The organism is Xanthomonas translucens pv. cerealis, from assembly GCF_006838285.1.
Lineage (GTDB): Bacteria > Pseudomonadota > Gammaproteobacteria > Xanthomonadales > Xanthomonadaceae > Xanthomonas_A > Xanthomonas_A cerealis.
Genome location: NZ_CP038228.1, coordinates 1,483,773 through 1,595,438, shown reverse-complemented (window position 1 = coordinate 1,595,438; position 111,666 = coordinate 1,483,773). Strand labels below are relative to the sequence as shown.

Sequence of the window (111,666 nt, the reverse complement as noted above, 5' to 3'; positions counted from 1 at the left end):
TCTGCAGCCGCCGCTTCTGCCGCTGGCAACGCTCGCCGTGACCACGTTGCAGGGCCTGCATGCGTTCGTGCTGCAGCAGCCGGTTGCGCATGGTTTGCGTCTGCGTGTCTGCTGGGCCGCAAGCAGCGGATGCCGGTGCGCAGGTGCTTGCAGCGCCCGGCGCGCCTTGCGCGCATCGTTGCAGCGACTGCACATGTGCCTGTGCCCGCGCATGCGCGCTTTGCAGCGTTTCCAGCTCGGCATTGGCCTGCGTGAGCTGTTGCGCCAGCGCCTCGGCTTGCGCGCCGCCGCGGCCGAAGAAGACTGCCTTGGCAAGCGCATTGCCATTGCTGCGCGCGCGGCCAAGTTCGCATTCTAGCCGGGCGAGCGCCGCACGTGCCTGAACCATGGCGGCATCCCCATCCACCGCGGCCGACGACGATCCGGCCGGCGCCGCGGATTGCGGCGGCTGGCCGCGACTGTTCGCGGCGGCCAGTGCGTCGCGCGTGGCCGCGACCTTCGGCTCCAGCTCCCGCAGCGCGGCAGACACCGCGTCCGCTTGCGCATCGCATTGCTGCATCTGCCGCACCAATTCGCCACGTTGCTGTCTGAGCCGGGCGATGCGGTCGCCCAGGTTGCCGGCGCGGCGCGCCAGCAACGCCAACCGCTCGCGCGCCGACTGCAATGTCTGGGTATGCGCGTACTTCAGTTCGTCTGCATGGCGCCGGGCAATACCGATGGCGAGGCGGCCATTGGTGTGCTCGAGGCGCGCCAGCAACGCGTCATTCAGATCCGGTGCGGCATCGGGCCGTTGCGCGGCCGTCCCGGGCTGGCGCGCGGCGGCGCTGTCCGCGTCGCCGGCAGGGCGAGCGGAGGAGGACGCATGGCGGAGCAGGTCGCGATGCGGCAGCGGCGTTCCGCTGTCCAGTCCCAGGATCGCGCCTGCCTTGCGCCAGGGCAGGGTCCACGAGCGCTGCTTGTTCGCGCTCAGCGGGGTGAAGGGAACCGCCTTGTTCTGCTCGGCCTTTTGCAACAGTGCGGCCGACCAGGTCAGGGGCGCGTCTTGCGCTGCGATCAGCTCGGCTTCGAACGCGCTTGGCTCGGGAGTCGCCAGCTTGTTGTGCGTCTGCCGCTTTGCCGAGGGCGCAGATGGATGCGAGACGGTTTCGGCCATGCCCGGCAGACAGGCGGAAACCCCATAGGGCCGTAGCGGAAACTTAGGCATAGAAATAATTCGCGCAATGGAATTTTCACGTTCGCGATGCCCTCTATGGTTTCGCTTTGGCGTGCAATATGGCGAGCCGTGGCCTCCGGGCTTGCGCCAGCGTGGTGCAAAAGGTCCCATGGTGCGGTCGATCGCGAATACCGGTCGGCGAAGTGGCGTGTTGAAAACGGAAGGTTCGCCGGCATTGCGGCAGCTGATGTGCGCCAGCGGCTGACCGCTGCGCTAACGCTCGCCGGCGTCGGCGCGGGTTGCAGCGGCGCACGTCGCACGCAGACGGGCGATAGAATGGGCGGGTGGCCAAGCGCAGACTCCTCGCCGATACCCCCGACCTGCTGAGCGTCGATCGCGATGCGATGCGCCCGCTGGCCGAGCGCATGCGCCCGCGTACGCTCGACGAGATGGTCGGACAGAAACGCCTGCTGGCCCCGGCCAGCGCGCTGCGCCGCGCGGTCGAATCCGGGCGCGTGCATTCGATGATCCTGTGGGGGCCGCCGGGCTGCGGCAAGACCACCCTGGCGCTGCTGCTGGCGCAGTACGCCGAGGCCGAATTCAAGGCGATCTCGGCGGTGCTGTCCGGCCTGCCGGAGGTGCGGCTGGTGCTGGCCGAGGCCGCGCAGCGCTTCGCCGACGGGCGCCGCACGGTGCTGTTCGTGGACGAGGTGCACCGCTTCAACAAGGCACAGCAGGACGCGTTCCTGCCGCATATCGAGCGCGGCACCATCCTGTTCGTCGGCGCCACCACCGAGAACCCGTCGTTCGAACTGAACTCGGCGCTGCTGTCGCGCTGCCGTGTGCACGTGCTGGAATCGGTGTCGCCGCAGGACATCGTCGAGGCGCTGCAGCGTGCGCTGCACGACAGCGAGCGCGGCCTGGGCAGCGAGGCGATCCGGGTGTCGAACACAGCGCTGCTGGAGATCGCCAGCGCCGCCGACGGCGACGTGCGGCGCGCGCTGACCCTGCTGGAGATCGCCGCCGAGCTGGCCCAGGGCGAGGACGGCGAGATCACCCCGCAGACCCTGCTGCAGGTGCTGGCCGACCGCACCCGCCGTTTCGACAAGGGCGGCGAGCAGTTCTACGACCAGATTTCGGCGCTGCACAAGTCGGTGCGCAGTTCCAATCCGGATGCGGCGCTGTACTGGCTCACGCGCATGCTCGACGGCGGCTGCGACCCATCCTACCTGGCGCGGCGCCTGACCCGCATGGCGATCGAGGACATCGGCCTGGCCGATCCGCGCGCGCAGCAGATGGCGCTGGAAGCCTGGGACATCTACGAGCGGCTGGGCAGCCCGGAAGGCGAGCTGGCCTTCGCGCAGTTGGTGCTGTACCTGGCCAGCACCGCCAAGTCCAACGCCGGCTACGCCGCGTTCAACCAGGCCAAGGCCGAAGTGCGCGAGAGCGGCACCCAGGAAGTGCCGCTGCATCTGCGCAACGCGCCAACCAAACTGATGAAGAACCTTGGTTACGGCGAGCATTACCAGTACGACCACGATGCCGAGGGCGGCATCGCCCTGGATCAGACCGGGTTTCCGGATGCGATGGGCGAGCGCGTGTACTACCGGCCGGTGGAGCGCGGCCTGGAGATCAAGCTCAAGGACAAGCTCGACCGGTTGCGCGCCGCACGCGAGCAGGCACGCGCTGACAAGGGCAAGCCGCAGCGGTGATCGGCGCCGCGGCAGGCGACATGCCTGCGCGCCGTGTTCCCGCAGAGACTAATGTCGACCATGCGCCTGGACCGCCTGTCGAAATTGAAGGGCAGGGCACATCCGGGCGCGGCTGGACACGCTTCTGGCCGCGTTCCATAATGCGCCCACAGGAGATGGCGTTCCTCCTTCAACCACTGTGCCGACGGCGCAGTTGATGACGCCTACAGACACCTGACCGCGGTCGGGGCTGTAGGCGCATGCGTCCGCTTCCCTTGCTCTCGGTCAGCCCGATCCCTTCGAGCAGACAAGACCGATGCGCCTATTCCGCCGACCCGAACAACTCGAACTGCTGCCTTATCTGGGCAAGTGGCTGCTGATCGCCAGCGTCGCTGGCTTGCTCGCAGGCAGCGCCTCCGCATTCTTCCTGTTTTCCCTGGATCGCGCCACGGCCTGGCGCGAAGCCCACCAATGGATCGTCTGGCTACTGCCCGCGGCCGGATTCGGCGTGGGCCTGGTCTATCACCTGTTGGGCAAGAGCGTCGATGGCGGCAACAACCTGATCATCGACGAGATCCACGACCCCAGGAAGGTCGTGCCCTTGCGCCTGGTGCCGCTGGTGCTGGGCGCAACGGTGGTCTCGCACCTGTTCGGCGCATCGGTCGGTCGCGAGGGAACCGCCGTGCAGATGGGCGCGGCGCTGGCCGACCAGCTCACCCATGTGCTGCGCATCCAGCGTCAGGACCGGCGCGTCCTGTTGATGGCCGGCATCAGCGCCGGATTCGCCTCGGTGTTCGGAACGCCGTTGGCGGGCGCGGTGTTCGGCCTGGAATTGCTCGCGATCGGTCGCATGCGCTACGATGCACTGTTCCCGTGCATCGTCGCCGCGATCGTCGCCGACCAGGCGTGCCTGGCGTGGGGCGTGCATCACACGCACTATGCGATGGCTCAGGTCGTGCCGGTCGGCGTATCGAGCGTGCTGGCCGTGGTCGCCGCGGGCGGCGTGTTCGGCCTGGTCGGCATGCTGTTCGCTACCGCCACGCACCGGCTCGGCGCGCTGGTCAAACGTTGCATCCGTTATGCGCCGCTGCGGCCGGCCGTTGGCGGCAGCGTGGTTGCCACTGCGGTGTGGGCGCTCGATGGCTACCGCTACATCGGTCTGGGCATCCCCGACATCGTGCGTTCCTTCCAGCAGCCGATGGCGCCATGGGATTTCTTCGGCAAGCTTGCGTTTACCGTGGCCTCGCTGGGGACCGGTTTCAAGGGCGGGGAAGTCACGCCGCTGTTCTACATCGGCGCGACCCTCGGCAACGCGCTGGCGCCGCTGCTGCACCTGCCGTTCCCGCTGCTGGCCGGGATCGGCTTCGTCGCCGTTTTCTCCGGCGCCGCCAATACGCCGATCGCCACCACGCTGATGGCCATGGAGTTGTTCGGCGCCGACATCGGCCCGCTGGCAGCGATCGGTTGCGTCACCGCGTATCTGTTCTCGGGCCATACCGGCATCTACCACGCCCAGCGCGTGGGAAATGGCAAGCACCGCGGCCATCGGCAGGCCATTCCGGATGCCTTGCGTCTGGCCGAACTGGGGCAGTTTCACGCGCAACAACGACGGCAGGCTGGAGAACGGCCGCCAACGCCGCCGGGCGATACCGCGTCCGCAAGCGCGAGCGAGGAGGGCATCCAGTGAGCGCGGGTAGCCAGCAGCCTATTGCCGCGCTGCGGCTCTATTTCCCGATCTCCAGCAAAGCCGGGGCCACGCGATTGTGGCATCGCCTGGCGGCGCCGGCGCTCGCCGGCCATCTGTTGGGGGTCGCCAGGCAGGCACGCATCGTGCAAGCCGTGTTGCACCAGGTCAGCCACGGCTACCTGCCCTGACAACGGCTGTCGCATCACCACCCCGGACAGCAGCGCAGCGACCAGGCCCAGCGATGCTGCGGCAAGCGCCAGCGGCACGAACGTGGCATGAAATGGAATCAAGCGCGGCTGCTTACTTGGCAACACAGCGTGACGGGCCGATCCATACCCGGCGTGCACTGTAATCGCAGGATGGCCTTGTTCTCGCCTCCGATCCTGGCGGCGGCCGCAAGGATCGGACACGCAGCCTACCCGAGATTGGTCGGGAAGCGTCGAACGCGTGCACATGCGATCCGCTGGCGTGCAGCAGCGTCGGGGTGGATAGCTTTCGCCTCAGGGCAAGAATCCGGTTGCTCCCCAGCGCAGGCAGAGACGATGACCCGAGTCGCCGAGTTGGATGCCGAGATCGTTCGATAGCTCGCGCAAGCAGTGGCGCTTCAGCGTGTCGCGGCGGGCACAGGTGGGGGCGCCGCGGCCATCGCTTCGGCAGCGGCGATTTTCTGCGCCACTGCTTCGCGCAGCGGGGAAGTTTCGGGCAGCAGGCTGCGCAGATGCCGCCAGTGCGCCGCGGCGTCTGCGTAATGCTGCCGCTGGAATTCGCCGATGCCGAGCATCCACAGGCCGCGCTGGTTGTCCGCTTGCTGCGCGAGCACGCGCTCGAGCATGCCGTGTGCGGTCGCGCCGACGGCGAAGTCGGGTTGCTGCGCCATGTCCGCCTCGACCCAGCCGAGCAGCGCGTCGCGGTTGTCCGGGTCGATTCGTAGCGCCTGCGCGTAGGCGTCGCGCGCCTCGGCGGGACGTTGCGCTTGCGTGGCGGACAGCGCCTTGTCCATCCATTGCTGCAGTGCCGGTGGCGTCGGGTCTGGCGCGGGTGCCGGCACCGGCGTGGCCTGCCCGGGGACGCCGGCGAGCGCGGCCGGGTCGCCGACCAGCAGATACAGGCCGGCACTGGCCAGCGGCAGCGTCGCCGCCAGCAGCGCCGCGGCGGTCAGCCGCCACCTGCGTGCGCCCGGATGCCGGCGCAGCAGCGGCCACAGCAAGGCGCTCAATGCGACGGCCACCATCAGCGTGGCGGTAATGCAGAAACCGACGCTCACCATTGTTCTTCCGTCTCCTGTTGCGCAGGGACTTGCGCCGCTGCGGCCCGGCGCCGCAGCGTGGCCACGACCAGGGTTGCGCCACCGAGCAGGAACAGCAACGGGCCGAACCACAGCAGCCAGGTGCTGGGCGCCAGCGGCGGATCGTAGAGCACGAACTGCGAATAGCGATCGACCATGTACTGCTTGATCTGCGCGTCGCTGCGGCCGGCCTGCAACTGCGCGAACACCTGGTGGCGCAGGTCGCGCGCCAGGGTGGCGTTGGAGTCGGCCAGGTTCTCGTTCTGGCAGACCAGGCAGCGCAATTGCGCGGTCAGGCGCTGGAAGCGCAGTTCCTGCTGCCGATCCTGGAACGGCAGCGGATCTACAGCCTGTGCCGCTGCCGGCAACGCGTGGGCGAGCAGCAGCAAGGCCAGCAACGGCAGCCACGGTCTGCTCCATGGCCGCCCGCGCCGCGTTCGCGCAGAAGTCCCGCTCATCGCCGCGCTCCGCCAAGCGCGGCGATCGCCGGGCGCAATTCGGTGGCGATCACCGTGGGGGTCAGCACGCCGATGTGCTTGTAGCGGATCACGCCCTGGGCATCGATCAGGAAGGTTTCCGGGGCGCCGTAGACGCCGAAGTCGAGCGCGCGCTGTCCGTCCAGATCGACCACGACCAGCGTGTACGGATTGCCGCGCTGTGCGAGCCAGTCGCGTGCGTCGCGCGGGTCGTCCTTGTAGGCGTAGCCGATCAGCGCGACACCGAGGTCGTTGGCGTGCGCCATCAGCACCGGGTGTTCTTCGCCGCAGGCCAGGCACCAGCTGCCGAACACGTTCAGCAGGTAGGGGCGGCCGCGCAATTCGGCGCTGCCAGCGCGCTGCGCGGGGTTATCTAGGCGCGGCAGCGAGAACACCGGCGCCGGCTTGCCGATCAGCGGCGAGGGCACCTCGCGCGGATCGTGCACGCGGCTCCAGTAGATGCCGAAGCCGAACAGCGCGGCCAGCAGCAGGAAACCGAGCAGCGGCAGCAGCCGGCTCATGGCGATGCCGCCGCTGCGCGCGTGGCGACGGCTGCGCCAGGTTCGGCGCCGTGCTCGCCCGTGTGCGGCGCACGCAAGCGCCGCGCACAGGCGCTGACGAAGCCGCCGAGCATCATCAGCAGGCCGCCCAGCCAGATCCAGCGGATGAAGGGTTTGTAGTACAGGCGCAGGGTCCAGGCGTTCTCGATGTGCTGGTCGTCCATCGGCTCGCCCAGCGCGACGTACAGATCGCGGGTGACGCCGGCATCGATCGCCGCCTCGGTCTGGATCCGCTCGCTGGAATACAGGCGCTTCTGCGGATGCAGCAGCGCCACCGCCGCACCGTCGCGGCTCACCGTCAGCGTGCCTTGTTCGGCCTTCCAGTTGGGGCCGTCGATCATGCGCACGCCGTCGAAGCGGAACGCGTAGCCGCCGATCTGTTCGCTTTGCCCCGGCGCCAGGCGCACGTCGCGCTCGATCGACAGGCTGTCCGACAGCAGCACGCCAGCCACGAAGACCGCCACCCCGGCATGCGCCAGCAGCATGCCGGCCAGCTCCGCGGGGAAGCGGCGCCCGCGCGGCGCTTCGCGCAGGCGTTTGTACGCGTACAAGGCGGTGCCGACACCGATCCAGGTGGCGGCGGCGACGCCGGCCACCGCGCGTGCCGAGCCGTCGCTCAGCACGAAGGCGACCAGCGCGCAGGCCAGTGCGGCCAGCACGGCGCGTACCGCCACCGCCTGCAGCGCGCCCGCTTCGGTCCGGCCCCAGCGCAGGTGGGGACCGAACGGCAGCAGCAGCACCACCGGCAGCATCAGTAGCGGGAACAGCAGGCCGAAGTAGGGCGGGCCGACCGAGACCTTGCCCAGCTTCAGCGCATCGCCGAGCAACGGGAACAGCGTGCCCAGCAGCACCATCGCCGCGGCCACGGTCAGCATCAGATTACCGACCAGGATCGCGGTTTCCCGCGACAAGGCGCTGAACGGCTTGCCGGCGGCCAGCCGCGGCGCGCGCAGCGCGTACAGCAGCAGCGCGCCGCCGACCGCCACGATCAGGAAGCCAAGGATGTACAGGCCGCGACGCGGGTCGGCGGCAAAGGCGTGCACCGAGGTCAGCACGCCCGAGCGCACCAGGAAGGTGCCAAGCAACGACAGCGAGAAGGCGAGGATCGACAGCAGCAGGGTCCAGGCGCCCAGCGCGCCGCGTTTCTCGGTGACCGCCTGGGTGTGGATCAGCGCCGCGCCGACCAGCCACGGCATGAAGCTGGCGTTCTCCACCGGATCCCAGAACCACCAGCCGCCCCAGCCCAGTTCGGCATAGGCCCACCAGCTGCCGGCGACGATGCCGGCGGTGAGGAAGCCCCAGGCGACGTTTGTCCACGGCCGCGCCCAGCGCACCCAGGCCTGCTGCTGTTCGCCGCCGAGCAAGGCGGCGATGGCGAAGGCGAAGGCGACCGAGAAGCCGACGTAGCCGGTGTAGAGCACCGGCGGATGGAACACCATGCCCGGATCCTGCAGCACCGGGTTGAGTTCGCTGCCGTCCAGCGGCATCGGCGACAGCCGCGCGAACGGGTTGGAGGTGAACAGCACGAACGCCAGGAAGCCGGCGGCGATCAGGCCGAGCACGCCGAGCACGCGCGCGGCGAACGCCTGCGGCAGGTGCCGGCTGCTGCGCGCCAGCAGCACCGTCCATAGATTGAGAATGGCGATCCACAGCAGCAGCGAGCCTTCGTGCGCGCCCCACACCGCGGCCAGCCGGTAGTACCAGGGTTGCGCCAGGTTGGCGTTGGCGGCCACGTAGCGCACCGAAAAATCCAGGCGCAGCAGCGCATAGGCGAGCAGGGCGAAGGCCAGCCAGGCGAACAGCGCCTGCGCCCAGGCGGCCGGCCGCGCCACCGCCATCAGCGCGCGATCGCCGCGCCAGGCGCCGAGCAGCGGCAGCACGCCCTGCGCCAGCGCCAGCAGCAAGGCCAGGATCAGCGCGAGTTGGGCCAGTTCGGCGGTCATCGCGGCAGGGTGGCCGAGTGCGGCCAGCACAGCGCGGCACGGCAGGGCGGTATCGGCTTCATGGCGTTGCGGACCGCGCGGCCGGCGCAGCAACCGCTGCCGCAGTGCGACCCGCATGGGCCTGCGCCATCGCGTCCTTCAGTTCCTGCGGCATATAGGTCTCGTCGTGCTTGGCCAGCACCTCGGTGGCGACGAAACCGGCGCCATGCAGCGAACCGGTGGCGATCACCGCCTGGTTGTCTCGGAACAGGTCCGGCAGGATCCCGGTGTAGGCGACCGCGGTGGCGCCGGAGGTATCGATCACGGTGAAGTTCACCCGCAGCGAATCGGCGCTGCGCCGGATCGAGCCGGCCTTGACCATGCCGCCGAGCCGGAATACGCGGTAGCCGTCCGCCTGGCCGGCCTGCACCTGGCTCGGCGTGAACAGGTAGCTGATGTTGTGCTGCAGGGCCAGCACGAACAGGCCGGTGGCGAGCGCGGCCGCGCCCAGCACCAGCAGCACCAGCAGCAGGCGGCGCTTACGGGTGGGATTCATGGTCGAGACCTGAGGCCAGCGACGCGGCGCCGCGTTGGCGACGCGCCTGTTCGCGCAGCAGCTGCGCGCGCGTTTCGGCGAGCAGGCGCCGCTGCCGCCAGCGCGGCAGCAGCGTGTCCAGCAGCAGCACCAGCAGGAACAGCGCGTAGGCGCTCCACACGTAGCCGGCGTAGCCGCCCATCGCCCAGAACCCGCTCATGCCGCGCGCTCCGCCGGCATGGACGGCGCCGCCGGTGCTGCTGCCGGCGCGGGTGCGGCCAGCGCCAGCGCACGCACCCAGCCCTTGCCGCGCTCCAACGCCAGCAGGTCGGTGCGCATGCGCCCGAGCAGGCTGGCCAGGTAGTAGCACTTGCTCGCCAGCACCGCGGTCAGCAGCGGCCACAGCATCGCCAGCGGCATCTTCGACGGCCCCAGCACGCGCACCGTGGAGCCCTGGTGCAAGGTGTTCCACCAGACCACGGAGAAGTGCACGATCGGCAGGTTGATCAGACCGACCAGCGCCAGCAGTGCGGCGGCACGCGCGCCCTGGCGCGGGTCCTCGATCGCGCGGTACAGGCCGATCACGCCCAGGTACAGGAAAAGCAGCACCAGTTCCGAGGTCAGCCGCGCGTCCCAGGTCCACCAGGTGCCCCACATCGGCTTGCCCCACAGCGAGCCGGTGCACAGGGTGATGAAGGTGAACGCGGCGCCGATCGAGGCGGAGGCCATGCACGCCACTTCCGCCAGTTTCAGCCGCCAGACCAGGGCGACGAAGCCGGCCGCGCCCATCGCGCCGTAGACGAACAGGCTCATCCAGGCGCTGGGCACGTGGATGAAGATGATCCGGTAGGCGTCGTGCTGCTGGTAGTCCGGCGGCGCCAGCACCAGTCCGCCGTAGAACGCGACCGCGCCGAGCAGCAGTGCCGCGCCCAGCGCCCACGGCCGGATCGTGCCGGCGACACGGTAGAAGGTCGGCGGCGAGGACAGCCGATGCAGCCATTGCGGAATCCATTTGCCCATGGCCGCCACGCTCAGCGTGCCGTGGCGGCGGCGCGGGGCAGGGCCTGCACCGCGGCGGCGGCATCGACCTGCAGCAGGCCGTCGCGTTGCCGGCTGGTCCGCTGCAGCAGCGCGTGCACGCTGCGCGCATCCAGCTGCGGCGCCAGCGCCAGCAGCAGCGCGACCACGCCGCTGACGTGCGCGGTGGCCATCGACGAGCCGGACGTGAAGTCGTAGCCGCCGTTGGGCTGGGTGGTCAGGATGTCCTCGCCCGGTGCGCTGAGCACACCCGGCGGCGATGTGCTGGCGCTGCTGCTGCGCACCACGATCACCCCCGGGGTGGCATCGGGAAAGCCGTCCAGGCGGCCGTCCGGCGGCATCGCCGCGACCACGATGCGGCCTTGCCGCAGCAACTGCTCGAGCAGCTTGCGCAGCAGCGGATCGGCCGGGCCGCCCAGGCTCAGGTTGATGATGCGCGTGCGCGTATCGCCGATCGCGACCAGCGCCTTGGCCAGGGTGAAGGAGTTGCAGCCGGCGCCGGCGCCGGCGCGCTGCGGGTACCAGCATGCCTTGTACACGTCGAGCAGGGCCTTGGGCGCCATGCCGACGATGCCCAGATGGTTGTTGCTGGCGGCGGCGATGATCCCGGCCACTTCGGTGCCGTGGTGATCGCGATTGAACGCGGTGGGGTCGGCGCCGACCAGGTCGCGCACCTCGCGCAGCCGGCCCTGCAGGTCCGGGTGGGCGGTGTCCACGCCGGTATCGACGATGGCCACGCTCACGCCCTGGCCCTGGCTCAGCAGTTGCGCGCTGGCGGCGTTGGTCGCGGCGAAGCCGCGTTGCATGTCCACGTAGGGATCGTTGTAGCGCAGCGCTTGCGCGGGCTGGGCCGGTGGCGCGGCGTCGGCGTAGGTGGCGAACTCCTGCAGCGGCTGCGACAGGGTGACGCGTTCGTCCTTGGCCAGTTCGGCGAGCAGCGCGTCGCGCTGCTCGCCCGGCGCCGGCTCCAGCACCACGCAGTACACGCCGAGCGGCTTGATCGGCCAGCCGGTCACCTGGCGCAGGCGGTAGCGCTGGGTCAGCGCGTCCAGCGTTGCCGCTGCCTGGGTGCCGGCGCCGTAATACTTGGAAGAGGCATAGCCGATCAGGTTGGAGCCGGCGTGCCGGCCCGGCGCGGCCATCGGGTTGGCCACCGCGAGCACGATCTGGCGCTGGCTGTCCAAGGCCGGTGAGGCGTCCAGGGCCGGGGTCTTCGCTGGCGCCGCTGCGGCAGCGGCGGGCGCGTCGGTGGCGTTGCGCCCGCCATGGGCGCAGGCGCCGAGCGCCAGACAGGCGACGAACAGGCAGGCGCGACGCAGGTTCATGGTGCGGCAATCGGCTCCGCCAGGCGGATGCCCGGCGTCGCACGCAGCTGTTGCACGCTGCGCTGCGGCTGTGCCGGCGCCCCGGCCTGGACCGGCACCACGGTGTAGGCGCCGGCGCCATTGGGGCCGGCGACCACGCGCAACTTCAGCTTGTATAGCACCGCGTCCCAGTCGCCCAGGGTCATGCGCGTGTCCGGCACCACGCGGATCGCGTCCGCCGCCAGCGGCTGCGCTGTCTCGCTGAGGGTGCGGTAGCTGCTGCCCTGGCCCTGGTCGCTGGCGGACAGCCTGACCCCGAGCACGCCCAGCCCCACCGCCTGCACCAGCGCCGCGGCGACCAGCGCGCGCGTGGTCCAGCTGGCGCGCACGCGCGCCGGCAGGCGCTGCGGCTCGGGCGCGTCGAGGCGGCCGAGCAGGCGCTGCAGCCCGGCCTCGGCATCCACCGGCACGTCGCTGGGCAGCGACATCGCCATGCGCAGCCGGCTCTGCTGCGCGAACTCGGCGCTGCAGGAGGCGCACTTGGCCAGGTGCGCGATCAGCCACTCATGTTCTTCTTCCGTGGCGCTGGCCTGCAGCACCCACGGCATCAGTTCCCAGGCGTGCGAGCATTCGTTGCCCGGTTCGTTGCAGCCTGTCTTCATGACACGCTCTCCGTCAGAGGGGAAGTGCCGCCGGCCAATCCCGGCAGCACGTTGCGCAGCTTGACCCGCGCATGGAACAGCCGCGCCTTGATGGTGCCCACCGGACACTGCATGATCGCCGCGACTTCTTCGAGTTTGTGGCCCAGGCCGTAGACCAGCTCGACCACCATGCGCTGGTCGGCCGACAGCCGCTCCAGGCCCTTGCCCAGCCAGTCGCGCAGCTCGCGGTCCTCGTCCGGGTCGGTCGCGGCGAAGTGGTCTTCGGCGTTCACTCCGTCATCGATCGCATCGTCGCTGTGGTGGCGGATCGCCTTGAGCCCGCAGCGGTAGGCGATGCCCATGATCCAGGTCGAGACCTGCGAGTCGCCGCGGAAATCGCCGGCTTTCTGCCAGGCGATCCAGAAGCAGTCGTTGATCGCCTCCTCGATGATGTCCGGGCGCCGGGTCAGCCGCGACAGGAACCGGCACAGGCGCCCATGGTAGTTGCGGTACAGGGTCGCCAGCGCGTCGCGGTCGGCGCCGGCCATGCGCCGGAGCAGCATGCGGTCGGTGGCATCGCCTAGTGGATCGGTGTCGGTCATGGAGGGCAAGCTTGGCAACGGGCACCGGTATGTGCCGGGTCGGCACGGAAAGGTTGCGTGCGGATCAGAACGCGCGCGACAGCGTCGCCACCCACGGCCAGATGCCGTTGCGGCGCCTGGTGTAGATGCTGTGCGCGTCGCTGAACACGCGGTCGATCTCCACGCTCCAGGCGCCGGCATTCCACATCAGCCCGGCGTGGCCGTAGCTGTAGTGGTTCGCATAATCCAGCCCGTACAGGGCCGCCGGGGCCTGGCTGATGCCGATCCCGGCCGACAGCGACAGCTGCGCCCGCAGTGGCTGGTGGACGGTGAGGTCGGCAGCGCCGTAGTAGCGGCCGGGGTAGCTGTCGGGCAGCGTGAACGCGGCCGCCGAGACGCTGAGCCGGTCGCGGTACGACCAGCCGATGCTGGCCTCGTTGCGGTTCAACGCGCGGTTGATGCGGTTGCCGGGATAGCTGTAGCGCACCAGCCCGACCTGCATCTGCCAGCTGTCGGACAGGGTCCAGCTGCGCGATAGTTCGAGCGTGGTCAGCAGTTGATGGCCGGGCGCGTCCAGCGCCGAACTGGCAGAGGCGCTCAGCGACCAGCCCGGCGCTGGCAGCCAGTAGCCGGCGAGCTGCAGCGACGGGGTATCGGAGGTCACGGCGATGCCGCGATCCACCAATTGCGTACTGATTCCGACCGCGCCGCCGACCTTGGCGGCCAGCGCCGTGCCCGGCAGGCACAGCGCCAGCGCCAGCGCGCCGTGTAGCGCAGACATGCACGCGGGCGGCGGACGCGCTGACAGCGGGTGCGCGGCAGCTGGCACGGGACTAGCCGCGGCCACGCAGATCAGCCGGCGCACCCAGCACGCCGGCGGCCGCCGCGGCCGTGGGCAGCGGGTGCAGGCGGGGCGCACGCAGACAGGGAGCCGGGCGGCGGAATGGCGGTTGTGCACGGTCGCTCGATGGTCGCGGGTCCAATCGCGGGGAACGCTCGGGGCCGGGCGGCGGCAATGCCGGACCGCTCGCCCCCCGGGGCAGGTCGGCATTATCGGCATTGCCGCCCGGCTGCGCCGCGCCGGGCGCCGGCTTGTGGACACCCGGTTCAGTTTCGAAGATGGCGTGATCGGGGGCCGACGTCACTGCCGCGCAGGTCAATGCAGGGAATGCAGATAGGCAATCAGCTCCTCCAGCTGCTTGCTGTCGTCGAGCCCGTCGTATTTCATGTTGGCGCCGGGAATGCCCTTGGACGCCGGCTGCGACAGGTAGCTGCGCAGCTTGTCGTCGCTCCAGGTCCACTGGGTCTTCTTCATCGCGTCCGAGTAGCGGTAGTCCGGCACGCTGCCGGCGCTGCGCCCGACCACGCCGAACAGGGTCGGGCCTTTCTTGTTCTTGCCCGGCGCCGCGCTATGGCATTCGGCGCATTCGCTGGCGAACACGCCGGCGCCAGGCAGGCCGCCGCCGGCATGCGCGGCGGGCGCGAGCGCGACGCCGAGCGGCAGCAGGCTGGCCATCAAGGTGCACCACAGGGGAAATGCGTTGGTTGGTTTCATGACGATCCGTGGGTGGGGGAAAGGTGTACTCAGAAGGCGAGGCTCAGCGCCAGCGAGAACTGGTTCAGGTCGTGCGGGCGGGTCACCGGCAGGGCGCCGAACACGTTGCCGGTGCTGCCGTTGAACTTGCTGAAACGGAACCAGGTGGCGGACAGGCGCAGGTTGGCGATCGAGGTGAAGGAATCGTCCTTGCCGAACGGCGCCCAGGACGCGCTGATCAGGTTGCTGGTGGTGTCCGGCGCGCCGTACGGGCGGTAGCGGAACGCGTCGTCCGAGCCGGTATTGATGAAGTGCGCCAGCAACAGGCTGTAGCTCTGCTTGTAGGTGTAGTTGAGGTTGATCGACTGGTCGCGGATGCTGCCGCGGCGCAGTCCGGCCACGCTCGGATCGGCCGGGTCGATCAGCGCGCTGCCGTAGCGGCGGCGTTCGTAGATGTTGAGATAGCCCAGCTTGAGGATGTGCTCGCGGGTGCCCAGGAACTGGTAGTTCAGGTCGTAGCCCAGGTCGGTGAAGTCGTCGCGCGGGCCGCTGCTGCGCGGCAGCTGGCGCTGGGTGGTCAGGGCGACCACGCCGGCGGAGAAGAACTGCTTCTTCAGGTCCTTCATGTAGCTCAGGCGCAGGTAGCCGGTGTCGCTGAGCTTGCCCGGGTCGCCGCCGACCGCGTAGCCGAGATCGTCCTGGGTGGAGACCGGCAACGCGTTGTAGGTGCCGATCTCGCCGTACCAGTTGCGGTCGTACACGCCATAGACGCTGGTGCCGATCACCCGGTTGGACAGCGAGGACTGGTTGAGCAGGGTGGTGGAGCTGGCGTAGGCCGAGGCCGGACCCAGGCCGGAGGCGTTGGGCAGCATGCCGATCGGATCCTGGCTGCCCGGATTGTTGTTGACGCTGACCCCGAGCAGCGCGTCCTTGCCGCCGAGCTTGAAGGTCTTGGCGACGAAGCGCAGGTCCACGTTGTCCAGCCTGGTGGTGAACTTGTCCTTGCCGTTGTTGCTGCTGGAGACCTTGATGTAGCCGCCGACGTTGTCGCTGACCCGCCCGGCCAGGTACAGGTCGGCCTCGCTGAGCTGGTTGTTGGTCTTGCCGCGCACCGGCACGCTGCGGGTGCCGGTGAGTTGCGCCGATGCCGGGATCTTGGTCCCGTTGCCGTCGCTGTCGGTGTAGCCGTTGAGCTTGAAACGCATGCCGTACGGGGTCAGCGCCGGCCCGTAGGCGCCGATGTGGCAGTCCGCGCAGGAGGAGCCGGTCTGCCGCGCGAACGCCGGCACCGCCGCGGCGCGCGGGCTGACCAGCAGCAACAGCGAGCCCAGCGTGGACCACAGCAGGGCCTGCTCGGCGCCACGCAGCCTGGCGGCGCGGAAGAAGGAAGGAGAAGACGGTGTGGTCTGCATGCGGGTGGTCCTTGAGCGGGTCGGCGCGGCGGCGGACGAGGGAAGGGCGTAAGGCGCGGCTCAGCCGCGGCGGAAGCGCAGCATTCGCCGCAACGTGTCGTCGCGGCGCACGAAGTGGTGCCACAGCGCGGCACCGATATGCAGCAGGATCAGCCCGAGCAGCGCCCAGGCGGCATCCACGTGCCAGGCGCCGAGCGTGTCGGCCAGATCCGGATCGGCGGCGACCAGCTCGGGAAGGGTGATGGCGAACAGATGCACCGGCTTGCCCATGGACTGGCTCAGCGCCCAGCCCAGCACCGGCAGGGTCAGCAGCAGCGCATACATGACCACGTGGGTGAGCCCGGCGAGCGCGCGCAGCAGCGGCGAGGTGGCATCGGCATCGTGGCGTTTGCCCAGGCGCAGGCGCAGCGCCACGCGCAGGAAGAACAGGCCAAGGACGAACAGGCCGAAATGCCGGTGTCCCTCCAGCAACCATTGGCGTACGGCGCGGCCCTCGACCTCTTCGCGCAGCAGGATCAGGCTCGCCGCCAGCACCAGGCACAGCACGGTGAGCCAGTGCAGGACCACCATTGGCCGCGGCAAGCCTGCCGTTGCGGATGGGTGCGGCGACTGCGCTGGCGCTGTGGAGAGCGGGGGGCCGTCGTCGGCCTGCGTGGGTGAAGTCATGGTGGAGTGCCCTGTCCAGGTCGTGTCGATGGAATGCGGGTTGCCGTGCGTGGCGTCGCGCTGCGCCACCCGCGGGCAGCGCAACGGCTGGCGCAGTGGTGGTCGCAGATGGGTGCCGGGCGCGCGGCAAAAGGTTGCGTCGGCGTGGCGGCGGCGTTCGCATCGGTGTTGCATGTGGCATGGCGCAACCTTTGCGCCGGCCGGCGGCACTCAGCCTGGTACCTCCGCGTCGGAGTCCGTGTCGGACACACTCATGGCAATCGAACGAATCCAGTTGCGCACGCACGGCGACGAGCGCGGCCTGCTGGTGGCTCTGGAACAGCAACGCGACGTGCCCTTCGACATCCGCCGCGTGTACTACCTGTTCGCCACCAAGAACGGCGTGCACCGCGGACAGCATGCGCACCGCCATCTCAACCAGTTGGCGGTGGCCCTGCATGGCTCGGTGTCGTTCCTGCTCGACGACGGCAGCGGACCGGTGCAGGTGGTGCTGGACGATCCCTGCCAGGGCCTGCTGCTGGGCAGCATGGTGTGGCGCGACCTGTACGATTTCAGCGGCGACTGCGTGCTGATGGTGCTGGCCGACCAGGCCTACGATCCGACCGACTACATCCTCGACTACGACGAGTTCCTGCGCGAAGCCGCGGGCGAACGCAGGCAGGAGGCGTAGGCGCATGGCACGGCCACTGGTGATCATCGGCGCGGGCGAACTGGCACAGATCGCCTGCGAGTACTTCAGCCACGACAGCGACTACGAGGTCGCGGCCTTCAGCGCCGAGCGCGCCTACATCGCCGCGCCGACGCTGGCCGAGCGGCCGGTGGTGGCGTACGAGGAGTTGGAGCGGCTGTACCCGCCGGCCGAGGTCGAGGCGTTCGTGGCGATTCCGGCCAGCGGCCTCAACCGCCTGCGCACGCGGTTTTTCCTCGACGCCAAGCGCCGCGGCTATCGCCTGGCCAGCTACGTCAGTTCGCGGGCCTTCGTCTGGCGCAATGCGCAGCTGGGCGAGAACTGTTTCGTGTTCGAAGGCAATGTGGTGCAGCCGTTCACCCGCATCGGCGACAACTGCATCCTGTGGAGCGGCAACCACATCGGCCACCGCACGGTGATCCACGACCACGTGTTCGTGGCCTCGCATGCGGTGATTTCCGGCTATTGCGAAATCGGCCAGAGCAGCTTCATCGGGGTCAATGCCACCTTCAGCGACGGGGTTAAGGTCGCCGCGGACAACGTGATCGGCGCCGGTGCGCTGGTCACCCGCGACACCGAGCCGGGCCGGGTCTACGTCGGTTCCCCGGCGCGTGCGGTGGCCGGCAAGTCCAGCTTCGACGTGACGCTCTGACGCCATGTTCGATTGGAGCAAACGCGGCCTGGCGTTCGCCACCGCACGCGACGGGGTCGGCGGCTGGATGCGGCATTCGGCGTTGACGCCGACCCCGCATCGCCTGGATGCCGAACTGATCCGGGTCTACGCCGGCTTCCGCGACGACGCCGGGGTCAGCCGCATTGGTTACGTCGATGTGCGTGGCGACGCTCCGACCCGGGTAGTGCGGGTCAGTGCCGCGCCGGTGCTGGACATCGGACGCGACGGCTGCTTCGACGACAACGGCATGATCCTCGGCGACGTGGTCGCCGCGCCGGATGGGCTGTACATGTTCTATGTCGGCTTCCAGCGCGTGGCCAAGGCCAAGTTCCTGGCCTTCACCGGATTGGCGGTATCCAGCGACGGCGGCGAGACGTTCCAGCGCCGCCAGGACACGCCGCTGCTGGACCGCGCCCCTGGGCGCAGCACCATCGCCGCGGTGCATTCGGCACGCTACGAGGACGGCCGCTGGCGGCTGTGGTACGCCGTGGGCGACGACTGGGAGCACATCGACGGCACGCCGTTCCCGCGCTACCACATCCGCTACGCCGAAACCGACGACCTGCAGTCGATCCCGCGCCAGGACACGCTGTGCCTGCAGCCGCAGGGCAGCGAATACCGGATCGGCCGCCCGCGCGTCTACCGCCACCAGGGCGGCTACCTGATGTACTTCACCCGCGGCAATGTCGGCGGCGCGTATTTCCCCGGCGTGGCGCGCAGCGCCGACGGCCGCCACTGGCAGCGGTGCGACGAGGCCTTCGGCCTGGCGCTTTCGCCCGGCGGCTGGGACGCGCGCACGCTGTGCTATCCGGCGCTGATCCGGCACCGCGACCGCGTGCTGATGTTCTACAACGGCAACGACATGGGCCGCGACGGCTTCGGCGTGGCGGTGGCGCCGCTGCTGCAGGGCGCGGGCGAGGGAAGCGGCGATGTATTCGGTTAGGCCCTATCGCGCCGAGGATGCGCCGGCCTGGGACGCGTTGATCGCCGAATCCCGCAACGGCAACCTGCTGCACCGGCGCGGCTACATGGACTACCACGCCGAGCGCTTCGTCGATGCCTCGCTGCTGGTCGAACGCGGTTGTGCGCTGCTGGCGGTGTTCCCGGCCAACATCGAAGGCACGCGCGTGGTCAGCCATGCCGGGCTGAGCTATGCCGGGCTGCTGTCCGCGCATGGGCTGCGCGCGGCGGCGACGCTGGATGTGTTCGAGCAGATCGCCGCGCATTACCGCGCCGAGGGCGTGCACGAGCTGCTGTACAAGGCGGTGCCGCACCTGTTCCATGCGTCGCCCGCGGACGAGGATCTGTACGTGTTGCACCGGCTCGGCGCGCGCTTGCAGCGCCGCGACCTGTCCTCGGCCATCGCCTTGCGCGAACGGCCGCGCTTCGCCGCCGAACGGCGGCGCTCGATCGGCAAGGCGCGCAAAGCCGGCCTGCGCGTGCAGCGCAGCGACGACCCGGCCCCGTTCCATGCGCTGCTGAGCGAGGTGCTGCAGCGCCATGGCGCCACGCCCACCCACAGCCTGCAGGAACTGCGCCTGTTGTGCGGGCGCTTTCCGGAACAGCTGCTGCTGTACGAAGTGCGCGACGGCGATGCGCTGCTGGCCGGCACGCTGCTGTACGACTTCGGCCGGGTGGTGCACACCCAGTACCTTGCCTGCTCCGAGCAGGGCCGGCGCGTGGATGCGCTGAGCATGCTGCTGGCCGATCTGATCGAAGACCGCTACGCGCAGCGCGCGTATTTCAGCCTCGGCATTTCCACCGAGCAGCAAGGCCAGGTGCTCAACGACGGCCTGGTCACGCAGAAGGAGCGCTTCGGCGCGCGCGGCGTGGTCCACGATTTCTACGCCTGGGATCTGCGATGAGCGTGCCGTTCCTGGACCTGCGCGCGCTCAACGCCCGCTATGCCGACGCACTGAAGGCCGCGGCGGCACGGGTCATCGACTCGGGCTGGTATGTGCTGGGCGAGGAGCTCGACGCGTTCGAGCGCGAGTTCGCCGGCTATTGCGGCACCGAACATGCGATCGGCGTGGGCAACGGCATGGACGCGCTGACCCTGATCCTGCGCGGCTACCGCGAACTGGGCAGGCTGTGCGACGGCGACGAAGTGATCGTGCCGGGCAACACCTTCATCGCCAGCTTCCTGGCGATCAGCGAGAACCGGCTGCTGCCGGTGCCGGTGGAGCCGGACCCGCTCAGCTTCAACCTGGATCCGGCCAGCGTGGAGCGCGCGATCGGCCCGCGCACGCGGGCGATCATGGCGGTGCACTTGTACGGCCAGCTGGCGGACATGGCCGCGCTGCAAACGCTGGCGCGCCAGCACGGTCTGCTGCTGATCGAGGACGCGGCGCAGGCGCACGGCGCGCGCCTGCACGGGCGCCACGCCGGCAGTTTCGGCGACGCCGCCGGTTTCAGTTTCTTCCCCGGCAAGAACCTGGGCGCGCTCGGCGACGGCGGCGCGGTGACCACCGACGATGCCGCGCTGGCCGCGCAGATCCGGATGCTGCGCAACTATGGGTCGGACATTAAGTACCGGCACCTGGTGCAAGGCGTGAACTCGCGCCTGGACGAAATGCAGGCGGCGCTGCTGCGGGTCAAGCTGAACCACCTGGATGCCGACATCGCCCTGCGCCGCGATGTGGCGCGGCGCTACCGCGCCGGCATCGTGCATCCGCAGCTGCAACTGCCGCAGGTGGCCGACGAGGCGGCCCACGCCTGGCATCTGTTCGTGCTGCGCTGCGCCCGGCGCGACGCGCTGCAGCGCCATCTGCAGGCCAGCGACATCCATTGCCTGGTGCACTATCCGGTCGCGCCGCACCGGCAGCCGGCCTATGCCGCACTGAGCGGACGCAGCCTGCCGCTGTGCGAACAACTGCACCGCGAGGTGCTGAGCCTGCCGATCGGGCCGACCCTGGATGCGGCCGCGGTGCAGCGGGTGATCGACGCCTGCCTGGCGTTCGGGGCCACCACGGCATGAACGTGCTGCGCAGCGGCCTGTACAGCGGCGTGGCCACCGCGGCCAAGCTGCTGGCTGCGTTGCTGGTGCTCAAGCTGGTCGCGGTGTATGCCGGGCCGGCCGGCGTGGCCCGGCTCGGCCAGTTCACCAGCCTGATGTCGTTGCTGGCGGTGCTGGCCGGCGGCGGCATCGGCGCGGGCATCGTCAAGTACGTGGCCGAGTACCGCGACGATGCGCAGAAACTGGCGCGACTGCTCGGTGCGGCGCTGGGCTATGCGTGCTGTGCGGCCTGCGTGATGGGCGTTGTCGCGCTGCTGTTCAGCCGCCAGATCGCGCAGCGCCTGCTCGGCGATCCGCACTACCAGAGCCTGATCTGCGTGCTGGCCGTGGCCCAGCTCGGCATCGCCCTGGTCAACTACATCCTGGCGGTGGTCAACGGCTTCATGGACGTACGCCGGCTGGCCTTCATCCAGGTCGCCGGCTCGGTGCTCAGCGTGCTGGTGGTGCTGTGGCTGTCGCGCTGGCTGCAGCTGTACGGCGCGCTGCTGGCGCTGGTCGCCGGGCAGGTGTTGTGGCTGTGCGCCGGCCTGCCGGCGCTGCGGCGCAGCCCGTACTTCCGCCGCGACATGCTGCGCATCCGCTTCGATGCGGAAATGACCCGGCGCCTGGCCGCATTCTCGGTGATGACCCTGACCTCGGCGCTGCTGCCGCTACTGGTCAACATCGGCGTGCGCGACCATCTGGCCGCAACCTTCGGCTGGCAGCAGGTCGGCTACTGGCAGGCGGTGAGCAAGGTGTCCGAAGCCTATCTGCTGTTCTTCACCACCGCGATCAACGTCTACTACCTGCCCAAGCTGGCGGCGCTGCGCGACCGCGCCGGGCTGCTGCTGGAATTGCGCACCGCCTACCGCTACGTGCTGCCGGCGGTGATCGCCTTGGCCGCGGCGATCTATGTGTGCCGCGACTGGATCACGCGCTTGCTGTTCGCCGTCGACTTCGCCGCCGCCGCACCGCTGTACGCGCCGCAGCTGGTCGGCGACGTGATCAAGATCGCCTCGTTCGTCCTTTCGTACCTGATGCTGGCCAAGGCGATGACCCGGCTGTTCGTGGTGTCCGAATGCGTATTCGCCGCCAGCTATCTGGGGCTGGTGTATCTGTTCACCGCGCGCATGGGCCTGATCGGGGCGGCATACGCGTTCGCGGTCAACTACGCGCTGTATCTGGCGTTCAACGTCGTGGTGGTGCGTCGCTACCTGGGAGGACTGCGCTGATGGCCGAACTCGAACCGCGCAGCGATGCGCCGCTGGTGTCGGTGCTGGTGCCGGCATACAACCACGAACGCTTCGTGCAGCGCTGCCTGGACAGCGTGCTGGAAGATCCTTACCCGAACAAGGAACTGGTGATCGTCGACGACGGCTCCAGCGACGCCACCGCCGCGCGCATCGCCGAGTGGATCGCGCGGCACGGGCAGCGCATCCCGGTGCGGTTCTGGACGCGCGAGAATCGCGGCATCGCCGCCACGCTGAACCATCTGGTGGCGATGGCCAGCGGCGAGTTCCTGCGCCTGGGCGCCAGCGACGACTATCTGCTGCCGGGCGGTCTGGCCGCGCAGGTCGCCTATCTGCGCGCATCGCCGGGCAAGACCGCGGTGATCGGCGATGCGGTGGTGGTCGATGCGGACGGTCTCCTGCTGCATCAGAGCAGCATGCGCGACCTGCACGGCGTGGACAAACGCCTGTACCTGAGCGACGCCGGCATCCGCCGCGCGGTGATCCGGCACTGGGCGGTGAGCGGGGCGGTGGCGCTAGTGCGGCGCAGCGCGCTGCAGGCGCGCGTGGCCTGGGACGAAGAACTGCACATCGAGGACTGGGATTTCTTCCTGCGCCTGGTCGCGCGCGACGCGCTGGGCTTCATCGACGTCGGCGTCTGCGCCTACCGGCTGCATGGCGCCAACGCCAGCAGGACCCGGCATCTGCCCAGCCGCCTGGCCAATCTGACCGAGTCGCGGCAGGTGGCGCTGCGCCGCGCCGCGCTGTTCGATGCGCCGTGCCGCACGCTGCTGCATGCGCAGGCGCACTACATCGCGGCCAAGATCGCGTTCCTGCGGCGCCAGCCGGCGGCGCTGGGCGGCCACCTGCTGGCGCATGCCTGGCTGTCGTTGCTGGCACGCCTGCGGCCGGCCGCGGCGGCGCCGCTGGCCGAGCGCGCATGAAACGCCTGTTGCGCCTGCCGTCGAGCTATTTCGGCCTGCCGCTGCTGTTCAGTTGCGCGCTGACCCTGCTCAGCTTCGATCTGCCGCCCGGCTATGCCGCCGGCATCGCCTTGCTGGCCGCCGCGGCCGCAACGACGCTGCTGCTGGATGCGTTGCATGGCATCCGCCTGCCGTCGCTGGCCGCGTTTCGCGCGCGGCGCTATGCCGGCACCCGCGAGGCCTTCGTCGCGCTGTGCCTGGCCGCACTGGTCGGCGTGTTCTGCGTGCTGGACCTGGCGCTGTTCCCGATCCCCCTGTTCACCAATCCTTCCGCGTATGCCGACCTGACGCCGCTGCATGCGCACGTGCGGCACCTGTCCAACATGTGCTGGATCCTGCCGCCGATCGCGCTGTTGTGCGTGCGCGACAAGGCGCTGCGCAACGCGATGATCGTCGCCGGCTTCGTGTTCCCGGTGCTGGTGATCGACCGCAACCGCATCTTCGCCGGGTTGTTCAGCTTCGGCCTGCTCCTGCTGCTGCGGCGCGATCCGGCACGGCCGGTGCCGTGGAAGGCCATCGTGGCGTTGCTGGTCGCCGGCGGCGCGGCGTTCTCGCTGCTGGGCACGCTGCGCTCTGGTTCGCTGGATTCGGTGACGCTGCCGTTCGGCGCGCTGTACCGCGCCGCGCCGCAAGGCATCAAGTGGCTGCTGCTGTACATCGGCGCCGGCCCATACAACTTCGGCGCGATGCTGGCCAAGGACTACGTCAACGCCAGTTTCCTGGTCAACCAGTTGGTGCCGCTGAGCGGCTCGATCGCCACCGCCGGCACCGGCATTCCGCTGGATGCGCCGAACATCAACGTCGGCACCGAATTCTTCCCGTTCCTGCTGGCCGGCGGCGCCGGCGCCGCACTGGCCGCGATGCTGGCGCTATACGCGGCGCTGCTGTGGAGCGTGCGCCTGCTCGGCAGCACGGTGTCGCTGTTCAACCTGCTGGTGTTCCTGCGCATCGCCTACGCCTGCCTGATGTCGCCGTTCGCACCGCAGGCCTTCACCTGGACCAACGCCGGCTTCATCGCGCTGTGCCTGGTCCTGCACGCCTGCAGCGCGCTGTTGCCGAACCGTCGCGCTGCCGCGGCGGCGGGCAGGGCGGGGCAGGCGCTATCGCCACCTTTTTCTCCGAGAAGTGCCTTGCCATGAAAGAAGACGAAATCTACCTGATCGACCTGTGGCAGATCCTGCGCCGCGAGTGGACCTGGTGCGTGCTGCCGCTGCTCGCGGCGCTGGCGCTGGCATTCGCCTTCCTGCATGTCGCCACGCGCCAGTGGCAAGCCACCGCGTGGGTGCAGGTCGGCGAATTCGGCCCGACCCCGGCCGGGCGCGATCCCAAGCTGGAGCCGTTCCAGCGCGTGATTGAGCGGATCAAGACCCGGCTGTTCCAGGACCAGGTGCTGCACAGCCTGGGCCTGCCGTTGGACGGGGGGGAGGCCGCGTTGTACCGCAGCAGCCTGAAACTGGACCCGGATCCCTACGCCAACCTGATCGCGTTGAGCCTGCGTTCCGAGTCGGCGCAGCGGGCGCGCGCCCTGGCCGCGGCGACGACGGCGCAGCTGCAGGCGCTGCATCGGCGCATCCAGGCCGTCCCGATGCAGCAGGCCCGCGAACGCCTGCAGGACATCGGCAGCGAACTCGCCGCGACCCAGGACGAGCGCGCAGTCTTGCTGCAACAGCAGGCCGAGCGCAAGGGCAGCGTCGAGCAGCAATTGCTCGGCAACATGCTGTTGTCGGAAAAGAACGCGACCATCCGCAGCCTGAAGTCCGAGCGCGACGACCTGCTCGCCCGGCTCGGCGCACGCTATACCTACGACACCTCCGCGCCATGGGCGGCGGAGGTGCCCGAACGCCCGGCGTTTCCCAATCCGGTGCTGGTGCTTGCGGTGGCGCTGATGCTGGGCGGCGGTCTGGGCGTATTCGCCGCGATCGCCCGCAACGCGCTGCGGCGCCGGCATGCCGCACCCACGCCACCGCCTGTGCAGGCCGCCAGCGGCGCATAAGCGCGACAACGGACCACAGCGCTCACGCCGATTCAACCAAACCGGCCGCTGCCCGCACTCACGGGCGTACCGTGCGATCCGCGCTTGCGGCCGGCACGGCGGTTCCCGACGATGGCAGGCGAGTGGAGAGTGGATGTGAGTGCGAATGGCAAGCCCGGCGCCGCTGCGCGCGCGGCGACGATCGACCCGGCGCTGCTGCTGGAAACCCAGCGCGCCTTCGATAGCGTCGCCGCCGATTACGACGGCCCGCGCGGCAACAACGAGCTGATCCAGCGCATGCGCACCACACTGTGGGACACGGTGGCCGCGCAGTTGCCGGTCGGCGCGCGGCTGATCGACCTGGGCTGCGGCACCGGCCTGGACGCCCATGAGTTCGCGCAGCGTGGCTACCACGTGCTGGCCACCGACTGGTCGCCGCAGATGGTGGCGCGCACCCGGCAGCGGGCGCAGGACCCGGCGCTGCACGGGCGGCTCAGCGCGGCGCACGTCGGCATCCAGCAACTGGACCGACTCGACGGCGAGTTCGACGGTATGTATTCCAACTTCGGCCCGCTGAACTGCGCACCGGATCTGCCCGCGGTCGCCGCCGAATGCGCGCGCCTGCTGCGCCGCGACGGGCGCCTGGTGTTCTCGGTGATCGGGCGCCTGTGCCCATGGGAAGTGGGCCATTACGCGCTGCGCGGACGCTTCCGCCGCGCCGCGGTGCGTGGTGCGCGCGGGGTCACCGCGGTGGGCATGAACGGGCACACGATCTGGACCTGGTACTACCTGCCGCGCGAGTTCTACCGCGCCTTTTCCGCGCATTTCGCCCTGGAATCCTATCGCGCGCTCAGCCTGTGCCTGCCGCCGCCGTACCTGGTCGAGCATTACCGCCGCCACCCGCGCTGGGGCGAACGCCTGGGCCGGCTGGACGATCGCATCGGCGGCTGGCCGCTGCTGCGCGACATGGGCGATCACTTCCTGATCGTGATGCGCAAGCGCTGACCGATGCGCCCGCCTTCCGCTAGCGCCGAGATCTGCCTGCACGGCGCGCGCCTGGCTACCCCGGCCGGCGCGGTACGCGCGCCATTGGCATTGCGCGGCGCACGCATCGTCGCCGCGCCGGCCACTGCGGCGTACCGGGTCGCGCTGCACGGGCATCTGGTGTTTCCGGGGCTGATCAATGCGCACGAGCACCTGCAGGTCAATGCGGTGCCGCCATTGCCGCAGACCGCGCCGTTCGCCAACAGCTACGCCTGGATCGAGGCGTTCGCCGCGCATTTCCGCGATCCCGCGGTCGCCGCCGCGCTGCAAGTGCCCAAAGCATTGCGCCTGCGCCACGGCGCGCTGAAGAACCTGCTTGCCGGCGTCACCTGCGTCGCCCAGCACGATCCGTGGCATGCCGAACTGGATGCGGCGGACTTCCCGGTGGCGCTGCTGCGCGAGTTCGGCTGGAGCTACGCCTTGCACGGACCCGACTACGGTCCGCCGCTGGCGCAGAGCTTCGCCGCGACCGCCGCCGACCGCCCGTGGATGATCCACCTGGCCGAGGGCACCGATGCGCTCGCCGCCGGCGAACTGGCCGAGCTGGAGCGGCGCGGCTGCCTGGCCGGCAACAGCGTGCTGATCCACGGCGTGGGACTGAGCGCGGCCGATATCGAGCGCGTGCTCGCCTGCGGCGCCGCCGTGGTCTGGTGCCCGTCGAGCAATCTGACGCTGCTGGGACGCACCTTGGACCCGCGCCGGCTGTACGCCGGCGGGCGCCTGGCGTTGGGCAGCGATTCGCGCCTGAGCGGCGCGCGCGACCTGCTCGAGGAACTGCAGGTGGCCGCCGCCAACGGCGTGGATGCCGGGCAGGCGCTGGCACTGGCGACCACCGCCGCGGCACGCATCCTGCGTCTGCCAGAACGCGGCAGTCTCGCGGTCGGCACTGCTGCGGATCTGCTGATCGTCGGCGACCGCGGCGGCGATCCGGCGCATAGTCTGGTCGGGCTGGCGCGCAGCGCACTGCGTGCGGTGGTGCGCGATGGGCGCCCGCGCATCGCCGATCCGGATTTCGCCGACTGGTTCGAGGCCGCTGGCGTCGCTGCAGTACCGGTGACGCTGGACGGCGTACCGAAGCTGCTGGCCGCGGAACTGGCCGACCCAGCGCTGCTCGCGCTCGAACCCGGATTGGAGCTGCAAGCAAACGCGCTTCGCACGACGGAGCCGTCCGTCGCCCTGCAGGTGTGCCGCGCATGAGCGCCGTGCCGATCCTGGACCCGTTCGAGGCCTATGCGCTGTGGGCGGCGAGCTATCCGGCGCATGCGCACAACCCGGTGATGCAGGCCGAGCAGCGCGCCATGCTGGCGCTGTTGCCGCCCGCGCTGCACGGCCAGCGCGTGCTCGATGCCGGCTGTGGCAGCGGGCGTTATCTGTTGCATTCGCTGGAACGCGGCGCCGCGCACGCCACCGGCGTGGACCTGTCGCCGCAGATGCTCAGCCGCGCCGCGCGCGAACTGGAGGCGGCCGGCGCCGGCGATCGCTATACGCTGCGCGAGGGCAGCCTGGACGCGCTGCCTGTGGCCGATGCCGAGGCCGGCCTGAGCATCTGCGCGCTGGCGGTCGGGCATCTGCCGCAGTTGTTGCCGGCGCTGGCCGAACTGCGCCGCGCCACCCGCCCGGGCGGCAGCGTGCTGTGCAGCGACGTGCACCCGATCGGCCACGCGCTGGGCTGGAAGCGCGATTTCAAGGCCGCTGGCCAGCGTTATGCGGTACGCCACAGCCAACACCTCTACAGCCACTGGCATGCGGCCTGCGCCACGCTCGGATTGAGGATCGAGGCGGTGCGCGAACCGATGCTCGACCCTGCCGACATTCCCGCCGGCGCGCACTTCGATCCTGCCGCGCTGCAGATGCCGGTGGCGCTGGTGTTCCTGCTGCGACGCCTGCCATGAGCCTTGCCTTGCGATCTCCTTGCATGCCTTCCACACCTAACACGCTGTTGGTCAATCCGACCATCGCCTCGCGCGGTAATGCGCGCTTCCCGCTGGCGCCGCTGAACCTGGCCAATTGGCTGGTGTGCCTGCGCCTGCCGCAGGTTTCCGGCATCTAGGCATGTCGCCTCCCAGCGCAAACCCCATGCACGTCGCCCAGATCAATTTCGTCCGCACTCCGCCGGGACTTGCGCCGGCGCAGGTGTTCGCGCACTGGCCGTCGCTGGCCGACATCTCCGAAACGGTGGCCAGCGCCGGCACCCGGGTGTCGGTGATCCAGGCCGCGCACAGGTCGGAGCAGTTGCTGCGCAACGGCGTGGAATATCACTTCATCGATCCTGGCGATGCCAGCCGCCGCCGCCGTGCGCGGCGCATCGCCGGCATCGTGCACGCGATCGGCGCCGACGTGGTTCACGTGCACGGCCTGGAGTTCGCGCGCGAGGCCTGCGCCATGGCGCGGCAGCTGCCGCAAGTGCCGATCCTGCTGCAGGACCATGCCAATCGCCCGCCACGCTGGTGGCGCCGCTCGCAGTGGCGGCAGTGGTACGCGGCCGCGGCGGGAATCGCCTTCACCTCGCTCGATCTGGCGCGCGCGTTCGTGCATGCCGGGCTGTTCGCGCCGTCCACCCGCCTGTTCGCGATTCCCGAATCCAGCTGCCGCTTCACCCCCGGCGATCGCGCCCAGGCGCGGCGCGACAGCGGGCTGCATGGCGCGCCCTGCGTGCTGTGGGTCGGTCACCTGAGCGCCGGCAAGGACCCGTTGACCGTGCTCGACGGCGTGGCCCGCGCCGCCGCGCGGTTGCCGGGGTTGCAGTTGTTTTGCGCCTTCGGCAGCGCGCCGTTGCTGGAGGCGGTGCAAGAACGGATACGACGCGATCCGCGCCTGCATGGGCGGGTGCATCTGCTCGGCAAGGTCGACCATGCGCAGGTGCAGACGCTGATGCGTGCGGCGGATCTGTTCGTGTCGGCCAGCCTGGCCGAAAGCTGCGGCTATGCGGCACTGGAAGCCTTCGCCTGCGGCACGCTGCCGGTGCTGACCGACATCCCGTCGTTCCGCGCGCTCACCGATTGCGGTCGCGTCGGCGAACTGTGGCCATGCGGCGATGCCGGGCTGCTCGCCGAGGCGCTGGTGCATGCCGCCGCCGAACCGCCGTCGCCGGCGCAGGTCCGCGCCCATTTCGATGCGCAGCTGTCGTTCGCGGCGGTCGGGCGGCGCTGGTCGCGCGCCTATGCGCAGCTGCTGCAGCAAGCCGCGCGGAGCGACCCATGAGGCTGGCGCTGGTGGTGCCGGGCGGGGTCGATCGCAGCGGCGAGTACCGGGTGATCCCGGTGCTGCTGACCTTGATCGAACGCCTGGCGCGCAGCCACGAGGTGCATGTGTTCGTGCTGCACCAGGAGCCTGCGCCGGCATGCTGGGAGTTGCTCGGCGCGCGCATCCACAACATCGGCGACGGCCGTACCCGCCTGCGCGCGGTCGCCGCGATCCGCGCCGAGCATCGGCAGGCGCCGTTCGACCTGGTGCAATCGATCTTCTCCGGCCATTGCAGCCTGATCGCCGTGGCCGCCGCGCGCCTGCTGCGGCGGCCGAGCCTGGTGCACATCGCCGGCGGCGAACTGGTCGCGCTGCATGCCATCGGCTACGGCGGGCGGCGCAAATGGCAGGGGCGGCTGCGCGAAGCACTTGTGTTGCGGCTGGCCGACGCGGTCACCGCGGCCAGCGCGCCGATCGTCGAGGCGCTGCAGGCGCTGGGCATCGCCGCCGAGCGCGTCCCGTTGGGCGTGGACCTGCGCGCCTGGCCGCCGCGCGCGCCGCGCCGGCGCGATGGCGGCACCGCGCGCTTGCTGCACGTGGCCAGCCTTAACCGGGTCAAGGACCAGCCGACGCTGCTGCGCGCACTGGCGGCGTTGGCGCGCGCCGGCGTCGCGTTCCGGATCGACATCGTCGGCGTGGACACGCTCGACGGCGAGATGCAGCGCCTGGTCGCGCAACTCGGGCTGTCGCAGCAGGTGCGCTTCCTCGGTTTCAAGACCCAGCGCGAACTGCGCCCGCTGGTGGAGGCCGCCGATCTGCTGGTGCTGTCGTCGCTGCACGAAGCCGGGCCGATGGTGCTGCTGGAAGCGGCGGTGGCCGGCGTACCCACCGTCGGCACCGGGGTAGGGCACCTGCTGGAATGGGCGCCATCGGCGGCGCTGGCGGTGCCGACCGGCGATTGGGCTGGCCTGGCCGAAGCCCTGCGCCAGGTCCTGGCCGACGACGAACTACGCCTGCGCCTGGCCTGGTCCGCGCAGTGCCGCGCGGTGCGCGAGGACGCCGAGCACACCGTGCGCAGCTTCAACGCGCTGTACCGGCGGCTGTGTCCGCAGAGCGCGTGAGCACCCGGATCCAATGTAGGGGCTTCAGCCGCGACAGGCATTACCGATAGCGCCTGTCGCGGCTGAAACCGCGCCTGCCTAACCCGCCGCATATCCCTGCAAGGCGCTGCGCACCGCATACAGCGTATCCATACGCGGCACCGGCCGCAGCAGGCGCAGCAGCACGCGCCGCCGCTGCGGCAGCGCGACCCAGGATTGGCCCTGCAGCCACAGCTGGGTACGGATCATGTCGGCGCGCTCCTGCCTGCTCTCCTGCGAGGGCTGCAGCCGCTGCCGCAGATAGCGCAGCACCTCGCCGAGCGAGCGCGCCCATTCGATCCCGGGCAGCGCCGACAGCCACAGCTGCGAGCACGAGGCGTGGGTCAGGTCCAGCCGCCGCGAGACCAGCCGCAGCAGCGGCGGACACTGCGCGCGTAACTGCGCCAACACTGCCTTCGGAATTGCCGTACGGTAGTAGCGCAGCATCAGTTGCAACGGCGGCCACGCCCACCACGGCGCGCCATCGCTGGCGTCGCAAAGCACCCGCCAGTCCTTGCCGCTCATCCGCGTGGCCAGCAGCGCGATGTCGTGCAGATGCATCAAGCGCAGGCTGCGGCCGCAGATGCCGCCGGCTGCATGCAGCAGCAGATGGCTCATCAGTGCGCCGTTGGACGGGTAGGGTTTCAAGCCCGGACGGCTGTCGCGCGGGAATACCCGCTCGCTGATATCGACGGTGGCCAACGGCAGCCGCTCCTGGATGCGCAGGTGCAACTCGATGTTGATCGGCGTGTCGCGATGCTCGCCCAGGCTGGCGACAGGATGCGCCTGCGCCGGGCGGAAGGTCTGGTGCTTCCACTGTGCGAATTCGGCCACGTAGCCGAGCTCGCCCAGCAGCGCGCCCACCTGCGCGGCGTCTTCGGCGCGCACCAGCAGGTCGATGTCGGCCATCGGCCGGTCGCCCGGCAGGTACAGCCCTTGCGCGTGCAAGGCCGCGCCCTTCAGCGGCACGATCGCCACACCGGCGGCCTGCGCCAGCGTATCGATCCGCTGCAGCAGCGCGGCGATGCGCCGGTAGCGATGGGCGACGTGCTCGCGCTGCCCGGCCAGGAACGCGCTCCAGTCGCGATCGGGCCACACCGATCGCCGGCTCAGCAACGGCCCGATGCCGTGCGCGGCGGTCGCTGCCGCGGCCAGCTGCCATTGCAGCCGATTCCACTGCGGCATCGCGTTGCCCGGCCGCGCCAATTCGCGCGCCAGGGTCTCTGTCGCCAGCCGCAGGCCCTTGCCGACATGCTTCAACGCGGGCTGCACTGCGCGGTCGTCAAGGGGGTTGGTGGAGCAGGGCGCTTGCGCGTGCGCTGTCGCGTGCGCGGTCATTGGCGTTGCACCGGCAAGATGTCGCGGTCGCAGGCAGTGACTACCGACGGCATGGCGGCGTCGGTCCGGTGCCGGCCTTCGCTGGCGATCAGCGCCTGCCATTGCGTATCCAATGCCGCCCAGTCCTGCGCATAATCGTGCGGTTGCCGCGTGTCCTGGCTGCACTGCAGATCCACCTGCCGGTGCAGCAGATCGCGCACGCGCCGATAGAACTCCGAGTCGTAGGCGCCATGGAACATCATCGCCAGGTCGTCGCTGTCCTGCCAATGGGTCTTGCGGCCGAGCTGGTTCTTCACCTGCTGGTAGAACGTGGTTCCGGGCAGTGGGTACGACACGCTGACGCCGATATCGTCCGGGCGCGCCTTCGCCACCAGCGCACGGGTGGCGAGGATGTCGTCCAGTTGCTCGTCCAGGTAGCCGAGCTGCAGGAAGAAGCCGACGCGGATGCCTTGCACGCCCAGGCGCTGACGCGCGTCGATCACGTCCTGCACCGCGGTGCCCTTGGTCATCTTGTCGAGGATGCGCTGGCTCCCGCTTTCCGCGCCGATCCACGCTTCCGCGCAACCGGCGCGGGCCAGCGCGGCGGCCATGCGTTCGCTGCCGAGATCGGCGCGGGTCTGGATGGTGAACGGAATCGAGCCATCGGCCGCGGCCAGCACCGCGGCGAATTCTTCCACCCAGTCGATGTGGAAGCCGAAGATGTCGTCGGCCATCCAGATATGGTCGGGGGCGAAGGCGCGCTTGAGGTGGATCATTTCCGCGGCCACTTCCGGCGCGCTACGGCGCTTGTAGTGGTTGCCCCAGATCGGCTTGGCGCACCAGTTGCAGCGGAACGGGCAACCGCGCGAGGCGGCCATGTTCAGGCTGAAATAGCCGTGCCGCTGCAGCCACAGGCGCCGGTAGCGCTCGATATCGACCAGGTCCCAGGCGGCCAGCCCGGACAGGCGCGGGTCCGGCGGCCGCGCACCGATGTGCGCGCGGTTGAGCTGCGGCAGCGCGACGCTGGCGATATCGGCCACGTCCGTCACCCATGCCACGGCATCGATGTCGGGCGTTTGCTGCAGCCGTTCGACCAGTTCCAGCAGCGCAGCGATGCCTTCGCCAATCAGCACCGCATGCGCACCGGCGGCCAGGAACGCTTCGGGATGGTCCGACGCGTCGGAACCGGCCACGATCACCCGGCTGCCGGCGGCGCGCGCCTCGGCGATCATCCGGCAGGCCGCCTCGCGCATCCGGCTCAGGCACATCTTGGTCAGGAAGTTGAAGTTGTCCTCGTAGAACACCACCAGGTCCGGTTGCGCGGCGCGCAGCGAGGCCTGGTAGTCCTCCACGCCGTCGGCCAGCATCGCATCGAACAGCGTCACCGCGTGCCCGTGCCGGCGCAGCAGCGTGGCCACCTGCAGCGTGGCCAGCGGCGGATACGGCTTGCCACGCTCCCATTGCTTGGGATCGTAGCGCAGGAAATAGGAATGGCTGACCTGGATCTTTGGCATCGGCGGAAGGGTCTCGTTCGGCGCCGGCAACCAATGCCGCGGCGCATGCAGCAGTGGCCGCGCATAGGTGGCGGTGCTGTAAGTGCCGCCCGCGCCGTTTTTGGTTGTACGCGCTGCACCGGTGCAGCGGCGTGCGCGGCCAATAGCGCACTGCTGCACCTGCCGCGCAACCTTTGCCGCCGCTGCGCGCACTCACGCGCATCGACTCCCATGGATCCAATCCCGATGCCGCTCTCGACCGTGCGCACGCAACGCTGGGCGCCTATGGCCAGCTCCGACGCAACGTACGCTGGCGTCGCCGCCGATCCGTTCCACGAGCGGCTGCGGCGCGACCATGTCCTCGGCAAGCAGTTGCTGGGCTGCCGCTTCCAGTTCGAAAGCAACAGTGAGGCCTTGCTGCAGCTGGTCGAAGCGGCATTCGGCGGGGTACCGGCGCACCAGTTGCCCGATGCGGCCGAGCTTCGCATCGAACTGAACCTGATCGCGCGCAATGACGCGCCCTATGTCTTGGCGCTGGAACCGCCGCCGGTGCGGACGCATGCGGGTGCAGGCGCGTTGTGCGGCGTCATCGACGCCGACAACTACATGGTACTGACGCCGGAGCAGGGCAGGGCGCTGCTGGTGGTGTCGGAAGACATGCTCGCCCATCCCTATCATGTGCGCTACGAACTGATCGAATTCGCGGTGTTCGTGCTGGCGGCGCGCGCGATGCGCCTGGTGCCGCTGCATGGCGCCTGTGTCGGCGCCGGCGGGCGCGGCGTGCTGTTGCTCGGCGCCAGCGGTTCCGGCAAGTCCACGCTGGCCCTGCACAGCCTGCTGCGCGGCTTGCAGTTCCTCGCCGAGGATGCGTTGTTCGTCGAGCCGCAGCGCATGCTCGCTACCGGTATCGGCAACTTTCTGCACCTGCGGCCGGATCTGCTGCGGCTGGTCGATGCGCCGACGCGCGCCTGGATCGCCGCCGCGCCGACGATCCGGCGCCGCAGCGGCGTGTCCAAGCACGAAGTCGATATCCGCAACGGCCGCGCGTGTCTTGCGCCCGCGCCGTTGCAGCTGGCCGCTGCAGTGTTCGTCTCCGGCACGGCCGCCGCCGATCCGCAGCAGCTGTTGCGGCCCATCGCCGAACACGAGCTGCTCGAGCGCCTGAGCGCCGACCAGCCCTATGCCGCCGCGCAACCGGGATGGTCGCTGTTCGTGCGCCAACTGCAGCGGTTGGGCGTGTACGAACTGCAGCGCGGCGCGTATCCGGATGCCTCGGTCGATGCCCTGTTGCAGTTGCTGCCATGAGCGCGGTGGCGAAGAGCGGATGCGTGCCATGAGCATGGCATCGCGCGCAGGCGAGGGCCGCTGCGGCGGCGTCGCCACACGGCCGCCGCCGCCAGCCGTGGCATCCAGTGGACAGCCGGCATTCCCAGGCTGCCACCGATGACCACGCGCGACACCACCGTGCCCGACCAGGCACAGTCGCTGCTGCACGCGTTCAGCGCCACCCTGGAGCGTGGCGAGCGGATGCGCATCTGTGTGTACGTCGCGCTGTCGTTGCTGTGCGCGCTGGCCGGCGCCGTGGCCACGGTCGCCCTGGTACCGCTGGTGCAACCCGGGCATGCACCGACGCTCGGCGGCCACGCGCTGGCGTTGCCCGACGGCATCCTCGCCCAGGCGGCGATCTTCGTCCTCGCCAGCGCCGGCTTCGCCCTGCTGCGCTGGATGGGCGCGCGGCTGGCCGCTGACCTGGCCAGCGGCCATGCGGTGCGCCTGCGCCGCCAAGTGCACGCGCGCCTGCTCGATGCACCGCTGCCGGCGCTTGCCGACGCCAGTTCGGCGGAAATCGCCAACGTGCTCACCTACAACATCGAGATCATCGTCCAGGGCTTCAGCGCCTTGCTGCAGTTGCTTGTGGCCGCCATCACCGCCGGCGTCAGCCTGGGCATCGCCTTTCTGGTCTCGCCGGCCCTGGTGCTGGCGCTGCCGCCGCTGCTGGGCCTGGCCTTGCTCGCGTTCCGCATCTCCGGCCACGAGCAGGCGCGGGTCAGCCGCCAGTACGTCGCCGACATGACCCGGCTGTTCTGGCTCAGCGAGGATTTCCCGCGGCGCCTGCGCCACGTGCGTTCGTTCGAACGCGAAGACCTGGAGAAAAGCGGCTACGCCGCGATCTCCAGCCGGCTCAGCCATGGCTACTGGCGGCAGCAGGCACTGGTCGCCTCGGGCCGGCTGCTGTTGGAACTCAGTGCGGTCGCCGCCATCGCGGCGATCATGCTGTTGGCCGGCCTGTGGCACGGCATCGACCGCGGCGCGCTGATCACCGTCGGCCTGTTGCTGGGACGGCTGCTGCCGTACCTGGTCTCGACCCGGCAAAGCTTCCAGCAACTGCGTTCGGCTGCACCGGCGCTGGAGCTATGGCAACACTATGTTGGGCTGGGGACGGCGCGGGCGATGCCGACAAGGCCGCCCGCGGCCGCGCCCATGCATGGCCCGCTGCGGATCCACAGCATCGGCCTGGCGCCGCCTCTGGCCGAGGTCGCGATCGGCGAACTGATCCTGGCGCCCGGCAGCATGACCCTGATCTGCGGACACTCCGGTGCCGGCAAGAGCAGCTTGATGGACGTGCTCGCCGGCATGGTCGAACCGCGCGTGTTCGCGGCACAATGCGATGGACAAACGCTGGATTTCGCGGCATACCGCGCCCTGGTCCGGCACGGCGCCTATGTCGGCCAGAGCGTGCGACCGTGGCAGCACACGGTGCGCGACTGCCTGGCCTGGGCCGAGCCGGGCGCTAGCGCAGCGGCGATGTGGCAGGCGCTGCGCGACGTCGGCCTGGCCGCGCGCCTGCACGACGGCGTGCAGGGCCTGGACACACCCCTGAGCGGCGCCGCCACCAAACTCTCCGGCGGCGAACTGCAGCGCCTGCTGCTGGCGCAAGTGATCCTCAGGCAACCGCGGATCGCCCTGTTGGACGAAGCCACCAGCGCGCTCGACGCCGTTTCGGAGAAACAGGTGCTGTCGACGCTGCGCCAGCGCCTGCCGCGCACCGCGCTGGTCGTGGTGTCGCACCGGACCAGCCTGTCCAGCGTGGCCGATCGCTGCCTGCACCTGGCACGCCCGGCATCGGTGCCATTGCCGATGGCGCAGCAACCCCACTGCCAGGCACCGCCTGTGGGCGCGGTCCGCGATGGCTAGTCTGGTTGCGGACGCAAAGGCTCTTCTTGCTGCCTTGCGCGGAACCGTCTAGCGTCCATGGCCTTTGCAGCGATGCGCGCCCGCTGCCCGCCGGACCAGCGCCCTGCGCCCGGCTGCCTGCTTGAGAGGTTGCCGCACTGTTGGGCACTCATACGTTGGGCGGGATAATGTGACGTTATCCCGCTCGAGGCGATTGAGTGGGCGGAGAAATCGCTGCTTTTGCACGAATCCCGGCCGGAGCCTGCGACGATCGGCAGCCCTGACTGGTGCTTGGCATACGCCGCGTCAAGGGCTGGACTCTTCCCAATCCTCGATCTCGTCGCATCCTGGCGGCGACGCTACGCGACTGAAAGCCGCTAGCGCAGGGGCGACCAGTTCGCGCTTCTCCGCCGGTGAGGCGCCGCTGAGCTTCAGCGCAAATGAGCGCTTGTAAAGGTCATGGAATTGCTCCTTGAGTTGGAACGTGTGCGGGGTGTGGAACTGGATTTCCCAGAGCGCGCCTTCCGGGCTTCGCAGGGTGACATTGACCGCCTTGAAGTTCTGCCGGTACGTGTACGTGTTGAAGTGGTTGCTCAGCTTGACCCGTACATGCCCCTGATCGTCCAGTGCGGCCAGCACACCGCGCAGGCCGGCGGTGAAGTCCTGCGGTTCCAGTACCAGGCTGTAGCGCAGCGCGTCGTTCATGCCGGCCACGGCTTCTTCCAGGGTCTGCTTCTTCAACGCCATCTGCCGCTCGAGCTTTGCCAGAAGCGAGCCGTGCGACTTCAGTTGATGCTGTGTTCCCTCCAGTCGCCCACCATGGGGCGCGGCAACGCCGCTCAGCATGTCGGTGACCTTGGGTTCCATTTCGCGAGCTCGGGTCCGCAAGGCCTGCGCCTGCAGCGCAATGTCCTCGCGCCGAACCTCGCGCAAACGCGCTGCCGGCGACGGCGGCGGGGCGATCAGGCCTGCCTGCTGTAGCGCACCAAGCGCGTCTTCCATGACACCGGCGGCCATCGACGGCATGCGCTGCAGCAGTCCCTTGGTCCTTTCGGGATCGAAGCGCCCCTCGTGCATGGCCCGGGCGGTCGCCTTGCCGTACGGCACGATGGACACGCGCTCGGCGAATGCCCGCTCGGATCGTTCGCACGCCTCCACGATCTTGGCGAACAGCGCCGTGCCGGTGTCGGACTTCAGCGCATCGGTGCCGACCTTGATCGCGATGGTGAAAAGGTTGCGCATGCTCAGTTCAGGCTCATTCCGGACCAGCCCCGGTTGCCCGTTCGGGAACTGCGCGTGCGATAACCGGCACACCGGGTAGTTGTCGAGGATGGCGTGGATGCGCGCTTCTACGCCAGGCGCGGCCTCGTAGGCCTGGGCAAGCAGTGGAAACGCCTCAGCCAATGCGTCGGGCAGACGCGGCGCGTCGCTGCTGGCGGCCGAACCCGGCGCAAGTCCAGCCAGCTGCGCGTTCAGCAACTCGGCGGCTTCGCGCGCCTCGGGCATGTGGGCGCGTCCGATCGCTTCCTGCGCCTGGGTGCGTAGTTCTGCCAACATCTGTGGATCGCGGGCGTCGCCTTCGAGCATCTCGCGCAAGCCGTTGCGCAGGTCGCGCTCGATGCCATCGTAGGTGCCGAACATCATGCTGCGCGCCATCGCCTCGCGCAGCTCGTCGGGCTGGGCCATGAAGCGCGACGCCAGGGTGGCGGCCGCGCTTGTGATGTGCTGACCGCGTTTGAAGGAGATGATCTCCGACAGCCGCCCGGCCTGGTAGTGACCACTGACGGGGTCGACGGCCGGCGTGGCCGTCTTCGGTGGCTTGAAGGACTGCTGCCGACCGAGCCTCACCTCGCGCTCGGCCATCACCCGCGAAATCAGCGCGGCCAGCTTGGGGTAGCCTGCGTACACGAAGGCGTCGTCCCCGTCGGTATCCATGTTGCGCTTGCGCAACTCCGCGATCGGCAGTGCGCCCAGACGCCCGGGCTCCACGATGTCCTTGAGCCGCAGGCTGCCGGTGCTGCGCATGTCGCGCGGCAAGGCATCGCGGTCGCGGCCGGTGGTCCAGCTCGACAGCGTCTTGAGATCCTCCTTGGAGCAGACCAGGTCCTTGTTGGCGAAATCGGCCGGCCAGTTCGTCTTCGGCACCACGATGAGCATGCCCTTGCTGTGCAGCATAGGGGGATCGTCGCCCGATCCGTCGTCGAAGCCGGTGTAGCTGTACTGGATGCCGAACGACTGCGAGAGGAACTCGGCGGTGGCGTCGCCCTGCGCCACGGTCGCGACGCGCTCCTCCGGCACCGGCAGCAGGTTCTCCTTGTCGTAGGGCGGCTTGCCGAGCAGCAAGGGACCGCCTGCGCCGTCAAAGGCCTGGCTGCGCTGCCGCGGCAGGTGCACCTTGTCATCGGCGGACGGCACCGCCCTGACTCTCTGGCCCTGGTAGCCGCCGCCGACGGCAAGCCTGTATGTCGAGAGGAGTTCACCCGATCCAGGCGGCAGCGCCTTCAGCCGCTGCTGCATCGCCTCGCGCGCCTCCCGCAATGCCGCCTCGTCGCGCGGAAAGTGCTGCAGCGCCTGCGCTGGCATCATCGAAGGACCCTTGTCCACGGCCAGAAGCTCGCGCTGCTCCTGGCTGGCCTGGCCGGCCTGCGCCGCTTGCCATGCGTCGTAACGCTTGCGGAAGGCAGGGATGCACAAGGCCACCTCCAACTTCAGAAAGCCGCAGCCATCGTTGGGGCATAGCGCCAGCGGGCTCCCATCCGATGCCAACGGCTTGAACGGGTGCGCAGGGCCTTCGACATCATCGAAAAAGCCCAGGCGCAGCGTGCCCTCGACGACATGGTCGCTCGGGACCATCTCCATCAGCGAGCGCTGCATGCGCGACCAGTCCTCACGTTGCGGGGCAAGCTTGGCTGCGAGTTGCATCAGGCTGCTGCCCGGGACGGTGTCGGCATAGCGGAACGCCGGCAACAGCGAGGTCTTTTCAGGTCGGCTTGGCAGCGACAGGCCGTTGCTGGCAGATTTTTTGCCATCGACGCGGCTGCCGCCGAACATGTCGAAGCGCCATGGCTCATCCTGATAGTTGAACGTACGCGCCAGCATGAACGTCGAAATCGCCCCCGGCAGCTGGACTTCTACCAGCGGCAGGCCGGTCAGACGCGCGAACAGCGAGTACGGCTTGTCCGCTTCGGCCAGATTGTTCGAGATTTCCTTGCCCCGCATGTCGACCACGACATGCGTCGTGCTGCCGGTGCCGGTGACGGGGGCGGCAGGCTGGCCCGGAGCTGAGCGCATGCTCAAGCGCCCGCTGTCCAGGTCGAAGCTGCTTGGTGGATGGGCCTGCGCAATCTTCGCCGACTCCTTCGCCATGCGCAGGTCCAGCGTGTCAAACACCTGGTCACCGGCCTCGATCTGCGCGATCAAGTTCCAGCTCATCTCGCCCAGGTCCGCCTCGATGGCCTCGCGGGTCCGCTCCAGCGTCCGCTCTACCCATGTCGTCAATTCCTCGCGGCGCTGCTGCACTTGCTTGCGCGCGCCTTCGACATGGCGCGTCTTCCATTGCCGGGAGACCACCCCATAGGCCTTGAGCATCTGGAAAAAGGACAACGCCGGGCATCGAGTTGCGTGCTGGTCGGTGTCGGCCGAAGCCTGCGCGCCAGCGCCGCCCAGGTACAAGTCGATCTTGCGCTCGGCAATGGGCTGCAACGCGTTGAACAAGCGCAATGCGCGGCTGCGATGGCGAGGGATCAGCTCCGGGTTGCGGATCAATGGCAACAGTCCCATGCACAGGTTGCCGAGACCCTCAAGGTTGGTTTCACGTAATCCGTCGTCCTGCGCGAGCGCCGAAACCCGCTCCAGTGCTGGCCCTGCCAGCGGACGCATCTGGCGATGAAGTTGCGCCGATGCGAGGGCCTTGAAGAGCACCCCGATCTCTCCGGCGGAGGCTGCCTCAAAACGTTCGCGGTGCAGCTCCAGGTACCCGGCCATCGCCCGCAGTTTGGCGCCACCCAGGGTTTGCAACTGTTCATCGTCCAAGTGCCGCAGGCGGGACATCGCGTTGGCCACCATGACCAGCCCACGCATCTCGAACTGCTGCCACGGCACCGCGGCCGAGCCGGCGTATTCGGCGAGCAGCACCGCTGCTGTTTGACACGCCGGCCTTTCGAGGCCTTTGCTCAGCGCATTGAGTGACACTGCCACGTCTAGCGCCTGCATGGCGTGTCGCAGCTCGTGGTCCTCGGTCAGCCTGTCGGCCAGCACGTCGATGGCCTGCTCGCAGTTCGTACGTCCGGGCCATTTGCTCAGCGCGTTGAGTGCTTGGGCCAGTTCAATAGGAAACATGGCGTTGCGCAAAACGCGCTCGTCGGCTAACCGCCAGGCCAAGGCGTCAGTGGCGGCCCCGCTGAATTCCACCTCGGGCCATTTGCTCAAGGCGTTCAGCGCGTTGGCCACGCCTTGCGCGTTGAGGGCGTTGCACAACCCGGGATCGTTGGCCAGTCGAGAGGCCAGTGCATTGCCGGCATCCTGGCAGTTGGGCGTGTCGGGCCATTTACTCAGGGCGTTGAGCACGTTGGCCGCACCTTGCGGGTCGAGGTCGTTGCACAACCCGGTATCGTCGATCAGTCGCGAAGCCAGCGCAGTGGCGGCATTCCTGCAATCAGGCGTGTCGGGCCATTTGCTCAGGGCGTTCAACACGTTGGCCACACCTTGCTGGTCGAGATCGTTGCGCAACGCGGGATCGTCGGCCAGTCGCGAGGCCAGCGCAGTGGCGGCATCCTTGCAGTCAAGCGTGTCGGGCCATTTGCTCAGGGCGTTCAACACGTTGGCCACGCCTTGCGGCGCGAGGCCGCTGCACAGGTCGCGACCATTGGCCAATCGCGAGGCCAGCGCAGTGGCGGCATCCTTGCAGTCGGGCGCGTCGGGCCATTTGCTCAGGGCGTTGAGCACGTTGGCCACACCTTGCGGGTCGAGGTCGTTGCACAACGCGGGATCTTCGGCCAGTCGCGAAGCCAGCGCATTGGCGGCATCCCTGCAGTCAGGCGTGTCGGGCCATTTGCTCAGGGCGTTGAGCACGTTGGCCACACCTTGCGGGTCGAGGTCGTTGCACAGGTCGCGATCATTGGCCAATCGCGAGACCAGCGCAGTGTCGGCATCCTTGCAGTACGGCGCGTCGGGCCATTTACTCAGGGCGTTGAGCACGTTGGCCAGACCTTGCGGGTCGAGGTCGTTGCACAACGCGGGATCGTCGGCCAGTCGCGAGGCCAGCGCAGTGGCGGCATCCTTGCAGTCAGGCGTGTCGGGCCATTTGCTCAAGGCGTTCATTACGTTGGCCATGTGTTGCCCTTCGAGGGCGTTGCACAACCCGGGATCGTTGGCCAGTCGTGAGGCCAGTGCCTTGGCTGCGGCAGCGCAGAGCGCGGTGGCGGGCCATTTGCTCAGGGCGTTGAGCGCATTGGCCACGCCTTGCAGATCCAGCGCGTGACGCAAATCAGGCTCGTTCGCCAACCGCGACGCTACCGCACTGGCGGCGTCCGCACAGACCCGCCTGCCGGGCCATTTGCTCAGCGCATTCAGCGCAATGGCCACTTCTTGCGGTTCCAGCGCATCGCACAACCCGGGTGCGTTGGCCAAGCGTGCGGCCAGTGCCTCTACGGCGACAGTGCAGCGCGATACGTCAGGCCATTTGCTCAGGGCGTTCAGCGCGTTTGCCACGCCTTGCGGCGCGAGGGCGTTGCACAAGCCGGGATCGTCGGCCAGTCGTGAGGCCAGTGCCTTGACCGCGGCAGCGCAGAGCGCGGTAGTGGGCCATTTGCTCAGGGCGTTCAGCGCGTTGGCCACGCCTTGCGGCGCGAGGGCGTTGCACAAGTCGGGATCGTCGGCCAGTCGTGAGGCCAGTGCCTTGGCCGCGGCAGCGCAGAGCGCGGTAGTGGGCCATTTGCTCAGGGCGTTGAGCGTATTGGCCACGCCTTGCGGATCCAGCGCGTGGCGCAAACCAGGCTCGTTCGCCAACCGCGAAGCAACCGCACTTGCGGCGTCCGCACAGACCTGCGTGCCAGGCCATTTGCTCAGGGCATTCAGCGCAATGGCCACTTCTTGCGGTTCCAGCGCATCGCACAACGCGGATGCGTTGGCCAAGCGTGCGGCCAGTGCCTCAACGGCGACAGTGCAGCGCGGTACCGCAGGCCATTTGCTGAAGGCGTTGATTGCGTTGGCCATGTGTTGCCCTTCGAGGGCGTCGCACAACCCGGGATCGTTGGCCAATCGCGAGGCCAGTGTCGCGACCACGGCAACGCAGAGAGAGGTGTCGGGCCATTTGCTCAGAGCGTTCAGCGCGTTGGTCAGGCCTTGCGGGTCGAGGGCGTTGCACAACGTGGGATCCTCGGCCAGTCGTGCCGCCAGCGCCTCCGCGGCGGTGGCGCACACCGGCGTGTCGGGCCATTTGCTCAGGGCGTTCAACACGTGGTCCATGTCCAGTGGGTTGAGGGCATTGCGCAAATCGCGCTCGTTGAGCAGCCGCGCGGCCAATGCGTTGGCGGCATCCTTGCAGTCTTGCCTGTCGGGCCATTTGCTCATGGCGTTGAGCGCCTTGGCCACGCCTTGCGCGTTGAGGTCGCCGCACACCTCGGGCTCGTTCGCCAACCGGGAAGCCACCGTGCTGGCTGCATCGGCAAAGACCGGCATGCTGGGCCATTTGCTCAGGGCATTCAGGACGATGCCCAGTTCCTGCTGCTCGAGGGCGTCGCACAACTTGGGATCGTTGGTCAGTCGCAAGGCCAGTGCGTTGGCGGCATCTTTGCAGTCCGACGTATCTGGCCATTTGCTCAGGGCGTTCAGCGCAACGGCCACACCTTGCGGTTCGAGCTCATCGCACAACACGGGATCGTCGGCCAGGCGTGCGGCCAGTGCCTCGACGGCGGCAGCGCAGAGCAATGTGTCGGGCCATTTGCTCAAGGCGTTGAGCGCGTTGGCCATGTGTTGCTCTTCGAGGGCGTCGCACAACCCGGGATCGTTGGCCAGTCGCGCCGCCAGCGTCTCCGCGGCGGTGGCGCACACCGGCGTGTCGGGCCATTTGCTCAGGGCATTCAACGCGTTGGCGACTTCTTGTGGGTTGAGTGCATCGCACAACCCGGGATTGCCGGCCAGTCGCGCCGCCAGCGCCTCTGCGGCGGTGGCGCACACCGACGTGTCGGGCCATTTGCTCAGGGCATTGAGCGCGTTGGTCATGTGTTGCCGTTCGAGGGCGTCGCACAATCCGGGATCGGCGGCCAGGCGCGCCGCCAGCGCCTTGACCGCGGCAGCGCAGATCGACGTGTCGGGCCATTTGCTCAGGGCATTGAGCGCGTTGGCCATGCCTTGCGGGTCGAGGTCGTCGCGCAACCGTGACTCGCCGGCCAGTCGCCAGGCCAGTGCGTTGGCTGCATCCTGGCAGTCGGGCATGTCGGGCCATTTGCTCAGCGCGTTGAGCACATTGGCCATGTGTTGCCCTTCGAGGGCGTCGCATAACCCGGGATCGTCGGCCAGTCGCGCCGCCAGCGCCTCCGCGGCGGTGGCGCACACCGGCGTGTCGGGCCATTTGCTCAAGGCGTTGAGCACGCTGACCACGCCTTGCGAGTTGAGATCGTTGCACAGGTCGCGATCATGAGCCAATCGCGAGGCCAGCGCGCTTGCGACCACCGCGCAGGCCTCCCTGTCGTGCCATTTGCTCAGGGCGTTCAACACCTGGGCTACGCCTTGCGCCTCGAGGCCGTTGCGTAAAGTGCCATCATTGGCCAATCGCGAGGCCAGCGCGCTGGCGGCATCCTTGCAGTCAGGCGTGTCGTGCCATTTGCTCAGGGCGTTTAACGCGATTCCGACTTCTTGCGGTTTGAAGGCATTGCACAAACCGCGCTCGGTGGCCAGGCGCAAGGCCAACGCGCTGGCGGCGACTTTGCACAGCTCCGCGTCGTGCCATTTGCTCAGGGCGTTGAGCGTGTTTGCAACGCTCTGTGCATCCATCGCGTGACGCAGGTTCCTGTTGCTGGCGAGCAGTTCGGCAAGCGACTGCGCGATGGACTGGCAGTCTGGGTTATCGGACCACTTGCTGAAGGCATTGAGTACCAGGCCGATGCCCTGCGCGTTCATGGACTGCCAGGCCTTGTGCTCACGTAGCAGGTGACGTGCCAGACGCGCCGCCGCGCGTTCGCACCTGGCGCTGTCGGTGTTCTTGGCGAACGCGTTCAGGAGGAGCATTGACGGGGGACCATCCAGCCCCAACGGAGCATCGGCCTGGATCACCTCTCCAGCGATCCACGCGATTGCATACATACACGCCGTTTGGTTTGGGTGCTTGCTCAGCTTGTTGGCCACATGGGCCAGCTGTTTCAGCGATGCACCGTCGAACCAACCGGTCTTGTAGAGATACTGCGCCGCAAGTTCGGTGCAACGATCGAGATCGCGGTGCGTTAGACCCGGGCCTGTGAACCGCCTTGCATTGGCAATCATCTGAAGATATTTGTCCAGCAAATGCGCATTGACTTGCGCGTGGGCGTTCTCATCCAGGAAGGGCAGGGCCAGCTTGCAGTCCATGCGACGCGCCAGCGCATTGTCCTGCGCCATGGAGACGCTCAGGCGAGCGTTGTGGGTCTGCGTCAACCGGCTGGGCGCACTCAACTGCCGCCGATAACGCTCTCGCTCTGCCTGCAGCTGTCTTTTTTCCGCTGAGTCGAGCTGATGTTCGGCCAGCCGAAGATCCGCCGGCGTCAACTCCACGCTATGCAGTGCCCGCTTTGGCTGCCGATACGGCTCTTGCTGCTCCCGCGGTCGCTTTCCAGCCGCCCGGTCTGACGTTTGTTCGGTCAGGCGAAGCTCTGCCGGCGCCTGCGAACCATGCCTTGGTGGTTGTGGCATGCGCTGCGATGACGAGGACGAGGTGCTGGCGTAAGCCGGCATTTTGTCCGGGCGCCGCTCCGCAGCGATACCGCGTCGGTCGCTGGGCTCATCGTGCCTGTGCGAGTGAGTGGCTGGCTCCAGCCGCCGCCGTTTGGCCGGTGGCCGTCCAAGCGGCGGCTGACTGTCGCGGGTGCTGTGTACAGCTTGCTCCCCGGCCGGCGTAGGCTGGTCCTCGCGGGGAAAGACAAGTTCGAGCGCAATGCATTGAGATTGACTTTTGAGGTTTTCATGCCTGTAACTTAGTCAATCTGCCTGCCAACCGTCCTGCTCGCTGCGAAGCTTCCATTCCGTTTGCGATGCTCGCTGCGGGTTGGAGCAGTGCATGCCCCATCCGCGCCTGGATTGACTTTTCTTATTCGCCATCTACCTGCGGCTAACGTAGCTACCCGAGTGTTCGGGCAGCGGCATATTGGTCAGCAAGGCGAGGGCATGCGCGCGCAGCGTAAGGGCATCGGCATCGGACATGACGCAGCACAGCTGGTCCCATAACGGATTGGTGAAGGGCACGCCCAAACTCCAGCGAACCGGCTGCCGACGGCAACTGCGGCGTGCTCGGCGCGAACGCGCAGCTAGCGGATATCGGCGACAGCGCGCCAATGCGCGGCAGAACAGCCCATTGGAGGTTTGCAGAAGAGCGATTTGATCCAGAGGCGCTTGGGTGTCATCGTGTCTGGGCCGGGACTAGCCAGGTAGCGTCTCAGCCTCCTCATGCAGTGTGGCTGCAAGCCGACCGACCAGGTCCTGCAGGGCCTGGTCGGTCGGCGACCTTGGCGCCGAGACCTTGCCCTTCTTCTTACTACAGTTCTTTTAGGTAGCGGTGGATCGTGGTCTTGGAACCGGTATTGCCCAGCGCCACCCGCACCGCGTCCACCGACGGGTGCTTGCCTTGCTGTACACCTCGCCGCGGGCCGTGGCAGCCTACTCGAATTATTTCATAATGCATTGCATACCACGTAATTACATGCTATTCAAGCTACAAGATTGGGCGAATTTCAATGTGGATTCACGCGGGATAATGTAGATTTATCATCTTAAGCATCCGCGGCACCTCCTAACTGGCCGCCAGCTAGTACGAGACCGGTTGAATTGTATGTGATGAACAGATATATTTTGAGAAATTAATCATACTTTCTGCCAAATGCGTTCATTACTTATAACTCAATTAATGGAACACCTTGCGGCCATCGACTCGCCAGAGGAAATTCGCTGGCTGCTTGAACAGCTACTTACTGACCGCGAGCTCCATGACATCGGCGATCGTCTGCACATTTACAGCCTGTTGGTTAGCGGCGAGTACAGCCAGCGCGCTATTGCCCAGTTGGCCAAGGTCAGCATTAGCAAAGTGGAGCGGGGCGCGAGTAACGCCCGCTCGCCCAAGGTGCGTGCCTATTTTCGCAAGCACTTCCCTGCCTGAGCGTTTCTTCGCAGCGCTCAGTATGGTCTAATAGACCGAGCCGATAGGCTCTCGATCAGAGTCGACAAAGCGCTAATCCGAGGCGCGGTCAACATTCATGCGCCCCTCTGACAACATGCGTTAGCCCCCTCCCGCCTGTGGTCCGCACACATCAATAAATGCTGCGATCTCTTTCGCCACCGTATCCGTGCGCTCCAGCATGGGCATATGGCTGCATCGATCCAGAACCACCGACTGCAAACGCGCGCCGAGCCCTGCCTGCAGCGACGCCAGTGCGGAGACATCAATGATTCCGTCCCTCTTGCACCATAGCGCCAATACAGGCAGCTGCAAACTCCCCAGCCGACCTTGTAACGCAATGGGCCCCAGGCTTGCTCAGTGCGTCGAAGGTCTTTCGCACTATGGCCGCATGGCTGATATTGGCTGCTACCAAGGCGCGGCGCACTCGCATCGAAACCGTCTTGGGGGTGGCAAAAGAGTATGCCATCGCGCGGTCAAAGCCAGGAGCATCCGAGTAGAGAAACGGATTGTGGCCGGCACGCATCGCTCTAACAAAGTCGTTTTCCCTCGACGGGAGGCCAAATGTGCTAATCAATACGAGATCACGCACGTGCTGCGGGGCTTCCGCCGCTTGGATGCCGGCGATCGCCCCACCCATCGAGTGGCCTACCAGAGTGAAGTTGAGAATGTGAATGTCGCGAAGAAACGCTTCTAGAGCGTGTTATGAACTTTGAAGGATGGCGGCAGCGTTGCTGAGCATGAGGACCGTGAAGACGACGAAATGCAGGCCAGCCAGGGTTTCCGGCAAGCGCTCGTAGTCGCGTGCAAGCCGACGGAAGCGGTTGACCCAGCCGAAGCTGCGTTCGACGACCCAGCGTCGAGGAAGCAACACGAACCCTTTCTTGGCTTCGGGAAGTTTCACCACGTGCAGATCGATTCCTTCTTCCTGAGCCGCTTGTGCCGGCTCCTGGCCGGTATAGCCTTGATCCACGAATGCCACCGTCACGGTGTCACCGGTGACGTGTTGTACCTCCTGCGCCAGCGAGCGCACGTGAGCACGCTCTTGTTCGTTGGCAGGCGTGACTTGCACTGCAAGCAAATGCCCGAGCGTATCCACTGCCATATGCACCTTGCTGCCTTTCTTCCGCTTATAGCCGTCGTAACCGGCGCGCGGGCCGCTCTCACAGGTGGATTGCAGTGTCCGCCCGTCCAGGATGACGGCGCTGGGTTGGCCTTGCTTCCCCTGGGCGACACGCAGGATGGAACGCAGGTCGCTGACCATGGCTTCAAAGCAGCCCGCCTGCAGCCAGCGCTGCGTCTGCTGGTAAACCGCTTCCCATGGTGGGAAGTCGTTGGGGAGCAGGCGCCACGGCGCTCCAGCACGCGCCATCCAGCGCAGCGCATTGAACATCGCCCGCAATGCGTACTTGCGCTGCGGAGCTTGCTCCGTCATCAGGCTCAGGTAAGGCGCCGCAAACGCCCACTCTTCGTCGGAAATATCGGTCGGATATGGGCGTTTGCTCTGCATCCCACTACGATAGCTGCATCGCCGAAAAGTTCATAACACGCTCTAGTCGCGCGGCTTGGGCTTCCAGCGACATCCAAAGCCGTCGACTGTCCCCAACCAAGTAAGTCTGGGATCACCACCCGGTAGCGACGCGTTAGTTGCGGAGCCACCGACAGCCAAACGGCCTTGGTCGACGCTATACCATGGAGCAGCACCACCGTGTGCCCCTTGCCATCCTCATAGTAACTCCAACGAACAGTCCCAACTTGTCGCGTATGGCTTGAAAGGCCAGCCTGCCAAATTTGATAGTGCAATCGTGCAAAATAAGCAACACGCGGCCACGCGGCATACAACACACATAGCAGTGCAAGCCCCAGCAGGACCACAGCCCTATGACGACGAGGCTTATTCTTCGGAATCATTGCATTCATGCGCCGGCACCGGATGGGAAACACCGCATCCTGCGATAGCGCAATTATCCAACTCCGCGCATTCGTCTTCCCATACAATCTTGCGGTCCCGCGATGCCGCCTGTTGGGCGAGCGGACCATAAACTCGCGCAATCTCACGCCGCCGGATCTTCATGGTGGGCGTCACAAGTCCTTCTGCGGGCATCCATAGAGCCTTGGCGATCAGGATGCGATCAACGCGTGCCGACACTTCGAGCTTAGCATTAGCGTGTGCAATCACGTCGGTGAGGTTCGACTCGACTTCTAGCCTGGACTGAGATTGGGCTTGCGGCTTAAGGGTGATCACCAAGGTCGGCTTCAGTCGCTCGGAACTTAGCAGGCACATCTGTGCGATCATGTGGCTTGTTACGGCGCTTTCCACGTCACCGGGAAATAGCGAGGCCCCATCAGGCGTAATCAGCTTGTCGCCGAGTCGGCCGCGAATCGACAGAAATCCATCGGCATCTAGGATCCCGATATCGCCCGTACGGAAGTAGCCATCCGCGGTGAGCGCTTGCGCAGTGCCATCAGGGTCGCCGAAGTAACCATACATGGTGCCAGAGTGACGACACTGGAGTTCGCCATCAACCGCAATCCGGAGCTCAGCTCCCGGCAGTGCACGCCCCACGGTACCGACGCGTTCAGATCCTGCCAGATTGCACGCCACATAGCCGCAATTCTCGGTGGATCCGTAACCCTGCCGAACACCAACACCGAGCTCGGCGAACCAGTTGATCAGGTCATCTGCCGCCTTAGCGCCGCCCACTACGCACAACGCAGCTCGGTGCAGGCCAAGTCTGCGACGCAACGCGTATGCGACTCCGCGGCCTACCAATGGGACGCGTAGCCATCGCTGCAGGCGGGCGGGCGGCACCCGATCCAGTATGGCACCACGCATGCGTTCATAGACCTGCGGCCCGCCGGTAAAGAACGTCGGCGCTACCTCGACTAGGGTGCGGCTGAGCGACTCCAGCTTTTCCAAGAAGTGAATTTCTGCCCCGACCAACAGACTTAGAGCCTCGCAAGTGAGGCGCTCTTGCGCATGCGCAAGTGGCAGGTACGAAACCAGCCGCTGCTTCCCGTTTGGCTTGAACACGTGTGCGAGTGCCATACGCGCGGTATACGCGATGTTGCCATGCGTTAACATGACTCCTTTCGGTCGCCCGCTTGTACCGGATGTGTACAAGAGCATCGCCACTTCGCCGACCAGCGGCGGCGGCCGATTCTCGATAAGCAAGGGAGAATGCTGCGTGACCAGTTGATCCCATGACTGCTCCATCTGCGGCACAGTTGGATATGGAAGCGAAATCGTATGTATGCTGGAGGGCACGGCTGCCAGAGTGGTAGCTAGGTCCTCTGATGGCCCAATGAAGATGGCAGCGGCATCCGTGTGCGCCAGAATGAACCGCGTGTTGTCCAAAGACTGGCCCGGAAACAGGCCGACTGGCACGTACCCCGCCAGCATGATCGCTATATCTGCCAGGATCCAGTGCGCGGTATTACGTCCGCTAATGCAGATGCGAGATCCGGCGGGAAACGCCATGGCACGGAGCGCAGAAGCGATGCAGCAAACCTCGTGTGCCGCTTCACCCCAACTGATGGTGCGCGTGCGGCCATCGATTGGCTGATGGAGCCAGGGCCGATCCGCAAACTGACGCGCGCGACCAAGAAAGCAGCCGACTACATCGAATGCCGGATCGATTCTAGCGTTGTCGGAACTCTGATCTGCTAACGACATATCACCTCCACAGTGCACTATCCACCTGATTGCGCGCTCGGATTTTCGCTATTCCAAAGACGCCTGCCGACCTCCACCATGCGATCCAGCATTTCACACATTGCCTGGGTCGCCTCCGCATCGCAGGCACCGCCCACGAACGTCGCCGGAAATCCCGCGCCCACCAGAATCATCTTATTGAGCAGGATATTCAGGACGATCTGCGAATAGATGCTGGTATGGGCATAACGCCGTCCCACCACAACGATGCCGGCAAGCTTGTCGCGCAGTGGGCGACCGAGCGGGCGCAAGAAGCCGTAGCCGACACGTTCCAGAAACGCCTGAAAACGGCTGTTCGTGCCGTACGCATGAACCACTGGCACATAGATCACAGCATCGGCGTCCAGCATCCGCTGGGTTAATCCGTGCACCGAGTCGTTCACGGCACACGGCTGTAAATCGCAAGCATTATCCGCATCGCAAAAGTCGATCCGGTATTCGCGAAGGTAGATGAAATCGCAACTCGCCCTTTCATTCAGATACGTCTGAATCAGACGGCAAACTTTTTCGCTCTGACCTTCGCTTCGACTGGATCCGACGATGATACAGAACTTCATTAGTCGGCAGGCGTGCTGGAATTGCAAGTGGCCCCCTTGGCGAATGTCGCAGCAATCAGGCTGCGCTTCTGCTCGTCGTCAGAGATTGGCGGTACTCACGCTCGACCTGCTCGAGTATTTGTCCTGTCAGGTAGAGCGTCGTCGTGGCCACGTCGATTATGTCCTCCTGCTCTGAAAGCGACAGTGCATTTTCTCCAATGGCCTCAATTACCTCCTCGGAATGCTTAGCATCGATGTCGGAGTGAGCGACGAAGAAGCTCATATCCTTTGGAGTAAGGTTCAGATCCTTTGAAATCTTCTTTAGGATCTCGTCAATGTGTCCGTAGCAGCTTTCAGCCCAGTAGCTGTAGCCCAAGCGGGCAATGGCTCCGCGTTCGAGGGCAACTTGGTACAGATAGGCAATGAGCGCCTGCGTTGCCGGAAGTGGCCGCTGCTGCAGCCGTGCAGGATCATGGAGTCCCTTGACGGTCAAATCATGGACGACCATCGCCTCATGCCCGAGCTCCTCAAGTGCATGCTTGTATACGAAGCGAAGCAACTTCCGCTTCTGTGGGTCGGTCTTGTATGCAGCCGTCGCCTGATTGACTGAGTTGTGCCGCGTGTAGTGATAGATCTGCTCCATCAGCAGACGGTAGAGATCGGTGGTGACTGGCTGTGCCAAGACTTGGTCCCAGAAACGACCAGTTCGAATGTAGTCCCACTCCTGCGCTACCGCAGCTTCAAGACGCGCGATGAAATCCGTACTCATGGTTACTCCTCAAAAATCAGGTTGATTAGACTGTATTGCTTGGTCGAAATACCTGGCGCCGGTATGCCTGCTGCGATTACCCGAGCGCCCACGCGTTGATACAGGCGTACAAAATGTGGTTGGCACAGGGCGACCAGTCCGCTATGGATGGTCCACTCGCGAACCCAGCCAAAACATTGCCGTAGCGCGTCCGTTGCCACTGTCGTACCACGCATGTCCTCACGCACCACCAAGCGATTGACTTCCAGCAGGCTCTGCGCGCCGGTCAGTGCGCGCACATCAGCAAGACGTTCGCTCAGGGTCAGCCCGTGGCCCACTGATGTCAGGCGGGCTCCACCCACCAACTCATCGTGCATGTAGAACGCGAATTGGTAGGACGCCTGGTTCCGCATTGCCTCCAGTTCCTGGAACATGATTTCTCTGGCTGGATTGCTTCCGATGTACTGGTCACGCCAGTATTTCAGCTGTTCTAGATCGCTGGAATGAGAGCCGAGCAGCGCGATGGCAAGAGTCATCGCGTGCCGAGTCTCGCCAATAGCGTTTCGGTAGTCAGTTCTGCGGCCTGGTCGTCGGAAGAAATGGCTTCGCGGCCATCAATTAGACGTGCCGACTTCCATTTTATCCATCCCCCCATGTTAACGTGCTCAGAAAGATCGTTTACCATCATCGGCGTGCACTCGCAGGCTAAGCGTTGCTGTACATTATCGCGGATCTTCTGCAACAGAGCCTTGGTGGCGTCTGCCTCCAACCCCGGCACCTCAAGCTTGGCCAGCAGCGTGTCATTCTCTGCCTGCTTCCCAATTAATATCTGATAGCCAACGCAGCCGAGAACATCCTGCATGAGCGCAGACTCGATCTGCGCCGCCGTATAGTTCTTGCCATTAATCTCAACCGCGTCACGAACGCGACCTACGACTTCAATGTCGAAGGCTGCGAACAGGTTTTCACCGCCGTTGTCGGTGAGGGTCACAATGTCCCCGGTGCGGTACCTGATCAACGGCTTTACACCGTCAACCAAGCAGGTCACTACGAGTTCGCCATGCCCGCAAGCACCGAGCCTCTCGCCCGTGGTTGGATTGACGATTTCGAATATGTAGTTAGGCACGTGCGGGCGCAAGCGATTTTCGCGTGTAGCTGAAGCGATTACGAAGGCTTCCTGCGAACCGTACAGGCTGTTGTAAACGCGCGCACCCCATAGGCTCTCGAGATTGGCTGCAAGCTCGGGCGTGCACAACTCTCCACTGAGCATGAATACCTTTACCTTAAAATCTCGCTTTGGATCCAGTCCACGACGCAGTGCTTCTTTCGCCAAGGTCATTACCTGGCCCGGAGCGGTAGCCACGATCTCGACATCAAGCTTGCGCAGCAGGTCCAGACACTTTTCGAAGCCTATGATCGGCGAGCCCGGCCATATCTTGGCTACACACATATCGAGGTCGTAGCCGATGGCTCCAAGCGTGTCTGTGAAGGAATGGGCCTCGGTTGGTCCGAGGACGGCCATCACCGGCCGATGCTGTTCCGGAAAGTTCGCACGGACGATGTCTTCGTAAGCATGTTTGAGTTGCAGATTGCTCGCGTAGCTCTCCTTTTTGTCTCGAGGACACGGTGTCGCGGCACCGGTCGTGCCGGTAGTCTCGTAGTAGTAAATAGCATCATTGATTGTGCCTGACATTATGTCGGCCATCTGCTCCCGCAAGTCGTCCTTAGTAGTGAACGGGATTGCTTCGAGCTGATCGATTGTGATGCTGTCCACGTCAACATTGTCGAGACGAGAGGCATAAAAAACAGAATTATCTTTGGCGTGCTTGAGTACTGTCCGCAATTGCTGCTCCCGCCACGTGGCGAGCACGAATCGACTGATTGTGCCGTTGCGGTAGGCATAATCGATTGGGTTATAGCGCTCTTTGAATGCATCGAGATTTTCGCGAGGCGACATCGGTTACCTACTATCTTTGTGGTAGCTTTTTATGAAGTTTCTGATGATTTCCATTCCGTACTCAGTGCCGATGCTCTCCGGATGGAACTGGACGCCCTCCACTGCGAAGCGGTTGTGTCGCAACCCCATCAAGTAGCCGTCTCCGCTCGCGGTCGCCGTGGCAGTCAGGCAAGGTGGAAGTGACTTGCGATCGACAATGATGGAGTGGTAGCGCATCGCCCGAATGCCTTGTGCGGGCAACCCGGCAAAACAGCCCAGACCATCGTGATGAACAAGGCTGGTCTTGCCGTGGACTAAGTGTTCCGCGTAAGCGAGTTTGGCGCCGTAATATAGGCCGATGGCCTGATGCCCAAGGCAAACGCCAAACACTGGGAGCTGCTTGCGATTGTGTTCCAAAAGTTGCAGGTAACCAGAGTCGCTCGGATGTCCTGGCCCGGGCCCAAGTAGGATCACGTCACAGACTTCCGGGTCTATTGCAGCGAACAGATCTGCCGCATTGCGCCGAACGACGCGCACTTCGCAATCAAGTTGACGGACGTAATCCACCAAGATATGCACGAAACTATCGTAGGCATCGACAATGGTGACGCGCGTGCTCATGCCAACTCCTGGTCGGTTATCGCATTAAATACGGAGCCCAGCTTATGTAGCGTCTCGCGGTATTCGCTTTCTGGAACAGAATCCGCAACGATGCCAGCCGAAGCCCTAAGCGTGTAGACGCCATCATGAAACACCGCACTACGAATGCAGAGTGCGGTGTTGAGATAATTGTTTCCGATTCCGATGAGTCCGACAGCTCCGGCGTACTGCTCACGAGCACTATCCTCGATCGAATCGATGAGCTCTATCGCGCGAATCTTAGGGGTTCCCGTCATGGTCCCTGCTGGGAATGCAAGCATAAACACGTCGTATTTGTCGCGCTCCCTGTCAACTTCGCCGCTTACGTTCGAAACCATGTGATAGACATGGGAGTACTCCTCAATAGCCATCAGTTCGGTCACATTAAGCGAGTGCGGGAGACATGTTCGGCAGATGTCGTTTCGACACAGATCCACCAACATCAGGTGCTCGGCGACTTCCTTTTCCGAACCATGAAGGATGGCTTTGGCTTGTTCGCCAGAAAGGCCGCCAGCCTTTCCGACAGTTCCGGCAATGGGGCGCATTACGATTCTCTGCCCTTCGGTGCGCACAAAAAGCTCTGGACTGGCCCCTACCACTGTCCGGCTACCTGCGGTGAAGAGATACATGTATGGCGATGGATTTCTCTCGCGCAATCGTTTATATAGTTGCAGGGGTGACATCCCCGACTGGATCGTCAGCTTTTGACCGATCTGGATCTGATAAACATCTCCTAAGCCGATGTGTGTCAGTGCTTGACGACACTTCCCTAAATAGGCTTCGCGTGTGGTTTCGTAGTGCAGTTCAAAGGTGGTACAAACCACGTCCTGACGCTCAGGCGGGCAAACCGCAGCCTCCTCGCAAAGCGCAGCAATGCTTGCTGCCGAGACTGCGTCTTCTTCTACCACACCATAGTGGGTTACCGTTGCTACGTCCTCCTGAAGCGAAACCAGGGTTCTGTACAAGCCGAGCGCAATATCGGGGCCGCGCTGAGCATCATCGCTTTGCCCGAGGACCGGCTCGATATAACTGATGGTTTCGTAGCCCCAATAGCCGAACAACGCGAGCGGGACTTCACCCTGTTGTCCAGATACAGAAAATGCTCTTTCGAGCTGTCGCAAAAAATTCCACAGCTCTCGGCGGGACGGCAAGGTGTAGTGCCGCGCTTGATTGGCGTATTCGCATGCAAAGCAATGAAGATGTGGCGCGATGGCTTCAAGCACGACGTCCGTGCCAGTAAGGCGAACGCAAATCCCACGAACCTCGATCGTGAGAAGTGGATCAGCAGCAACTAGCGTAGAACGAGCGTCTGAAGTTCGGCCAAGGGATTCGAGCAGAACCATTTCGCTTCTTGGGAAGCGCTCCGACAAGGCCTCGTAAATAGGCAGGCCAAGTTCTAGAAACGCACGCTTTGGAAGCTGCAACGTAAGTGTAGTGGCGACCAGATCTAGCACGGCCAAGGTTTCCTGTATCTGTGTACCGGTACAAGAGTACATCGGAAGATGTGGCCACTGCAAGTGCCCGCTTGATATGTGCGATTCACTCACGGCCCAGTCGCTTTCCATAGTTGCAGTTGCTTATGACAACAACTGGCATCGAGGATGAGCACAAAGTAAGGTCAAAAATCGCTATAAGCCATTCTAGGAACTGAACCGCCCCGGAATTCCTGGAGGCTCCAACTCTTGAGAAGATGGAGCGATAAGCAAGACGAAGTATTCAGCGGAAGTGCGTGAGCGTGCGGTTCGTCTGGTGGGTGCGGGAGCACCAGGGGGAGTACGGCTCGCAGTGGTCAGCGATCGAGTCCATTGCAGGGAAGATTGGCTGTTCGGCCCAGACGCTGTGAAATTGGGTGCGGCAGGCCGAACGTGATGCCGGCGAGCGTTCGGGTTTGAGCATGGACGAGCGTGCGCAGTTGAAGACACTGCTGCGGGAGAACCGTAAGCTGCGGCAGACCAACGAGATCCTGCGCAAAGCCAGCGGGTATTTTGCCCTGGCGGAACTCGACCGCCGCTTCGAGCCCTGACAGGTTCGTGGGCGAACATCGTGACGTCTACGGGGTCGAGCCGATCTGTAAGGTGCTGCAGGTTGCTCCGTCGACGTAGTACCGCCACGCGGGGCGGCAAGCTGGCGCGGGCCTGCGGCCCAATCGCAGGTGTAGCGATCGGGCGCTGCGCTCGCAGATCCGGCGGTTGTGGGAAGAGAACTGGCAGGTGTACGGCGTGCGCAAGGTCTGGCGGCAACCTGCAATCGAGCCGTCGGTGGGCAGCGTCGGCGACAGTTACAACAACGCGCTAGCTGAGACGATCAACGGGTTGTACAAGGCAGAAGTGATCCATCGGCGCTCAATGGCGCAATTGCCAGGACGTCGAACTGGCCACACTGGATTGGGTGGACTGGTACAACCACAAGCGATCCTTGACCTCGGGGAGGTTCCCTGGTATGCAAGAGCGATTCCAGCAAGAGCCGCAGCAGCCCAGCGTAGTACAGCGCACGGAATTCAACATAATATACATTATGCGAAATACGCACTACGAGCAGCACGAGTGCGAGCGCGCTGGATTTGGATGTGGATCAAGTCTTGCTTGCCCAGGCGTTCCCCTAGCGAAACGGAACTCGCAGCATGAGCGACAGCTACAACATCGACCGGCGGCCACCATGTTGGACTGCCGGCGAACCCTGCCCGAACCAGTGCGCCCAGGCCCACGCGCGGCACATCATCGACAACCACGTGGATCTGCACGGCCCATGGACTGGCTGGCGACTGGCTGGCCGGGATCTGGTCGCACCGTCTGGCGAACGGATCCCCGAACGCCGACTACGCGGCCTGCTATGGCGCGCAGATGCCACAGACTTACGTGACGCAACACGAAATCGGAACCTTGCCAGGAAAGCACGTCAGCAGTCGATGGTGAAGGTTGTTGTCGTTGACCTTGCAAGCTGGCGGGATCGCCACTTCGGATCAATGGCGGGATGAGCGTATACGCAGGGGGCAAGCCCCTGCACCCGATCACTTGCACGCATTGCGAACCTGCTCATCCTGCTGGCTAGAAAGCTGAAATGAACGCTTTAATCCAGCAGCCTCATAAACGACGGCGCGCTGACGCTTGGCAGACTGACAGGCATAGCTAGATTGTTCACTAGGAACACTGGCGCCATATCCGCTACCCGCAGAAAGAGCCGCGCGATCAGCTGCATAACGCCGGTCCAATTGCTGCTGAATCCGGTAAAGCCGCCAGCGCTCAGCATTGGAAGGTTCGGCAACGGGCGTGGCATCCCATGCCTTGGCCGCCTGCCCCGTTGCGCATGGTGCGGACTGATAGGACACCTGCTTTCCGCTGACGCACTTGTAAACCTGCTGCGCATGCGAAGGCGCGATGATGAGCGCCAAAATTACGGCAAATACGCGAACGTCCATGAACTCCCCCTTGTAGCCTGGATCATATCGGACAGCGTCATGCCACGCTTAGACAACTGCGACGCCGGCAGGAGGAAAAGCGGTCATCAGTGGGGAGTGGTCGTGTTGATGCCGGGAGGCACACGGCAGGACGACCAGGGCGTGGGCCGAGGCGTCCACGGCGCGGGTGATGCGTGAAGCGTATCCGTGGGGGCGCTGCCCCCACAATCCAGGCGGTAGCTACTTTCGTGACGCGTTACGCTTTAGATGCCTGCACGCGGACGCGCAAATCAGCCAAGAGCTTGAGCGCATAGTCGGCTTCACCGCGGGCCATCGCATCGCGCAACGCATCGATCATGGCAGCGTCGGAAACCTCTTTGCGGTATGCAGCCTGCGCAGCCATCTTCCGGTTGAAACGATAGTTCGCCGCACGCTGGGCAGGGGTCATGGCCGCATTGCCGACAGGTGGACGGCCACGCCGACGCTTGAGCGGCATTTCCAAGGTGCCAGGGTCTTTTTCGTCACGCATCACGCAATCCCCGCTGTCTGTCGATGGTGATATATTATCGTGACGCGTCACGAATGTCTAATGATCGTTAGTTATAAGTGACGCGTCACGAAATTACATATCCAATGTGGTGGCAGGCGTTACCGAAGTGGTGCTGTAGGGCTTCGACTCCGGAAACGTGCCCAGGGCGCGGGTCTGCTTGGATATGACAGAGCCAGGAACGCCCGCAGAAGCAGGAGAATGGGCGGCACGGTCTCCCCCGCTACCCTGGGCGCTATCCTGGGATGCAATCGCCGTCTGCACATGCTGGGAGGGCGCCTTGAAGGGGTTATAAGGCTCGCCGTTCCTCGCAATCTCCCGACACACGTCATCGCGGACAACGAGCCGGGTATTCTGCTCAGTGACGCACCGGCAACTGTTTACCGTGCTCATGCAATACACGTGAGGATCGGAAACGATGGGCCGGCCCAAGTACGCTGGCGCCGACCACGGCACGTCCTGAACCTGGGGCGTGATCGCGGCAACGTAGTCACTCCCCGTCCGGATCGCCACGCGATCAGGCTGCGACGTACCAGCAGGGACACCACCGCCGCCTCGCTCCGGCGTGGCCGTCGCGGGGGCGGCGGAGGCGCCCTGCTGCTTGGACTTATCAATCTCGCTGTAGGCGGTCCGGAACAGGAAGAACCACGCGCCGCCGAGCAGTAACGCACCCGCTCCACCGATGATGATCGCCTTCTTGACCAGGGCAGGCATGCGGTACTTGATCGTGTGATCGCTATTCGCAGAAACATACAGCTTGCCAGCCGTCTCGATGGGGAAACGGAACGTCTCGGTGTCGGCCTTGGAGCGTCCGCGAGGGCTGCGCGGGTCTTCCATGATTTCGTCGGTGCGGTACAGCTTGGACGACAACTTGCCAGACTCGCGCAGCAAGTGTTCATGACAGCCAACAAGATCCTTGATATGGCTGTCGAGGTACTTGGGGTGCTGGGTCAGCAACACCATGCGCACACCTTCCTCACCGCGCATCGTGTTCATGGCCTTGAGATAGTCAGGCGCATAGCCTGCGCGACGCTCGCCGAACCACTTCTGCGCCTCATCGACAAAGAGGATCGCACCGGGAGGCAACTGCTGCCACTGCCGTGGATCTTCCCAATCGACCACGCCGGAAACGGCCAGACCCTTGAACCCAGACTGATAGACCTTTTCGCCCTCCTTGATAGCGTCGGTCATCAACTGCACAGCGCGCAGGGTTTTGCCGCTGCCAAGAATACCAGTAAGCAGCGACATGGCCGCTGTTTTATATATGCTCATGGCAAATCTCGCTTGCGAAGGAATAGACGCTCAGTACCCTTGAACCCGTAGGCGCTGAGAAGGATTGACACAGCAATGTCGATGCCGAGCGCGTGCAACCAACCGGCAATATTTCCGGGCATGGATTGCCACTTGACCATCGCCCAATCAAGCAGCGGTTGCAAGATAAGCGCATAGCTGCCAAGCCCAATGCCGAGTCCAAAAAAAGTCTTGGTCACCCAACGGGCGGCCTTGGTGATGATGATCTTCGACAGCCAAACACCGAGGCCCTCAGTAAATAGGCTCATCCGTTACCCCTCATGATGCCGATAGCCGCGATCGAAGCGGCGGCGATGATCAACACTCGCAGGATGGAAACGAAGTCAAGCACCTCCTGGGGCATCTTGAACTTCACTCCCTCCACATCGAAGTCATAGCCCAGCGCGCCAGCGCCATAGGTAACCAAACCCTCATTGAGCGATGCACCTGTACCGCCCTCGCCGATCAAGATCGAACCCTGCCCATCGTCGCCGTCGCCCTGCCCCGCTTCGCCTTCCACGCCTTTGCGGATCGCCTCACCGTCGCACCGAGCACGCCATTGCTGCAGCAGCTGGGAATACGCCTCGGCCTTGCAGCTAGAACCAGCACAAACCGGCACATCACCAGAGTCGCAGCTATCACCCTTGCTCACTTCGTTATGCGTGGTGTTACACTGGTTTTTCCAGGTAAATTTCAGGTGAAGACACTTAAGCGTGTCTCCCGTACATGCAGGAGGCGACATACAGTTGCCGCTATCGGACGCGCTATCTCCATCACCATCATCGTCACCGTCCTTGCTGCCTTTACCAGCTGATCCATTGCCGGAAGTATTACCGCTACCCGTGGCGGTATTATCGCCAGTTGAGTTCTTAGAAGTGCCAGAAGGCACACTAGAATAATTGGTAACGTTGTACGTGGTGCAAGTCGTGTTAACGCATGAAGTCTGCTGGTGACCTTCCTTACGCTGCCACTCCTGATCGGAAATAGTAGCAATTGGCGGCGTCACAGGCTCACCCTTTGGGGACTTAACTTGCGCATCTGCACCGTCTGCTTTCTTGCCGGTTTCCTGCGGAGTCCAACAGAACGTTTTACCAGTGGAAGAAGTAGCGCAATAATCACCATTTGTTTTCACGCAAGCCGTCTGGCCGGATTCAAGTGCAGTACACTCAGGCGCTTTAGGCTTATTTGCATCAGCCTTATCAGTCTGAACCTGGGAAATATCATTAACAGGCTTGGCCGAATTACAAGTTTGACCGTTATATGTCCGATCCCTCATTCCATAAATATTAACGCCACCGGTCTGTGTACTAAAAGAAGTGCCCTGCACCTGACAACCAGCGATGCAATTACTAACACCAGAAGAGGAATAAGACTGCGCAGCATCAGCAAGCTTGTTAGTATTTCGCTGTGAACAAGTAGCGCCCGGAACAAAGCCGCGGTACAAGGTCAATGCAGTGCAGGCCCCACCATTAAAAGAGGCTGTAAACTTAAGAGAAAATTTCTGCGATCCAGAATAAGAATAGACAGGCGCACATGCGGCCGTAGAACCTGAAATTGTAGAAGACCACTTCCCATAAGCAGCATAGGCCATTGCGTATGCCTCACCCTCATCAGCACAACCGTTAGACGTTTGCTCGGTGTAGTCTGCAGAACAATTTAGAGATTGCTGCGCGCGAGCAGTTCCAAAACTAAAGTATGAAATAACGATAATAGACAATAAATAAACTATACGACGAACAAGGGTGCGAGCGAAATAGCGAGCAAGCCAGCGCATCACACCCTCGCCGCAACGGAGGTGAGAACGATCCACCACAGCAACATCACCAAACCTTCCATCGCAATTCCCCTAGAAAAAAGGGGCGGTCGCCCGCCCCTGTAAATCATTTCGTGACGGATGACGAAATTAGCCTTTCTTGATGATGCCGGCCGCACGCAGACCCCACACCGCCGCAGCGAAGGCCAGGATGATAATCAGCGCGTAGCCGGCATAAGTGGCGATCTTCGTGGTGATCGTGCTGGGATCGAATGCGGCAGCGTCCTGAGCCATGGCGAAGGCGGGAACCAGACCGAACGCACCGACCATGCCAACAGCACGGTTGCGGAACGAACGGGCCACAGCCTTGGCGCGGATCAACGCGGTTTCACGGGTGTTCTTGTTCATCGGATTTCTCTCTCTTCAGGTGGGAAAAGCAGGCGTTTTGCGACTGCGACGGCCATCACCGAGGTGAAGAACATCGCGCCCACTTCGTTTGCCTGCGCTACGGTGGGCAGCATGTCCACCCAGCTGGATTGATCCAGCCAAGCAGTGGTGGTGCAGGTGCCGTCCTGCGCCGGCACTGGATCAATGCAGGTCAGGACGCGCGCCATGGGTTAAGCCGCCGCGCGTGCGACGTTCTTACCGCGGAGCTTGGTGAACTTATCCAGGCTCAACACGCCCTTGTTGACCTGGCCCATGGATTCCACGTCCAACTCATACTCGCCGGCTGAATAGCCGGCCTGGCCGTCTTCCAGGCGCACATCGAACGGGTACGCGAAGCCGGCCATCTCAATCTTGGCTTTCTGCTTGCGCGTGGTGAACTCGCGTTGCTGACCGCTGTCGTCCTTGAAACTGCCCTTACGCTCGATGACTTCGGCATTCAGTACGGTGACTTTGATTGCGCTCATTGCTCTAACTCCGGTTGATGCCCGCGATTTCGGGCCATAGTTCCGCTGCTTGACCTGTTGCCCACGCCGGCAGCTTGTTCGACGTGCAGGTATGAATCACGGCGTGCAGCGCCTCAGGCGTCTTGCACTGCCGCGCAATGAAATTGAGCGTTGCGCCGTACTGGCGCTTGAGGTGACGACGGGCGCTTTTCCACGTCGCTTCGACTGCCGCTTTCGTGATATCGATCTGCGACGCCACGCAGTGGAGGAACCGCAGCACGGGGTACGCGCCGAGCAGATAGCCCGCAGGATCACGCAGCAGATCGAGCGGCAGTTCCTTGCGGTTGGAGGCCCGGAATTGCGCTTCGTAGCGCACCCACTCGCTGGCGGGATCGCCCTGTTCCCTGCCCTTCTCGTACACCCGTAGCTGCTGCTCCGACTTCTTGCCGCCGACATACAGCGTCTTGCCGTCACCACTGTCGTAGTCGTCCACCAACTGCGCTTTCGGGTGCTGGCCACGACGGTCGAACTCACCATCCGCGTACCACTGTTGAGCGAGCTTGAGCGGGTAGTGGCCGAGCAGATCATCCGCAGCCACGTCCACACGGGTTAGCCGTCCTGCGCAGCTTTCGAGCTTCGCTCGAAGCTCCAGCCACCGCTGCGCATGGCCGCAGCGCGCTGCGCTCAGTGTCTTGCACCCGACACCGGTCAACTCGATGCGAGACGTGTAGGTGCCATCAGAACGCCGGCAGTTTTCGCCGCCAAGCTCGACCAGGCCAACATGCTTGCCATCGGCATCCAGCACACGCACGCGCCAGAGATAGAACTGCCCTGCCCTGGCCTCCTGATCCAGTTCCAGGCCCAGGCCTGCGAAGAACCAGCAGAAGACCTGCAACGCAGCAATGCGGGCATTCTCTGAGCTGGCATCGATCCAGGCGCGGACCTCATCGGCCGCATCGCGCTCCAAGAACCCGATATCGCGGAGGACCGCGAACAGATCCACAGAGGCGGAAAACCAGTCGATGCCGACCGTTAGGGTTCCGTCGGCATTCCTGAATTGACTGACTCCCCTGTTAGACGAGGGGAGTCCTGCCGGCACCGCGGACCCGTCAGCCACGGCGAACGCCCCACTGCACTTCCAGGGCGCACACAGCACGTTCCAATTCGGCGTCGCGGCGCACCTGGCGCTTGGCCTGAGCGATCATGGCGAACGCGCGGTAGTCGGCATCGAGTTGGCCCGTGTTACTGCTCGGGCCAACCGGATGCTCCGGCCGATTGCGCAGCTGCGCCGGTGAAAAGGGTAGGCAAAGGGCGAGAAGCGGGATCACAGATAGGCCTCATCGCCGTAGAACGCGTGCTGATCGCAGGGGGCAAGGGCATCGATATCGAGATAGCCATCAGCGTCGCGGGCATACGCGAACGGGCTGTGGGCGCGAGCAGCGACCTCGCGCTTGGCGTGTTCGACCATGGCGAAAGCGCGGTAGTCGGCATCGAGGCGGCGCAGCTGTTGCGCCGACCTCCATGCGAACAACCGAGCGACGCCGAGAGAAACGACGGCAACCGCGGACGCCAAACAGCACCACATGATTACGTGACTCATCACGAAAAAAAGGGCGCGTTAAGCGCCCTTCCCCTTCGCCGGCTTCGAAGCATCGGCAGCGGGATCGACCGCCACCACCTTGACCGGCTTCAACTTCTGCGCGGCGAAGCATGCCGCCAGGATCAGACGCGAAACCTTCGACTCGCCCAACTCGGCGAACTCCAATGCGGCGCGCTGCAATTCCACGATCCGCGGTTGAATCGCGGCGTGCTGTTCGATGTTCATGACGTAGCCCCTTCCCCTGCTCCCTGAGAACCCGCCGCCGGACAGGGGGACCGGTCGGCGGGCGATGTCAGGAGTGTGCTGACATCTGGGAGGGAATGTATGCTGGGTGCTGACACTGTGTCAACAGGGTGCTTACATGAGCCAGAGCTACGACCTCTTCTGCCGCTGGAAACACGTGAAAAAGATCCAGAGTGACAATGCAGGCGGAATCGCTCTTGGCGTAACCAGGGCGACAATTTCCAGCTGGAAACAAGGGAAAAATGCCGAAATCCAGTACATCGAAAAGATGGCAATGGAAATAGGCGATAGCCCGGAAACGTGGTCGGCATTAGTGATGGCAGAACGCAGCAATTCCGAGGCCGAAAAAGCAGCCTGGAAAAGAATTGCGCAAAAGCTGGCGGCCACAGTGATGGGCCTAATGCTGTTCATCGGGGCGGCCCTGCCGGACAGCGCGAAAGCATCAGCAATTCAAGGGCTTACCGAAACCCATGCTATACATTATGCGAAGTTGGCAATCAGCCTGGCTGTTGTGGCTGGTGCCGTCGCTCTGGCTGTGCATCATGTCTACCGCGGATAATTCCGTCGCACCCAGGTCGATCTAGCTGGTTTGAGCGCGGATAACTCCGTCGCTCAGTGATCGGTAGTAGAAATTTGCGTATGTAGACAGACTAGAGCGTGTTATGAACTTTTCGGGGATGCAGCTATCGTAGATGGATGCAGAGCAAACGCCCATATCCGACCGATATTTCCGACGAAGAGTGGGCGTTCGCGGCGCCTTACCTGAGCCTGATGACAGAGCAAGCTCCGCAGCGCAAGTACGCGTTGCGGGCGATGTTCAATGCGCTGCGTTGGATGGCGCGTGCTGGAGCGCCGTGGCGCCTGCTACCCAACGACTTCCCGCCATGGGAAGCGGTTTACCAGCAGACGCAGCGCTGGCTGCAGGCGGGCTGCTTTGAAGCCATGGTCAGCGATCTGCGTTCCGTCCTACGTGTCGCCCAGGGGAAGCAAGGCCAACCCAGCGCAATCATCCTGGACGGGCGGACACTGCAATCCACCTGTGAGAGCGGCCCGCGCGCCGGTTACGACGGCTATAAGCGGAAGAAAGGCAGCAAGGTGCACATGGCGGTCGACACGCTCGGACATTTGCTTGCAGTGCAAGTCACGCCAGCCAACGAACAAGAGCGCGCTCAAGTGCGCTCACTGGCGCAGGAGGTGCAACACGTCACAGGTGACACCGTAACGGTGGCATTCGTGGATCAAGGCTACACCGGCCAGGAGCCGGCGCAAGCGGCTCAGGAAGAAGGAATCGAATTGCACGTGGTGAAACTTCCCGAAGCCAAGAAAGGGTTCGTGTTGCTTCCTCGGCGCTGGGTCGTCGAACGTAGCTTTGGCTGGTTCAATCGATTCCGTCGGCTTGCACGCGACTACGAGCGCTTGCCGGAAACCCTGGCTGGCCTGCATTTCGTCGTCTTCACGGTCCTCATGCTCAGCAACGCTGCCGCCATCCTCCAAAGTTCATAACACGCTCTAGCTATGTGCATTCGAATCCCGCGATGAAGATGACTTCGGTTGAAGGGAAGATACTAGATCATGGCTAGACGGACGGCAAAAGCCAAGCCACCATTGCGTTGAGCCAGGCCCGATAGTTCCGATCCCAATTTGGCTCCGGCGATGGGATTAGCCCCGGTAGAGCTCGGCGGCCGCGGCCTCCGCTGTGGTGCCATCGTCGGCTGGGCGGTGGGCGGCGCTCTGTAGCTCGACGCGTGTCCGTGAGGCGTGTTCCACTGGGCAACGCACTGAGGTGTAGCACCGCTGGCCATTCGATCGACCTGCGTGCATCTGCGATCCCAGCGGCGACAGATATGGGCATGAGCGGTCATTCGCAATGCCTGAGCTAGACGCGCAGCGAAGCGGCGTTGGCTTCGACGAATTGCTAGACATCATGCCGTGACCTCCACGGCAAACACCTTTGAGTGGCGACGCCGAAGAGTCAGAAGGAGCTAATGGGCGATCTGCCGCATACAAGCCAGTTCCTAACAAGCAGACGAATAACCGGACCGGGCGGCTGAGCCCGCGCTAGATGCGGTCCAGAGGGCGCGTGTATGTCTGCTTTGGGTGGCGGAAGGAGCCCTCTCCTACCCCTGATAACGATCCCTAACCGTGTTCCGCAGCCCAGTATATCTCTACCTCAATCGACATATGATCCTGCGCCTGGCAAGGGACCATGGCGCTCACCTTCAACTCACTGCTTGAATCTAAAAATCTTGCCCGTCATGGCGCGCCTGGCGCGCCATCAATCGAAGCGCAGCCCATTTGGCAAGACTCCTGCAGACTTTGGGCGCAAGGAGACGTCGTGTTCAAAGAAGCGTCAGGACATTCAGGGAAAGCCAGTCTTCAGATGCGATGGCATCGGATAGTGTATCAATGTGAACTTGAATCCAACTGCAGAAATGGCTCCGCCTTAAGAGCACGGGGGATCCCCTTTTTAGCCGTTAGATAACCAAGTGCAATATAGGCAAGCGCTTGATTAACATAAAAGCTCTGGTCAATTGTCGTGGTTCGTGGAAAGGCATGTGTGCTGACGCCGCCAATCAGGGGGTAGTCCTTTCTAATTGCCCTGCTATAAATCGTATTCCCATCCGCCCATTCAATGTACGCACCAAGATTAAATCGCATTAACTGCTCAAAGTAATCTTTGTCATCTACTAAAAATTTGGCGCATTGCCACCTTCCGCCCTTAAAGCTACCGCGAGCCTTATCAAAACGATCAAACGCATCTTTTGCGACTTCTCTTTCCGATTCACTAGCCTTATTGATAAAATCCGTTACTAATGACGGCTTTTCCATCTTAACGTAAGCAATTCGCGTATCCAAGCCTGGGCCACGGGCATAGCCTGGATAGACACCGTACTTCTGGAGCTCTGGATCGCGATCAAGCATCACGCTCACCCCCAGATTTGCCATGCGCCGCTGCAACGTGTAATAGGCGCCGTATGGTTCATGGGGACTATCAAACTGCGCATCGATTATAATAAGCCTCTTAGATCCTCTGAGCAATGCGGAGACAGCGCCAAGATTCTCGGTTTTACCTCCATCCCACAGGTAAACTCCACCGTCTGGCGTATCCGCGTCATTCGGCCTCGGGAACCAGCGTTTAAGGGGGCTAATTGCCGCCCCTGAAGCGAGTGCTCCATAGATGAGCCGGGAATAGAGCTTTTCGCCATCAGACCAAGCGCGCGGCTCATCAATGCTTCCATGATGCAGAGGAGTCATCTCAAAATAGCGGTCCGTCCAAGGAAGATTATTGTAGCGCCGACCGTATATCGTCGAGTTCATAATAAGGTACGGCGCCGCGCCGGAGGCGACTAACGGTCTAAGGTCAGGGAATTTTGCCTGAGGATTGTCTGCCTCTCCAAAAACACCGGCCATTCGACTCTCATACAAGCTTCTACCGGCCATCCCCCGCAAGAGCATACTTTGCCAGGTAACAAAGTTGGCTTTAGCAGAAAATTCGCAAAGACTCTTACCAAAGACGGAGTTGTCGTATATGGAAGAAGCGAACTTACTACTCGGATGTTTTGCCTGCTCAGAATATATCCAGTAACTCAAATAGCTACCGCCGGACACCGAAGAGATTAGATCTGTCTGCTCAAGAATGCCGTCGTCGTAGAGCGCCTTGAGGACACCAAAATTGTAAAGGCTGGAGCGAATCCCACCACCTGACATAACAAGACTAAGTTCAGGACTTCCGCCCTGCATCCATTCTTGCCTCAGGCGTTTCTCCTCTGTTGTAAAGCTGTAGTTGTCACGCCTGTTAGGTGCCGGTGAGATATGCATGCAGCCAGCGACTAACACAGTTGACGTAGCAAGAATAATCGCTTTCCATTTAGTAGCCATAGCAGTCTCCATAAAGGCTAAGCGTTTAAGTGTGGCTACCCGCGACGATGCTATTCGCTCATGATATCGTCATCCCGCTCTTTTGCTGGGCATCCATTCCGCGATCACGTGCTTGCGCAAGTTCTTGTAAACGCGTCTGCTCCTGCATATCCCTAGTTTGACTAGCGGCCAGGTATTGTTGCTCTTGCGACGCGGCTAGCGCCTCACTCGTTAGCATCTGAGCACGATTGGCATAAGGATCAGGCGATGCCCCAGGACCTGAGCGCATGACGAACACGGCCTCGGCCACGGTGAAGAACATGCTGCCGAACTCGACGTGGGCGCTGCCGAGCAACTGCGATTTGAGCTGATAGCACGGCGGCACAACACGGCTTCGCCCCAAGCCCCAGTCCAACCGGGGCTTCCAAGCTGTGGGCTGGAACATAAGGCAGTCACCGATTCAGGAGCGACAAGTCCAAGCGTCTCGGCATTGCTGCTTACCCGGACTGCAAGCTGGCGGTTTCGTCGTTGACCAAGAGCAGTGGTTGCGCCGCGGCCGAGCCGATCGGCAAACGGGATTCGGCGGCGGGAGTCACTCTATCACCGTTATGACCTCGTCCCGCAGAGAACTGATTTGAACAAATTTCAGCCCCGACTTTTCGAAGGTATAGACCTTGAACAGCAAGGACAGGCTGACGTTCCTATTGCCCGGAGGGACGCGCTCTCCCATGCCCTCGATGACATCGCCTGGGTTCATCACCTGGTCCGCCGCCTTGGCGATCGGAGAAAAGCCAGCAACCAGCGCGGCCAATCCGAGCAATGCTCCGGAGAGGGTTTTCATCGTTCGTTCCTTGACGAGAAAGCGTCTCGAAACGCTACTGCTGACCAGATGGGCCTGCAAGCGTCAGACCCTGGGCTACTCAAAACGTCTACGAGGATAGACAGATGCCTTCCGGCCGGCGGCCTTCCCATGCCTGGTCAGGGAGCCCCTGATCGCAAAAAGCAAAGGCCTCGCATGCGAGGCCTTTGGTCGTTGGCGCTTGAGTGGAGGTTCTGGCCCCCGTCCCCCAACCATGGTGGGTGAAGTGGCCTGGACAACAAAGACAGGTTGCCATCGTTGACATGGAAGGTCGATCAGCCAGGCGCCCTTTGCAGTGTCAGAAAACACCGCATCCCAGATCATCAAGAGAACACTGCCTTGGCGCATGGAACTCACGCCAACAGGCGCGAGTATGCGTATCCGTTCGTAGACAAATTTGGGTAAGTGCCGGAATCCGCGCGGCACCTCATTCAACGTCGGCTCCCCAGCGAGCGGCATACGGCGTATTTCGTAGACATTGGACAACCCACAAGAAACCATCGATTTTCTCTTTAGTTTTCAATCCATCCATATGTCAGCGAAATTCGCTAAATACCTAATTTCAGACTGCGCATCACAGGTAAGAAAAAAGACAGCCGCATGTCGCCGCAATATCAACTGCTGGGCGCAACCTCTCTCGGCGCCAGTCAATGGCGCCAGCACGCTATAGGTAAGGAATTCTTCCGGATCCATTCCGTCGTTTTCTCACCAAGGAGAGAGGCAAGTGCTCAACCTTCATATTTCCCGTATCAGCGCGATCGCCATTGCGATTGCGGCCCTATCCAACGGCTCGGCCATGGCGGCCGAGAACCTCTACGGCGGCGGCGCCACCTTCCCGGCGGAACCGTACGTCGGCCACGACTACGCCAGCGTGACTCCGAACGCGCGCCTGTCGACCAATGCCGGCAACACCGCCGGTGCCGGTTACACCACGGCGCCGCTCGGCACCAATCTGATCGGATTCGCCTTCCCGGTCACCGTCAACTCGGTGTTCCTCGCTTATAGCAACGCCAGCACCAACAAGGTCTCGTATTGCCAGACCGGCAGCGCCTTCGGCAAAAACGTCCTGGCCGGCAACCCCGCCGCCAACCAGCCCTGCCGGGACTTCAGTGTCCCGCCGCTGGGCCTCAGCGCCGCAGCTGCCGCCCCAGACTTCATCGCCACCGATGCGCCATACAGCACAGCCGACTATAACGCGTTCCTAAGTGGTGGCAACGCGGCCAGCCGGGTCGGCATCGTCCAGGTCCCGACCCTGGCCGGTGCGATCGCGCTGCCGCATAGCACCCCGACTACCAACTTCAACCTGACCGCCGCCCAGATCTGTCAAATCTATTCCGGCCTGGTCAGCGACTGGGCCAGCGTGTCCGGCAGCGGCACCTTTGGTCCAATCAAAATTGTCTACCGCGCCGACGGCAGCGGCACCACCCTCGCCTTCACCAGCTATCTGGCTCGCACCTGCAACGGCACGCCCAACGTGCCGTCAGGTTTCGTCTTCACCCCGCACCACAGTTTCAACTTGGCGCTGCCGGGCAGCATCAGCAGCGTATACGGCTCTCGCGCGATCGGCGCCAACGGCGACAACGGCCTGGTGACCGCGGTGCGCGTCACCAACGCCAACGCGCTGGGCTACGCCGGCATCGGCGAAGTGCTGCTGCAGGCCGCTAAATATGCAACGGTGGCCAACTTCGATCCGAAGAACTTCGGCAAGGACTCCAGTGGCAATTCGGTCCCGGTGACCCTGACGGCGTCGACCCTGCTGGCCGGTCGCGTGCTCGATGGCGCGACCGTCAACACCGTGCCGGGTAGCGGCACCTCTGCAGTAAAGAGTTGCGTGCGTCTCATGAATCCGGCCGCCCCCATCAGCAACGCCTATCCTATCGCCGCGATCACCTACCTCGCTGGCTTCACAAACGGCAATGGCAGCGCGGCACACATCCAGGCGGTCAAGGACCTGTACAACATCTTCTACAACACCAGCACGCGCCCACTGCTGCCGGACGGCTTCGCCTATCTGGCCGGCATCACCGCCTCGGCGCAGAACGCGGTCAATACCTGCGTGCATTAACAGCAACGCTTCGAGTCAGCAATGTTACCGGTGGGCAACGATGCCCGCCGGTTTCTCCGAATATTCGCGGACGCGCGCCAACGAACTTGGAATGGTGCATCGAGGCTTCCCGAGCCTGCGGTCGGATGACCCGCTTCTGTCGTTGCCATGCCTGCGGACGATTTGAGCTTGGTCACCTGCGGCAAGTGGGCGTCAGCCGGGATACTTCGGGAACTTCTCGTCCGGGTGACTGGCCTTCCACTGCTTGTAGGCAGCGGTGCCCTCCCAAGCCTTGAAAGCCCGCGGGGGACGGCCCCGGCCGCTCCAGGTCTCATGGGTATGGGGCAGCCAATACTTGGGGGCGACTTCCCTTTTGGCCTGTGTCGGAGCAGCCTTGGGACCGCGGCCCGGGCTGCTGACGCCAATGGCCACCGCCAGCTCGGCCTTCTGCTTCGGGGTGAAGTGCTCACTGTATTGGCTCAGCAGGCTCGTGATTTCCGCGACAGCGGCGGCGGCCTGTTCTTGGCGAAGAGCCTGTTCCTGCTCTTCAAGTTTGCGGAGTTCCTCTTGGATCTTGGATTTAGCGCTGGAGATGGTAGCGAGAGATGCTTGAGTCATAGTGAGGCTTACAAAGCTAAATTAGATTCATTAAAGCCTACCCGCCTCACAAGATGACTGCAACGACAATTGAAGAGTTCTGGAATCGCGCCTTCTTGGTGCCTCTAATGCGCCTACATACAATCGGTCAAGCATGGCAACGAGCAACTAGATTTTAGGAAATAAAATGCGACTAGCAGCAGTAGCACTCAGCCCCAAAGCTTGTGTGAGATGCACAAACTCCAAGATATCCAAACGACGCGCTCCGGCCTCAATTGCGGAAAGGCGCTGCTGCGGCCAGCCCAACTGGCGAGCAATGTCACTCTGAGAGACACCCAGCCGTTCACGGCGCGCGCGGAGCTGTTGCACCAGCTCGCGGTACTGCTCGTGATAGATCGTCTTGGCTGCCATGGTCGCCGATGCCGAATGCGACCCGCAATCTATGCGCCACCCACCGATTACATGAAAATCGTGTGGAATGCGGTATGCTCGCTGAGATGCTACCCCTAAGACCACTTCGAGGTGCGTGTGACCAATGTCCGCACCCAACCGACCCTTCCACCTCCTGGTACCGCGCTGCTACACGCTTCTGAGCGTATCGGGCTCATCGGCACCGCGGCGTGGTGTGCGCTGCAGCTGGCGACCCAGCACCCTCACCCAATCACCTCTCGACCGTTCTTGACGGATCAATTGGTTCAGGCCCTGCAAGATGCGGGGGTTTTAACGCGCTGCTTAGCAGCTTCTAGCGGCACGCATAGAGCCATATATGAACCGGTGAGTTGGCGGTACCACGACCTAGGTCTACCAGATGCCTCTATCCAGTCAAGGGTTGAGCAGGCCTTGACTGTACGAATACAGGAGGATGACGGTACCGGCCGCGACGCCTTATGGCGCTTGCTTGCTGACGCGGAAAGTGAGGCCTACCTGATCTATCTCCTTCGGCGCCACCGAATGGAAAGAGGCGACTTGGACCCGCTATTGCGAGCAATTCAAGCAGAATGGGCACCATATTGTCTTGGTCGGCGTAGGTACCTAGCCTGGGCGGGCTTGCGCCACGCCGCGGCTAGCCTGATTAGTCAAGACTATGACATCACCGTGGGTTACGCCTCTTTGGAGACTTATATCCGACGCCGTGGACGATGGCTTGCCGCAAAGCAAGTGGCAGGGGAGATTGCCGAGGATGATTACTGCTTTGTGCCTGATGCCTTATGGCACCGTCCTTTATTGCTTGATGTCTTCCTTATCCGTATTGCCCCAATGGGACGGGAGTTCTGGGCGAAGTCCCCTCCGATCGACCAAACAGCAGCGCCCAATGCAACACCTATCGAAATTCTCAAATCCTGCGCCCGTTTTTGAGGTGAGCTGGGAAGCCCCGCATTCCTTTGCACCTGCTCGCATCTGGGCAACGGCTCCTTGCCGGTCCGCGCGAAGAGCGATCTCGTTATCTTGGACGGATGTTGGCAATATCATTCGTCGCTGAGGTAGTCACCCAAGGCCATCTGCAACTGCATGCTCGCACTCAAGCCATAACCCCCGACCAGATTGGCCTTGCCCGTGGGCACCTGGCCGAAGGCAAGCTTGACCCGATGCTGCTGTGCGCAGCGTCTGCTCGTTCAGCAGGCAGGATCTTGGGAGTAATTGCGTCCAGGTCAGCAGCATCGGCATCGCATAGTAGCTTGCGCAACACGCTGCGCTGCCTACCCAACGAGGTTTATGTGCGTGCCTGCGCAAGCATGCGGCGCCCAACTGCCACGGCGGTGGCCACGTCGATACTCTTGCTGCCCCCTGGCAAGCATGTCGGTAGGTGGGCGCTACCACAGCTCAGCTTTGGCTCGAAGGTATGCTCAGAGTGTGTAACCATCGACTTAAAGTGCAAAATAATGCCCATAAATGGCTAAAAAGACTTTTGTGGGCGCTTTTTCGCTCACAGGAGGATATTCATATAGAGTGTGTATAGTTGCACTCAACGGCCAAAACTCGGCCTTATGGGCGTAATTCCACACTCATGGAGCCAGCCGCTTTCAGAAGTCCAGACGAGATGCTGGCGGACCTCGGCGACCGCCTCAAGCAGCGGCGCCTAGCCGATGGGTTCAAGCAGGTGACGCTAGCCGACAAAGCGGGGGTTTCGCGGCGGGCGATCGTCGACCTGGAGGCAGGGCGAGGTTCGTCGATGGAGACCTTGGTGCGTGTGCTGAAGGCTTTGGGGTTAGAGGAAAACCTCGCCGCCTTGGTGCCGGTGCCCCGCATCAGCCCCATGGCGCTGACGCGTTCAAGCCGCACCCCCAAGCGGGGAGTGCGGTGATGGCGGTCTTCAAGCACGTAGAGTTAATCGAAGTCCTGATCTGGGGCAGCCGTGTCGGCGCTGTCGCAGCAGACCCAGCTTTGGGGGCCTACGTTTTTGAGTACGACCCTAAGTGGCAGACCCGCGAGATCGACCTGGCGCCATTCATGATGCTCGTGAGCAACAGGTCATCGGCGTTCGTGTTTCCCGGGCTGGCCAGGGAGACATACATGGGACTGCCGGGCCTGCTTTCTGATGCCCTACCCGATCGCTTCGGCAACCAGTTGATCGATGCCTGGATGGCCCAGCACGGCTACTCTGTCGACCAGGTGAGCACGCTGGATCGTCTGGCCTACATGAGCAAGCGCAGCATGGGGGCGTTGGAGTTCCGGCCAAGCCGCGGCGGCCAGCGTAAGTCGTTGGCACAGATCGAGATGGGGACGCTTGTGGACGCGGCGCGGCGCGCTGTTCAGGGCACGCTGGCGGACGAAGCCGCCTCCAAGGCGGCGCTGAGCAAGATCATCTCGGTAGGCACCTCCGCCGGTGGCGCACGGGCCAAGGCCGTCCTCGGCTGGAATCCCAGCACCAACGAGCTGGTGTCAGGTCAGTTCGAAATTCCCGACGGCTTCGAGCACTGGTTGCTCAAGTTCGACGGTATGGGCGTGGACCGTGCGCTGGGGCCAAGCCAGCAGTACGGCCGGATCGAGTACGCCTACTCGCTGATGGCCGGCGCCGCCGGCGTCGTCATGAGTCCCTGCCAGCTGCTCGAAGAAAACGGGCGCGCCCACTTCTTCACCAAGCGCTTTGATCGCAACGGCAACGAAAAGGTGCATGTCCAGTCTCTGTGTGCCATGCGGCATCTGGACTTCAACCTGCGTCAGACGCACGCCTACGAGACTCTATTCCTGACTGCAGCACAGCTGCATCTCGGTGATGCTGTCATGACACAACTGTTCCGGCGCATGGCTTTCAACGTGGCGGGCTCCAATCGTGACGACCACACCAAGAACTTCGCGTTCACGTTAGCCGAGGGAGGCCGCTGGGAACTTGCACCTGCCTACGACATCACTTTCGCATTTGATAGCGCCAACATCTGGCTAGCCAACCACCTCATGTCGATCGACGGAAAGTTCGACGCCATTACCCGTAAAGAGCTGATGGCGGTGGCCGCGCGTTTCTCTATTCCAGGTGCCAAAGACGCCATCGAGGATGTGATCGCCGCCGTGGCTTCGTGGCCCGAGTTCGCCAAGACGGCTGGCGTCGGAACGCAGGAGATCAAGCGCATTGACAATCTGCAAGTGCGTTTGTGAACCCATACGCCGATGGCGTTCGTTTTTAGGCCCCTCAGATTGGGAACCGCGCCTCAATCAGCTCTTGCTCGACCGAACCAGGCGTCTTAGCCAGTTCGTCTGCAATCGCGTCCCAGCCTGCCTCCCGACACCATCGCTGCATGGCTGGTATGTTGCGGCTCTCGTCCGTTATTTCGAGCTCGTAACCAAACGCCGCCAACTCGCTAGGATCCATCAACCACGGCCGCAGCTCTCGGCCTGTTGCCCTGATGAACTTGGCGATGTTCGCAGCTATCCGGAAGCCACCCAAATCGATGTCGCCCAGGTGATACACCGGCACTTGGGGATCGACTGCTTCCAATAAGAGTTCCATCACTCGGCGCCAGCTCGGGCTTGGCATTCCCGCGGTGTATACAACGGAACACGGGAGGTGCTCAGCCTTTGCCGCGAACTCGTGGAAACTCTGTTTGTTCTCGATCAACAGCAGTGCCTGAGGTTGCTTGATGAAACGAAAGCCTTTGATATCCCTGGTCGGAAGTCCCACGTATGGAGGCTGCGCGGGAACGGACAGTGATCGCGTCCAGTATTCAACCTCGGCGTGGAGGAAGAACGCTTGCGGCTCGTGATGGAGGCCTAGTGCGCCCCTGATGTCTTCTGGGTGAAGCCCGGACGGCGCGAGATCGCCGGCGTAGGCCAAATCGATCCAGGGCTCTATGCCCTCAATTCGCTTTGAATTCTTGAACATGCTTCTGCTGAAGCGTCGCAGCATCATGTCTTCAGTCGCCTCTCGGCGCGCAAGCACCACTCTGGCTGCATCGACCAAGGCAGACACGACATCCGGCGTAGGGTCACAACCGCGCACCTTCTTTCCGACGGCCCAGGTGGAGAGGACATTTTCAATGATCGGGAGCTGCGCTATGAGAGGAGTCAGTTCGGCTCTGGCATGCTCGAGCCGGTCTGTGCCAAGAGGCTCGCCGAGGTACTCGGCGAGCTTTCGGATGTCCAGCACCTCGATGGCGTGCACGTCCATCGGAGGCGCAGCGCGCAACAAGGGCTTGATCCGGATGGCGCCCTTGTCCGCAGCGACCTGGAGCTCAGCGCGGAACTCGACGGCCTGGGTTCTGTCGCGCATGGCAAAGAGTTCCGGGCACTGGGCTTCATTGAGCAGCAACTTCCCTGGTCGCCTGCCTTGGGTATTTACCTTGTTCGCACGCTTGAAAAGCTTCCTGATGAAGGTGCTGGCGATAGTCATGTCTCATCTCCACGCGCCTCAATGACCCGCCGAGTCTCCGCCTCAAGCAGATGCGGGTACTTCACGAAGTCGTCCGAGCTCAGTAGCTCCACGGCGGCCGGACCAAGGCCTACGTGGTTGACCGAAAGGTATGAGCCGTCGCGGTAGAGTTCCACGTAGCCAATGATGGATTCGTTGATCTTCCCCAGCGCGTCGTCAGGTGCGGCGACGATGGGCTGTAGACCAAGGGAGGACAGGTATTCGAAGACCGCCTTGGTGTTGTTGCCATCGATCTTGTCTCCCAGCTCATCGAACAGGATCAGGGACATGCCGCTGGTATCGCCCTGCAGCTTGCCGTAGGCGGCCGCCAGTGCCGCGCCAGCCACCACGAACAGCGGTGCACGGTGTTCGCCGCCGGATCCCTTTTCCATGCGGGTCTTGAGAGTGGCGATCTCGTTGCCCTGCCCGCCGATCACGACCACGTCGAACCAGAAGAACCGTCGGTAGTCTTCCAACAGTTGCTGATGCGGCCCGTCCACGTCCTCGACCAGGGAACGGAATTCCTCAGGCGTATTCACTGGATCGTTGAAGAGATCATCGTCCCCGCTGCGTTCCGCGACCTTGACGATAAAGTCGTATAGCTGCCGATACTCCGGGGTATGGCCGTATTTGAACTTGTACCGCTCATCGTTGGTGAAAGGAGGCAAGGAAGCCATCAGGCGGTTCAGCTGCCGTAGCTGCTCAAACATGTCATCGAAGCTGCTGCGAAGGCTCGCCGCGATCCGCGAGCGGAAGGTTCTGACCGCGACGCCATACGCTTCCTCGGCCTGCCGCTCGTAGGTCACCAATTCGGACTCCCTGAGGTGATTGATGTAGGCGCGCAAGAAGTTCTGGACATCCTCAGGGTCGGACGGGTTGCAGGTTAGCTCCAAGTTGTACTGGCTCGCGTAGGCCTGTATCTGCGTCCGAACATCGCTTTCCAGCTCGCCGGCCGCCTTGGTATCGCGATCCTTGCCGGACGCACAGGTTTGCAGCATATCGCCGATGCTCTTGCCTTGGTTCTCCCACTTGGATCGCATATCGTCAATCCAGCCGGCATCTACGTAGGGAGCCTGCATGGCAACAGCTGCCTTGCGTGCGCATACGTCTACTTCAGCCGATAGCTCCGTCAGAGCGCTTGTGGCGGTCAAGCTGGCTTGTTCTGCCATACCGCTAGCGTGAAGGGCCTCGTCTCGTGCCTTCTTTGCCGCATTGGCCTGGTCAGAAATCGCCTGCATCTGGGCGTGAAATGCCTGCAGGTCCGGATTATCGTCATTGAGTTCTGCCGCTTCGCGTTCCTCGAATTCCTGTTCCTGCGTCGCGTGTTCCGATAGCCAGCGTTCGACGTTGGCCAGCACATCCTTCAGACTCGCAAGCGGCGCGGTCACCTCCATCAGCTGACTTGTCTTGAGCAGGTCCCGTTCGGCTTCAGTCACCTCCTGGCTGATGCGCATGCGTTCGCGCGTCAGGAAGTCGATCTTGGCGCGCAAGTCCTGCTTGCCGAGCGAAACCTGATCCATGGCCGGCAAGCGCAAACGCTCGATGGTGCCGTTGCTGACCAGGATGCCCTTGCGGGTGAGGCCATCCAGACTGCGGCTGTTGGCTGACTCCAGTTGGAGCAGCCGGCGCAGGCGAGAGCGCAAGAATCCCACAGCCAAGTCGTTCTCACCTACGATCAGACGCGCCAACGCCGTTGCCGGCAATCCTTCGACATCCACAGTGTAGTTCTTGGGCTGGACGATCTTGACGCCGAAGGGATTTGCACTATCCGGGATCGACTCATAGACATGGATCGCTTCATCTTCGCGGCCCTTGTCCACAATCAGCGCATAGGCATTGGTGCGCAGGTAGGCCTCGATCGCAGGCGCCCAACTGGCATCTGTGATCCGGACCAGATCACTTACCGGCGTAGCGATGATGCCGACATCGGCCAGCCGATTCTGGACAATGACGACCGAGTCCGGAATCTGACTCTTTCCTCGTCTGGCGCGCTCCAGTTGAGTTACAGCCGTGGTGAACAGCCGCTTGGCCTCTTCCAGCCGGTTCCGGTCTGCGGATTCGCGCTGCTTCAATTCGGTCAGCATCGGCTGTAGAACGCCAAGCGTGCCGGTGAGTTGCGAGATCTCGTACTGCACGTCGACGCCCAGGGAGGTTGCAGCGCCCGCTCCGGCAATGCGATCCAGGAGCATCTGCCACGGCTTGGCGATCATCGACCATGCGGTGGAACCTGTGTCTCTATCCCTCGCTTGGTGATATGCGTTCACGACTCTGCGCAGGTCGGTGGCAAGGTTTTTCTTCAGCGGCATCAGCGCACGTTCGCGGCCCGCCTGCATATCCCGCCCTTTCAGGGACGGGTCATGTCGCGCTCTCTCTAGCAAGTCGCCAAGCCTCCTATTGGCATCGTTGAAAACCGTCTCCGTGGTTTCCTTCCGCCTCTTAGCCTCTTCGTAGGCGATAGTCGCGGCTACCTGGCGGTCTTGCGCCTCGTCCATCTTCTCGAAGGCAATGTCGCGTTCCAGATCGGCTGAAAGAGCCGCATAGCTCGCTTTACGCATCCGTGCCGCTATGGCCCTCACTGTGGTCGCTTCCACTCCCGTGCCGGCGTCAATGCGTTCCTTAACCTGCCTCACCCGCTCCCTGAGCTCTCTGAAACTTTCCAGCTGGTGTCGGAACTCGGCCACATTGATTGGTCTGGCTTCAATGATTTGCTCGCGTACGAAAGCGCTTGCGTCGTGGACGTCCTTCAGATTCAGCGCGTTCTTCAGTGCCTTTGAGAACGCACCGTGGTCGATACCGCGCGATCGGTCTGGGCGCAGCTGGAACAGCAGGGCCTCTACGAATTCGGATGCCTTGTCGAAGAAGACGGGCTTGTCCTGCCCACTTCCAGCGCGATCGCGGGCTGCTTGCCGGACGATTTCCTTGAAGCGCACCCAGTCGACGGGCAACTGCTCGCCATGTGTGACCTCGACGTGGTGCTCAAGCCGCAGTTCGACGCCTGGAGCGAGGTACATGCCATAGACCCGATGCTTCGGCTCGTCTTTGGCGGCGCCCAGGCTGATCCCCGCCGACACGACGGGATGCTTTCCTGTGCTATCGCGGAAGACGAGCGTTAGGAATGAGGTCGCGTAATCGCGGACGTTCTCCTTCTCCAGGTAGTAGCCCAGCAGGTATTCCCGGATCGACCGGCCGCCCTTCTTGCCACCGGATTGCGCGTTGAGGTCAATGGCATTCTGGTCCCCACCGTGCAGCACGATCTGCAGAGCATCGAGCACCGCCGATTTGCCCGAGCCGTTGGGGGCGACGATGGCCGAACTCTTGCCGAAATATAACGTCTCGGCGGAGAACAGGTAGAACTGGACTAAGTGCAATTTCTCAAGCAGATACATCGTCGGCCTCCCGGTCTTCCGCTTCAATGTCGTCATGCTTGCGCAGCAGATCCAGCTGTCCCAGCCACTCTTCCGTGATGATTTCCGAGATCGCTGGATGGATCATGATCCGAAAGGGCTGGTTGTCACCCCCCGCACTTTCTGTCTGTTTGGCGATGCCCCAACGTTCAAGTTCAACGACCTGAGCACGAAGCTCTGCCGTCTTAGGGAACTCCATCTTGGTCAAGTTCTTGTAGATGTCCTGAAGGTCCGGCAGTTCTATGTACCCTTCGCCGAAGTCGCCTTCCTGGCCGTTCAAACGGATGGTGTGGTAGACGCTGCGCAATACCAGCGCAAGCAACGTCATGGCTTTGGTGGCCTTGGCGTGGTTGAAGACGTGGCGTGGAGTCGCCACGATGTAGCGGAACTGTTGCACATGCTTGATGTTGACGCCTAACAGTGCCATGGCCCCTTCGTATGACGGCAGGTTCTCCGCAACGATGTGGTAGTCCTTGCGTGTAGCCATATCTGATACGGACAACACCTGGGCGGTCACCAGATGGTACGCGGCGCGCTCAAAGTCGTTGGCTTCATAGATCTTGCTCTTCTCCGCCAGGCGGTCCCACATGGTGCTCATCGCTTGCCTACCTTGGTGATATAGAAATCCGGCATGTCCAAGTATCCGTTTCTGAGTTGCTGGTCTTTCCCCGAAGTGCTGAAGGCGTAGTTAGGAAGTTTCCCCAGCACGCCAGTGGCACCGCTTCGGTGCGCCTTGATGGTCAGGGCCGCCTGGGCCATTGATCCCAACGTCTGAACAACGCGGAAGTCCTTGATGGACAAGATCGGGAGTTGAGAAGCGCGCATCTGGATCGCATCGCCCATGACCCGGTGAAGGTAGTGCCGGATGTCGCTTGGCTGCACGCGCCTGGCCTCCTTGGCCAGACGGCTCAGTCGCATGCGCGCCTCCGATTCAGGCGTTTGCTGCCTGCGCGCGTCGCTCGTTCGCGGAATCGGCGGGAGTCTCTTGCGCGGCCTGTAGAGCAGCTCGCCGCTCAACATTTGCCCGGGACCACTGGGGATGGCGATAGTCGGCACCCCTGCATTCTTCACTCCATCGACGGCCCGTTGGAGTCTCTTCTCGAGATGCGAAGGTGACTGCAGACGGTAGTCGATGAGCGCGAGCATCCGTCGGTTCATACGGCGCAGATCGGTTTCCAGCCTATCGATGAAGTCTTGCAAGCGATTGAGGGCCTTGATCTTCCGCAGAGTCCGCTCCAGATGCGCTTCGGCCGCTTCCATGTTTCCGCCCTTGCGGTGGTCGGCATACCAACGAATGAGTCGCTGCCTGTGCTCGGGGATGGATAGCTGATTGGCGATCGCTAGCACGCTCGCTTTGCGTGCTAGTGGATGGTCGCCGCTGGCGAAATCCGAGTAGTCGGACATGTACACCTTGCTTATGTACTCGCCGAAGATCTGCTTGAGCGCGTCGGCAGTGCTGACGTCGGCGTTCAACGATCGCATCACCTCGCGGATGCGCAGCCCCATGGTTCCAAGATTGCTAACCAACGCCTTGGCTTGGTTGGCTGCCTCGTCCAGGTCGTCGCCAGGGTGCGGTGACTCGAAGACGCGCTGTAGGGCGCTTTCGATGGAACGCATCTTGGCGCCTACCGCATTGGGGGTGAAGTCGACGAAGGAATGGAGGGCCTCCATGAACCTGACCACGTCCGTCGGCATGGAGCAGACATTGATACCTCCTGCTTTCTCCTCGAAGATCCACCCCGATGCGATCAGGCGGTTGAGGTAATTCGCAGCCCGGATGTTCGCCGGCGTTGAAATGCTCTCGCCGGCCTCAAACTCCCAGGGGTCTTCGTTGTCCAGCAGAAGCACGATGCTGGCCACCAACTCGCGCCGGTCCCAACCGATGGCCGGTGGCAGGTCAGCGTCTGGGCCGAAGTACCGACCGTAGAGCATGCAGAGAAGCAGCCAGTAGTGCTGCCGGTTCTGGGAGGCCAGAGGGCTAAATAGATCCTTGGGTAGTACATCGAACAGCGACGGGTTGGCTGCGATGGACATAGGAGCGCGGTCCAGAAAGGTCTATCCATAGCATAGCGCCAACGCTACATGTAGCGCCAGCGCTACATTCGTTGTATTGTCTTGTACGGATACTTCGTAATGGCGCCCAACTTCGCATGGCCACTCCCGCTCCAAATCGAACAACCGATGGCCAACGGATCATCGAGGCACTACTGTTGTGGGAGGGCGTGGCGCGAAATGATCGCCTTCGCGACTTGCTTGGCGTGCACTACACCTCTGTCAGTCGGCAATTGGCGCAGTACGCGGGACATCGCCAGACGGGCTTGGCCTATTCCATGGCCCACCGAGCGTGGCTGGCAACGCCCGCATTCGAGCCGAGTAGCCAAGCGCCTTCGCTTGAAGAGTACCTGGCGCTGACCGGAGCGCGTGGCCTGATTTCACCGGCGCTGGTACGGACCCACATCGACTTCGGCAATACTGCTCCAATGATGTTCGCGACGCTTCATCGGGCCTGCAGAGAGGGCCTGGCAGTTTCCGCACTTCATTCCTCGATGCGCCGCCCGGAGCCGACGCACAAAATCTTCTTCCCTCACGCCCTGGTCGAGGCTGGCCGCCGCTGGCATGTGCGGGCCTACATACACGAGACAGGACGGTTCCAGGATCTGGCCCTGACACGACTTGAGGACGTGCAGTTGCATGAGAAGCTGGAGCGACTGCCGGATGCCCAACGTGAACTTGACGACGCCTGGAACACCATCGTTGACCTTCGGCTGATTCCGCATCCGGACCTGACGCCTGCGCAAAAGACGCTGGTGCGCGCTGAGTACTTCCAGCGCACCATGGCGCGCACCGAGCCAGTCCGCGGCGCCCTGCTCCCCTATGTCATCCAGGATCTACACGCGGCCATCGATCCAGATCAGCAGCGTCCGCCCGACTATCAGCTCTGCGTTGATGACAGGGACAGCATCGCAAGATGGCTCATGCCTGAAGCCTCGACGTACGAGGCTGATACATAGACTCGCGTTGTGTTCCTTCCAAGCGAGCGTGAAGTTCGGCCCAGCCCTGTCGCTAGCTGGCACCGGTAGGAGAACCAGCGGACTTTTCGGCCTAGGTCATTGGGGCGGTTGCGCACCTTTGGCGAATGAGCCCGCAGTTGACTCATGTCAATGCAGGGCCTTTGCAGCACGCATAACTTGCCTCATGGATCCTTGAAGCGATACTCTTGGAACTACCGAAGCGCCTTCGCTGCGTCACCCATGGTGCCAATCAGCTGGGCATGTTCACGCCGTTTCAGGCTCTGCCCAGCTAGGCATTAGCACGGCTGTTTGTGGCACACGTCACGCCGATGGCCTGGGCCTACTGGACGGCGGACCGCTCGGTTTCGCAAGGCTAGCAGGGCACAAGGCTAGGCGACTACTTGGCCTCTAACACGGGAATTAGCTCAAATACTTTCTCCAGGCTGAAACCGGTGGACGGAGCTTTCCGGCCTCGGGGACGAGCCCGCTCGGAGAAGAGGTGCGCCGGCATGATCAGCGCCTGGAGTTCCGCCTGCGCCTGCGCTGCATTAGCGTCTACCGACTTTAAGTTGTTCAGCGCCCACATCATCTGTTCTGTGATGCGGTCTCGGTTCGCCGCCAACCAGTAAAGCACTTCCGTCCCTCGCGCATAGTGCGACGGCAATTCTTGCTGCAAAAACATCTTCGCACACGCATGCACGAAGATTTTTCTTCGGTCTCGGCGGGACAATGGCAGTGTGTCAGCGGTGGCGCCTATGTCGTTGCTTTCACGGGCAAGATCTACCCAAACATCACGCCAACGGGCCAGTTGGAGCGCATCAGGTTTAAGGTAAGGGCGCCAGCTCAGCATGCGCGAATGCAAGATCCAGTGCCACGTGTCCTTGATTTCTTCGCGGTCGTTCCAGCATGACCTGACGTAAACGCATACTGCTTCTTCAAGCGCTTCACCAAAGACACCTGCAAACTTTAAAGCGCCTTCGTTGATCGCGCTGCGGTACAACTGCAATAGCATGTGCAGCCCATCAAGCGAGGCAAACTTCTCGGGCTCTAACTGCAGATCCGTCGCGTCCGGCAACTCGGCATTTGGAAACTGGCGGGGCAAGCCAAGCACCATGCCGAAAAAGATCTCCAACAAACTGATTCTCACAATGCCAAAGCTCCGCATCGTCCTCTCGAACTCGGCAGAGGTGAGATGGCTTCGGTGCGCTTGCCTTTCCACTTTCATGCGTGTGAGTGCATCCCACAGATCATGAGTGCAGGCTTGATATGCCCCCTGCCCCTCGGGCAAGCGCGCAACGGCCTTCGCCAGGCAGCTTCCCCCTACCTGCAATCGCTGCGGATCGGCACCGTCTTCTCGCACCTTGTGGAAATGCGATGAGCGGGGGACGTCAAACTTACGAGCCAAGTCTGTAGGGGCTTCAAGCCCCGTATCGGAGCACAGGCGCGATTCCCATGCCCAACTCTTAAGCCGGACAACAGGGTCGCCAAAAGCGTCTTGTGGTCGTCCAAGGCTGGTCATGTTTAATCCTTTTAAGGATGCGCCTGACAAGGCTCATAGTGTGCTCCCATGGCCACGCGCTTCCAACGGACTCCTGCCATGGCCGACCAGATGCCTTCCTCGCCCCCCGTAGCCGCTGAACTCGCGCTCGTGGGGCGCTATGGCGAACTGATGGACAGCGCCGCACTGGTCGAATTCTTCAAGTTCCCCAATGAACGGGCCCTGGGACGAGCCGCCGTCAAGGACGGCTTTCCTGTCCCGGTGTTCCGTTTGGCTCGCCGCAACGGCTGGTTTGCGCGCACGCGCGATGTGGCGGCGTGGCTGATCCAACTCACTCCCCCCTCTCCCTGATCCAGGAGGTATCCCGCCCCTCGCCCGTTTGCCCCCTTTTTCACAACGTCCGGGGCCAAAACAGTAAGCCCCGGCAAGGGTGGGACCTTGTCGGGGCTTGAGTACTGCTAGTACTTCGAACTGCTAGCTGACGGTACTCCTGACTATGGCCGATTGTCTACCCCCGCCCCGATGGGCGGTCGGGTACGGGCGCCTTTGACCTTGGAGAACCGTCAGATGAACGTACCCGCCTCCCGCGTGGCGCCCCCGGCGTCGCCACTTTTCTACCTCTATCCGGCTTCTACTCAAGCCGACGACACCGGCGTGCTTCAGCGAATGGGCATTCGCCGTGTCCGTGTCGTGCCTGACGCTGCGTGCGTAGATCACGTCAGCTGGGACTGGCTGGAGGGTGTGGCGCTGTTTGATGCAAAGCGCACTTTGACGAGACTGTTCGTGCGCGACCCCGAGCTTGATCGCTGGCTGGAATGGCGTTTGCCCGTGCGGGGCAGCGAAGGAGCTAGCTCATGAGCGCCCGGGTCACACAAGACGCCGCTTTCCTTGGGCGTGAGCTGAGCCTGCGCGAACTCAAACGCCAGGACATTTACTTCTATGACTCCCCGAAGCTTGGCCGGCGGATAACCGTGGTGGAGCCCTCCCGGTTGGCGTTGGCGCTGGAACTTGAGTTCGACCCCACCGTTGTGGCGTACGTCCCGCGCCCTCGGATTCTGGATACCCAAGCAGGCGGAATTGAGTTGTGCTTCTGGTCCTGCACCAACGCAGGTTTTGAACAGTTCCACTCCATAACTTTCGGTGCCACTGGCAGTCGCAAGACGGAGCAGCGCAGGGCCGCCCTGCTCTTGGCCGCCGCGACGGCCCAGATCGCGTTGCGTCTGGAACCGCAGGCCCAATACCTGCATCGCGCCACCGCAAATGCCAACCGTCTGCGCCTGCTGCCGTACGTGCAGACCGCCCAGCACCTGGCACAACGAGAAACCGTAAGCGCGCGCATTCTGGATGTCTTCCGGTATCAGCCCCGGCAGTCCTTCCACCAGCTTGAGCTCACGATGGAAGGGTTTGACCCCTGCGATGTTAGGGCCACTGCCTGTGCCTTGGTGCATGCCGGCCATCTCAAGCTGGATTGGAACTCGCGCTTGCAGCGCTATAGCGCCCTGGAACATGGAGAAGGCGCATGAGCGTGAGCCCGCTGACCCTGGAAGAGGTCCAAGCCTGGCCCGAACCGATCGTCACGACCTTGTCCGCGGCTAAGCAAGGCCAATACGGAAAAAGACGTGACGCCCTGCTGGCCATGACCGGCGGCCTCGGTCTGAAGGCGGCTGCAAACAAGCACGGCGTACGCGAGGGAACGCTCAACGACACGCTCGAGAATGCAAGGAAGCTGGCCCCGGACGGGGTGCCCTGGGGGTGGCGCGCCTGCGTTCCGCATCGCGTACGCGGCGAGTCACCGGGTCCGACGCGCTTGCCGGAAAAGGCAGCGCCCAGCGCCTTTAAGCAACTGGTACGTCATGTGGAAGGCCTGCAGGACCTGTTGGATGGGTTCAAGGGGGTCCTGCCAACGCGGGCAAGAGCATCCAGCCAGTTCGATAGGGTCTTCGAGAAGATGCTGGCGCACGTCCGCACGCGCGTAGGCAATGCCGGCTATCCCTTCAATGCGCCGGACAAGGGACGTCGGGCCCTGCTTGAGTACCTGAAACGAGCACGCAAGCGCATTGTAGAGACCGAGCCTGAGGGCGAAGCGAACGAGGCCGCCGAAGCCAAGCAGCTTCAGCAGGTCTTCGAGTTCGATGCGATGGAGCGCTTGGAGTTCGATGCCCACAAGATGGACGCCGACCTCTACATGGAGGTCGAGAGCACCAAGGGCCGCAGCGTCCTGCGCAAGATCCCCTACGCCTGGTTGCTGCTGGTCATCGATTCGGTATCTCGACTGATCCTGCGCTGGTCGTTGGTGCTGGGGCGTGCGTACACCCAGATCGACGTCCTTCACGTGTTCTCAGTGAGCCTGTTGCCGTGGGAACCGCGAGACCTGCTGGTCCCTCAGATGAAGTACGTCGCCGGGTCCGGTGTGGGGACCTCCTGCATTGACGGACGGGTGCTGCGAGGCATCGTGACGGCTGCGGACAATGCCATGGCCCACCATGCCAAGCTGACCACGACCAATCTGTCCCGCTATCAACGCGGCGTCATCCATCTTGGGTGGCCTCGCGTTCCCGAGACCCGTGGAGTATTGGAGGCCATGTTTCGGCAGATAGCAAACGGCGCCATTCGCATGTTGCCGGGGGGTTTGAGCCAGCACGGGACTACGAGACGCCAAAGCACGCCACCACGCCCTACAACCCGAAGGACTACCCGATCAATCTGGAGGCCATACACGACCTGCTGGACGTCATCATCGCGGGCCACAACGCGACCTCGCTGGATAGCCTGCACGATCACTCAGCCTTGGACGTCGTGCGCCGACATGTACAGGCCGGACGGTGGAGTTTCGAGTCTTCTCGCAACGCCGAAGATGCTGAGCGACTAATGTGGGACCTGCAATGGGTCACCATCAAAGGCAATGCCAAAGATGGCAGGCAGCCCTATGTCAATTTCATGCGCGCGCGCTACCGGGGCTTTGGGATGCGCGATCGTTGGGATTTGGTAGGCAAGAAGTATCTCGCGTCCTACAACCTCAATGATCTGCGCTACCTCAATCTGATCGATGAGAATGGGGAACTGTTCGCCAAGCTGACCGCACTGCCCCCTTGGAGCCGGACACGGCATGACTTTGACCTGCGCAAGTTGATCTCTCGCTGGAGCAAGCGCGGATTGTTCTCTATCGCCGGGGTAGACGATGCCGTGGATGCTTATCGGGCTTACGTCAAATCCCATGCCCGCACATCGCCGTTGGCGCCGACCCATATGACGCATCTGCAGCCTCGCTCAGATGTCGCCCAGCCTGCCAGGGATGCCGCAAGCGAGCGCGCCTTCGTGCCGCGTGGCGGTTCAGTCAACTTCGACTACGCAAAGGATCCCACCAAATGAGCGCCCAACCCTATCGCATGCGGTCTTTGGAATCGATTCTCCATGCCTCGCGCCAGCACCCCCCGGAACTGGTGCTCCAAGGACTGGCACGGAGCGGCAAGAGCGGGATCTTTATGACCAATGAAACGGGACATCGGACACCGCAGTTGTTCCACATCGTGTATGCCGGGCCTAGATCTGACGTTGCGTGTAGCGAGGACCCGGACGCCGCCGCGGACCTGGAGAACCTCTCATGAGCACTCACCCGTTGCTCATGCGGCTGCGGCCGCCGTTTGCCACGCGCCCGATCGAGCGCATGACCAACGCCATCCTTAGTGCGATCGACTGCGAATATCGCGGCATTGTCATCCACGGCATGGCGCGCTTCGGAAAATCCTGGGCGGTGAGGTACTTGACCAGTACCAGCAGTTGGCTCCAGGACTCCTTTTATTCGGCGCGAATCAGCGTACCCAAGAGCCACAAGCGCACCGAAGGCGCGTTCTACAGTCTCTGGCTGGATCGCTTCAGCATGGTTCTGCCCGAACGCTGCAGCGCATTGCAGCGGCAAGCCAGGCTGCGCAACTTCCTGATCAGTAAGTGTCAGGAGTACGGCGGGAATCTGATCGTCGTCTTCCTTGACGAAGCGCAGCGCTTATTTCCCGATGACTACGAACACTTGTGCACGCTGGACAATGACCTGACCGACGCAGGATACATGTTGTTTGTCGTGTTGGTGGTCCAGAGCGACTACACCGGCACGGCCATGGAAAAAATCTACGATGGCAACCCGCCACCGCATGTGCGCGGCCGCTACCTGGTCCGCCGGCACGAATTTGGCGGCCTGAACGGCCCGGAGGAGATCGCCCACGCGCTGGGACGCATGGACGACAACAGCGAGTGGCCGGAGGGCTCGGGTTGCAGCTACAGCGCTTACTTCGCCAAGGATGCCTTCAGCAAGGGCTGGCGGCTGCGCTCGCATGCTGAGCAGATCTACCAGTACGCCGCTCGCTTGCGTATCCAGGCGGGGCTGCCGGCTGGGTGGACGTGGCCGATGAAGAGCTTCGAGGTGTGCGTGAACTATCTGCTCACCAACGTCGCGGCCCAGCGCCAGGACTTCACCGGCTTCTCCGATGAGGACGTTTACGACGCATTGCAGGCCGCCGGCTTCATCGAACTGGAGCGCTCGCGCGGCAGCGAGCAGGAAGAGGAATAGTACGATGATCCTTACCCTGCCCTCCTACGCGCATGGCTTGGTCCATGCGCGCCTGGACCGCCAACCTGGAATTTCCGGGTTTGGCACTGTGCTGCATCTAGCCCGTTTGAATCACTTCACCGGCAGGGACTTTGCCACGGCGTTTGGCTTTGGCTTCCAGTACCGCGAGGATCTCTCGCAGGTACTGGCCTTCTCCAAGGCGCGCCAGGTACGCCTGGCGCGCGTGGTGACTGGCGCGGAAGACATCCCCGAGATGTGGCTTGCGCACGCATGGCAACCGTTCGAGGGAAACCTTTGGCAATGGTTGCCGTGGCGTCTGCGCATTTGTCCGTCCTGCACGCGTAGCGGATATCACACCAACCTGTTCCAGATGCCTTGGATCGAACGCTGCCCTTGGCATGATGTGCCTTTGTTGGAGCAATGCCGTCGCTGCGGCACATCATGGGCGGAGGGCTTCAAGCACACCGGAATCTTGCTCCAGTGCCAGTGCGGCTTGGACTACGTCAAGGAAAAGAGTGTGTTGGGCAGCGCGTTGGCGCAGGAAGAGCAGCGCCAAGGAATGGTCGACGCATATCTGGCATGGGCGCAAGCTCAGCGTAGCAAGGCCGCGCTGATCGGACCGGAGGAATCCGATCCCGAGGCCAAGCTGGCCATTGCGGCATTGGTTGCGGCGCCAGCCAGCCTGCGTCCATGGGCATCCATGTGGCATCGCTCTTCGTGCGATATCCACTGCCGCGAGCTGTGGCGCCGGCCAGCCTCACAGCCTCCTGAGCGAACAGTCCGGAAAGACGCCATCCAGTACGCCCAAAGCTTCTGGCCAGGGCTGCCAGGCATGGCGCAGCTTCCACAAACCCTGTGGCCCATCTTGGTGGGCGTGACGCGTGAACTGGCCGCCGGGTTGCCGGACACTGCACTGACGTCTCGCGAGCGGGAAGCGTGGTCGCTTGCGCCGAAAAAGCACGCTGCAGTGAGTAGCTCGCGGATGGAGCTCCTGCTATTGCCGCTGCAGCGGGTTGTCGACGGGTTGTATCTGGACGTCAGAGTGCTACCCAGGTCTGCATATCGGACTCTGAGCCAGCTAGCTCATCGCCTGATCGACAACGATCCGGCGTATGCGCATGGAGCCAGTGGATCACATGCCCTGCTGGCGACAGCCATGAGTAAAGTCTTGGCACCGGCTTACGCGGCTGGATTCACATTGGTGGCAGGTCGTTACCTTCCGGCCCTCTACGACCATCACCGTTTGCGGGCCGGCTATCGGTCGCCATGGCTCTTATTGGATCACGACGTACAAGGGGCTTTGAGCGTGAGAATTGCATGGTCAAAACGTCGTTCGTGGACCAGCATTGAGGTGGCTGATCAGGAGACACCAAAGGTGCGCGCGGCGGCACACCATGCAAAGAAGAGCAGTACGCGTCCCAAGCGCCTGCGTGGTTGATCGTGCTGACTTGGGCAGGTGATCGGTACAAGTAGCGACTTCCTTGATAGGAGGCGTTGCATGTAATCGCGATAGAGTTAAGATCCAACTTGGCCTGCGTCGTCGTCTCGACGCAGGCAGCTTCACTTGGTTACATCCACCAGCGCCCGTTCCTGACGCCCTATCGTCGATGACCTATCACCACGTCCCCGTCTTTGCTTTTTCGATTGACATTGATGCAGTCGTAGAGGACCTCAGAGACCAGGGTTTCGTGGTACTGGTGACAACACGCGTGGATGCAAAGCGCATCGCGGCAGAAGCGACACGCCAGCTAGATATCAGTGCCGATGATGATCGTGAAGATCGCCCCTTCCTTCACCATCTTTCCTTTCGGGGGGATGACGGCGGGTGGGACGATTGCCTGTGGTATACGGCCACTTCGATTTATGTGCTGGACCAGACCGAAGAATTAACAGTCAGGTCCGTTCGAGAGTGGAGCGCTGCCGGGAAGCCGAACTATCACATCGCTCAATGGCGGACGTAGCCGACTGTGAGAGTCGTCGTTTTTGCATAATGGGGCCTGCGAGGCCCTCTAGCAGTCTAGGTCACCGAGGCGCTTAGGCGGGGCGGCAAGTCGTCTCCCCTTGAGCCACCCACGCCATCCCGTCTGGTCTCCCGTCCTAGACCGCATGACACTTGCGCCTCAATCGCGTGGCGAACGCGGGTCCAGGTCCCGTATCTCAGGAAAAGGAGGGAGTTGCGGTGCCTGATCCCTCCGTCGTTGGGTTGGCAGCCCGCTTCACGGCATTTGGCCGGCCGAGTCTGTTGGGCATGCCCTTACTTGATCAGGCCGATACCGGGGCCGGTTATCGAACCTCGCTTTTTTCAGCGTAGTGTTCAACTGAAGCTGAATTTTTCCGCACCATACATCTGGCGACGGAAAAGTCGACGCTTCAGGAGGTAGAAGAGGCAACCTCCGTAATCATAAAATACAATTAATTCAACAACTTATCTCAACACAAGGTTTCCGCGCTATACACCAACGGAGAACCAGGACGCTTGTGATTGTCGCGGAGGAAATGCCCCCGTTCCAGCAGACATACACCCCATTCGCCGCGGAAACTCGCCTCACATTTCGCGGAACCCCGGACAAGTCGCCCCAGCGTTGATGGAACGACGGAAAAACCGCCCCGGAGTTGACCAGCACTCCCAATGCTTTGCCCACGCACTCAATGGTGATCTTCATCAGCGAGCATCTATCGCTTCGCGGCGGCTTCGATCGCAGCGTGTGCGCGCCATCACTTGGTCGTGCGGAATCGTCGGCCGCGTGTCGGCCACGGCGCGCTCGATCTTCGCCCGGAACCACCGGTCGTAGTCCTCGACGGCTTCGGTGGACTCAAATTCGGAAACACGGGGATCGAGCTTGGCCATGCCTACTCCAAGATGGAACGACGGAAAAGCTGCCCCGGATTCGCCAAGATGGCATACCGATGGCGGCGGTTGCGAGTGCAAACCGCTTTCGCAGACCTTGAAGATGTGGCTCGGCGAGGGCGTCCAGATTCACCCTACTGGACAGCAGTCCGTAAAGTAGATTGGGCTGGCTGCTATCGAACAAATTGAGCCCGGTATTGCCGCTCTCATCGACGTAGAAGAACACCTACTTCACTCCCCATGTCTCTTAGATTTGGATCGCATGACCTCGGGGAAAACAGTCAGACGAGCGTCACGGGGCCCGCTGGGGGATAGGGCTCTGCGGGGGGTACCCACAGAGCCTGAGGCTGGCTTTGCAGGCGAGATCGAAAGTATTGAAGACGAACGCTGGCAGTCGCAATGGCTATCTGCCGCAGACTTCGTACGGCTTGGCTCCCTGCCGGACATGACGCCGTTGTCCTTCTGGCGCATCCTGGACGCAAACGAGGCTGTGCACAAGGCCGGGGTGTCCATTCTCAATATCAACGGCGTACTCAACCTGATCGGCTGGGTGCGGTCAAATGATGGTCAACTTGCTCCCCGTCCATCAACGGAGATGTTCTTCGTACTCGGCTAAGGCGCTTGCCAACGCAGTCTCAGATACTCCACTACCTGCTGGGTCTGTGGAGTAGCCAGGAAGCCTTGGCGAAACAACATGCATCCGTGAACTTGCGACAGCGATGCATTCACGTCCAATTGCCTGGCGATCTCCGGCACCCCGCCGTCCACGGTCCAATCCGGCTCCAGCGGATTGGCGATGCCGACCTTGTACAAGGCCATGCCGATGTACAGCTGCACCCGATGGCCGCGCACGGTCTCGGCCCACCAGCGGGCGATCGTGTCGTAGCGCACCGCCGGGCGCGCAAGCGGCCAGTAGATCTGCGGAACGATGTAGTCGACGATCTCTTCGCGGACCCAACGACGTGTATCTGCGTACGCGCTATCGAATGCGGGAGTGCCCGCCTGGGTGTCCGATCCAAGTGGATCGTCCTGATGGTTGCGCCATACGCCGGCCGGGCTGACGCCGAAGGCCACGCCGGGCCTGATCACGCGGATGGTTCTGGCAACATCGCGCATCAATCGATAGGTGTTGTTGCGGCGCCAATCGCCTTTGTCGGCGAATCCCGCTCCATACGTTGCATAGGTCTGTGCGTCGTCGAGTGGCGACTGCAAGGATTCGGTATAAAAGTAGTCATCGAACTGCACGCCGTCCACGCGATAGCAGATCACCAGTTCCGCCACCACCTCGCAGATCCAGCGGCGCACGGCCGGGATTCCTGGATCAAGGGTTAACCGGTTTGCCGCAACGCCCACCCAGTCGGGGTGGTGCACATACACACTCGCAGGCGAATCGGGCGATACGGTAGTGAGCGCGTCCAGCGTGGCCTGATCCAGGCCGGTCGACACCCGGTAGGGATTGAGCCAGGCATGAACCTTCAGGCCGCGCGCGTGCGCGTGCGCAAGCAGAAAGGCCAGCGGGTCGAAGCCGGGGTCTTGTCCGAGCACGCCGGTCAAGACTGACGACCACGGCAGGATGCGCGAGCGATACAGCGCATCGGCACAAGGCTTGACCTGAAAAACCAGGGTGTTCAAATGCAGCGCCGTCGCCTGGTCGACGATGGCCAGCAACTCTTGCTGCTGAACCCGCACGCGTTCGGCACGGTCGGCGATCTGGGTAGACGCCGCGCTGGGCCAGTCGAGATTGAACACGCTGGTGACCCAGGTGGCGCGCATCTCGCCGATCACAGGCGCCGCCGCGTGCGCCGGCAGGCCAGTGATCCCGGCCACCACGGCTGCCGACCCCAGGCCGAGGAAGCGTCGCCGGTCGATCCCTGCGGATTCGCCTGCAGGCGCTGCATCAGTGCGCACCGGGTAGCGCATGCCATCGATCTCTTTCATACGCTCTCCTGTCGCGCGATCAGCTGCGCACAAAGCGGCAGTTGCATTGTCAACCAATGCACCCTAGCAAGCGCCAAGTTTGCACTCAACGTCCAAGTGCAACATCCGACGAGCAAGTCACATAGGTTGCATGCATCCGACCCCAGCACCCCACCACTCTGGCCACCGCGGTCGGCAGCGCCGCCGCCCTTGCCGGCGGCGGCGGTGACCGGCCCCTGCCCCGGCTCGCGCCGCAGGACGTACCGCCCCTGCCAGGCAGTTTTCCGCTCGATCCGGCCACCCTGCCCACTCCGATCCGCGACGAACTACAGGCGCCCGATCCGCTCGGCATGGACACCGCCGCCAACGCGCTGAAGGATGGCCTCAACCGCTGCCCGAAATGCGGCGCCACCGACATCCGCCCCAAGCTCGGCACCGACCTGTTGGTTCACCAGTACTGCCGCAACGAATGGCATGGCGCACGGGTCGAGGAGGTATTCGGATTCGGCGAAGGTCTCGACGCGCTGCGCGGCACGGTCATCGCTTCGGGTGCGCGCGACATCGCCGCCGCCGCCGCCGTCTTGATGAGCTTCAAGTGCAGCGGCTGCGGCGCCGAGGTCACGGTCAACACCGAGAGCACGATGACTGCACGCTGCCACTGGTGCCGCCACGTGTTCGGCGTCAACGAGCACGTGGCCAACGGCGCGGTGCCAGACGCAGTGTTGCCGTTCCACATCAAGAAGGACGATGCGGTCGCGCGCATCAGCCAGTTCGTGGACAAGCGCCGCCTGTTCGCGCTGAAGGCGTTCAAGCAGCAGTTCACGCCCGATAACGTGGTCGGCGTCTACCTGCCCTATATGATCGTCGATGGCAACGTCAGTGCCAGCGTGGCCGGTAAGGGCGAGATCGAGACGCGCAGATACACGCGCGGCACGGAAAAAAACAAGGCCCCATACTACGACGCCGACGTGTACCAGGTGCAACGGCACGTGGATTTCACCGTGGACGACCTGCCGCTGGAATCGTCTTCCGAGCGCGGCAACCTGGACACCCAGGCCAACACCAACAACATCATCAACACGATCCTGCCGTTCGACACCAAGAACGCGGTGCAGTGCAACGCGTCGTACCTGGCGGGTTTCACCTCGGAAAAGCGCAACCGCGACGTCGAGCAGCTGCGGCCGCGGCTGGAGGACCAGTTGCTGTCGATCGCCCGCGCCCAGGTCGAAGACTCGGTCGGCCGCTACGACCGCGGCGTGCGCTGGGAGCAGGAGCGGCTCAAGGTCCACGGCACGCGCTGGGTCTCGATGTACCTGCCGGTGTGGCTGTACTCGTACCACCAGCCCGGCCGCAACGGCGGCATGCTGCACTACATCGCGGTAAACGGCCGTACCGGCGAAATCATGGGCAGCGTGCCGGTGCAGCAGTGGAAGCTGCTGCTGACCGCGCTCACCGCCGGCACCTTCATCGAAGCCATCGCACTGTGAAAGCTGGCAGGCAGCTCATGAGCGACGACAGCGGACTCTGGTTGCTGCTGGCTGGCCCGGCCGGCGCGAGCGCATTGTGCTGGACCCTGTACGGGTACTACCGCAGCACCGACAAATCGTACGCTTTCGAGCGGGAAACGACGGTCGAGGCCAAGCCGGTGACCGGCTCGGACAGCAAGATCTACACGATCACGGGCACACAGGAAAGTCGCATCCGCGACGACAATGTGCGCGCGTTCCGGGCGCGCGTGCCGCGGGATACTGGCTGAAGCATCGCGCCATGGATGGAGCGTCGCGTCGAAGCGCTGCATCCCGGTCCTGCAACGCCAGCGGACCGCGTGGCGCGGCATGGACCTGGACGGCGCTTCCGTGCCGAGCGCGTCGCGCGCCCTCGCCTATCTCTCAACGCCCTTTGCGCAAGCGTCGCTGAAGCCCCGCGATCTGCCGCGGGCTGAAATCCTGGGCATGGCGCTGAAGCAATGCGAGGATCGCCGCATGCGCCTCGCCGGTGCGGCGCTGAAGCTCCTGCGCCGCGGCGCGCTCGATCGCCTGCCACTGTGAAGGGGTCGTGCCGGTCGGGCCGGCTGGGCGCTTTGCAGTCAATGCGTTTGTCCGGTGATGGAAATCCAGGTTGGCCGCTTGCATCGGCCAGGAACAATTTTACTGCCAAAGCCATCGTGAGCGGGCCGGCCTTGCCGCCGGTATCGGGCAGCGACGCGGCGCCCCTGCCTGCACGGGATTGCGCAGGCAGGGGCCACCTGGTCCGCCGCGCTCAACCGGCAGCCGAATGCGACGAGCGGTGGCGCAAGCGCCGCGACGGCTACTCGCCACGGTGAACGCGGCCGGGATCACCATCAGGCTCAGCAGCGTGGACGTGATCAGGCCGCCGATCACCGCGATCGCCATCGGCGCAAGAAAGCTGGAATCGCCGGGAAAGCCCAGCGCGTTCGGCATCATGCCCGCGCCCATCGCCAGGGGAGTCATGACGATGGGCTGGACGCGCTTGCGGCAGGCGTCGATCAGCGCGTCGTGCTGGCTCATGCCGTGCTCGTCCTCGGCCATCACCGCTTAGTCCACCAGCAGAATGGAATTCTTGGTGGTGATGCCGATCAGCATCCGCAAGCCGATCAGCGCCGGAAGCGAGAGCATGTTCTGGGTCAGCAGCAAGGCCCCGAACGCGCCGCCGGCGCACAGCGGCACCGCGGCACCGCGGCACCGCGACCAGGATGGTGATCGACATCAGCGCGTGGTTGAACAGCAGCAACAGCACCATGTAGATGCTGCGGCCATCGCCAGCATGAAGCCGACGAACAGCTCCACGAACACCTCGGCGTTGCCGGTGTTGAGGAAGCTCCCCCCGGAGGCAACCGCTTTACGCTGGGCAGCTGCTGCACCTGTTGCATCACCTCGCCCAGCGGGTGGCCGTTGAGTTCGGCGGTGAGAATGACATTGCGCTGACCACGTTTCCGGCATCGTCTCCACGTCAATCAGGTAATCCCCGAACCGCTTCACATGGCTGGTCACGTACGGGCTGAGGAAAGCCACGTCCTCCCGCACGATCTCCCACCACTGCCGCATCAGAGACTTCATGATCCGGGTCTGTTCGACCACGTTGTAGAAGATGACGGCATTGGAAACCAGGTCGTGGTACTTGAACGCAGCCACATGCCCAACGCGATCACCTGCACCGTGACCATCGCCAGCGCACTCATACGCAGGCCATCCCATTGCCACAGGTGCGCGTGCGTGCGATGGCGCGCGAATGGCCATTTCCAGGTCATTGGAAGCGGCAGCCGATCGCGCGCACCGTCACCAGCACGCCGGTGATGCGCTCGCCTTCCAGATTCTTGCGCAGGTTGTGCACGTGGGCGTCCACCCGTTCGTGCTGATCGGTGCGGCGCTGGCACTGCTCGTCACCGGCTACCCGTTCGGCTCCATGGCCATCTTCGGCCTGCTCGCGCTGGCAGGCATCATCGTCAACAACGCGGTGCTGTTGCTGGAGCGCATCGAGGCCGAACTGGCCGATGGCCTTGGCCGGCACGAGGCGGTGATCGCCGCGGCGGTCAAGCGCCTGCGCCCGATCGTGATGACCAAGCTGACCTGCATTGTCGGACTGGTCCCAGTGATGCTGTTCGCCGGCCCGCTGTGGAACGGCATGGCGATCACCATGATCGCGACCGAAGTCGTCCACGCGGCGCGCGCGCAAAACGCGCACAAAAAACACCCGGCAGTGCCGGGTGTCTTTGTATGAAATGGCGTCCCCACGGGGATTCGAACCCCGGTCGCCACCGTGAAAGGGTGATGTCCTAGGCCTCTAGACGATGGGGACGCTGATGCTGTTGCCGCTTTGCGGACAGGCCTATGTCCGAAAACTTGGTGGAGCCAGCCGGGATCGAACCGGCGACCTCTTGCATGCCATGCAAGCGCTCTCCCAGCTGAGCTATGGCCCCACGTGTACTGGCAGAAGCCGAATCTTACTCGATTCCTGTGCGATGTACAAACACCGCACAAAAAAAGTCCGGCATTGCCGGACTTCAGGTCTCTTGCGAATAAAATGGCGTCCCCACGGGGATTCGAACCCCGGTCGCCACCGTGAAAGGGTGATGTCCTAGGCCTCTAGACGATGGGGACGCTGATAACGATGTAGCTTTTGCGGACAGGCCTAGTGCCCGAAAAAGTTGGTGGAGCCAGCCGGGATCGAACCGGCGACCTCTTGCATGCCATGCAAGCGCTCTCCCAGCTGAGCTATGGCCCCACGTGTGCTGCGAGGAGCGGAATATTAGCGACGGCATCCCCCGCACGCAAGCGTTTTTTCAAGTTTTTTAACGTAGTGCCGCGCGGGATTGGCACCGACGGCGATCGCGATCGGCTCAAGCCCATGCCGTCGCCTTGAACACGCTCCACCCTGGATCACAACGCCCCGGCGCACCCTGGCCGTACTACGGCCAGGCACGTGCGTTATCCAATCCGCGCAGGACGACATGCAGCGATACGCCGCTGTTGCGTTCTGATGGATAGATGCCCTACCCGCAGCAATGACGCTCGAACGGCAATCCGCACAGGCCGCGCCCACGCCAGCGCCGGTTTGGCGTGTCGCGATCGTGGCCGAACGCCGCGGCGCAGTCGCAGGCTAGGGCGGCGCACCCGGCCGACGCCGCAAAAAACAAACGGCAGCCGAAGCTGCCGTAGGTCCTGGTGCCGAAGGTGGGACTCGAACCCACACGCTTTTAAGGGCGGCGGATTTTGAGTCCGCTGCGTCTACCGATTCCGCCACTTCGGCGCGGGTGCGAAGTATAGCCGACCGCAACCGCCTGCGACAGAGGTAAATCCTTCATCTTCACTGGGATCGCGATCCAACAAGGGCTGTCGCGGCTGCCGCTATAATTTCCATTCTCAAACCTTAACGAGCAAGCGATGTCGGCATTGCGGGGCCTGCGTATCCTGGTAGTCGAGAACGACGAAATGAACGCCACACTGCTGGAGCTGCAGCTTGCCCAAGCCGGCGCCGAGGTGATTGGCCCTGCCGAATCGGTGCGCCAAGCGTTTGCGTTGATCGAACAGGAACGGCCGGACCGGGCGGTGCTCGACTTCCGCCTGGCCGCCGGCGAGACCAGCGAGCCGGTTGCGCGCGCCCTCACCGAGCATGCCATCCCCTATGTGCTTGCCACCGGCGTGGCCGCCGAGTCGCTCCCCACTGGCTTCGCTGCCGGCGTGGTGTTGACCAAGCCCTACCTGTCGGAACAGCTGATCAAGGCGCTGGTCGATGCTCACGCGAAGATGACCGCGCGACCTTGACAATCCTGGATCGGAAGCCTGCCCCGCAGGGATCGATTCGAGGGACATCGCCATCAACGCTAACGACTGCTCGCCCTCTCCTGTCTGGCTGCCCGCCAACAGCGCCACGGGGGAGTTGTTGCGCGCCACCGATTGGTCCGGTCACGCGCTGGGGCCGATCCAGGACTGGCCGCAGAGCCTGCGCTCGGCGCTGTCGCTCTGCCTGAGTTCGCGCTTCCCGATGGTGATCCGCTGGGGCCCGCGGATGATCAACTTCTACAACGACGCCTACATCCCGATCCTGGGGATGCGCCACCCCTTCGCGTTCGGACGCGAGGTGACCGAGGTGTGGCCCGATGTGTGGCCGGCGGTCGCCAGCCAAGCCGAGCACGTGCTGGCGACCGGCGAGTCGACCTGGAACGAGCACGTGCCGTTCGTGATGCTGCGCAACGGCTATAACGAAGAGGTGTATTTCACCTTTTCCTACAGCCCGATCTTCGACGACCGCGGCGGCATCGGCGGCGTGCTATGCGTGTGCACCGAGGACACCGCGCAGATCAAGCTGGAACGCGAGCGCGACGTCTTGCTGCGGAAGCTGGACGCGCAACGCATGCAGATGGCCGACGCGTTCGAGCAGTCGCCGGCGGCGCTGGCGATCCTGCGCGGCCCGGACTACGTGGTCGAAAGCGTCAACCAGCACTACCAGCAACTGGTCGGCCCGCGCGAAGTGGTCGGCAAGCCGTTGGCCGAGGCGATCCCGGAGATCCAGCAGCAGGGTTTCATCCGCCTGCTCGACAACGTGCGCGCCAGCGGCCTGCCCCTCACTGGCGAGTCGATGACCTTCAACCTGCGTCGCACGCCGCACGAAGCGGTTTCCGAGACCACGCTGGAATGCGTGTACCAGCCAATGCGCGACACCGAAGGCAAGGTCACAGGCGTACTGGTGCACGGCATCGACCGCACCGAGCAGACCCGCGCGCAGGCCCACGACAGCTTCCTGCTGATGCTCGAGGACGCGCTGCAGAACCTGGACAGCGCCGAGGCCATCTGCGAGACCGGCGCCGTCCTGCTCGGCCAGCACCTGCATGCCAGCCGCTGTGCGTATGCGATCGTCGATGCCGACGAGGACGCGTTCGAGATCCGCGCCGACTACGTCGACCGCACCGCACACGTGACCGGCCGCTTCCGCTTCAGCGATTTCGGCAGCGACCTGTTGGAGTGCATGCGCGAGAACCGGCCGTGGGTGGTGCAGGACACCGAGGCGCACGCGCCGCCGATGCGCTTCGACGACCCCGGCTACAGGCGCATGGGCACCCGCGCGTTGCTGAGCGCGCCGCTGCACAAGGCCGGCCGCCTGGTCGCCGTGATCGGCGTGCACCAGTTGCAGCCGCGGGTGTGGACCTCGGCGGAGATCGAACTGGTCCGGCTGGTCGCGGCGCGCTGCTGGGAGTCGATGGAGCGTGCCAGCGCGCAATCGGACCTGGCGCGCAGCGAGGCGCGCCTGCGCGAGCTGGCCGACGCGATGCCGCAGATCGTGTTCACCGCCACCGCCGACGGCGAGATCGATTACTTCAACCGGCGCTGGTACGAGTACACCGGCCTGCTGGCCGGCGAATCCGGCTACGACAGCTGGCGCAAGGTGCACACCGACGATGGCCTGGCGCGGGCCATACAGGCATGGTCGCAAGCGGTGCGCAGCGGCCAGGGCTACGAGATCGAGTATCCGTTGCGGCGCCACGACGGCAGCTATCGCTGGCATCTGGGCCGCGCGCTTCCGATCCGCGATGGCGAGGGCAGGATCGTGCGCTGGATCGGCACCAACACCGACATCCACGACCGCCGCGTGGTCGAGCAGCGGCTGCAGGAAAGCGAGCTGCGCTTCCGCAACCTGTGCGACAACGCGCCGGTGCTGATCTGGATGGCCAATGCCGACGGCGATTGCGAATACGTCAGCCGCCAGTGGTACCTGTTCACCGGTCAGACCGAACAGGAGGCGTTGGGCTCGGGCTGGATGGAGAAGATCCATCCTGACGACGCCGCCGCGGTCGGGCGTACAGTGGCCCGCGCCGCCGCCGACCGTCGCGCGTTCGCCATCGAATACCGGTTGCGCCGCCACGACGGCGAATACCGCTGGTGTGTGGACACCGCCTCGCCGCGCTTCAGTTCCTCCGGCCAGTTCCTCGGCTTCATCGGCTCGGTGCTGGATATCGCCGAGCGCAAGCGCATCGAGAACGCCACCGCCGCCGAACGCGCGGCGCTGGAGATGATCACCACCGGCAAGCCGTTGAGCGCGGTGCTCGAATCGATCGCGCGCGGCATCGAAGCGCAGAGCGACGTGGGCCTGCGCTGCACCATCATGTTGGTCGACGAACACCGCCAATGCCTGCTGGAGGGTGCCGCGCCGAGCATGCCCGCCGGGTTCCGCAAGACCATGCAGCGCCTGCCGATCGGCGAAGGCAGCGGCTGCTGCGGCCGTGCCGCGTTCCTGCGCCGGCAGGTGCTGTGCAGCGACGTGCGCGTGGATCCGCACTGGCAGGAGTACCTGGTCGCGGCCACCGCAGCGGACATCGTGGCCTGCTGCTCCACGCCGATCCTGGCCAGCGACGGCCAGGTGCTGGGCGTGGTCGCGCTGTACTACCCGTTCGTGCACTACCCGACCATGTACGAGCAGGACCTGGCGCGCTCGGCCTCGCACCTGGCCGGTATCGTCATCGAACGCCGCGAGACCGACCAGCGCCTGCAGCAACTGCTCGCCGCCGAGCAAAGCGCGCGCGGCGAGGCCGAGCGCGCCAGCCGCATGAAGGACGAATTCCTGGCCACGCTGAGCCACGAACTGCGCACGCCGCTGAACGCGATCTTGGGCTGGTCGCGGCTGATGCAGGGCGATGCGGTGCGCGAGAAGGACATGGTCAGGGGACTGGAGGTGATCGAGCGCAGCGCCCATGCGCAGTCGCAGATCATCGACGACCTGCTGGACATGAGCGCGATCCTGTCCGGCAAGGTGCGCCTGGACCCGGCCGAACTGGATCTGTGCGCGCTGGTCGGCGAGGCGATCGATGCGGCGCGGCCAGGCGCCGAGGGCAAAGGCATCGACATCGTGCTGACACCTTGCGCCGACAGCCCGGTTCTGCCCTATGTCGGCGATGCGGTGCGGCTGCAGCAGGTGCTGACCAACCTGATCGGCAACGCGATCAAGTTCACCCCCAGCGCGGGCAAGATCACGCTGACGCTGGACAGCAGCACGACCTATTTGCGGATCAGCGTCAGCGACAGCGGCGTCGGCATCGATCCGCTGTTCCTGCCGCATGTGTTCGACCGCTTCCGCCAGGCCGACGCCAGCAGCACGCGCAGCGCCGGTGGACTCGGCCTGGGCCTGGCGATCGCCAAGCAATTGGCCGAGATGCACCACGGCCAACTGTCGGTCAGTAGCGAAGGCATCGGCCTGGGCGCCACCTTCACCCTGCTGCTGCCGCGCAACGATCTGCAAAACACCGATCCGGCGCGGCGCAGCGCTGGTGTGGCCAATGCCGTCGCCTCGATGCAGCGCGGCGGGATTCGCTTGAATGGCGTGCGCGTGTTGGTGGTCGACGACGACATGGACTCGCGCGGGGTCACCCAGCGTTTTCTGCAGGAAGCCGGCGCGGTGGTCGAGGCCGCGGTGTCCGCCGACGATGCCGAATCGCTGCTGCGCGAGCGTCCATACGATCTGCTGGTCAGCGATGTGGGCATGCCGGGCCGCGACGGGCACAGCCTGATCCGCAGCGTGCGCGCGCGTGGCGCCGGCGCGGTCAGCCGCATCCCGGCGATAGCGCTGACCGCATACGTGCGCTGCGAGGATCGCTCGCTGGCGCTGGATGCCGGCTTCAACGCGCACTTGGGCAAGCCGGTGGACCCGCTCAAACTGATCGCGCTGGCCGCCTCGATGGTGCAGCCGCAGATCGTCATCGAACAGGACCCGAGCGCGCAAGCCGAACCGGCCTGAGCCGGCGCGGCGGCGACGCGATGGCGGACGCGTGCCGCAGCCGAGCCGGCGGCACGCGTCCGCTCAGTTGCGCTTGGCGCGGGCGAACGCGTCGGCCAAGGCGCTGTTCAGCGGCGGCGCGGCGGGTGCACGCGGCTTGCCACTGCCGCCACCGTTGCCGCCATTGCCAGCGCGGGCATCGCGCTCGCGACGCGGCGCGCCTGGCGCCGGACGTGCGCCGCCATCGCGCTCGCCGCTACGCGCCGACGCCGCTGGCGGCGCATCGTCCAGGCGCCGGGTCAGCGCGATGCGCTTGCGCGCTACGTCCACTTCCAGCACCTTGACCTTGACGATGTCGCCGGCCTTGACCACGTCGCGCGGGTCCTTGACGTAGCTGTCGGACAACGCCGAAATGTGCACCAGCCCGTCCTGGTGCACGCCGATATCGACGAAGGCGCCGAACGCGGCGACGTTGCTGACCACGCCTTCCAGCACCATGCCCGGCTTGAGGTCCTTGATGTCCTCCACGCCGTCGGCGAAGCGTGCAGCCTTGAATTCCGGGCGCGGATCGCGGCCCGGTTTCTCCAGTTCCTTGAGGATGTCGCGCACGGTCGGCACGCCGAACTTTTCGTCGGTGAACTGGTCCGGCTTGAGCGCGCGCAGGAAACCGCCGTCGCCAATGAGCGCCTTGATCGGCTTGCCGGTAGCGCCGACGATGCGCTCCACCACCGGATACGCTTCCGGGTGCACCGATGAGGCGTCCAGCGGCTCGTCGCCGTCGGCGATGCGCAGGAAGCCGGCGCATTGCTCGAAGGTCTTGTCGCCCAGCCGCGGCACCTTCAGCAGATCCTTGCGGCGCTTGAACGGGCCGTTGTCGTCGCGGTGGCGGACGATGTTCTCGGCCACGCTGGCCGACAGCCCGGACACGCGCGACAGCAGCGCCGCCGAGGCGGTGTTGACGTGGACGCCGACCGCGTTGACGCAGTCCTCCACCCGCGCGTCCAGCGCCCGTGCCAGGCGGTACTGGTCCACGTCGTGCTGGTACTGGCCCACGCCGATCGCCTTCGGCTCGATCTTGACCAGCTCGGCCAGCGGATCCTGCAGGCGCCGCGCGATCGACACCGCGCCGCGCAGCGACACGTCCAGTTGCGGGAACTCCCTGGCCGCGAATTCGGACGCCGAATACACCGACGCACCGGCCTCGCTGACCACGATCTTCTCCAGCGTCAGCTGCGGGTTCTGCTTGATCAGGTCGGCGGCGAGTTTGTCGGTCTCGCGGCTGGCGGTGCCGTTGCCGATCGCGATCAGCTCCACGCCATGCTGCGTGCACAGCTGCTTGAGCGTGTGCAGCGACTGGTCCCACTGCTTGCGCGGCTCGTGCGGATAGATGGTGTCGGTGGCGAGCAGCTTGCCGGTGGCATCGACCACCGCGATCTTGCAGCCGGTGCGGATGCCCGGATCCAGGCCCAGGGTCACCCGCGCGCCCGCCGGCGCGGCCAGCATCAGGTCCTGCAGGTTGTCCCCGAACACCGCAATCGCCTCGGCTTCGGCCTTCTCGCGGGCCTGATTGAACAGATCCAGCAACAGGTGCATGTGCAGCTTGGCGCGCCAGGTCAGACGGCACGCGTCGAGCAGCCAGCGATCGCCGGGACGGCCCTGATTGGCGATGCCGGCGCGCAGCGCGACGCGGCCTTCGGCGTACTGGTGGCCGGCCTCTGCATCGCTGCCGGGGTCCAGTTCCAGGTACACGATTTCCTCGCGGCGCGCGCGGAATAGCGCCAGCAGCCGGTGCGAGGGAATCTGGGCCAGCGCCTCGGCGTGGTCGAAGTAGTCGCGGTACTTGGCGCCTTCCTGTTCCTTGCCCTCGGCCACGCGCGCGCGGATCACGCCGATCTCGGCGAGCCAGCCGCGCAGTTCGCCGACCAGCGCTGCGTCTTCACCCCAGCGCTCCATCAGGATCGCACGCGCGCCTTCCAGCGCCGCCTTGACGTCGGCCACGCCCTTGTCGGTATCGACGAAGCCGGCGGCGAAACTGTCTGGCGTCAGCGACGGATCGGCCAGCAGGCCGTCGGCCAGCGGCTCCAGGCCGGCTTCGCGCGCGATCTGCGCACGCGTGCGGCGCTTGGGCTTGTACGGCAGGTACAGGTCTTCCAGCCGCGACTTGGTGTCGGCGGCGAGGATCTCCGCGCGCAATTCGGCGCTGAGCTTGCCCTGTTCGTCGATGCTTGCCAGCACCGCGGCGCGGCGGTCTTCCAGCTCGCGCAGATAGGTCAGGCGGGTTTCCAGATTGCGCAGTTGGGTATCGTCGAGACCGCCGGTGACTTCCTTGCGGTAGCGCGCGATGAACGGCACGCTGGCGCCTTCGTCGAGCAGGGCGATGGCGGCGCGGGCCTGCGCCGGCTGCGCGCCGATCTCGGCGGCGATGGTGTTGGCGATCTGCTGGGCGAGCTGAGTGTCGTGCATTGCGTCCGGCCGGAGCCGCCTTGCGGAAAGCCGCTATTTTCGCAGTGCCGGCGCCATCCGGGAACCCGTTGACAGGCGCGCGCCGACCTGTCGGCGTCGGCGCGCGCAATCGGCCGCCCTGACCGGATCAGCTCACCCCGGTGGGACCGTCCAGCACGGTGCGCACCTTGCGGGTCAGTTCCTGGCGGTTGTAGGGCTTGGACAGCACGTCGAACTCGGCACCGCCGGCGTCGGTGCGCTCGATCGACGTCTCGGCATAGCCGGTGGTCAGCAACACCTTGATCTTGGGCCGGCGCCGCCTCGCCTCGCGCGCCAGCATCACCCCGTTGAGTCCTCCGGGCATGATCAGGTCCGAGTACAGCAGGTCCACCTGCAGTCCGTTGTCGAGCAGTTCCAGCGCTTCGCGCGCGTTGTACACAACATGGGTGGCGTAGCCCTGGTCTTCCAGGAACAACCGCGCCAGTTCGGCGATGTCCGGCCGGTCCTCCACGATCAGGATCGTCTCGTCGCCCTGCCGGTCGGAGGCTCGGCGCGCACGCGAGTCGCGCGGCGACACGTTCTCGACATTGTCGTCGATCGGGAAGTACAGCCGTACCGTGGTGCCGTGGCCGTATTCCGAATACAGCCGCACCGCGCCGCCGGACTGCTTGGCGAAGCCATACACCATCGACAGGCCCAGGCCGGTGCCCTTGCCTTCCTCCTTGGTGGTGAAGAACGGATCCAGCACCCGCGCCAGCACCTCCGGCGGCATGCCGCTGCCGTTGTCGGTGACCGACACGCAGACGTAGTGGCCGGGCAGCAGATTGTCGTAGGTGGTGGGTTCGTCGGCGCGGATCGAGACGTTGCGGGTCTGGATCACCAAGCGCCGCGCGGGCTGCTCGGCCATCGCATCGCGCGCGTTGATCAGAATGTTCAGCAGCGCCACTTCGGCCTGAGTCGGATCGATCCGGCAGTTGCGCAGGTCAGCCGCCAGGTCCAGCGAGAACGCGATGCCGTCGCCCAGGGTGCGCTCGGCCACGTCGCTCATGCCGGCGACCAGCGCGTTGAGATTGAGCACGCGCCCTTCCAGCTTCTGCTTGCGGGCGAAGGCCAGCAGTTGCTGGGTCAGCCGCGCGGCCTGGCCGGACGCGTCGCGCGCGCGCTCCACGCTCTTGCGCAGCCGCGCCGGATCCAGCGGCTCGCGCTCCAGGCCATGCTCGATCAATTCCAGATAACCGGACATGACCTGCAACAGGTTGTTGAAGTCGTGGGCGATGCCGCCGGTCAGCTGGCCCAGCGCCTCCATCTTCTGCGCCTGGCGCAATGCGTCCTCGGTATCGCGGCGGCGGCTGACGTCCAGCTGCGAGCCGAAGTAATAGACCAGTTCGCTGTGCTCGTTGTAGACCGGCGAGATGAACAAGGCGTTCCAGAAACTGGAACCGTCCTTGCGGTAGTTGAGGATCTCCACCGCCACTTCGCTGCGCGCGGCGATCGCCTCGCGCACGCTGTCCACGGTGTCGCGGTCGGTGTCGGGTCCTTGCAGGAAGCGGCAGTTGTTGCCGAGCAGCTCTTCGCTGCTGTAGCCGGTCATCTCCAGGAACGCGCGGTTGACGAAGACGATCGGATTGTCCGCCTGCCGCGGATCGGTGACGATCATCGGCATGCGCGTGGTTTCCACGGCGGCGAAGAAGATATCGCTGCGGTGCTCGGACAGATCGGCGGTGGTGCTTTCGTGGACGGTGACGCGCGGGGCCTTGCGGGTATCGGATGCGAGCATGTTCGAGGGCAGATCGATGCGAACCGTTGCTGGCCCGGCTAGGCGGGCGGCCACGCCGGGGTTCGCATGCCGGCGTCAACGCGAATAATACTGGTGCAGCCGTTCCACCACGATCTCGTCCTGCAGCGATTCCAGCGCCATGATCCGGACCCGGCGGTCGCTCAGCGCCAGCACGCGCTCGACGTAGATTTCCGGCCCGGCGTCGGTCTCTTGCATCGATTTGCTGAAGCCATAAGGCATCACGCCCTTCTGGCCATCCTTGCTGCCACCGATATACAGAACGACCGACATGACGCTTCCTCTGCTTGGAATTGGTGCACCTGGCACGCAGCCTACACAGCGCGTCGTGACGGATGTCTGCACGCGGGTTAATCGCGGCTGTCGCCAGCACAGGGCCTAACCGCATCTCACGCCGGCTTAACCGCCGGTGCGCATTAGTCGCGCACGTCCCATTGCAGTGAACAGGCATGGATCTCAAAAGCGGCTATCCCTTCTGGTCGGTGCGCAACGGCCTGATGCAGAGCTTTCCGCAATTGCACAGCGACCTGCGCTGCGATGTGGCGATCGTCGGCGGCGGCATCACCGCGGCCTTGATCGCCGACGAACTGATCGCGCATGGCCACGACGTGGCGGTGCTGGAGCAACGCGACATCGGCTGGGGCAGCACCTCGGCCAGCACCGCGCTGCTGCAATACGAGATCGACACGCACATGCTCGACCTGGCCAAGCGCTACAGCGAGGACGCCGCCGCCCTCGCCTACCGTTCCTGCGCGCAGGCGCTGGAGCAGTTGCGTGTGCTGGTGCGGCCGCTGCGCGACGTCGATTTCGGCTGGAACGACAGCCTCTACTACGCCAGCCGCCGTCGCCACGTCCGCGTGCTGCAGCAGGAACTGCAGCTGCGCGCGCGCCACGGGCTGGACGTGGAATGGCTGGATGCGCAGGCCTTGCGCAGCGGCTACGGAGTCGAGGCATACGGCGCGATCCTCAGCCACCAGGCCGCACGCGTGGATCCCTATCGCCTGACCTATCGCCTGCTCGGCCGCGCGCTCAAGCGCGGTGCCGGCGTCTACGATCGTACCCGCATCACCGATATCCAGGTGCACGGCCGCGGCGCCACCCTGCGCACCGAGCAAGGCGTGCAGGTGCGCGCCGCGCATGTGGTGATGGCCGCCGGCTATGCCAGCCAGGCTTGGCTGGACCAGCACGTGGCCAGGAACCGCAGCAGCTACGCCTTCGTCAGCGATCCGCTGGACGACGCCCAGCTCGGCGCGCTGAAGGACACCATGGTGTGGGAAAGCGCGCGCCCCTACCTGTACCTGCGCAGCACCGGCAACGGCCGCATCGTCGCCGGCGGCGAGGACGACAGCGTGGACATTCCCGCGCGCCGGGATGCGCGCGTGGACGGCAAGGCGCGCAAGCTGTGCCGCAAGATCGCCAAGGCGATGCCGGGCCTTGAAGTGCAGCCGACCTTCGCCTGGGCCGGCACCTTCGCCGAGACCGCCGACGGCCTGCCGTTCTTCGGCCCGCACCCGCAGCACGGGCCGCGCATGCAGTTCGCCATGGCCTACGGCGGCAACGGCATCACCTACAGCATGCTCGGCGCCGGGCTGCTGCGCGCGCAGATCGAGCGCCGCGCGCATCCATTGCAGCGACTGTTCGGTTTCGCGCGGCTGGACTGAGCCTCAACGCCGCCACGGCCACCAGCCGTGGCCGTGCAAGGCATAGCGGTCGGCGGCGCGCTCCAACGGATTGCCCACGCCGACCCCGCCGCAGGCGAAGTACAGCGGCAGGAACAAGGGACCGAGCAGCAGGTATTGCAGCACGTGAGCACGCTCGTGGTCGCCCAGGCGCACGTTCGGATGGCGGCAGCGGCCGGCGGCATGTTCGTAGGTGGCGCACGCCACGTCCAGGTCGTCGGCACTGACCAGGATCACGTTGCCGAGCGTTAACGCGCCGAGCGGCCCCCAGGGGAAACGGTCGAACACCAGCGCCAGCTCGCGCCGGCTGAAGCGCACGCGGGCGCCGAAGGGCATGCCGGCGCATCCGGAGATCAGGCCGAGCAGCGTATTGGGCGAGGTCCACAGCGCGCCCAGCGCAAAACCGGCCAGGCGCAGCGCGGCCAGTCCGGGCTGCGTCAATCGGCTTCGTTGGGGATCAGCAGCCACAGGATCAGGTACACCAGGACGCCGGGGAACGCGGCCGAGGCGATCGAGCCGACCACGTAGACCACCCGCAGCAGGGTCGCGCTCCAGCCGAAGCGGTGCGCGATACCGCCGATCACGCCGGCGAGCATGCGGTCGTCGAGCGAGCGCGACAGGGTGCGGGTGGGCTGGGACATGGCGGCGGCTCCTGCGGCGAACGCGCGGCTAGTCTGGGCGCGGCGCCGCCGACACGGCGTGACGGCGCAGCGCGGCCAGTTGCTGCGCGAACCAGGTCGCCGCGTCCTGCTCGGGCTGGCCCGGACAGGCCACCCGGTAGGCCTTCCCGCTGCGACTGCTGCGGCTGGCGCCGCGCGCGATGAACTGCTCGGCGCTGGCGGCCAGGTCGCGCTTGCGCAGGTAGTCGTACTTGCGCTGCAGATGCGCCTTGGCCTCGGCCGCCGGATACCAGCTGCCGTTGCGCTGGAACCGGCACGGCGAGGCCTGCAAGGCCGCCAGCAGCGCGCCGATTTCGCGCTCGGCCACCGGCGACGGCGCGGCCGCGGCGGCGGCCGTGCAGACGCAGACCAGGCCGAACGCCAGCAAGCGCGCGCCAAGCCGGCACGGGAAGCGCGCAGCGCGCCGCATCACCCGCTCATTCACCGCCATCGCGCTCGGCCAGCCAGCGGTGCAGCGCCGCCGGCAATTCGCGCTGCGCGCGGCCGGACACGTAGATGCCGATATGGCCGCCGCGGAAACTGAGCTCGGCATAATCGTCGCTGCCGACCAGGCCGCGCAGCGCGCGCGAGGCGTCCGGCGGCACCAGGTGGTCCTGTTCGGCGTAGATGTTGAGCACCGGCATGGCGACCTTGGCCAGGTCCACGGCGTGCTCGCCGATGCGCGCGCGGCCATGCATCAGCGCGTTGTCCTGGTAAAACTGCTTGACGAATTCGCGGAAGGTCTCGCCTGCCAGGTCGGGCGAATCGAAGATCCATTTTTCCATGCGCAGGAAATCTTCCAGGGCGCGCGGATCGTCGAGGATGTCCAGCAGCCCCACGTATTTCTGCAGGTTCAGCCGGAACGGCTTGAGCATCAGGTAGCTGGCGTTCATCAGATCCGCCGGCACGTTGCCCAGTGTGTCCACGAACAGATCCACGTCCACCTGCCGCACCCAGTTGGACAGCATGTTGTCCGGGGTATGGAAATCCACCGGCGTCACCATCGTCACCAGGTTGCGGACCTTGTGCGGCTGCAGCGCCGCATAGCACAGCGAGAAGGTGCCGCCCTGACAGATGCCGAGCACGTTGATCGGCGCCGCCGCGGCGCCGCGCAAGTGATCGACCGCGCCGTCGATGTAGCGCAGCAGATAGTCTTCCAGGGTCAGGTAGCGCTCTGAACGGTCGGGATAGCCCCAATCCAGCACGTATACGTCCTCGCCCAGCGCCAGCAGGCCCTTGACCAGCGAGCGGTCGGCCTGCAGATCGACCATGTACGGCCGGTTGACCAACGCGTAGACGATCAGCAGCGGAACCTTCGCAGTGGGCGGCCGCTCGCCGACGAAACGGTACAGCACCACCTTGCCATCGCGCCACACTTCCTGCCGCTCGGTGACGCCGTACTGCACCTCGTCCAGCCCCGGCAGCACACGCAGTCCTTCCATAAGCTTGCGCTGCAGTTCCAGGGTTTCCTGCAGCAGGTCGTCGCTGCTGAAGCTCAACGGCCCTTTCATGCGCGGCTCCGGCGCGGCGCTGTACCCAACTTGACACGTGCCGGCTTGACCGCCGCAGGCTTGGGTTTCGCGGCAGGCTTGGACTTCGACTTCGCGACAGGCCTGGACTTGGCCGGTGGCTTGGACGTGGCAGCGGCGCGCGCAGCGGACGGCTCGGCAGCGGCCTTGGCCTTCGCGCCAACGGGCGCCGACGGCGCAGCGGCCGCAGGCCTGGAGGGCGACTGCGGAGGCGGCGCAGCCTTGCCGCTCGCGCCCGGTTGCGAAGGCGCCGCCGCAGCGCCCCGCTCCAGCCGGCGCAACCGCCGTTCCAGGTCGGCGATATGCCGATGTGCCGCATCCAGTTCGGTGCGGGTGGGCAGGCCCAACTGCTCGCACAGCTGCTCGGTTTCACGTTGCAACAGCGCGCGCAGGCGCATCTGCGCATTGGCGAAGCCGGCGTAGACCTCGCGGAAGTCTTCCGACAATGCGGAAGCCGCATAGGCTTCTTCGGCGGCATCGATCCACAGGTCGAACATCGCCCGCGCATTGGTCAGCTGGCGACCCGGATCCTCGTGCTCGCGCAGTTTGGCCTCGAACACGCCGAAGGCGCGATCGATCGCGCCCTGCAGTTGACCAAGGTAGGCCTGCAGCTGCGTCTGGTACTCCTGCTGCGCCTTGGCCAGCGCGCGCCAGCGCGCGTGGTGGTTGCGGCCCGGACCGAAGCCCGGCATCTGCAGCCACGGCCCGCTGTCGCGCTGCCAGCCCTGCAGCCAGTGCGCCGCCTGCTGCAACCAGGGGTCCACGCCGGCCTGGCCGACGTGGCGCGCGGTGCCGAGCAGCCATTGCAGCATCTGCTCGCGCTGGCCCTGCACCTGCTGCTTCCAGGCGTCGGCGACGTCGGCACTGCTGGCATCGCGTC

The 111,666-nt window shown here is 64.3% G+C and carries 104 protein-coding genes, 5 tRNA genes, 7 pseudogenes, 1 riboswitch and 1 other annotated feature (2 of these 118 running past the window's edge); of the genes and pseudogenes, 47 read left to right on the top strand and 69 right to left on the bottom strand.

All coding sequences use genetic code 11. The features are described 5' to 3' along the window. On the bottom strand, positions 1-1,204 hold the beginning of the coding sequence (gene xopZ / locus E4A48_RS07125; RefSeq protein ID WP_185910734.1) for a XopZ family type III secretion system effector. It extends 2,939 nt beyond the left edge of the window; only the first 1,204 of its 4,143 coding nucleotides appear in the window; its start codon is at positions 1,202-1,204; its stop codon lies beyond the left edge, outside the window. A gap of 353 nt (positions 1,205-1,557) precedes the next feature. Here xopZ and E4A48_RS07120 point away from each other — a divergent pair, with 353 nt between their 5' ends. The 3 genes from E4A48_RS07120 (at position 1,558) to E4A48_RS07110 (ending at position 4,719) form a co-directional block, all read left to right on the top strand. Further along, positions 1,558-2,865: a replication-associated recombination protein A gene (locus E4A48_RS07120; RefSeq protein WP_409975487.1), complete on the top strand. Its 1,308-nt coding sequence runs from the start codon at positions 1,558-1,560 to the stop codon at positions 2,863-2,865. A gap of 142 nt (positions 2,866-3,007) precedes the next feature. Continuing rightward, positions 3,008-3,078, top strand: a riboswitch (Fluoride riboswitch). An 82-nt stretch (positions 3,079-3,160) separates the two neighbouring features. Further along, positions 3,161-4,531, top strand: coding sequence for a voltage-gated chloride channel family protein (locus E4A48_RS07115; protein ID WP_142742134.1), 1,371 nt, complete (start codon positions 3,161-3,163; stop codon positions 4,529-4,531). Continuing rightward, on the top strand, positions 4,528-4,719 hold the full coding sequence (locus E4A48_RS07110) for a hypothetical protein (protein ID WP_142742133.1): 192 nt from the start codon (positions 4,528-4,530) through the stop codon (positions 4,717-4,719). The genes E4A48_RS07115 and E4A48_RS07110 overlap by 4 nt, the downstream gene beginning before the upstream one ends. Positions 4,720-5,135: 416 nt before the next feature. Here E4A48_RS07110 and E4A48_RS07105 read toward each other — a convergent pair whose 3' ends face one another. The 14 genes from E4A48_RS07105 to E4A48_RS07040 form a co-directional block, all read right to left on the bottom strand. After that, positions 5,136-5,798, bottom strand: a complete 663-nt coding sequence (locus tag E4A48_RS07105) for a tetratricopeptide repeat protein (RefSeq protein WP_081044667.1) — start codon at positions 5,796-5,798, stop codon at positions 5,136-5,138. Then, positions 5,792-6,274 carry a cytochrome c-type biogenesis protein gene (locus E4A48_RS07100; RefSeq protein ID WP_039009988.1) on the bottom strand — a complete coding sequence of 161 codons (483 nt, stop codon included), beginning with the start codon at positions 6,272-6,274 and terminating at the stop codon, positions 5,792-5,794. The genes E4A48_RS07105 and E4A48_RS07100 overlap by 7 nt, the downstream gene beginning before the upstream one ends. Then, positions 6,271-6,813 carry a DsbE family thiol:disulfide interchange protein gene (locus E4A48_RS07095; protein WP_142742132.1) on the bottom strand — a complete coding sequence of 181 codons (543 nt, stop codon included), beginning with the start codon at positions 6,811-6,813 and terminating at the stop codon, positions 6,271-6,273. The genes E4A48_RS07100 and E4A48_RS07095 overlap by 4 nt, the downstream gene beginning before the upstream one ends. Then, the gene (locus tag E4A48_RS07090; RefSeq protein ID WP_142742131.1) at positions 6,810-8,795 is read right to left on the bottom strand and encodes a heme lyase CcmF/NrfE family subunit; all 1,986 of its coding nucleotides are present in this window, start codon (positions 8,793-8,795) and stop codon (positions 6,810-6,812) included. Before E4A48_RS07090 ends, E4A48_RS07095 begins: the two co-directional genes overlap by 4 nt. 58 nt (positions 8,796-8,853) lie before the next feature. After that, on the bottom strand, positions 8,854-9,330 hold the full coding sequence (ccmE, locus tag E4A48_RS07085) for a cytochrome c maturation protein CcmE (RefSeq protein WP_058196448.1): 477 nt from the start codon (positions 9,328-9,330) through the stop codon (positions 8,854-8,856). After that, entirely contained in the window at positions 9,314-9,529 is a 216-nt protein-coding gene (gene ccmD, locus E4A48_RS07080; RefSeq protein ID WP_004425707.1) for a heme exporter protein CcmD, read from the bottom strand. The genes ccmE and ccmD overlap by 17 nt, the downstream gene beginning before the upstream one ends. Then, positions 9,526-10,329 (bottom strand): heme ABC transporter permease, encoded by an 804-nt coding sequence (locus E4A48_RS07075; RefSeq protein ID WP_039010140.1) that lies wholly within the window; start codon positions 10,327-10,329, stop codon positions 9,526-9,528. Before E4A48_RS07075 ends, ccmD begins: the two co-directional genes overlap by 4 nt. An 11-nt stretch (positions 10,330-10,340) precedes the next feature. Next, positions 10,341-11,672, bottom strand: a complete 1,332-nt coding sequence (locus E4A48_RS07070) for a S8 family serine peptidase (RefSeq protein WP_039009983.1) — start codon at positions 11,670-11,672, stop codon at positions 10,341-10,343. Continuing rightward, a complete protein-coding gene (locus E4A48_RS07065; RefSeq protein WP_039009982.1) occupies positions 11,669-12,313 on the bottom strand; it encodes an anti-sigma factor in 645 nt (214 codons plus the stop codon). The genes E4A48_RS07070 and E4A48_RS07065 overlap by 4 nt, the downstream gene beginning before the upstream one ends. After that, positions 12,310-12,894 (bottom strand): RNA polymerase sigma factor, encoded by a 585-nt coding sequence (locus E4A48_RS07060; RefSeq protein ID WP_039009981.1) that lies wholly within the window; start codon positions 12,892-12,894, stop codon positions 12,310-12,312. Before E4A48_RS07060 ends, E4A48_RS07065 begins: the two co-directional genes overlap by 4 nt. A gap of 64 nt (positions 12,895-12,958) precedes the next feature. Beyond that, entirely contained in the window at positions 12,959-13,654 is a 696-nt protein-coding gene (locus tag E4A48_RS07055) for a TorF family putative porin (RefSeq protein WP_039009980.1), read from the bottom strand. Positions 13,655-14,029: 375 nt separating this feature from the next. Beyond that, positions 14,030-14,428, bottom strand: a complete 399-nt coding sequence (locus E4A48_RS07050; protein WP_142742130.1) for a c-type cytochrome — start codon at positions 14,426-14,428, stop codon at positions 14,030-14,032. A gap of 29 nt (positions 14,429-14,457) precedes the next feature. Further along, positions 14,458-15,819, bottom strand: coding sequence for a cytochrome C (locus E4A48_RS07045; RefSeq protein WP_142742129.1), 1,362 nt, complete (start codon positions 15,817-15,819; stop codon positions 14,458-14,460). A gap of 60 nt (positions 15,820-15,879) precedes the next feature. Then, positions 15,880-16,389, bottom strand: coding sequence for a cytochrome b (locus tag E4A48_RS07040; RefSeq protein WP_058196558.1), 510 nt, complete (start codon positions 16,387-16,389; stop codon positions 15,880-15,882). Positions 16,390-16,738: 349 nt separating this feature from the next. Between E4A48_RS07040 and E4A48_RS07035 the strand changes: the two genes are divergently transcribed. From E4A48_RS07035 to E4A48_RS06970, 15 genes are all read left to right on the top strand, one after another. Continuing rightward, positions 16,739-17,155, top strand: coding sequence for a sugar 3,4-ketoisomerase (locus E4A48_RS07035; RefSeq protein ID WP_039009973.1), 417 nt, complete (start codon positions 16,739-16,741; stop codon positions 17,153-17,155). 4 nt (positions 17,156-17,159) lie between these two features. After that, the gene (locus E4A48_RS07030; protein WP_142742128.1) at positions 17,160-17,825 is read left to right on the top strand and encodes an acetyltransferase; all 666 of its coding nucleotides are present in this window, start codon (positions 17,160-17,162) and stop codon (positions 17,823-17,825) included. A 4-nt stretch (positions 17,826-17,829) separates the two neighbouring features. Then, positions 17,830-18,789: a glycoside hydrolase family protein gene (locus tag E4A48_RS07025; protein ID WP_058196559.1), complete on the top strand. Its 960-nt coding sequence runs from the start codon at positions 17,830-17,832 to the stop codon at positions 18,787-18,789. Further along, complete coding sequence (locus tag E4A48_RS07020; RefSeq protein ID WP_142742127.1) at positions 18,776-19,711, top strand: GNAT family N-acetyltransferase; 936 nt, start codon at positions 18,776-18,778, stop codon at positions 19,709-19,711. Before E4A48_RS07025 ends, E4A48_RS07020 begins: the two co-directional genes overlap by 14 nt. After that, a complete protein-coding gene (locus tag E4A48_RS07015) occupies positions 19,708-20,823 on the top strand; it encodes a DegT/DnrJ/EryC1/StrS family aminotransferase (protein ID WP_142742126.1) in 1,116 nt (371 codons plus the stop codon). Before E4A48_RS07020 ends, E4A48_RS07015 begins: the two co-directional genes overlap by 4 nt. After that, positions 20,820-22,073: an O-antigen translocase gene (locus E4A48_RS07010; RefSeq protein ID WP_039009964.1), complete on the top strand. Its 1,254-nt coding sequence runs from the start codon at positions 20,820-20,822 to the stop codon at positions 22,071-22,073. The genes E4A48_RS07015 and E4A48_RS07010 overlap by 4 nt, the downstream gene beginning before the upstream one ends. Then, entirely contained in the window at positions 22,073-23,014 is a 942-nt protein-coding gene (locus E4A48_RS07005; protein WP_142742125.1) for a glycosyltransferase, read from the top strand. The genes E4A48_RS07010 and E4A48_RS07005 overlap by 1 nt, the downstream gene beginning before the upstream one ends. Further along, a complete protein-coding gene (locus E4A48_RS07000; RefSeq protein ID WP_142742124.1) occupies positions 23,011-24,192 on the top strand; it encodes a hypothetical protein in 1,182 nt (393 codons plus the stop codon). The genes E4A48_RS07005 and E4A48_RS07000 overlap by 4 nt, the downstream gene beginning before the upstream one ends. Then, positions 24,189-25,046 carry a Wzz/FepE/Etk N-terminal domain-containing protein gene (locus E4A48_RS06995; RefSeq protein ID WP_058196564.1) on the top strand — a complete coding sequence of 286 codons (858 nt, stop codon included), beginning with the start codon at positions 24,189-24,191 and terminating at the stop codon, positions 25,044-25,046. Before E4A48_RS07000 ends, E4A48_RS06995 begins: the two co-directional genes overlap by 4 nt. A 135-nt stretch (positions 25,047-25,181) precedes the next feature. Continuing rightward, entirely contained in the window at positions 25,182-26,030 is an 849-nt protein-coding gene (locus E4A48_RS06990; protein WP_039010137.1) for a class I SAM-dependent methyltransferase, read from the top strand. A 3-nt stretch (positions 26,031-26,033) separates the two neighbouring features. Next, positions 26,034-27,266 (top strand): amidohydrolase family protein, encoded by a 1,233-nt coding sequence (locus E4A48_RS06985; RefSeq protein ID WP_058196565.1) that lies wholly within the window; start codon positions 26,034-26,036, stop codon positions 27,264-27,266. Continuing rightward, positions 27,263-27,961 carry a class I SAM-dependent methyltransferase gene (locus E4A48_RS06980; RefSeq protein WP_039010135.1) on the top strand — a complete coding sequence of 233 codons (699 nt, stop codon included), beginning with the start codon at positions 27,263-27,265 and terminating at the stop codon, positions 27,959-27,961. The genes E4A48_RS06985 and E4A48_RS06980 overlap by 4 nt, the downstream gene beginning before the upstream one ends. A gap of 23 nt (positions 27,962-27,984) precedes the next feature. After that, positions 27,985-28,119 (top strand): hypothetical protein, encoded by a 135-nt coding sequence (locus E4A48_RS20955; RefSeq protein WP_256057580.1) that lies wholly within the window; start codon positions 27,985-27,987, stop codon positions 28,117-28,119. A gap of 26 nt (positions 28,120-28,145) precedes the next feature. Continuing rightward, the gene (locus E4A48_RS06975) at positions 28,146-29,270 is read left to right on the top strand and encodes a glycosyltransferase family 4 protein (protein ID WP_058196566.1); all 1,125 of its coding nucleotides are present in this window, start codon (positions 28,146-28,148) and stop codon (positions 29,268-29,270) included. Further along, positions 29,267-30,373 (top strand): glycosyltransferase family 4 protein, encoded by a 1,107-nt coding sequence (locus E4A48_RS06970; protein ID WP_039009956.1) that lies wholly within the window; start codon positions 29,267-29,269, stop codon positions 30,371-30,373. The genes E4A48_RS06975 and E4A48_RS06970 overlap by 4 nt, the downstream gene beginning before the upstream one ends. A gap of 78 nt (positions 30,374-30,451) precedes the next feature. On the opposite strand, the gene E4A48_RS06965 is transcribed toward E4A48_RS06970, so the two are convergent. After that, positions 30,452-31,663, bottom strand: coding sequence for a nucleotidyltransferase family protein (locus E4A48_RS06965; protein ID WP_185910733.1), 1,212 nt, complete (start codon positions 31,661-31,663; stop codon positions 30,452-30,454). Positions 31,664-31,725: 62 nt separating this feature from the next. Beyond that, positions 31,726-33,273 (bottom strand): B12-binding domain-containing radical SAM protein, encoded by a 1,548-nt coding sequence (locus E4A48_RS06960; RefSeq protein WP_409976374.1) that lies wholly within the window; start codon positions 33,271-33,273, stop codon positions 31,726-31,728. Positions 33,274-33,447: 174 nt separating this feature from the next. Between E4A48_RS06960 and E4A48_RS06955 the strand changes: the two genes are divergently transcribed. Next, positions 33,448-34,506 carry a phosphoenolpyruvate carboxykinase (ATP) gene (locus E4A48_RS06955; RefSeq protein WP_142743122.1) on the top strand — a complete coding sequence of 353 codons (1,059 nt, stop codon included), beginning with the start codon at positions 33,448-33,450 and terminating at the stop codon, positions 34,504-34,506. Between the two features lie 138 nt (positions 34,507-34,644). Then, positions 34,645-36,396 (top strand): ATP-binding cassette domain-containing protein, encoded by a 1,752-nt coding sequence (locus E4A48_RS06950; protein ID WP_039009952.1) that lies wholly within the window; start codon positions 34,645-34,647, stop codon positions 36,394-36,396. Positions 36,397-36,681: 285 nt separating this feature from the next. Here E4A48_RS06950 and xopAD read toward each other — a convergent pair whose 3' ends face one another. Then, entirely contained in the window at positions 36,682-45,381 is an 8,700-nt protein-coding gene (gene xopAD, locus E4A48_RS06945) for a XopAD/skwp family type III secretion system effector (protein WP_142742121.1), read from the bottom strand. Between the two features lie 609 nt (positions 45,382-45,990). Then, positions 45,991-46,243, bottom strand: a pseudogene (locus E4A48_RS06935) (DNA-binding protein); the annotation flags it as partial. A 222-nt stretch (positions 46,244-46,465) separates the two neighbouring features. On the opposite strand from E4A48_RS06935, the gene E4A48_RS06930 reads away from it, so the two are divergent. After that, complete coding sequence (locus E4A48_RS06930; RefSeq protein ID WP_185910732.1) at positions 46,466-46,714, top strand: Trp family transcriptional regulator; 249 nt, start codon at positions 46,466-46,468, stop codon at positions 46,712-46,714. A gap of 283 nt (positions 46,715-46,997) precedes the next feature. Here E4A48_RS06930 and E4A48_RS21555 read toward each other — a convergent pair. The 10 genes and pseudogenes from E4A48_RS21555 to E4A48_RS06880 all read right to left on the bottom strand — a co-directional run. Further along, a pseudogene (locus E4A48_RS21555) lies at positions 46,998-47,417 on the bottom strand (alpha/beta fold hydrolase); the annotation flags it as partial. Between the two features lie 18 nt (positions 47,418-47,435). After that, positions 47,436-48,242 carry an IS5 family transposase gene (locus E4A48_RS06920; protein WP_142742119.1) on the bottom strand — a complete coding sequence of 269 codons (807 nt, stop codon included), beginning with the start codon at positions 48,240-48,242 and terminating at the stop codon, positions 47,436-47,438. Beyond that, complete coding sequence (locus E4A48_RS06915; RefSeq protein ID WP_260608123.1) at positions 48,173-48,643, bottom strand: alpha/beta fold hydrolase; 471 nt, start codon at positions 48,641-48,643, stop codon at positions 48,173-48,175. Before E4A48_RS06915 ends, E4A48_RS06920 begins: the two co-directional genes overlap by 70 nt. Beyond that, positions 48,627-50,408 carry an AMP-binding protein gene (locus tag E4A48_RS06910; protein ID WP_142742117.1) on the bottom strand — a complete coding sequence of 594 codons (1,782 nt, stop codon included), beginning with the start codon at positions 50,406-50,408 and terminating at the stop codon, positions 48,627-48,629. Before E4A48_RS06910 ends, E4A48_RS06915 begins: the two co-directional genes overlap by 17 nt. 17 nt (positions 50,409-50,425) lie before the next feature. Beyond that, complete coding sequence (locus E4A48_RS06905) at positions 50,426-51,004, bottom strand: flavodoxin family protein (protein WP_142742116.1); 579 nt, start codon at positions 51,002-51,004, stop codon at positions 50,426-50,428. Between the two features lie 55 nt (positions 51,005-51,059). After that, positions 51,060-51,752, bottom strand: coding sequence for an iron-containing redox enzyme family protein (locus E4A48_RS06900; RefSeq protein ID WP_142742115.1), 693 nt, complete (start codon positions 51,750-51,752; stop codon positions 51,060-51,062). Positions 51,753-51,754: 2 nt separating this feature from the next. Then, positions 51,755-52,267 (bottom strand): GNAT family N-acetyltransferase, encoded by a 513-nt coding sequence (locus E4A48_RS06895; protein ID WP_003474805.1) that lies wholly within the window; start codon positions 52,265-52,267, stop codon positions 51,755-51,757. Next, positions 52,264-53,688, bottom strand: a complete 1,425-nt coding sequence (locus tag E4A48_RS06890; protein WP_142742114.1) for a phenylacetate--CoA ligase family protein — start codon at positions 53,686-53,688, stop codon at positions 52,264-52,266. The genes E4A48_RS06895 and E4A48_RS06890 overlap by 4 nt, the downstream gene beginning before the upstream one ends. Before the next feature lie 3 nt (positions 53,689-53,691). Continuing rightward, a complete protein-coding gene (locus tag E4A48_RS06885; RefSeq protein WP_058361103.1) occupies positions 53,692-54,288 on the bottom strand; it encodes an anthranilate synthase component II in 597 nt (198 codons plus the stop codon). Continuing rightward, on the bottom strand, positions 54,285-55,760 hold the full coding sequence (locus E4A48_RS06880; RefSeq protein WP_185910731.1) for an anthranilate synthase component I family protein: 1,476 nt from the start codon (positions 55,758-55,760) through the stop codon (positions 54,285-54,287). Before E4A48_RS06880 ends, E4A48_RS06885 begins: the two co-directional genes overlap by 4 nt. A gap of 299 nt (positions 55,761-56,059) precedes the next feature. Here E4A48_RS06880 and E4A48_RS21710 point away from each other — a divergent pair. From E4A48_RS21710 to E4A48_RS20455, 3 genes and pseudogenes are all read left to right on the top strand, one after another. Beyond that, positions 56,060-56,222: pseudogene (locus E4A48_RS21710) on the top strand (IS3 family transposase); the annotation flags it as partial. 61 nt (positions 56,223-56,283) lie between these two features. Next, positions 56,284-56,399 (top strand) — a sequence feature (AL1L pseudoknot). A gap of 153 nt (positions 56,400-56,552) precedes the next feature. Further along, positions 56,553-56,718: pseudogene (locus tag E4A48_RS21705) on the top strand (integrase core domain-containing protein); the annotation flags it as partial. Positions 56,719-56,926: 208 nt separating this feature from the next. Next, complete coding sequence (locus tag E4A48_RS20455) at positions 56,927-57,280, top strand: hypothetical protein (protein ID WP_185910730.1); 354 nt, start codon at positions 56,927-56,929, stop codon at positions 57,278-57,280. Positions 57,281-57,313: 33 nt separating this feature from the next. Here the strand turns inward: E4A48_RS20455 and E4A48_RS06865 are convergent, their stop codons facing one another. The 12 genes from E4A48_RS06865 to E4A48_RS06810 form a co-directional block, all read right to left on the bottom strand. After that, positions 57,314-57,721, bottom strand: a complete 408-nt coding sequence (locus E4A48_RS06865) for a DUF4124 domain-containing protein (RefSeq protein WP_142742112.1) — start codon at positions 57,719-57,721, stop codon at positions 57,314-57,316. A gap of 235 nt (positions 57,722-57,956) precedes the next feature. Beyond that, positions 57,957-58,229 carry a hypothetical protein gene (locus E4A48_RS06860; protein ID WP_260608082.1) on the bottom strand — a complete coding sequence of 91 codons (273 nt, stop codon included), beginning with the start codon at positions 58,227-58,229 and terminating at the stop codon, positions 57,957-57,959. Positions 58,230-58,322: 93 nt separating this feature from the next. Then, the gene (locus tag E4A48_RS06855) at positions 58,323-59,519 is read right to left on the bottom strand and encodes a zonular occludens toxin domain-containing protein (protein WP_142742111.1); all 1,197 of its coding nucleotides are present in this window, start codon (positions 59,517-59,519) and stop codon (positions 58,323-58,325) included. Continuing rightward, on the bottom strand, positions 59,516-59,806 hold the full coding sequence (locus E4A48_RS06850) for a DUF2523 family protein (RefSeq protein WP_142742110.1): 291 nt from the start codon (positions 59,804-59,806) through the stop codon (positions 59,516-59,518). Before E4A48_RS06850 ends, E4A48_RS06855 begins: the two co-directional genes overlap by 4 nt. Beyond that, positions 59,803-61,311, bottom strand: a complete 1,509-nt coding sequence (locus E4A48_RS06845) for an A coat protein (RefSeq protein WP_185910729.1) — start codon at positions 61,309-61,311, stop codon at positions 59,803-59,805. Before E4A48_RS06845 ends, E4A48_RS06850 begins: the two co-directional genes overlap by 4 nt. A gap of 129 nt (positions 61,312-61,440) precedes the next feature. Beyond that, positions 61,441-61,698: a hypothetical protein gene (locus E4A48_RS06840; protein ID WP_142742109.1), complete on the bottom strand. Its 258-nt coding sequence runs from the start codon at positions 61,696-61,698 to the stop codon at positions 61,441-61,443. Continuing rightward, positions 61,695-61,904, bottom strand: a complete 210-nt coding sequence (locus E4A48_RS06835) for a hypothetical protein (RefSeq protein ID WP_142742108.1) — start codon at positions 61,902-61,904, stop codon at positions 61,695-61,697. The genes E4A48_RS06840 and E4A48_RS06835 overlap by 4 nt, the downstream gene beginning before the upstream one ends. Before the next feature lie 3 nt (positions 61,905-61,907). Continuing rightward, a complete protein-coding gene (locus tag E4A48_RS06830) occupies positions 61,908-62,201 on the bottom strand; it encodes a single-stranded DNA-binding protein (protein WP_142742107.1) in 294 nt (97 codons plus the stop codon). Between the two features lie 4 nt (positions 62,202-62,205). After that, a complete protein-coding gene (locus tag E4A48_RS06825) occupies positions 62,206-63,297 on the bottom strand; it encodes a replication initiation factor domain-containing protein (protein WP_142742106.1) in 1,092 nt (363 codons plus the stop codon). Further along, positions 63,290-63,508, bottom strand: coding sequence for a hypothetical protein (locus E4A48_RS06820; RefSeq protein ID WP_142742105.1), 219 nt, complete (start codon positions 63,506-63,508; stop codon positions 63,290-63,292). Before E4A48_RS06820 ends, E4A48_RS06825 begins: the two co-directional genes overlap by 8 nt. Further along, entirely contained in the window at positions 63,505-63,780 is a 276-nt protein-coding gene (locus E4A48_RS06815; RefSeq protein ID WP_142742104.1) for a hypothetical protein, read from the bottom strand. The genes E4A48_RS06820 and E4A48_RS06815 overlap by 4 nt, the downstream gene beginning before the upstream one ends. An 18-nt stretch (positions 63,781-63,798) precedes the next feature. Then, positions 63,799-64,005, bottom strand: a complete 207-nt coding sequence (locus E4A48_RS06810; protein ID WP_142742103.1) for a hypothetical protein — start codon at positions 64,003-64,005, stop codon at positions 63,799-63,801. 136 nt (positions 64,006-64,141) lie between these two features. Here E4A48_RS06810 and E4A48_RS06805 point away from each other — a divergent pair, with 136 nt between their 5' ends. Together E4A48_RS06805 and E4A48_RS06800 are read left to right on the top strand one after the other, a co-directional pair. Then, positions 64,142-64,582, top strand: a complete 441-nt coding sequence (locus E4A48_RS06805) for a DUF3693 domain-containing protein (RefSeq protein ID WP_142742102.1) — start codon at positions 64,142-64,144, stop codon at positions 64,580-64,582. Between the two features lie 137 nt (positions 64,583-64,719). Then, positions 64,720-65,526, top strand: coding sequence for an IS5 family transposase (locus E4A48_RS06800; RefSeq protein WP_142742101.1), 807 nt, complete (start codon positions 64,720-64,722; stop codon positions 65,524-65,526). Positions 65,527-66,426: 900 nt separating this feature from the next. Here the strand turns inward: E4A48_RS06800 and E4A48_RS06795 are convergent. The 3 genes from E4A48_RS06795 to E4A48_RS20950 all read right to left on the bottom strand — a co-directional run bounded on the left by E4A48_RS06795 (position 66,427) and on the right by E4A48_RS20950 (position 68,722). Next, positions 66,427-67,902: a patatin-like phospholipase family protein gene (locus E4A48_RS06795; protein WP_185910728.1), complete on the bottom strand. Its 1,476-nt coding sequence runs from the start codon at positions 67,900-67,902 to the stop codon at positions 66,427-66,429. 58 nt (positions 67,903-67,960) lie between these two features. Next, entirely contained in the window at positions 67,961-68,296 is a 336-nt protein-coding gene (locus E4A48_RS06790) for a hypothetical protein (RefSeq protein ID WP_260608081.1), read from the bottom strand. 177 nt (positions 68,297-68,473) lie between these two features. Then, the gene (locus E4A48_RS20950) at positions 68,474-68,722 is read right to left on the bottom strand and encodes a hypothetical protein (protein ID WP_260608080.1); all 249 of its coding nucleotides are present in this window, start codon (positions 68,720-68,722) and stop codon (positions 68,474-68,476) included. A gap of 742 nt (positions 68,723-69,464) precedes the next feature. On the opposite strand from E4A48_RS20950, the gene E4A48_RS06780 reads away from it, so the two are divergent. After that, complete coding sequence (locus E4A48_RS06780) at positions 69,465-70,805, top strand: PstS family phosphate ABC transporter substrate-binding protein (RefSeq protein ID WP_142742099.1); 1,341 nt, start codon at positions 69,465-69,467, stop codon at positions 70,803-70,805. A 192-nt stretch (positions 70,806-70,997) separates the two neighbouring features. Here the strand turns inward: E4A48_RS06780 and E4A48_RS06775 are convergent, their stop codons facing one another. Further along, a complete protein-coding gene (locus E4A48_RS06775; protein WP_142742098.1) occupies positions 70,998-71,402 on the bottom strand; it encodes an H-NS histone family protein in 405 nt (134 codons plus the stop codon). Between the two features lie 147 nt (positions 71,403-71,549). Further along, on the bottom strand, positions 71,550-71,792 hold the full coding sequence (locus tag E4A48_RS06770; protein ID WP_260608079.1) for a helix-turn-helix domain-containing protein: 243 nt from the start codon (positions 71,790-71,792) through the stop codon (positions 71,550-71,552). A gap of 684 nt (positions 71,793-72,476) precedes the next feature. Between E4A48_RS06770 and E4A48_RS06765 the strand changes: the two genes are divergently transcribed. The 3 genes from E4A48_RS06765 (at position 72,477) to E4A48_RS06755 (ending at position 74,972) form a co-directional block, all read left to right on the top strand. Beyond that, entirely contained in the window at positions 72,477-72,737 is a 261-nt protein-coding gene (locus E4A48_RS06765) for a hypothetical protein (RefSeq protein WP_142742097.1), read from the top strand. Between the two features lie 682 nt (positions 72,738-73,419). Further along, the gene (locus E4A48_RS06760; protein ID WP_260608078.1) at positions 73,420-73,683 is read left to right on the top strand and encodes a helix-turn-helix transcriptional regulator; all 264 of its coding nucleotides are present in this window, start codon (positions 73,420-73,422) and stop codon (positions 73,681-73,683) included. Further along, on the top strand, positions 73,683-74,972 hold the full coding sequence (locus E4A48_RS06755; protein WP_142742095.1) for a type II toxin-antitoxin system HipA family toxin: 1,290 nt from the start codon (positions 73,683-73,685) through the stop codon (positions 74,970-74,972). Before E4A48_RS06760 ends, E4A48_RS06755 begins: the two co-directional genes overlap by 1 nt. A 34-nt stretch (positions 74,973-75,006) precedes the next feature. Here E4A48_RS06755 and E4A48_RS06750 read toward each other — a convergent pair whose 3' ends face one another. The 4 genes from E4A48_RS06750 to E4A48_RS06735 are packed head-to-tail and all read right to left on the bottom strand — an operon-like array spanning position 75,007 to position 81,659. Next, the gene (locus tag E4A48_RS06750) at positions 75,007-76,203 is read right to left on the bottom strand and encodes a Wadjet anti-phage system protein JetD domain-containing protein (protein ID WP_142742094.1); all 1,197 of its coding nucleotides are present in this window, start codon (positions 76,201-76,203) and stop codon (positions 75,007-75,009) included. Then, positions 76,200-79,607: an SbcC/MukB-like Walker B domain-containing protein gene (locus E4A48_RS06745; RefSeq protein ID WP_185910727.1), complete on the bottom strand. Its 3,408-nt coding sequence runs from the start codon at positions 79,605-79,607 to the stop codon at positions 76,200-76,202. Before E4A48_RS06745 ends, E4A48_RS06750 begins: the two co-directional genes overlap by 4 nt. Beyond that, complete coding sequence (locus E4A48_RS06740; protein WP_142742092.1) at positions 79,594-80,223, bottom strand: DUF4194 domain-containing protein; 630 nt, start codon at positions 80,221-80,223, stop codon at positions 79,594-79,596. Before E4A48_RS06740 ends, E4A48_RS06745 begins: the two co-directional genes overlap by 14 nt. Then, positions 80,220-81,659: a Wadjet anti-phage system protein JetA family protein gene (locus tag E4A48_RS06735; protein ID WP_142742091.1), complete on the bottom strand. Its 1,440-nt coding sequence runs from the start codon at positions 81,657-81,659 to the stop codon at positions 80,220-80,222. The genes E4A48_RS06740 and E4A48_RS06735 overlap by 4 nt, the downstream gene beginning before the upstream one ends. A gap of 116 nt (positions 81,660-81,775) precedes the next feature. Between E4A48_RS06735 and E4A48_RS06730 the strand changes: the two genes are divergently transcribed. Next, positions 81,776-82,636, top strand: coding sequence for a WYL domain-containing protein (locus E4A48_RS06730; RefSeq protein WP_142742090.1), 861 nt, complete (start codon positions 81,776-81,778; stop codon positions 82,634-82,636). A gap of 397 nt (positions 82,637-83,033) precedes the next feature. Here E4A48_RS06730 and E4A48_RS06725 read toward each other — a convergent pair whose 3' ends face one another. Next, positions 83,034-84,155: a hypothetical protein gene (locus tag E4A48_RS06725; RefSeq protein WP_142742089.1), complete on the bottom strand. Its 1,122-nt coding sequence runs from the start codon at positions 84,153-84,155 to the stop codon at positions 83,034-83,036. Positions 84,156-84,233: 78 nt separating this feature from the next. Between E4A48_RS06725 and E4A48_RS06720 the strand changes: the two genes are divergently transcribed. From E4A48_RS06720 to E4A48_RS06685, 8 genes are all read left to right on the top strand, one after another. After that, positions 84,234-84,485 (top strand): hypothetical protein, encoded by a 252-nt coding sequence (locus E4A48_RS06720; protein WP_142742088.1) that lies wholly within the window; start codon positions 84,234-84,236, stop codon positions 84,483-84,485. 216 nt (positions 84,486-84,701) lie between these two features. After that, positions 84,702-84,992, top strand: coding sequence for a hypothetical protein (locus E4A48_RS06715; RefSeq protein ID WP_142742087.1), 291 nt, complete (start codon positions 84,702-84,704; stop codon positions 84,990-84,992). Further along, a complete protein-coding gene (locus E4A48_RS06710) occupies positions 84,989-85,657 on the top strand; it encodes a hypothetical protein (protein ID WP_142742086.1) in 669 nt (222 codons plus the stop codon). The genes E4A48_RS06715 and E4A48_RS06710 overlap by 4 nt, the downstream gene beginning before the upstream one ends. Next, positions 85,654-87,003, top strand: coding sequence for a hypothetical protein (locus E4A48_RS06705; protein WP_142742085.1), 1,350 nt, complete (start codon positions 85,654-85,656; stop codon positions 87,001-87,003). The genes E4A48_RS06710 and E4A48_RS06705 overlap by 4 nt, the downstream gene beginning before the upstream one ends. Beyond that, positions 87,003-87,503: a hypothetical protein gene (locus E4A48_RS06700; RefSeq protein ID WP_142742084.1), complete on the top strand. Its 501-nt coding sequence runs from the start codon at positions 87,003-87,005 to the stop codon at positions 87,501-87,503. Before E4A48_RS06705 ends, E4A48_RS06700 begins: the two co-directional genes overlap by 1 nt. A gap of 232 nt (positions 87,504-87,735) precedes the next feature. Continuing rightward, the gene (locus tag E4A48_RS06695; RefSeq protein WP_142742083.1) at positions 87,736-88,695 is read left to right on the top strand and encodes an ATP-binding protein; all 960 of its coding nucleotides are present in this window, start codon (positions 87,736-87,738) and stop codon (positions 88,693-88,695) included. A gap of 4 nt (positions 88,696-88,699) precedes the next feature. After that, a complete protein-coding gene (locus E4A48_RS06690) occupies positions 88,700-90,133 on the top strand; it encodes a hypothetical protein (RefSeq protein WP_142742082.1) in 1,434 nt (477 codons plus the stop codon). Between the two features lie 169 nt (positions 90,134-90,302). Then, entirely contained in the window at positions 90,303-90,656 is a 354-nt protein-coding gene (locus tag E4A48_RS06685) for a hypothetical protein (RefSeq protein ID WP_142742081.1), read from the top strand. Positions 90,657-91,357: 701 nt separating this feature from the next. Here E4A48_RS06685 and relB read toward each other — a convergent pair. Next, a complete protein-coding gene (relB, locus tag E4A48_RS06680; RefSeq protein ID WP_039009919.1) occupies positions 91,358-91,543 on the bottom strand; it encodes a type II toxin-antitoxin system RelB family antitoxin in 186 nt (61 codons plus the stop codon). Between the two features lie 262 nt (positions 91,544-91,805). Here relB and E4A48_RS06675 point away from each other — a divergent pair, with 262 nt between their 5' ends. Next, on the top strand, positions 91,806-92,159 hold the full coding sequence (locus E4A48_RS06675) for a hypothetical protein (protein ID WP_141696272.1): 354 nt from the start codon (positions 91,806-91,808) through the stop codon (positions 92,157-92,159). Here the strand turns inward: E4A48_RS06675 and E4A48_RS06670 are convergent. Then, the gene (locus E4A48_RS06670; RefSeq protein ID WP_237656069.1) at positions 92,156-93,463 is read right to left on the bottom strand and encodes a glycoside hydrolase family 10 protein; all 1,308 of its coding nucleotides are present in this window, start codon (positions 93,461-93,463) and stop codon (positions 92,156-92,158) included. The two genes, E4A48_RS06675 and E4A48_RS06670, sit on opposite strands and share 4 nt — an antisense overlap. A gap of 207 nt (positions 93,464-93,670) precedes the next feature. On the opposite strand from E4A48_RS06670, the pseudogene E4A48_RS06665 reads away from it, so the two are divergent. The 3 genes and pseudogenes from E4A48_RS06665 (at position 93,671) to E4A48_RS20450 (ending at position 95,508) form a co-directional block, all read left to right on the top strand. Further along, a pseudogene (locus E4A48_RS06665) lies at positions 93,671-94,947 on the top strand (TFIIB-type zinc ribbon-containing protein). 17 nt (positions 94,948-94,964) lie between these two features. Then, on the top strand, positions 94,965-95,216 hold the full coding sequence (locus E4A48_RS06660; RefSeq protein ID WP_039009916.1) for a hypothetical protein: 252 nt from the start codon (positions 94,965-94,967) through the stop codon (positions 95,214-95,216). 79 nt (positions 95,217-95,295) lie between these two features. After that, positions 95,296-95,508: a hypothetical protein gene (locus E4A48_RS20450; protein ID WP_039009915.1), complete on the top strand. Its 213-nt coding sequence runs from the start codon at positions 95,296-95,298 to the stop codon at positions 95,506-95,508. A 99-nt stretch (positions 95,509-95,607) separates the two neighbouring features. On the opposite strand, the gene E4A48_RS20715 is transcribed toward E4A48_RS20450, so the two are convergent. The 3 genes and pseudogenes from E4A48_RS20715 to E4A48_RS06645 form a co-directional block, all read right to left on the bottom strand. Further along, entirely contained in the window at positions 95,608-95,988 is a 381-nt protein-coding gene (locus E4A48_RS20715; protein ID WP_218061106.1) for an efflux RND transporter permease subunit, read from the bottom strand. Between the two features lie 27 nt (positions 95,989-96,015). After that, a complete protein-coding gene (locus E4A48_RS20945; RefSeq protein ID WP_260608076.1) occupies positions 96,016-96,147 on the bottom strand; it encodes a hypothetical protein in 132 nt (43 codons plus the stop codon). A 249-nt stretch (positions 96,148-96,396) separates the two neighbouring features. Then, positions 96,397-96,606 (bottom strand): annotated as a pseudogene (locus E4A48_RS06645) (Tn3 family transposase); the annotation flags it as partial. Between the two features lie 94 nt (positions 96,607-96,700). Between E4A48_RS06645 and E4A48_RS06630 the strand changes: the two are divergent. Continuing rightward, positions 96,701-97,120 (top strand): annotated as a pseudogene (locus tag E4A48_RS06630) (efflux RND transporter permease subunit); the annotation flags it as partial. An 80-nt stretch (positions 97,121-97,200) separates the two neighbouring features. On the opposite strand, the gene E4A48_RS06625 reads toward E4A48_RS06630, so the two are convergent. From E4A48_RS06625 to E4A48_RS06605, 5 genes are all read right to left on the bottom strand, one after another. Beyond that, a tRNA-Glu gene (locus tag E4A48_RS06625) sits at positions 97,201-97,276 on the bottom strand. Between the two features lie 45 nt (positions 97,277-97,321). Next, positions 97,322-97,397, bottom strand: a tRNA-Ala gene (locus tag E4A48_RS06620). A gap of 105 nt (positions 97,398-97,502) precedes the next feature. Beyond that, a tRNA-Glu gene (locus E4A48_RS06615) sits at positions 97,503-97,578 on the bottom strand. A gap of 48 nt (positions 97,579-97,626) precedes the next feature. Further along, positions 97,627-97,702, bottom strand: a tRNA-Ala gene (locus E4A48_RS06610). A gap of 438 nt (positions 97,703-98,140) precedes the next feature. Continuing rightward, a tRNA-Leu gene (locus tag E4A48_RS06605) sits at positions 98,141-98,227 on the bottom strand. Positions 98,228-98,361: 134 nt separating this feature from the next. Here E4A48_RS06605 and E4A48_RS06600 point away from each other — a divergent pair. Beyond that, entirely contained in the window at positions 98,362-98,742 is a 381-nt protein-coding gene (locus E4A48_RS06600; RefSeq protein ID WP_039009906.1) for a response regulator, read from the top strand. 118 nt (positions 98,743-98,860) lie between these two features. Next, the gene (locus tag E4A48_RS06595; protein ID WP_230812616.1) at positions 98,861-102,703 is read left to right on the top strand and encodes a PAS domain-containing protein; all 3,843 of its coding nucleotides are present in this window, start codon (positions 98,861-98,863) and stop codon (positions 102,701-102,703) included. A 63-nt stretch (positions 102,704-102,766) separates the two neighbouring features. Here E4A48_RS06595 and E4A48_RS06590 read toward each other — a convergent pair whose 3' ends face one another. The 3 genes from E4A48_RS06590 to E4A48_RS06580 all read right to left on the bottom strand — a co-directional run bounded on the left by E4A48_RS06590 (position 102,767) and on the right by E4A48_RS06580 (position 107,192). Further along, on the bottom strand, positions 102,767-105,145 hold the full coding sequence (locus E4A48_RS06590) for a Tex family protein (protein ID WP_039009902.1): 2,379 nt from the start codon (positions 105,143-105,145) through the stop codon (positions 102,767-102,769). 127 nt (positions 105,146-105,272) lie between these two features. Next, the gene (locus tag E4A48_RS06585) at positions 105,273-106,901 is read right to left on the bottom strand and encodes a hybrid sensor histidine kinase/response regulator (RefSeq protein ID WP_039009901.1); all 1,629 of its coding nucleotides are present in this window, start codon (positions 106,899-106,901) and stop codon (positions 105,273-105,275) included. A gap of 75 nt (positions 106,902-106,976) precedes the next feature. Further along, on the bottom strand, positions 106,977-107,192 hold the full coding sequence (locus E4A48_RS06580; protein ID WP_053836256.1) for a hypothetical protein: 216 nt from the start codon (positions 107,190-107,192) through the stop codon (positions 106,977-106,979). 176 nt (positions 107,193-107,368) lie between these two features. On the opposite strand from E4A48_RS06580, the gene E4A48_RS06575 reads away from it, so the two are divergent. Continuing rightward, positions 107,369-108,580 (top strand): NAD(P)/FAD-dependent oxidoreductase, encoded by a 1,212-nt coding sequence (locus E4A48_RS06575; RefSeq protein ID WP_142742078.1) that lies wholly within the window; start codon positions 107,369-107,371, stop codon positions 108,578-108,580. Between the two features lie 3 nt (positions 108,581-108,583). Here E4A48_RS06575 and E4A48_RS21430 read toward each other — a convergent pair whose 3' ends face one another. The 5 genes in view from E4A48_RS21430 to phaE are tightly spaced (at most 28 nt apart) and all read right to left on the bottom strand, a layout consistent with a single transcriptional unit that may run on beyond the window. Then, the gene (locus E4A48_RS21430; protein WP_039009896.1) at positions 108,584-109,039 is read right to left on the bottom strand and encodes a hypothetical protein; all 456 of its coding nucleotides are present in this window, start codon (positions 109,037-109,039) and stop codon (positions 108,584-108,586) included. Beyond that, positions 109,036-109,239 carry a PspC domain-containing protein gene (locus tag E4A48_RS06565; RefSeq protein WP_039009894.1) on the bottom strand — a complete coding sequence of 68 codons (204 nt, stop codon included), beginning with the start codon at positions 109,237-109,239 and terminating at the stop codon, positions 109,036-109,038. The genes E4A48_RS21430 and E4A48_RS06565 overlap by 4 nt, the downstream gene beginning before the upstream one ends. Before the next feature lie 28 nt (positions 109,240-109,267). Next, positions 109,268-109,708, bottom strand: coding sequence for a YfeK family protein (locus tag E4A48_RS06560; protein WP_260608075.1), 441 nt, complete (start codon positions 109,706-109,708; stop codon positions 109,268-109,270). After that, positions 109,695-110,768, bottom strand: coding sequence for a class III poly(R)-hydroxyalkanoic acid synthase subunit PhaC (locus E4A48_RS06555; RefSeq protein ID WP_039009892.1), 1,074 nt, complete (start codon positions 110,766-110,768; stop codon positions 109,695-109,697). Before E4A48_RS06555 ends, E4A48_RS06560 begins: the two co-directional genes overlap by 14 nt. Continuing rightward, positions 110,765-111,666 carry the 3' portion of a class III poly(R)-hydroxyalkanoic acid synthase subunit PhaE gene (phaE, locus tag E4A48_RS06550; RefSeq protein ID WP_142742077.1) on the bottom strand. 265 nt of this gene lie beyond the right edge of the window, so 902 of the gene's 1,167 nt are visible here — the last part of the coding sequence; its start codon lies beyond the right edge, outside the window; it ends in the stop codon at positions 110,765-110,767. Before phaE ends, E4A48_RS06555 begins: the two co-directional genes overlap by 4 nt.

Bases quoted from the DNA above. Each gene is read 5' to 3' on its own strand.
- E4A48_RS06920 (WP_142742119.1), bottom strand. From the start codon at position 48,242: ATGCAGAGCAAACGCCCATATCCGACCGATATTTCCGACGAAGAGTGG.
- E4A48_RS07040 (WP_058196558.1), bottom strand. From the start codon at position 16,389: ATGGTGGTCCTGCACTGGCTCACCGTGCTGTGCCTGGTGCTGGCGGCG.
- E4A48_RS06775 (WP_142742098.1), bottom strand. From the start codon at position 71,402: ATGACTCAAGCATCTCTCGCTACCATCTCCAGCGCTAAATCCAAGATC.
- E4A48_RS06885 (WP_058361103.1), bottom strand. From the start codon at position 54,288: ATGAGCACGCGCGTCACCATTGTCGATGCCTACGATAGTTTCGTGCAT.
- E4A48_RS06565 (WP_039009894.1), bottom strand. From the start codon at position 109,239: ATGTCCCAGCCCACCCGCACCCTGTCGCGCTCGCTCGACGACCGCATG.
- relB (WP_039009919.1), bottom strand. From the start codon at position 91,543: ATGGCCAAGCTCGATCCCCGTGTTTCCGAATTTGAGTCCACCGAAGCC.
- E4A48_RS07010 (WP_039009964.1), top strand. From the start codon at position 20,820: ATGAACGTGCTGCGCAGCGGCCTGTACAGCGGCGTGGCCACCGCGGCC.
- E4A48_RS06905 (WP_142742116.1), bottom strand. From the start codon at position 51,004: ATGAAGTTCTGTATCATCGTCGGATCCAGTCGAAGCGAAGGTCAGAGC.
- E4A48_RS06845 (WP_185910729.1), bottom strand. From the start codon at position 61,311: ATGCGCTGGCTTGCTCGCTATTTCGCTCGCACCCTTGTTCGTCGTATA.
- E4A48_RS07065 (WP_039009982.1), bottom strand. From the start codon at position 12,313: ATGAAGACAGGCTGCAACGAACCGGGCAACGAATGCTCGCACGCCTGG.
- E4A48_RS06815 (WP_142742104.1), bottom strand. From the start codon at position 63,780: ATGAGTCACGTAATCATGTGGTGCTGTTTGGCGTCCGCGGTTGCCGTC.
- E4A48_RS06895 (WP_003474805.1), bottom strand. From the start codon at position 52,267: ATGACTCTTGCCATCGCGCTGCTCGGCTCTCATTCCAGCGATCTAGAA.
- E4A48_RS06860 (WP_260608082.1), bottom strand. From the start codon at position 58,229: ATGCGTGACGAAAAAGACCCTGGCACCTTGGAAATGCCGCTCAAGCGT.
- E4A48_RS07055 (WP_039009980.1), bottom strand. From the start codon at position 13,654: ATGTCTGCGCTACACGGCGCGCTGGCGCTGGCGCTGTGCCTGCCGGGC.
- ccmD (WP_004425707.1), bottom strand. From the start codon at position 9,529: ATGAGCGGGTTCTGGGCGATGGGCGGCTACGCCGGCTACGTGTGGAGC.
- E4A48_RS06865 (WP_142742112.1), bottom strand. From the start codon at position 57,721: ATGGACGTTCGCGTATTTGCCGTAATTTTGGCGCTCATCATCGCGCCT.
- E4A48_RS07105 (WP_081044667.1), bottom strand. From the start codon at position 5,798: ATGGTGAGCGTCGGTTTCTGCATTACCGCCACGCTGATGGTGGCCGTC.
- E4A48_RS07115 (WP_142742134.1), top strand. From the start codon at position 3,161: ATGCGCCTATTCCGCCGACCCGAACAACTCGAACTGCTGCCTTATCTG.
- E4A48_RS20715 (WP_218061106.1), bottom strand. From the start codon at position 95,988: ATGAGCCAGCACGACGCGCTGATCGACGCCTGCCGCAAGCGCGTCCAG.
- E4A48_RS06580 (WP_053836256.1), bottom strand. From the start codon at position 107,192: ATGTCGGTCGTTCTGTATATCGGTGGCAGCAAGGATGGCCAGAAGGGC.
- E4A48_RS06555 (WP_039009892.1), bottom strand. From the start codon at position 110,768: ATGAAAGGGCCGTTGAGCTTCAGCAGCGACGACCTGCTGCAGGAAACC.
- E4A48_RS06585 (WP_039009901.1), bottom strand. From the start codon at position 106,901: ATGCTCGCATCCGATACCCGCAAGGCCCCGCGCGTCACCGTCCACGAA.
- E4A48_RS06900 (WP_142742115.1), bottom strand. From the start codon at position 51,752: ATGAGTACGGATTTCATCGCGCGTCTTGAAGCTGCGGTAGCGCAGGAG.
- E4A48_RS20455 (WP_185910730.1), top strand. From the start codon at position 56,927: ATGAGCGACAGCTACAACATCGACCGGCGGCCACCATGTTGGACTGCC.
- E4A48_RS07015 (WP_142742126.1), top strand. From the start codon at position 19,708: ATGAGCGTGCCGTTCCTGGACCTGCGCGCGCTCAACGCCCGCTATGCC.
- E4A48_RS06735 (WP_142742091.1), bottom strand. From the start codon at position 81,659: ATGTCCATCGCAGCCAACCCGTCGCTGTTCGATGTACTACCCAAGGAT.
- E4A48_RS06810 (WP_142742103.1), bottom strand. From the start codon at position 64,005: ATGAACATCGAACAGCACGCCGCGATTCAACCGCGGATCGTGGAATTG.
- E4A48_RS06675 (WP_141696272.1), top strand. From the start codon at position 91,806: ATGACCTCGGGGAAAACAGTCAGACGAGCGTCACGGGGCCCGCTGGGG.
- E4A48_RS06955 (WP_142743122.1), top strand. From the start codon at position 33,448: ATGCCGCTCTCGACCGTGCGCACGCAACGCTGGGCGCCTATGGCCAGC.
- E4A48_RS07020 (WP_142742127.1), top strand. From the start codon at position 18,776: ATGTATTCGGTTAGGCCCTATCGCGCCGAGGATGCGCCGGCCTGGGAC.
- ccmE (WP_058196448.1), bottom strand. From the start codon at position 9,330: ATGAATCCCACCCGTAAGCGCCGCCTGCTGCTGGTGCTGCTGGTGCTG.
- E4A48_RS06770 (WP_260608079.1), bottom strand. From the start codon at position 71,792: ATGGCAGCCAAGACGATCTATCACGAGCAGTACCGCGAGCTGGTGCAA.
- E4A48_RS06840 (WP_142742109.1), bottom strand. From the start codon at position 61,698: ATGAACAAGAACACCCGTGAAACCGCGTTGATCCGCGCCAAGGCTGTG.
- E4A48_RS07045 (WP_142742129.1), bottom strand. From the start codon at position 15,819: ATGCAGACCACACCGTCTTCTCCTTCCTTCTTCCGCGCCGCCAGGCTG.
- E4A48_RS06915 (WP_260608123.1), bottom strand. From the start codon at position 48,643: ATGATTCCGAAGAATAAGCCTCGTCGTCATAGGGCTGTGGTCCTGCTG.
- E4A48_RS06835 (WP_142742108.1), bottom strand. From the start codon at position 61,904: ATGGCGCGCGTCCTGACCTGCATTGATCCAGTGCCGGCGCAGGACGGC.
- E4A48_RS06740 (WP_142742092.1), bottom strand. From the start codon at position 80,223: ATGAGCACCATGTGGGACCGCCTGGCGGAGAAGAGCAAGATCTATGAA.
- E4A48_RS07075 (WP_039010140.1), bottom strand. From the start codon at position 10,329: ATGGGCAAATGGATTCCGCAATGGCTGCATCGGCTGTCCTCGCCGCCG.
- E4A48_RS06970 (WP_039009956.1), top strand. From the start codon at position 29,267: ATGAGGCTGGCGCTGGTGGTGCCGGGCGGGGTCGATCGCAGCGGCGAG.
- E4A48_RS06850 (WP_142742110.1), bottom strand. From the start codon at position 59,806: ATGAGCCTATTTACTGAGGGCCTCGGTGTTTGGCTGTCGAAGATCATC.
- E4A48_RS06750 (WP_142742094.1), bottom strand. From the start codon at position 76,203: ATGACTATCGCCAGCACCTTCATCAGGAAGCTTTTCAAGCGTGCGAAC.
- E4A48_RS06725 (WP_142742089.1), bottom strand. From the start codon at position 84,155: ATGACCAGCCTTGGACGACCACAAGACGCTTTTGGCGACCCTGTTGTC.
- E4A48_RS06660 (WP_039009916.1), top strand. From the start codon at position 94,965: ATGAGCGACGACAGCGGACTCTGGTTGCTGCTGGCTGGCCCGGCCGGC.
- E4A48_RS20950 (WP_260608080.1), bottom strand. From the start codon at position 68,722: ATGAAAACCCTCTCCGGAGCATTGCTCGGATTGGCCGCGCTGGTTGCT.
- E4A48_RS06800 (WP_142742101.1), top strand. From the start codon at position 64,720: ATGCAGAGCAAACGCCCATATCCGACCGATATTTCCGACGAAGAGTGG.
- E4A48_RS06745 (WP_185910727.1), bottom strand. From the start codon at position 79,607: ATGTATCTGCTTGAGAAATTGCACTTAGTCCAGTTCTACCTGTTCTCC.
- E4A48_RS06995 (WP_058196564.1), top strand. From the start codon at position 24,189: ATGAAAGAAGACGAAATCTACCTGATCGACCTGTGGCAGATCCTGCGC.
- E4A48_RS07005 (WP_142742125.1), top strand. From the start codon at position 22,073: ATGGCCGAACTCGAACCGCGCAGCGATGCGCCGCTGGTGTCGGTGCTG.
- E4A48_RS06930 (WP_185910732.1), top strand. From the start codon at position 46,466: ATGGAACACCTTGCGGCCATCGACTCGCCAGAGGAAATTCGCTGGCTG.
- E4A48_RS06590 (WP_039009902.1), bottom strand. From the start codon at position 105,145: ATGCACGACACTCAGCTCGCCCAGCAGATCGCCAACACCATCGCCGCC.
- E4A48_RS06985 (WP_058196565.1), top strand. From the start codon at position 26,034: ATGCGCCCGCCTTCCGCTAGCGCCGAGATCTGCCTGCACGGCGCGCGC.
- E4A48_RS06705 (WP_142742085.1), top strand. From the start codon at position 85,654: ATGAGCGTGAGCCCGCTGACCCTGGAAGAGGTCCAAGCCTGGCCCGAA.
- E4A48_RS06950 (WP_039009952.1), top strand. From the start codon at position 34,645: ATGACCACGCGCGACACCACCGTGCCCGACCAGGCACAGTCGCTGCTG.
- E4A48_RS06720 (WP_142742088.1), top strand. From the start codon at position 84,234: ATGGCCGACCAGATGCCTTCCTCGCCCCCCGTAGCCGCTGAACTCGCG.
- E4A48_RS06760 (WP_260608078.1), top strand. From the start codon at position 73,420: ATGCTGGCGGACCTCGGCGACCGCCTCAAGCAGCGGCGCCTAGCCGAT.
- E4A48_RS20955 (WP_256057580.1), top strand. From the start codon at position 27,985: ATGCCTTCCACACCTAACACGCTGTTGGTCAATCCGACCATCGCCTCG.
- E4A48_RS07035 (WP_039009973.1), top strand. From the start codon at position 16,739: ATGGCAATCGAACGAATCCAGTTGCGCACGCACGGCGACGAGCGCGGC.
- E4A48_RS07070 (WP_039009983.1), bottom strand. From the start codon at position 11,672: ATGAACCTGCGTCGCGCCTGCCTGTTCGTCGCCTGTCTGGCGCTCGGC.
- E4A48_RS06805 (WP_142742102.1), top strand. From the start codon at position 64,142: ATGAGCCAGAGCTACGACCTCTTCTGCCGCTGGAAACACGTGAAAAAG.
- E4A48_RS06890 (WP_142742114.1), bottom strand. From the start codon at position 53,688: ATGTCGCCTCGCGAAAATCTCGATGCATTCAAAGAGCGCTATAACCCA.
- E4A48_RS06910 (WP_142742117.1), bottom strand. From the start codon at position 50,408: ATGTCGTTAGCAGATCAGAGTTCCGACAACGCTAGAATCGATCCGGCA.
- E4A48_RS06980 (WP_039010135.1), top strand. From the start codon at position 27,263: ATGAGCGCCGTGCCGATCCTGGACCCGTTCGAGGCCTATGCGCTGTGG.
- E4A48_RS07030 (WP_142742128.1), top strand. From the start codon at position 17,160: ATGGCACGGCCACTGGTGATCATCGGCGCGGGCGAACTGGCACAGATC.
- E4A48_RS06575 (WP_142742078.1), top strand. From the start codon at position 107,369: ATGGATCTCAAAAGCGGCTATCCCTTCTGGTCGGTGCGCAACGGCCTG.
- E4A48_RS06670 (WP_237656069.1), bottom strand. From the start codon at position 93,463: ATGCGCTACCCGGTGCGCACTGATGCAGCGCCTGCAGGCGAATCCGCA.
- E4A48_RS06690 (WP_142742082.1), top strand. From the start codon at position 88,700: ATGATCCTTACCCTGCCCTCCTACGCGCATGGCTTGGTCCATGCGCGC.
- E4A48_RS07120 (WP_409975487.1), top strand. From the start codon at position 1,558: ATGCGCCCGCTGGCCGAGCGCATGCGCCCGCGTACGCTCGACGAGATG.
- E4A48_RS06560 (WP_260608075.1), bottom strand. From the start codon at position 109,708: ATGGCGGTGAATGAGCGGGTGATGCGGCGCGCTGCGCGCTTCCCGTGC.
- E4A48_RS06730 (WP_142742090.1), top strand. From the start codon at position 81,776: ATGGCCACTCCCGCTCCAAATCGAACAACCGATGGCCAACGGATCATC.
- E4A48_RS07050 (WP_142742130.1), bottom strand. From the start codon at position 14,428: ATGAAACCAACCAACGCATTTCCCCTGTGGTGCACCTTGATGGCCAGC.
- E4A48_RS06700 (WP_142742084.1), top strand. From the start codon at position 87,003: ATGTGGGACCTGCAATGGGTCACCATCAAAGGCAATGCCAAAGATGGC.
- E4A48_RS06685 (WP_142742081.1), top strand. From the start codon at position 90,303: ATGACCTATCACCACGTCCCCGTCTTTGCTTTTTCGATTGACATTGAT.
- E4A48_RS06830 (WP_142742107.1), bottom strand. From the start codon at position 62,201: ATGAGCGCAATCAAAGTCACCGTACTGAATGCCGAAGTCATCGAGCGT.
- E4A48_RS20450 (WP_039009915.1), top strand. From the start codon at position 95,296: ATGGACCTGGACGGCGCTTCCGTGCCGAGCGCGTCGCGCGCCCTCGCC.
- E4A48_RS07025 (WP_058196559.1), top strand. From the start codon at position 17,830: ATGTTCGATTGGAGCAAACGCGGCCTGGCGTTCGCCACCGCACGCGAC.
- E4A48_RS06975 (WP_058196566.1), top strand. From the start codon at position 28,146: ATGCACGTCGCCCAGATCAATTTCGTCCGCACTCCGCCGGGACTTGCG.
- E4A48_RS06795 (WP_185910728.1), bottom strand. From the start codon at position 67,902: ATGGCTACTAAATGGAAAGCGATTATTCTTGCTACGTCAACTGTGTTA.
- E4A48_RS06715 (WP_142742087.1), top strand. From the start codon at position 84,702: ATGAACGTACCCGCCTCCCGCGTGGCGCCCCCGGCGTCGCCACTTTTC.
- E4A48_RS07090 (WP_142742131.1), bottom strand. From the start codon at position 8,795: ATGACCGCCGAACTGGCCCAACTCGCGCTGATCCTGGCCTTGCTGCTG.
- E4A48_RS07060 (WP_039009981.1), bottom strand. From the start codon at position 12,894: ATGACCGACACCGATCCACTAGGCGATGCCACCGACCGCATGCTGCTC.
- E4A48_RS07095 (WP_142742132.1), bottom strand. From the start codon at position 6,813: ATGAGCCGGCTGCTGCCGCTGCTCGGTTTCCTGCTGCTGGCCGCGCTG.
- E4A48_RS06695 (WP_142742083.1), top strand. From the start codon at position 87,736: ATGAGCACTCACCCGTTGCTCATGCGGCTGCGGCCGCCGTTTGCCACG.
- E4A48_RS07100 (WP_039009988.1), bottom strand. From the start codon at position 6,274: ATGAGCGGGACTTCTGCGCGAACGCGGCGCGGGCGGCCATGGAGCAGA.
- E4A48_RS06755 (WP_142742095.1), top strand. From the start codon at position 73,683: ATGGCGGTCTTCAAGCACGTAGAGTTAATCGAAGTCCTGATCTGGGGC.
- E4A48_RS06855 (WP_142742111.1), bottom strand. From the start codon at position 59,519: ATGAGCATATATAAAACAGCGGCCATGTCGCTGCTTACTGGTATTCTT.
- E4A48_RS06710 (WP_142742086.1), top strand. From the start codon at position 84,989: ATGAGCGCCCGGGTCACACAAGACGCCGCTTTCCTTGGGCGTGAGCTG.
- E4A48_RS07000 (WP_142742124.1), top strand. From the start codon at position 23,011: ATGAAACGCCTGTTGCGCCTGCCGTCGAGCTATTTCGGCCTGCCGCTG.
- E4A48_RS06600 (WP_039009906.1), top strand. From the start codon at position 98,362: ATGTCGGCATTGCGGGGCCTGCGTATCCTGGTAGTCGAGAACGACGAA.